Source organism: Mycobacterium simiae (assembly GCF_008370645.1).
In the GTDB taxonomy this organism is placed as follows: domain Bacteria; phylum Actinomycetota; class Actinomycetes; order Mycobacteriales; family Mycobacteriaceae; genus Mycobacterium; species Mycobacterium simiae_A.
The window spans coordinates 1-113,729 of record NZ_VTZN01000001.1 but is presented as its reverse complement, the minus strand read 5'-3'; the positions used below and the strand labels follow the sequence as shown (position 1 = coordinate 113,729).

At 64.7% G+C, this 113,729-nt stretch carries 106 protein-coding genes, 1 tRNA gene, 1 other RNA gene and 6 pseudogenes (1 of these 114 running past the window's edge); 65 read left to right on the top strand and 49 right to left on the bottom strand.

Translation table 11 applies throughout. The features are described from left to right. Window positions 1-811: the 5' portion of a glycerate kinase family protein gene (locus F0Q45_RS00550; protein ID WP_149652067.1), read on the bottom strand. It extends 266 nt beyond the left edge of the window; 811 of the gene's 1,077 nt are visible here — the first part of the coding sequence; it begins with the start codon at window positions 809-811; the stop codon falls past the left edge of the window. Window positions 812-972: 161 nt separating this feature from the next. On the opposite strand from F0Q45_RS00550, the gene F0Q45_RS00545 reads away from it, so the two are divergent. The 4 genes and pseudogenes from F0Q45_RS00545 to F0Q45_RS00530 form a co-directional block, all read left to right on the top strand. After that, window positions 973-1,680, top strand: a complete 708-nt coding sequence (locus F0Q45_RS00545; RefSeq protein ID WP_149652026.1) for a DUF3043 domain-containing protein — start codon at window positions 973-975, stop codon at window positions 1,678-1,680. A gap of 244 nt (window positions 1,681-1,924) precedes the next feature. Continuing rightward, window positions 1,925-2,986 carry a nicotinate-nucleotide--dimethylbenzimidazole phosphoribosyltransferase gene (gene cobT, locus F0Q45_RS00540; RefSeq protein ID WP_149652025.1) on the top strand — a complete coding sequence of 354 codons (1,062 nt, stop codon included), beginning with the start codon at window positions 1,925-1,927 and terminating at the stop codon, window positions 2,984-2,986. Beyond that, complete coding sequence (locus F0Q45_RS00535) at window positions 2,983-3,723, top strand: adenosylcobinamide-GDP ribazoletransferase (RefSeq protein ID WP_149652024.1); 741 nt, start codon at window positions 2,983-2,985, stop codon at window positions 3,721-3,723. The genes cobT and F0Q45_RS00535 overlap by 4 nt, the downstream gene beginning before the upstream one ends. 103 nt (window positions 3,724-3,826) lie before the next feature. Beyond that, window positions 3,827-5,337, top strand: a pseudogene (locus F0Q45_RS00530) (MFS transporter); the annotation flags it as partial. Here the strand turns inward: F0Q45_RS00530 and F0Q45_RS00525 are convergent. The 3 genes from F0Q45_RS00525 to gcvT all read right to left on the bottom strand — a co-directional run bounded on the left by F0Q45_RS00525 (window position 5,269) and on the right by gcvT (window position 9,372). Next, a complete protein-coding gene (locus tag F0Q45_RS00525) occupies window positions 5,269-6,375 on the bottom strand; it encodes a branched-chain amino acid aminotransferase (protein ID WP_149652023.1) in 1,107 nt (368 codons plus the stop codon). The pseudogene F0Q45_RS00530 and the gene F0Q45_RS00525 overlap by 69 nt on opposite strands. Window positions 6,376-6,471: 96 nt before the next feature. Next, window positions 6,472-7,707 carry a group II intron reverse transcriptase/maturase gene (gene ltrA / locus F0Q45_RS00520; protein ID WP_262490808.1) on the bottom strand — a complete coding sequence of 412 codons (1,236 nt, stop codon included), beginning with the start codon at window positions 7,705-7,707 and terminating at the stop codon, window positions 6,472-6,474. A gap of 561 nt (window positions 7,708-8,268) precedes the next feature. Beyond that, on the bottom strand, window positions 8,269-9,372 hold the full coding sequence (gene gcvT, locus F0Q45_RS00515; protein ID WP_149652022.1) for a glycine cleavage system aminomethyltransferase GcvT: 1,104 nt from the start codon (window positions 9,370-9,372) through the stop codon (window positions 8,269-8,271). Window positions 9,373-9,416: 44 nt separating this feature from the next. On the opposite strand from gcvT, the gene F0Q45_RS00510 reads away from it, so the two are divergent. Together F0Q45_RS00510 and F0Q45_RS00505 are read left to right on the top strand one after the other, a co-directional pair. Continuing rightward, the gene (locus tag F0Q45_RS00510) at window positions 9,417-10,547 is read left to right on the top strand and encodes an adenylate/guanylate cyclase domain-containing protein (protein WP_149652021.1); all 1,131 of its coding nucleotides are present in this window, start codon (window positions 9,417-9,419) and stop codon (window positions 10,545-10,547) included. Window positions 10,548-10,563: 16 nt separating this feature from the next. After that, window positions 10,564-12,111 carry a leucyl aminopeptidase gene (locus tag F0Q45_RS00505; protein ID WP_149652020.1) on the top strand — a complete coding sequence of 516 codons (1,548 nt, stop codon included), beginning with the start codon at window positions 10,564-10,566 and terminating at the stop codon, window positions 12,109-12,111. A gap of 21 nt (window positions 12,112-12,132) precedes the next feature. Here the strand turns inward: F0Q45_RS00505 and F0Q45_RS00500 are convergent, their stop codons facing one another. Both F0Q45_RS00500 and F0Q45_RS00495 read right to left on the bottom strand, forming a co-directional pair. Further along, window positions 12,133-13,722 carry a phytoene desaturase family protein gene (locus F0Q45_RS00500; protein WP_149652019.1) on the bottom strand — a complete coding sequence of 530 codons (1,590 nt, stop codon included), beginning with the start codon at window positions 13,720-13,722 and terminating at the stop codon, window positions 12,133-12,135. A gap of 1 nt (window position 13,723) precedes the next feature. Then, window positions 13,724-14,188, bottom strand: a complete 465-nt coding sequence (locus tag F0Q45_RS00495) for an SRPBCC family protein (RefSeq protein ID WP_149652018.1) — start codon at window positions 14,186-14,188, stop codon at window positions 13,724-13,726. 149 nt (window positions 14,189-14,337) lie between these two features. Here F0Q45_RS00495 and F0Q45_RS00490 point away from each other — a divergent pair, with 149 nt between their 5' ends. Next, window positions 14,338-14,694 carry an aminopeptidase gene (locus F0Q45_RS00490; protein WP_149652017.1) on the top strand — a complete coding sequence of 119 codons (357 nt, stop codon included), beginning with the start codon at window positions 14,338-14,340 and terminating at the stop codon, window positions 14,692-14,694. Here the strand turns inward: F0Q45_RS00490 and F0Q45_RS00485 are convergent. Next, on the bottom strand, window positions 14,687-16,471 hold the full coding sequence (locus tag F0Q45_RS00485; protein WP_149652016.1) for an SDR family oxidoreductase: 1,785 nt from the start codon (window positions 16,469-16,471) through the stop codon (window positions 14,687-14,689). The genes F0Q45_RS00490 and F0Q45_RS00485 overlap by 8 nt on opposite strands. A gap of 210 nt (window positions 16,472-16,681) precedes the next feature. Here F0Q45_RS00485 and sucB point away from each other — a divergent pair, with 210 nt between their 5' ends. From sucB to F0Q45_RS00460, 5 genes are all read left to right on the top strand, one after another. Further along, entirely contained in the window at window positions 16,682-18,475 is a 1,794-nt protein-coding gene (gene sucB, locus F0Q45_RS00480) for a 2-oxoglutarate dehydrogenase, E2 component, dihydrolipoamide succinyltransferase (protein WP_149652015.1), read from the top strand. Window positions 18,476-18,479: 4 nt separating this feature from the next. Further along, the gene (locus tag F0Q45_RS00475; RefSeq protein ID WP_149652014.1) at window positions 18,480-19,391 is read left to right on the top strand and encodes a TIGR01777 family oxidoreductase; all 912 of its coding nucleotides are present in this window, start codon (window positions 18,480-18,482) and stop codon (window positions 19,389-19,391) included. A 114-nt stretch (window positions 19,392-19,505) separates the two neighbouring features. Continuing rightward, on the top strand, window positions 19,506-20,258 hold the full coding sequence (locus F0Q45_RS00470) for a flavodoxin family protein (RefSeq protein WP_149652013.1): 753 nt from the start codon (window positions 19,506-19,508) through the stop codon (window positions 20,256-20,258). Between the two features lie 354 nt (window positions 20,259-20,612). Continuing rightward, a complete protein-coding gene (locus tag F0Q45_RS00465) occupies window positions 20,613-21,272 on the top strand; it encodes an RraA family protein (protein ID WP_149652012.1) in 660 nt (219 codons plus the stop codon). Further along, window positions 21,272-22,948: an acetolactate synthase large subunit gene (locus F0Q45_RS00460; RefSeq protein WP_149652011.1), complete on the top strand. Its 1,677-nt coding sequence runs from the start codon at window positions 21,272-21,274 to the stop codon at window positions 22,946-22,948. Before F0Q45_RS00465 ends, F0Q45_RS00460 begins: the two co-directional genes overlap by 1 nt. Before the next feature lie 222 nt (window positions 22,949-23,170). Here the strand turns inward: F0Q45_RS00460 and F0Q45_RS00455 are convergent, their stop codons facing one another. After that, complete coding sequence (locus F0Q45_RS00455; protein ID WP_149652010.1) at window positions 23,171-23,557, bottom strand: DUF1622 domain-containing protein; 387 nt, start codon at window positions 23,555-23,557, stop codon at window positions 23,171-23,173. Window positions 23,558-23,673: 116 nt separating this feature from the next. Here F0Q45_RS00455 and lipB point away from each other — a divergent pair, with 116 nt between their 5' ends. The 3 genes from lipB to F0Q45_RS00440 are packed head-to-tail and all read left to right on the top strand — an operon-like array spanning window position 23,674 to window position 26,146. Then, the gene (gene lipB / locus F0Q45_RS00450; protein WP_149652009.1) at window positions 23,674-24,426 is read left to right on the top strand and encodes a lipoyl(octanoyl) transferase LipB; all 753 of its coding nucleotides are present in this window, start codon (window positions 23,674-23,676) and stop codon (window positions 24,424-24,426) included. Further along, a complete protein-coding gene (lipA, locus tag F0Q45_RS00445; protein WP_149652008.1) occupies window positions 24,423-25,367 on the top strand; it encodes a lipoyl synthase in 945 nt (314 codons plus the stop codon). Before lipB ends, lipA begins: the two co-directional genes overlap by 4 nt. Window positions 25,368-25,393: 26 nt before the next feature. Beyond that, window positions 25,394-26,146 (top strand): DUF4191 domain-containing protein, encoded by a 753-nt coding sequence (locus F0Q45_RS00440; RefSeq protein WP_149652007.1) that lies wholly within the window; start codon window positions 25,394-25,396, stop codon window positions 26,144-26,146. 13 nt (window positions 26,147-26,159) lie between these two features. On the opposite strand, the gene F0Q45_RS00435 is transcribed toward F0Q45_RS00440, so the two are convergent. Next, entirely contained in the window at window positions 26,160-26,582 is a 423-nt protein-coding gene (locus F0Q45_RS00435) for an RDD family protein (protein ID WP_149652006.1), read from the bottom strand. Between the two features lie 237 nt (window positions 26,583-26,819). On the opposite strand from F0Q45_RS00435, the gene glnA (F0Q45_RS00430) reads away from it, so the two are divergent. The 3 genes from glnA (F0Q45_RS00430) (at window position 26,820) to F0Q45_RS00425 (ending at window position 30,554) form a co-directional block, all read left to right on the top strand. Then, a complete protein-coding gene (gene glnA / locus F0Q45_RS00430; protein ID WP_149652005.1) occupies window positions 26,820-28,256 on the top strand; it encodes a type I glutamate--ammonia ligase in 1,437 nt (478 codons plus the stop codon). Between the two features lie 81 nt (window positions 28,257-28,337). Beyond that, entirely contained in the window at window positions 28,338-28,499 is a 162-nt protein-coding gene (locus F0Q45_RS27440) for a hypothetical protein (protein WP_188112728.1), read from the top strand. A gap of 588 nt (window positions 28,500-29,087) precedes the next feature. Continuing rightward, entirely contained in the window at window positions 29,088-30,554 is a 1,467-nt protein-coding gene (locus F0Q45_RS00425; protein WP_188112730.1) for a phospholipase C, read from the top strand. Between the two features lie 285 nt (window positions 30,555-30,839). Here F0Q45_RS00425 and F0Q45_RS00420 read toward each other — a convergent pair. From F0Q45_RS00420 to F0Q45_RS00385, 8 genes and pseudogenes are all read right to left on the bottom strand, one after another. Next, a pseudogene (locus F0Q45_RS00420) lies at window positions 30,840-31,202 on the bottom strand (LLM class flavin-dependent oxidoreductase); the annotation flags it as partial. Continuing rightward, a complete protein-coding gene (locus tag F0Q45_RS00415; RefSeq protein ID WP_149652064.1) occupies window positions 31,199-31,825 on the bottom strand; it encodes a PaaI family thioesterase in 627 nt (208 codons plus the stop codon). The gene F0Q45_RS00415 and the pseudogene F0Q45_RS00420, both read right to left, overlap by 4 nt. A 16-nt stretch (window positions 31,826-31,841) precedes the next feature. Next, a complete protein-coding gene (locus F0Q45_RS00410; protein WP_149652004.1) occupies window positions 31,842-34,823 on the bottom strand; it encodes a bifunctional [glutamine synthetase] adenylyltransferase/[glutamine synthetase]-adenylyl-L-tyrosine phosphorylase in 2,982 nt (993 codons plus the stop codon). A gap of 54 nt (window positions 34,824-34,877) precedes the next feature. Next, entirely contained in the window at window positions 34,878-36,218 is a 1,341-nt protein-coding gene (gene glnA, locus F0Q45_RS00405; protein WP_149652003.1) for a type I glutamate--ammonia ligase, read from the bottom strand. Between the two features lie 80 nt (window positions 36,219-36,298). Beyond that, window positions 36,299-37,855, bottom strand: coding sequence for an alpha/beta hydrolase (locus tag F0Q45_RS00400; RefSeq protein ID WP_149652063.1), 1,557 nt, complete (start codon window positions 37,853-37,855; stop codon window positions 36,299-36,301). A gap of 88 nt (window positions 37,856-37,943) precedes the next feature. Further along, the gene (gene ctaD, locus F0Q45_RS00395) at window positions 37,944-39,674 is read right to left on the bottom strand and encodes an aa3-type cytochrome oxidase subunit I (RefSeq protein WP_149652002.1); all 1,731 of its coding nucleotides are present in this window, start codon (window positions 39,672-39,674) and stop codon (window positions 37,944-37,946) included. A gap of 142 nt (window positions 39,675-39,816) precedes the next feature. Continuing rightward, entirely contained in the window at window positions 39,817-41,379 is a 1,563-nt protein-coding gene (locus F0Q45_RS00390; RefSeq protein ID WP_149652062.1) for an alpha/beta hydrolase, read from the bottom strand. A gap of 65 nt (window positions 41,380-41,444) precedes the next feature. Then, complete coding sequence (locus tag F0Q45_RS00385) at window positions 41,445-42,776, bottom strand: WS/DGAT/MGAT family O-acyltransferase (protein ID WP_373424890.1); 1,332 nt, start codon at window positions 42,774-42,776, stop codon at window positions 41,445-41,447. Window positions 42,777-42,980: 204 nt separating this feature from the next. Here F0Q45_RS00385 and panB point away from each other — a divergent pair, with 204 nt between their 5' ends. After that, entirely contained in the window at window positions 42,981-43,835 is an 855-nt protein-coding gene (gene panB / locus F0Q45_RS00380) for a 3-methyl-2-oxobutanoate hydroxymethyltransferase (protein WP_149652000.1), read from the top strand. Between the two features lies 1 nt (window position 43,836). Here the strand turns inward: panB and F0Q45_RS00375 are convergent, their stop codons facing one another. After that, window positions 43,837-44,202, bottom strand: a complete 366-nt coding sequence (locus tag F0Q45_RS00375; protein WP_149651999.1) for a heme-binding protein — start codon at window positions 44,200-44,202, stop codon at window positions 43,837-43,839. 199 nt (window positions 44,203-44,401) lie between these two features. Here F0Q45_RS00375 and F0Q45_RS00370 point away from each other — a divergent pair, with 199 nt between their 5' ends. Beyond that, a complete protein-coding gene (locus tag F0Q45_RS00370) occupies window positions 44,402-45,967 on the top strand; it encodes a CYTH and CHAD domain-containing protein (RefSeq protein ID WP_149651998.1) in 1,566 nt (521 codons plus the stop codon). Between the two features lie 33 nt (window positions 45,968-46,000). Here the strand turns inward: F0Q45_RS00370 and rnpB are convergent. Beyond that, window positions 46,001-46,427, bottom strand: an RNA gene (gene rnpB / locus F0Q45_RS00365) — RNase P RNA component class A. A 126-nt stretch (window positions 46,428-46,553) separates the two neighbouring features. Here rnpB and F0Q45_RS00360 point away from each other — a divergent pair. Then, window positions 46,554-46,786: pseudogene (locus tag F0Q45_RS00360) on the top strand (2OG-Fe(II) oxygenase); the annotation flags it as partial. A gap of 126 nt (window positions 46,787-46,912) precedes the next feature. Continuing rightward, window positions 46,913-48,496: a phospholipase C gene (locus F0Q45_RS00355; RefSeq protein ID WP_149651996.1), complete on the top strand. Its 1,584-nt coding sequence runs from the start codon at window positions 46,913-46,915 to the stop codon at window positions 48,494-48,496. Window positions 48,497-48,616: 120 nt separating this feature from the next. Here the strand turns inward: F0Q45_RS00355 and F0Q45_RS00350 are convergent, their stop codons facing one another. Further along, on the bottom strand, window positions 48,617-48,898 hold the full coding sequence (locus tag F0Q45_RS00350) for a hypothetical protein (RefSeq protein ID WP_149651995.1): 282 nt from the start codon (window positions 48,896-48,898) through the stop codon (window positions 48,617-48,619). A 42-nt stretch (window positions 48,899-48,940) separates the two neighbouring features. Between F0Q45_RS00350 and F0Q45_RS00345 the strand changes: the two genes are divergently transcribed. From F0Q45_RS00345 to F0Q45_RS00330, 4 genes are read left to right on the top strand one after another with little or no spacing between them, the layout of a single operon-like run. Then, window positions 48,941-50,110: a VOC family protein gene (locus F0Q45_RS00345; RefSeq protein ID WP_373424888.1), complete on the top strand. Its 1,170-nt coding sequence runs from the start codon at window positions 48,941-48,943 to the stop codon at window positions 50,108-50,110. Further along, a complete protein-coding gene (locus F0Q45_RS00340; protein ID WP_149651993.1) occupies window positions 50,107-51,054 on the top strand; it encodes a fumarylacetoacetate hydrolase family protein in 948 nt (315 codons plus the stop codon). Before F0Q45_RS00345 ends, F0Q45_RS00340 begins: the two co-directional genes overlap by 4 nt. Then, window positions 51,051-52,610: a bifunctional 3-(3-hydroxy-phenyl)propionate/3-hydroxycinnamic acid hydroxylase MhpA gene (gene mhpA / locus F0Q45_RS00335; RefSeq protein ID WP_149651992.1), complete on the top strand. Its 1,560-nt coding sequence runs from the start codon at window positions 51,051-51,053 to the stop codon at window positions 52,608-52,610. The genes F0Q45_RS00340 and mhpA overlap by 4 nt, the downstream gene beginning before the upstream one ends. Before the next feature lie 2 nt (window positions 52,611-52,612). Next, a complete protein-coding gene (locus tag F0Q45_RS00330) occupies window positions 52,613-53,002 on the top strand; it encodes an alpha/beta fold hydrolase (protein ID WP_149651991.1) in 390 nt (129 codons plus the stop codon). Here the strand turns inward: F0Q45_RS00330 and F0Q45_RS00325 are convergent. The 5 genes from F0Q45_RS00325 to cobC all read right to left on the bottom strand — a co-directional run bounded on the left by F0Q45_RS00325 (window position 52,910) and on the right by cobC (window position 57,845). Beyond that, entirely contained in the window at window positions 52,910-53,569 is a 660-nt protein-coding gene (locus F0Q45_RS00325) for a TetR/AcrR family transcriptional regulator (protein ID WP_262490806.1), read from the bottom strand. The two genes, F0Q45_RS00330 and F0Q45_RS00325, sit on opposite strands and share 93 nt — an antisense overlap. Window positions 53,570-53,804: 235 nt before the next feature. Then, the gene (locus F0Q45_RS00320; protein ID WP_149651989.1) at window positions 53,805-54,929 is read right to left on the bottom strand and encodes a bifunctional RNase H/acid phosphatase; all 1,125 of its coding nucleotides are present in this window, start codon (window positions 54,927-54,929) and stop codon (window positions 53,805-53,807) included. After that, window positions 54,926-55,663: a zinc ribbon domain-containing protein gene (locus F0Q45_RS00315; protein ID WP_149651988.1), complete on the bottom strand. Its 738-nt coding sequence runs from the start codon at window positions 55,661-55,663 to the stop codon at window positions 54,926-54,928. Before F0Q45_RS00315 ends, F0Q45_RS00320 begins: the two co-directional genes overlap by 4 nt. Next, window positions 55,660-56,796, bottom strand: a complete 1,137-nt coding sequence (locus tag F0Q45_RS00310; RefSeq protein ID WP_149651987.1) for a Nif3-like dinuclear metal center hexameric protein — start codon at window positions 56,794-56,796, stop codon at window positions 55,660-55,662. Before F0Q45_RS00310 ends, F0Q45_RS00315 begins: the two co-directional genes overlap by 4 nt. Next, window positions 56,793-57,845, bottom strand: a complete 1,053-nt coding sequence (gene cobC, locus F0Q45_RS00305) for an Rv2231c family pyridoxal phosphate-dependent protein CobC (protein ID WP_149651986.1) — start codon at window positions 57,843-57,845, stop codon at window positions 56,793-56,795. Before cobC ends, F0Q45_RS00310 begins: the two co-directional genes overlap by 4 nt. Before the next feature lie 98 nt (window positions 57,846-57,943). Here cobC and F0Q45_RS00300 point away from each other — a divergent pair, with 98 nt between their 5' ends. Genes F0Q45_RS00300 through F0Q45_RS00290 form a run of 3 tightly spaced genes read left to right on the top strand, consistent with a single transcriptional unit; the run spans window position 57,944 to window position 59,950 of the window. Then, on the top strand, window positions 57,944-58,636 hold the full coding sequence (locus F0Q45_RS00300) for an HAD-IA family hydrolase (RefSeq protein WP_262490805.1): 693 nt from the start codon (window positions 57,944-57,946) through the stop codon (window positions 58,634-58,636). Further along, complete coding sequence (locus tag F0Q45_RS00295; RefSeq protein ID WP_149651984.1) at window positions 58,629-59,123, top strand: low molecular weight protein-tyrosine-phosphatase; 495 nt, start codon at window positions 58,629-58,631, stop codon at window positions 59,121-59,123. The genes F0Q45_RS00300 and F0Q45_RS00295 overlap by 8 nt, the downstream gene beginning before the upstream one ends. An 11-nt stretch (window positions 59,124-59,134) precedes the next feature. Beyond that, entirely contained in the window at window positions 59,135-59,950 is an 816-nt protein-coding gene (locus F0Q45_RS00290) for an SURF1 family cytochrome oxidase biogenesis protein (RefSeq protein ID WP_149652061.1), read from the top strand. Here F0Q45_RS00290 and F0Q45_RS00285 read toward each other — a convergent pair. The 3 genes and pseudogenes from F0Q45_RS00285 to F0Q45_RS00275 all read right to left on the bottom strand — a co-directional run bounded on the left by F0Q45_RS00285 (window position 59,932) and on the right by F0Q45_RS00275 (window position 62,010). Continuing rightward, window positions 59,932-60,873 (bottom strand): cobalamin biosynthesis protein, encoded by a 942-nt coding sequence (locus tag F0Q45_RS00285; RefSeq protein ID WP_149651983.1) that lies wholly within the window; start codon window positions 60,871-60,873, stop codon window positions 59,932-59,934. The two genes, F0Q45_RS00290 and F0Q45_RS00285, sit on opposite strands and share 19 nt — an antisense overlap. 656 nt (window positions 60,874-61,529) lie before the next feature. Then, window positions 61,530-61,791, bottom strand: a pseudogene (locus F0Q45_RS00280) (epoxide hydrolase N-terminal domain-containing protein); the annotation flags it as partial. A 9-nt stretch (window positions 61,792-61,800) separates the two neighbouring features. Continuing rightward, window positions 61,801-62,010, bottom strand: a complete 210-nt coding sequence (locus F0Q45_RS00275) for a hypothetical protein (protein WP_188112727.1) — start codon at window positions 62,008-62,010, stop codon at window positions 61,801-61,803. A 311-nt stretch (window positions 62,011-62,321) separates the two neighbouring features. Between F0Q45_RS00275 and F0Q45_RS00270 the strand changes: the two genes are divergently transcribed. The 3 genes and pseudogenes from F0Q45_RS00270 to F0Q45_RS30055 all read left to right on the top strand — a co-directional run. Continuing rightward, window positions 62,322-62,567, top strand: coding sequence for a ribbon-helix-helix domain-containing protein (locus tag F0Q45_RS00270; RefSeq protein ID WP_149651981.1), 246 nt, complete (start codon window positions 62,322-62,324; stop codon window positions 62,565-62,567). Continuing rightward, window positions 62,564-62,995: a TA system VapC family ribonuclease toxin gene (locus F0Q45_RS00265; protein ID WP_149651980.1), complete on the top strand. Its 432-nt coding sequence runs from the start codon at window positions 62,564-62,566 to the stop codon at window positions 62,993-62,995. Before F0Q45_RS00270 ends, F0Q45_RS00265 begins: the two co-directional genes overlap by 4 nt. After that, a pseudogene (locus F0Q45_RS30055) lies at window positions 62,986-63,120 on the top strand (type II toxin -antitoxin system TacA 1-like antitoxin); the annotation flags it as partial. The gene F0Q45_RS00265 and the pseudogene F0Q45_RS30055, both read left to right, overlap by 10 nt. A 228-nt stretch (window positions 63,121-63,348) precedes the next feature. On the opposite strand, the gene F0Q45_RS00255 reads toward F0Q45_RS30055, so the two are convergent. The 4 genes from F0Q45_RS00255 to F0Q45_RS00240 form a co-directional block, all read right to left on the bottom strand. Then, window positions 63,349-63,423, bottom strand: a tRNA-Val gene (locus F0Q45_RS00255). Between the two features lie 57 nt (window positions 63,424-63,480). Further along, window positions 63,481-63,942, bottom strand: coding sequence for a peroxiredoxin (locus F0Q45_RS00250; protein ID WP_149651979.1), 462 nt, complete (start codon window positions 63,940-63,942; stop codon window positions 63,481-63,483). Beyond that, window positions 63,942-64,364, bottom strand: a complete 423-nt coding sequence (locus tag F0Q45_RS00245; RefSeq protein ID WP_188112729.1) for a DUF3052 domain-containing protein — start codon at window positions 64,362-64,364, stop codon at window positions 63,942-63,944. Before F0Q45_RS00245 ends, F0Q45_RS00250 begins: the two co-directional genes overlap by 1 nt. Before the next feature lie 81 nt (window positions 64,365-64,445). Next, complete coding sequence (locus F0Q45_RS00240) at window positions 64,446-65,036, bottom strand: hypothetical protein (RefSeq protein WP_149651977.1); 591 nt, start codon at window positions 65,034-65,036, stop codon at window positions 64,446-64,448. A gap of 198 nt (window positions 65,037-65,234) precedes the next feature. Here F0Q45_RS00240 and aceE point away from each other — a divergent pair, with 198 nt between their 5' ends. The 8 genes from aceE to F0Q45_RS00200 all read left to right on the top strand — a co-directional run bounded on the left by aceE (window position 65,235) and on the right by F0Q45_RS00200 (window position 75,975). Then, on the top strand, window positions 65,235-68,027 hold the full coding sequence (aceE, locus tag F0Q45_RS00235) for a pyruvate dehydrogenase (acetyl-transferring), homodimeric type (protein WP_149652059.1): 2,793 nt from the start codon (window positions 65,235-65,237) through the stop codon (window positions 68,025-68,027). Between the two features lie 131 nt (window positions 68,028-68,158). After that, a complete protein-coding gene (locus F0Q45_RS00230; RefSeq protein WP_149651976.1) occupies window positions 68,159-69,469 on the top strand; it encodes a PucR family transcriptional regulator in 1,311 nt (436 codons plus the stop codon). Window positions 69,470-69,630: 161 nt separating this feature from the next. Further along, window positions 69,631-70,539 (top strand): ACP S-malonyltransferase, encoded by a 909-nt coding sequence (locus tag F0Q45_RS00225; protein ID WP_149651975.1) that lies wholly within the window; start codon window positions 69,631-69,633, stop codon window positions 70,537-70,539. A gap of 70 nt (window positions 70,540-70,609) precedes the next feature. After that, window positions 70,610-70,957 (top strand): meromycolate extension acyl carrier protein AcpM, encoded by a 348-nt coding sequence (acpM, locus tag F0Q45_RS00220; protein WP_149651974.1) that lies wholly within the window; start codon window positions 70,610-70,612, stop codon window positions 70,955-70,957. Then, window positions 70,954-72,204 (top strand): 3-oxoacyl-ACP synthase KasA, encoded by a 1,251-nt coding sequence (kasA, locus tag F0Q45_RS00215; protein WP_149651973.1) that lies wholly within the window; start codon window positions 70,954-70,956, stop codon window positions 72,202-72,204. The genes acpM and kasA overlap by 4 nt, the downstream gene beginning before the upstream one ends. A gap of 43 nt (window positions 72,205-72,247) precedes the next feature. After that, entirely contained in the window at window positions 72,248-73,507 is a 1,260-nt protein-coding gene (gene kasB, locus F0Q45_RS00210) for a 3-oxoacyl-ACP synthase KasB (RefSeq protein ID WP_149651972.1), read from the top strand. A gap of 34 nt (window positions 73,508-73,541) precedes the next feature. After that, window positions 73,542-74,963 (top strand): acyl-CoA carboxylase subunit beta, encoded by a 1,422-nt coding sequence (locus F0Q45_RS00205; protein ID WP_149651971.1) that lies wholly within the window; start codon window positions 73,542-73,544, stop codon window positions 74,961-74,963. Window positions 74,964-75,087: 124 nt separating this feature from the next. Continuing rightward, window positions 75,088-75,975, top strand: a complete 888-nt coding sequence (locus F0Q45_RS00200; RefSeq protein WP_188112726.1) for a hypothetical protein — start codon at window positions 75,088-75,090, stop codon at window positions 75,973-75,975. 69 nt (window positions 75,976-76,044) lie between these two features. Here F0Q45_RS00200 and F0Q45_RS00195 read toward each other — a convergent pair whose 3' ends face one another. Together F0Q45_RS00195 and F0Q45_RS00190 are read right to left on the bottom strand one after the other, a co-directional pair. Beyond that, the gene (locus F0Q45_RS00195) at window positions 76,045-77,595 is read right to left on the bottom strand and encodes a glycerol-3-phosphate dehydrogenase/oxidase (RefSeq protein ID WP_149651970.1); all 1,551 of its coding nucleotides are present in this window, start codon (window positions 77,593-77,595) and stop codon (window positions 76,045-76,047) included. Continuing rightward, on the bottom strand, window positions 77,595-78,164 hold the full coding sequence (locus F0Q45_RS00190; protein WP_149651969.1) for a TetR/AcrR family transcriptional regulator: 570 nt from the start codon (window positions 78,162-78,164) through the stop codon (window positions 77,595-77,597). The genes F0Q45_RS00195 and F0Q45_RS00190 overlap by 1 nt, the downstream gene beginning before the upstream one ends. Before the next feature lie 47 nt (window positions 78,165-78,211). Here F0Q45_RS00190 and F0Q45_RS00185 point away from each other — a divergent pair, with 47 nt between their 5' ends. Genes F0Q45_RS00185 through F0Q45_RS27435 form a run of 3 tightly spaced genes read left to right on the top strand, consistent with a single transcriptional unit; the run spans window position 78,212 to window position 80,962 of the window. Next, complete coding sequence (locus tag F0Q45_RS00185; protein WP_149652057.1) at window positions 78,212-79,792, top strand: FAD-binding oxidoreductase; 1,581 nt, start codon at window positions 78,212-78,214, stop codon at window positions 79,790-79,792. Beyond that, complete coding sequence (locus F0Q45_RS00180; RefSeq protein WP_149651968.1) at window positions 79,789-80,739, top strand: diacylglycerol kinase; 951 nt, start codon at window positions 79,789-79,791, stop codon at window positions 80,737-80,739. The genes F0Q45_RS00185 and F0Q45_RS00180 overlap by 4 nt, the downstream gene beginning before the upstream one ends. Before the next feature lie 55 nt (window positions 80,740-80,794). After that, window positions 80,795-80,962, top strand: a complete 168-nt coding sequence (locus F0Q45_RS27435; protein WP_188112725.1) for a hypothetical protein — start codon at window positions 80,795-80,797, stop codon at window positions 80,960-80,962. Between the two features lie 128 nt (window positions 80,963-81,090). On the opposite strand, the gene F0Q45_RS00175 is transcribed toward F0Q45_RS27435, so the two are convergent. The 4 genes from F0Q45_RS00175 to F0Q45_RS00160 form a co-directional block, all read right to left on the bottom strand. Further along, on the bottom strand, window positions 81,091-81,435 hold the full coding sequence (locus tag F0Q45_RS00175; RefSeq protein ID WP_149651967.1) for a hypothetical protein: 345 nt from the start codon (window positions 81,433-81,435) through the stop codon (window positions 81,091-81,093). A 1,042-nt stretch (window positions 81,436-82,477) separates the two neighbouring features. After that, complete coding sequence (locus F0Q45_RS00170) at window positions 82,478-82,990, bottom strand: DUF3145 domain-containing protein (RefSeq protein ID WP_149651966.1); 513 nt, start codon at window positions 82,988-82,990, stop codon at window positions 82,478-82,480. Between the two features lie 144 nt (window positions 82,991-83,134). Further along, window positions 83,135-83,953, bottom strand: coding sequence for a serine hydrolase domain-containing protein (locus F0Q45_RS00165; protein ID WP_149652056.1), 819 nt, complete (start codon window positions 83,951-83,953; stop codon window positions 83,135-83,137). A gap of 14 nt (window positions 83,954-83,967) precedes the next feature. Beyond that, on the bottom strand, window positions 83,968-85,029 hold the full coding sequence (locus F0Q45_RS00160; RefSeq protein WP_149652055.1) for a class I SAM-dependent methyltransferase: 1,062 nt from the start codon (window positions 85,027-85,029) through the stop codon (window positions 83,968-83,970). A 115-nt stretch (window positions 85,030-85,144) separates the two neighbouring features. Here F0Q45_RS00160 and F0Q45_RS00155 point away from each other — a divergent pair, with 115 nt between their 5' ends. After that, window positions 85,145-86,230: an S-(hydroxymethyl)mycothiol dehydrogenase gene (locus tag F0Q45_RS00155; RefSeq protein WP_149651965.1), complete on the top strand. Its 1,086-nt coding sequence runs from the start codon at window positions 85,145-85,147 to the stop codon at window positions 86,228-86,230. Further along, the gene (locus F0Q45_RS00150) at window positions 86,224-86,856 is read left to right on the top strand and encodes an MBL fold metallo-hydrolase (RefSeq protein WP_149651964.1); all 633 of its coding nucleotides are present in this window, start codon (window positions 86,224-86,226) and stop codon (window positions 86,854-86,856) included. Before F0Q45_RS00155 ends, F0Q45_RS00150 begins: the two co-directional genes overlap by 7 nt. Before the next feature lie 93 nt (window positions 86,857-86,949). On the opposite strand, the gene F0Q45_RS00145 is transcribed toward F0Q45_RS00150, so the two are convergent. Together F0Q45_RS00145 and lnt are read right to left on the bottom strand one after the other, a co-directional pair. Beyond that, window positions 86,950-87,642 (bottom strand): SHOCT domain-containing protein, encoded by a 693-nt coding sequence (locus tag F0Q45_RS00145; RefSeq protein ID WP_149651963.1) that lies wholly within the window; start codon window positions 87,640-87,642, stop codon window positions 86,950-86,952. Continuing rightward, window positions 87,639-89,135 carry an apolipoprotein N-acyltransferase gene (gene lnt, locus F0Q45_RS00140; protein ID WP_373424887.1) on the bottom strand — a complete coding sequence of 499 codons (1,497 nt, stop codon included), beginning with the start codon at window positions 89,133-89,135 and terminating at the stop codon, window positions 87,639-87,641. The genes F0Q45_RS00145 and lnt overlap by 4 nt, the downstream gene beginning before the upstream one ends. Before the next feature lie 75 nt (window positions 89,136-89,210). On the opposite strand from lnt, the gene F0Q45_RS00135 reads away from it, so the two are divergent. Both F0Q45_RS00135 and F0Q45_RS27430 read left to right on the top strand, forming a co-directional pair. Beyond that, on the top strand, window positions 89,211-90,164 hold the full coding sequence (locus F0Q45_RS00135) for an SDR family oxidoreductase (RefSeq protein ID WP_149651961.1): 954 nt from the start codon (window positions 89,211-89,213) through the stop codon (window positions 90,162-90,164). 61 nt (window positions 90,165-90,225) lie between these two features. Then, the gene (locus F0Q45_RS27430) at window positions 90,226-90,498 is read left to right on the top strand and encodes a hypothetical protein (protein WP_188112724.1); all 273 of its coding nucleotides are present in this window, start codon (window positions 90,226-90,228) and stop codon (window positions 90,496-90,498) included. A gap of 210 nt (window positions 90,499-90,708) precedes the next feature. Here F0Q45_RS27430 and F0Q45_RS00130 read toward each other — a convergent pair whose 3' ends face one another. Together F0Q45_RS00130 and F0Q45_RS00125 are read right to left on the bottom strand one after the other, a co-directional pair. Further along, entirely contained in the window at window positions 90,709-92,511 is a 1,803-nt protein-coding gene (locus F0Q45_RS00130; RefSeq protein ID WP_149651960.1) for an Hsp70 family protein, read from the bottom strand. Between the two features lie 117 nt (window positions 92,512-92,628). Next, window positions 92,629-93,714, bottom strand: a complete 1,086-nt coding sequence (locus F0Q45_RS00125; RefSeq protein ID WP_149651959.1) for an NAD(P)H-dependent amine dehydrogenase family protein — start codon at window positions 93,712-93,714, stop codon at window positions 92,629-92,631. A 132-nt stretch (window positions 93,715-93,846) separates the two neighbouring features. On the opposite strand from F0Q45_RS00125, the gene F0Q45_RS00120 reads away from it, so the two are divergent. From F0Q45_RS00120 to F0Q45_RS00110, 3 genes are all read left to right on the top strand, one after another. Continuing rightward, window positions 93,847-94,218, top strand: a complete 372-nt coding sequence (locus tag F0Q45_RS00120) for an MmpS family transport accessory protein (RefSeq protein ID WP_188112723.1) — start codon at window positions 93,847-93,849, stop codon at window positions 94,216-94,218. Between the two features lie 122 nt (window positions 94,219-94,340). After that, window positions 94,341-95,570: a cytochrome P450 gene (locus tag F0Q45_RS00115; RefSeq protein WP_149652053.1), complete on the top strand. Its 1,230-nt coding sequence runs from the start codon at window positions 94,341-94,343 to the stop codon at window positions 95,568-95,570. 1 nt (window position 95,571) lies between these two features. Continuing rightward, window positions 95,572-96,936, top strand: a complete 1,365-nt coding sequence (locus tag F0Q45_RS00110; protein WP_149651958.1) for a flavin monoamine oxidase family protein — start codon at window positions 95,572-95,574, stop codon at window positions 96,934-96,936. On the opposite strand, the gene F0Q45_RS00105 is transcribed toward F0Q45_RS00110, so the two are convergent. Further along, window positions 96,933-97,553, bottom strand: a complete 621-nt coding sequence (locus F0Q45_RS00105) for a class I SAM-dependent methyltransferase (RefSeq protein ID WP_149651957.1) — start codon at window positions 97,551-97,553, stop codon at window positions 96,933-96,935. The genes F0Q45_RS00110 and F0Q45_RS00105 overlap by 4 nt on opposite strands. A 165-nt stretch (window positions 97,554-97,718) precedes the next feature. Here F0Q45_RS00105 and F0Q45_RS00100 point away from each other — a divergent pair, with 165 nt between their 5' ends. Next, entirely contained in the window at window positions 97,719-98,237 is a 519-nt protein-coding gene (locus F0Q45_RS00100) for a hypothetical protein (protein ID WP_262490803.1), read from the top strand. A gap of 76 nt (window positions 98,238-98,313) precedes the next feature. On the opposite strand, the gene F0Q45_RS00095 is transcribed toward F0Q45_RS00100, so the two are convergent. Then, window positions 98,314-99,015, bottom strand: a complete 702-nt coding sequence (locus F0Q45_RS00095; protein WP_149651956.1) for a haloacid dehalogenase type II — start codon at window positions 99,013-99,015, stop codon at window positions 98,314-98,316. A 94-nt stretch (window positions 99,016-99,109) separates the two neighbouring features. On the opposite strand from F0Q45_RS00095, the gene F0Q45_RS00090 reads away from it, so the two are divergent. Together F0Q45_RS00090 and F0Q45_RS00085 are read left to right on the top strand one after the other, a co-directional pair. Beyond that, window positions 99,110-99,505: a YidH family protein gene (locus F0Q45_RS00090; protein WP_373424886.1), complete on the top strand. Its 396-nt coding sequence runs from the start codon at window positions 99,110-99,112 to the stop codon at window positions 99,503-99,505. After that, window positions 99,502-99,837, top strand: a complete 336-nt coding sequence (locus tag F0Q45_RS00085; protein ID WP_149651954.1) for a DUF202 domain-containing protein — start codon at window positions 99,502-99,504, stop codon at window positions 99,835-99,837. Before F0Q45_RS00090 ends, F0Q45_RS00085 begins: the two co-directional genes overlap by 4 nt. A 154-nt stretch (window positions 99,838-99,991) precedes the next feature. Here the strand turns inward: F0Q45_RS00085 and F0Q45_RS00080 are convergent. The 3 genes and pseudogenes from F0Q45_RS00080 to F0Q45_RS00070 form a co-directional block, all read right to left on the bottom strand. Continuing rightward, window positions 99,992-100,319, bottom strand: a pseudogene (locus tag F0Q45_RS00080) (N-acetylmuramoyl-L-alanine amidase); the annotation flags it as partial. Window positions 100,320-100,428: 109 nt separating this feature from the next. Further along, window positions 100,429-101,946, bottom strand: coding sequence for an MFS transporter (locus F0Q45_RS00075; protein ID WP_149651953.1), 1,518 nt, complete (start codon window positions 101,944-101,946; stop codon window positions 100,429-100,431). 447 nt (window positions 101,947-102,393) lie between these two features. Then, window positions 102,394-102,615 (bottom strand): hypothetical protein, encoded by a 222-nt coding sequence (locus F0Q45_RS00070; RefSeq protein ID WP_149651952.1) that lies wholly within the window; start codon window positions 102,613-102,615, stop codon window positions 102,394-102,396. Window positions 102,616-102,657: 42 nt separating this feature from the next. Between F0Q45_RS00070 and F0Q45_RS00065 the strand changes: the two genes are divergently transcribed. Both F0Q45_RS00065 and F0Q45_RS00060 read left to right on the top strand, forming a co-directional pair. Further along, the gene (locus tag F0Q45_RS00065) at window positions 102,658-102,939 is read left to right on the top strand and encodes a hypothetical protein (protein WP_149651951.1); all 282 of its coding nucleotides are present in this window, start codon (window positions 102,658-102,660) and stop codon (window positions 102,937-102,939) included. Window positions 102,940-103,249: 310 nt separating this feature from the next. Then, window positions 103,250-105,118 carry a serine/threonine-protein kinase PknD gene (locus tag F0Q45_RS00060; RefSeq protein WP_149652051.1) on the top strand — a complete coding sequence of 623 codons (1,869 nt, stop codon included), beginning with the start codon at window positions 103,250-103,252 and terminating at the stop codon, window positions 105,116-105,118. A 73-nt stretch (window positions 105,119-105,191) separates the two neighbouring features. Here the strand turns inward: F0Q45_RS00060 and F0Q45_RS00055 are convergent, their stop codons facing one another. Both F0Q45_RS00055 and F0Q45_RS28905 read right to left on the bottom strand, forming a co-directional pair. Then, window positions 105,192-106,640 carry a PE domain-containing protein gene (locus F0Q45_RS00055; RefSeq protein WP_149651950.1) on the bottom strand — a complete coding sequence of 483 codons (1,449 nt, stop codon included), beginning with the start codon at window positions 106,638-106,640 and terminating at the stop codon, window positions 105,192-105,194. A gap of 238 nt (window positions 106,641-106,878) precedes the next feature. Continuing rightward, window positions 106,879-107,013, bottom strand: coding sequence for a hypothetical protein (locus F0Q45_RS28905; RefSeq protein WP_262490801.1), 135 nt, complete (start codon window positions 107,011-107,013; stop codon window positions 106,879-106,881). Between the two features lie 417 nt (window positions 107,014-107,430). Between F0Q45_RS28905 and F0Q45_RS00050 the strand changes: the two genes are divergently transcribed. From F0Q45_RS00050 to F0Q45_RS00005, 10 genes are all read left to right on the top strand, one after another. Then, window positions 107,431-107,970 (top strand): PE family protein, encoded by a 540-nt coding sequence (locus F0Q45_RS00050; protein ID WP_149651949.1) that lies wholly within the window; start codon window positions 107,431-107,433, stop codon window positions 107,968-107,970. A 3-nt stretch (window positions 107,971-107,973) separates the two neighbouring features. After that, window positions 107,974-109,410, top strand: a complete 1,437-nt coding sequence (gene eccB / locus F0Q45_RS00045) for a type VII secretion protein EccB (protein ID WP_149651948.1) — start codon at window positions 107,974-107,976, stop codon at window positions 109,408-109,410. A 66-nt stretch (window positions 109,411-109,476) separates the two neighbouring features. After that, on the top strand, window positions 109,477-109,773 hold the full coding sequence (locus F0Q45_RS00040) for a PE family protein (RefSeq protein WP_149651947.1): 297 nt from the start codon (window positions 109,477-109,479) through the stop codon (window positions 109,771-109,773). 58 nt (window positions 109,774-109,831) lie between these two features. Further along, entirely contained in the window at window positions 109,832-110,923 is a 1,092-nt protein-coding gene (locus tag F0Q45_RS00035) for a PPE family protein (protein WP_149652050.1), read from the top strand. Window positions 110,924-111,025: 102 nt separating this feature from the next. After that, on the top strand, window positions 111,026-111,328 hold the full coding sequence (locus tag F0Q45_RS00030; RefSeq protein ID WP_149651946.1) for a WXG100 family type VII secretion target: 303 nt from the start codon (window positions 111,026-111,028) through the stop codon (window positions 111,326-111,328). 31 nt (window positions 111,329-111,359) lie between these two features. Then, complete coding sequence (esxA, locus tag F0Q45_RS00025) at window positions 111,360-111,647, top strand: type VII secretion system ESX-1 WXG100 family target ESAT-6 (protein WP_149651945.1); 288 nt, start codon at window positions 111,360-111,362, stop codon at window positions 111,645-111,647. 99 nt (window positions 111,648-111,746) lie between these two features. After that, window positions 111,747-112,049, top strand: a complete 303-nt coding sequence (locus F0Q45_RS00020; RefSeq protein WP_149651944.1) for a WXG100 family type VII secretion target — start codon at window positions 111,747-111,749, stop codon at window positions 112,047-112,049. A gap of 32 nt (window positions 112,050-112,081) precedes the next feature. Next, entirely contained in the window at window positions 112,082-112,369 is a 288-nt protein-coding gene (locus F0Q45_RS00015; RefSeq protein WP_149651943.1) for a WXG100 family type VII secretion target, read from the top strand. 41 nt (window positions 112,370-112,410) lie between these two features. After that, window positions 112,411-112,764, top strand: coding sequence for a hypothetical protein (locus F0Q45_RS00010; RefSeq protein ID WP_262490800.1), 354 nt, complete (start codon window positions 112,411-112,413; stop codon window positions 112,762-112,764). After that, window positions 112,761-113,729 (top strand): PPE domain-containing protein (locus tag F0Q45_RS00005; RefSeq protein ID WP_149651942.1); only part of this gene is annotated, 969 nt, incomplete at its 3' end. The genes F0Q45_RS00010 and F0Q45_RS00005, both read left to right, overlap by 4 nt.

The window sequence follows — 113,729 nt, the reverse complement described above, 5'->3', positions numbered from 1 at the left end:
ACTTGCCCTCACCAGTGATGATCAGCTCGGCTTCGGCGAGATCGTCGGCCAGGTGCGTGTGTTCGGCAATGATCGCGGCGCCCGACTCGCATCGGCCGCCGAGCGCAAGCAGCCCGGCTCCGATACCCCCGGCCGCGCCGGCGCCCGGCTCGGCGCTGACTGCCCGCCCGGCCGCCGCGTCCAGTTCCACCGCCCATGCCTCGAGCCGGCTTTCCAAAGCTGCGACGGTGGCCGCATCCGCGCCCTTCTGCGGCGCAAAGACCCTGGCCGCTCCCCACGGCCCCAGCAACGGGTATTCGACGTCTGAGGCGGCGATCAGCTCGATGTCGGCAAGCTTGCGACGGGCGGCGTCCAGGCCGCCGAGTTCAGCAATCATGCCGTACCCGCCGTCGGTGCATGCACTGCCACCCAATCCGACCACAATGCGGCGCGCCCCGGCGGCCAGCGCTGCGGCGATGAGCTGGCCGACACCCCTACTGTGCGCCGCCAGCGCGGTCTCCGGCGTTGGGGGACCGCCCAGCAGCGACAGGCCGCAGGCCTGCGCACACTCCAGGTACGCCGTGGCAGAAGCCGGATCGAACATCCACGCCGCATCCACGACGGAGTCCAGCGGCCCAGACACCTGCAACCGCCGCGACTCCCCCAGCCGGCTTTGCAGCACTTCGATGAAACCGGGCCCGCCGTCGGACTGCGGCGCCACGATAAACGTGTCATTGGGTCGGGATCGGGTCCAGCCGGTGGCGATGACTGCGGCCGCATCCACTGCGGACAAACTGTCTCCGTAGCAGTCCGGGGCGACCAGTACCCGCATCGCGGGTAGCTGAATTCGGCCGGGCCCGAGGCCATCGGCAGCAGCATCCGAGGCGAGCGAGCCGTCCATCACAAGCAAGACTAGGGCCAACACGCATACTGGCGCTGCGTAACAGCAGCACAATTCTCCGACTTCGGCGGATCGGAAGTAACCTGGCGACTGTGAAGCTGCTCGGCCGCAAGAAAGGCCGCGAAGAAGGTGCCGTCGATTCGGCCGCAACTGACGACAGCCAAGGATCAGAGCTTTCCCGGGCTGCGTCGGCGTCGGCAACTTCTCGCGGGTCGCGAACCACCGGTCCCAAGGGCCGGCCCACGCCCAAGCGCAGCCAGGCCAAGCGCACCGCGAAGAAGGGCCCCGTCGTTCCGGCGCCGATGACTGCAGCCGAGGCCCGGGCACGGCGGAAATCCCTGGCCGGCCCGAAACTGAGCCGCGCGGAACGCAGGGCCGAAAAGACCGCCAGCCGGGCCCGGATGGCGGAACGCCGGGAACACATGATGGCCGGCGAAGAAGCTTACCTGCTACCGCGCGATCAAGGCCCGATCCGCCGCTACGTCCGCGATATTGTCGATTCGCGACGCTTCGGTTTGCTTGGTCTGTTCATGCCGTCGGCCCTGGCCCTGCTGTTCGCGATGTTCGCCGTGCCGCAGCTGCAGTTCTACATGTCTCCCGCGATGCTGGTGCTGATGGCCCTGATGACCATCGACGGGATCATGCTGGCCCGCAAGGTGAGCAAGCTGGTCGACGCGAAATTTCCGAATAACACCGAAAGTCGTTGGAAACTTGGCTTTTATGCGGCCGGCCGGGCTTCGCAAGTGCGCCGGATGCGGGCGCCGCGTCCTCAGGTCCAGCGCGGCGCCGGCGTCGGTTAGCACCCGGAAGCTGGCTAACTACTGATGTGCACACTGGTTCTCGGCAAGATCACCGCGGGCAAGTCGGCCGGGGCGCTGCTCCACCGTTCGAACCGACAATATCAACCAGCATTAGCCCGGAGGTCGGGTTGAACATCGCACCGACCACCGGATTCGGCCGCCACATGGCTGCTGAGGTGGGCAGCCCCGACCAGATTGTCCTGCTGGTGGCTGGGCAGGGCGTGCCGATCCATGGTGTGCGGTTATGAACGGATTCGCGCCGATATCGCCACCCGACCCGGTCGCCGAAGCCGCGGCCCGGGCCCGCCAGGACACTTTGACCAAGCCCCGAGGCGCGCTGGGGCGGCTGGAGGATCTGTCGGTCTGGGTGGCAGCCTGCCAGGGTCAGTGTCCGCCGCGGCAGTTCGAGCGCGCTCGCGTGCTGGTATTTGCCGGCGACCACGGTGTTGCGCGGGCCGGAGTGTCGGCGTATCCGCCTAAAGTGACCGCCCAGATGATGGCCAACATCGACCGCGGCGGGGCGGCGATCAACGCGCTGGCCGGTGTTGTCGGCGCAACAGTCCGGGTCGCGGATCTAGCCGTGGATACCGATGAGGTATCGGAGCAAACCGGCCAGGACAAGGTACGGCGCGGCAGCGGCGATATCCGGACAGAAGACGCATTGACCGACGAGGAGACCTCCCGCGCGATCGCCAGCGGCCAGCAGATCGCCGATGACGAGGTCGACGCCGGGGCTGACCTATTGATTGCCGGCGATATGGGGATCGGAAACACTACCCCAGCAGCGGTGTTGATCGCGGCGCTGACGGACGCCGAGCCGGTTGCGGTGGTGGGCTATGGGAGTGGTATCGACGACGCCGGCTGGGCACGCAAGGCGGCTGCGGTGCGAGATGCGCTGTATCGGGCGCGGTCAGTGCTGCCCGACCCGGTCGGGTTACTGCGCTGCTGCGGCGGTGCGGACCTGGCGGCGATGGCCGGCTTCTGCGCGCAGGCCGCGGTACGGCGCACTCCGCTGTTGCTTGATGGCATGGTGGTAACAGCCGCAGCTTTGGTGGCCGAACGGCTGGCGCCCGGCGCCCGGCAGTGGTGGCAAGCCGGTCACCGGTCCACGGAACCGGGTCACCAGCTGGCCCTGGCAGCGCTGCAGCTGGACCCCATTCTGGACCTGCGCATGCGCTTGGGCGAGGGCACCGGCGCCGCCGTGGCGCTGTCGGTATTGCGCGCCGCGGTGGCGGCGTTGTCGTCGATGGCCACCTTTACCGAAGCCAATGTCTGCAACCGGTCTGATACTGCTTCCGCGCCGTGATGCGTTCGCTGGCAATAGCTTTCGCTTTCGGAACGATCATGCCCGGCCCGGGCTCGGGAGCCACCTCGATCGGTCGCGGCGCGATGACGGCGTTGCCAGTGGTCGGTGCCGTGCTCGGCGGGCTGGCCGCGGCAGTCGCCTGGGCCGGCTCCGTGGCGTTCGGCCCGTCCAGTCCGCTGTCCGGATTTCTTGCCGTGACAGTATTGCTGGTCGTAACCCGAGGCATGCACATTGACGCTGTCGCCGATACGGCCGACGGTCTAGGTTGCTACGGGCCGCCGCAGCGCGCCCTTGCGGTCATGCGCGACGGCTCGGCCGGCCCGTTCGGGGTGGCGGCCATCGTCGTAGTGATCGTGCTGCAGGGGCTGGCCTTCCCGACGTTGGGCACCGGCGGGATCGTCGTGGCCGTTGTTGCCGGGCGGATCACTGCGGTGCTGGCCTGTCGCAGATCAGTGCCGGCCGCTGCGGGCAGCACCCTTGGCGCCCAGGTGGCAGGAACCCAGCCGGGGCCGGTGGTGGTGTTGTGGCTCGTAGTTCTACTCGCAGTTTCGCTGCTGGCGGGTCCACGACCATGGCAGGGACCGGTCGCGGTGCTTGCGGCGCTGGCGTGCGGTGCGGCTTTGGTGGCGCACTGCGTGCGCCGATTCGGCGGTATCACCGGTGACGTGCTGGGTGGGGCGATTGAAATGACCACAACAGTGTGCGCCGTGGTACTTGCGGCGCTGGTCCCCATCTAGGGGGTATGACAAACCTTGTCCCCCGCTCGGAGGACAAAAACTAAGAAAATCGTGTCCGATCGGTGGATCGTTGTGGCGGCCGGAAGTATATAGCGTCTTCATCATGTTCGCATCACGGCTGGCGCACGTTTTGACCGGCCCGGCCCGCAGCAACCCGTTCGGGCGCCTGGTCGCCCAGGGGAGCTTCTACACGGCCGGGATGCAACTCGGTAGCGGCGCGGTGGTGCTGCCGGTCATCTGCGCAAGTCAGGGCCTTACCTGGGCGGCCGGTCTGCTGTATCCGGCGTTCTGCATCGGCGCTATTGTCGGAAACTCGGTGTCGCCGCTGATTCTGCAGCGCGCCGGCCAGCTTCGGCACTTGTTGATGGCAGCGATATCGGCGACCACCGCAGTGCTGGTTTTGTGTAATGCCGCGGTGCCCTGGACTCACACTTTCGTCGCGGCGGTTTTTTTGATCACATCAACCGCCGTTGGTGCCATCACCGGAGTCTCGGGCGTGGCATACGCCGACATGATCTCCAGCAAGTTGTCCGTCCTGCGGCGTGGTGAGCTGCTGCTTACCCAGGGGGCTCTGGGGTCGGTGCTGGCCACTGGCGTCACACTGCTGGTGGTGCCGATGCTGGCCGGCGGCGACCAGATGGCGCGCTATCACGATTTGCTATGGCTGGGCGCCGCGGGCCTGGCTGCCTCCGGGGTCGCGGCGGTGTTCGTTGGCCCGATGCGAGCCGCCGCGGCCGGGGCCTCCACCCGGGCCAGCGCCACCCGGGTCCCTTTTCGTGATACCTACCGGCAGGGCTTTGAGGTTGCGCGCACCCAGCCGTGGTTTCGCCGGTACGTGATCACCTACCTGTTGTTCGCGCCGATTAGTCTGGGCACTACCTTCTTCAGCCTGCGCGCCGCCCAGCAGCGCGGCAATCTGCAGATGCTGGTGGTGTTGTCCAGCATCGGATTAGTCATCGGCTCGGTGCTGTGGCGCAAGGTTTACCGACTCTGCGGAGTACGCGGCATGCTGTTGGGTAGCGCCCTGCTCAGCATGGCCGCGTCGCTGCTGTGCATCCTCGCCGAGTCGTGCGGTCAGTGGTTCCACATGTGGGCCTACGGCACCGTGTTCCTGCTGGCGACGGTAGCCTCACAGGCCGTCACCGCCGCGGCGGTATCGTGGATCAGCGCATTGGCCGCCGAGCAACACCGCGCGACGCTGATCAGCTTCGGATCGACGTTAGTTGCTGTCGAGTTCACGCTGCTAGGCGCTGTCCTCGGCACGATGGCCCAGAAGCACGCGACGGTCTGGCCCGTCGTCGCCATGCTCACACTGGCCGCAGTCGCCGCAGTCGCGGCTCTGAGCGCACCTGCCCGAGAACGAGCAGGGGCCCCGGCACGTGAGCCGGCGTCCCGTCCGCAGCTCGCCGCGCACAGCTCGGTCGTGGTCAGAATGACCGATGTCAGATTGGCCGACGGGGCACGCCAAGGCATCAGTCTGCGCTGCGTATGGGACGGCTGCCGATTCGAGTCGTTCCGTCCGGCGCCGGCAGCAGTTGCCGCCGCCTAGCCGAGCCGCGACATCCAGCCGTGGGTGTCGGCGAACGTGCCGCGCTGGATGCCGGTCAAGGTGTCCCGCAAAGCCATAGTCACTTCACCCGGTTGGGCGTCGGCGATGGTGAACTCGCTGTCGCCGTACCTCACCCGAGAGACCGGAGTGATGACCGCGGCTGTGCCGCAGGCGAATACTTCAGTGATCTCACCGGCGGTGGCTTTCTTGTGCCATTCGTCGATATCAATCTTGCGTTCCTCGACGCTAAAGCCAGCATCAATTGCCAGTTGCAGCAACGAGTCTCGTGTAATACCGGGCAGCAGCGAGCCGGATAGCTCCGGAGTGACCAGTCGCGCCGATCCGCCGCTGCCGAATACGAAGAAAATATTCATGCCGCCCATCTCTTCGACATAACGTCGTTCGACGGCGTCGAGCCACACCACCTGATCGCAACCCTGGTGGGCGGCTTCAGCCTGAGCTAACAGCGAGGCGGCGTAGTTGCCGCCGAACTTGGCCGCACCGGTGCCACCTGGGCACGCCCGCACGTATTCGGTTGAGACCCACACGCTGACGGGACTGATGCCACCCTTGAAGTACGCGCCTGCCGGTGAGGCGATCAACAAGTAGCGGTATTCGGTGGCCGGCCGCACTCCCAGGCCGGGCTCGGTGGCGATGATGAAAGGCCGCAGATACAACGCCTCTTCACCGCCGGCCTGGGGCACCCAGGCGTTGTCGACGGCGATGAGCTGGCACAGCGACTCGATGAACAGCTCGTCGGGCAATTCCGGGATCGCCATCCGCCGAGCGGACGCACGCAATCTGGCGGCGTTTGCCTCCGCGCGAAACGACACGATCGAGCCGTCGGTCCAGCGATAGGCTTTGAGGCCTTCGAACACTTCTTGCGCGTAGTGCAGCACAATCGCCGACGGGTCCAGCTGGATCGGCCCGTAGCCGGTAACCCGTGCGCTGTGCCAACCCTGGCCCTCGGTGTAGTCAATGGAGACCATGTGGTCGGTGTGGTATTTGCCGAAGCCAGGATCCTGCAAGATCGCTCCCCGCTGGGCTTCGCTAGCCGGATGCGCCGTGCGCGTAACCGTGAACTGGAGGGACCCGCTGGTCATTGGTAGTCGGGGGCGCGGTGCTCAGTGAGCCCGTTTCCCCTTCCCCCTTTCAATCCGTGCGTGCGGTTTTCCCGCACACGCCTCACCGATGATCTTCTAGACATGGTTACGCAGCCTTCGGGTAGCGGATGGTGCCGCGAAGCCGGTACGAAAGTAGTTGCCCCAGCCACGCAGGATCGGGTTCAACTCCGCGATTACATCACGGATATCGAGACCGACCCGGTTGCGGCCGGTGCGGTCACGCACCTTGGCCCGTAGTCGGGCCATGGCCGTGTGGCTGGGCCAGCGGTGCAAGTAGTAGCGGATGACCCGCTGCTGCTCCCACAACCGTCCCGACATGCGAGCCCGGAAATGACAACCCAAAAAGTCCAAGCCCTCACAACCTGCCCGCAGGTCGACCACCTTCGTCTTATCCGGATGCAGCCGCAACCCCAACGACGCCAGGATTTCTCCTACCGCCACTAGAGCGTGCTCGGCTTGTTCCGCCGTACGGCACAACACCACACCGTCATCGGCATAACGCACCAACTCACCTACCCCACGGACAGCGAGTTCGGTGTCGAGCACATGCAGGTAGACGTTGGCCAACAGCGGCGAGATCACCCCGCCCTGCGAAGTGCCCGCGACCGTCCGCTGGGTCACCCCCTCGACCAACACTCCTGCTTGCAGCCACAAACGCAGCAGTTTGAGCACCCGCCGATCCGAGACCCGCCTACCCACCTCCGTGAGCAGCCGGTCGTGGTCGATCTCACCGAAGAAATTGGCGATATCGAACTCGACCACAAACTGGTAGCCCTCGATGAACCCGGTCCGCAAGCGTTCCTTGGCCATCACCGCCGACCGCCTCGGCCGAAACCCGAACGCGCACGACAGAAAATCCGCCTCGAAAATCGGTTCCAACACGATCTTGGCCGCCGCCTGGACCACCCGGTCTCGCACCGTGGGAATCCCCAACAGCCGCTTACCACCTCGTGGTTTCGGGATCTCCACACGCCTGGCAGGCGCGGGACGATACCGACCTGTGCGAAGGTCATGGCGCAACTCGCGCAACATGCGGTCCACGCCGTAGTCCTCCACCACAACCAGAGTGATCCGATCCACCCCGGCCGCACCCTTGTTCTTACGCACCCGCTCCCACGCCTCCCACAGGACGTCACCCCTGTAAATACGGTCATACACGGCGTGGAAAGGCCGACCCTCAGACTGCTTGGCCGCAGCCCATAGCACCCGTTGCAGTTGTTGCACTTTCACCGGCGACATCACCAACGGCTCGTCGTCAGCTACGGCAAACGATGCCTTGCCGGGGTAGTTGGACCCAGTCACCTCGGTCATGCCCTGATGCGTACCCGCTTCGCGCGCGTGATCAAAGCAGGGGCCCTTCCCTCCCGGCGTGTCTCTCACGCCGATCAGCGGTACTACGACCCCCTCGGACTCCCGCTGCCCTCCAAAGGATTTCACCATCGGCTTATACCCTTGGTCTTTGCCTGACGCAGGCTGAGCACACGGACCTCTCCCCTTCCGAACCAGACTGTGTGCACGTGCCGCTCCCCATACCCCGGAAGGACCCGCCGAGCTAACCCCGGACCAGGGCTCGACAGACATAGGCCTTCGCCGCGACATGAGCGGCTCGGCTCCTCCGTTGTAAATCTGACGAGGCTGCAGGACTAGCACCTAACGGCACTACGGCCCGCGCACTTGCTCCCTCCAAAGAGGCTCTCGACACCCCGCTTAGCCCGCCGCCTCTCAACGACGAACCGGGGCCTGCTACCCGGCGCTCCGGTGCCTACCGGGACGGGACTTACACCCGCAAGCCTGATCCAGCTTCTAGGACGCACCATGGCGCCGATTCTATATCGGTGTGACAACAGGTTTTTCCGCGCGAGGTGGGGTCACCTAACGCGTTTTCGGCTCGATGAAAGGCAGCCGCACCACTTCGCAGTCAACAGCACGCCCGCGAACGTCGACAGTGACATGCTGGCCGTCCTGCACCTCGGCCTGGGTGTCGATCAGCGCGAGCGCGATGCCGACCTGCAGCGTCGGCGAGAACGTTCCCGACGTGGTGACCCCCACCATGGCACCGTCGTCAAGCACCGTCAGGCCCGGACGCAAGACGCCGCGACCGACCGTGCGTAATCCCCGCAGCAGCCGTCGCGGGCCTGCCTGTTTTTCTTCCAGCAGCGCGTTGCGCCCAAAGAACGCCTCCTTTTTCCAGCCGATTGCCCAGCCGCAGCGGGCCTGCAATGGCGAGATCTCGGCCGAAAGTTCATGTCCGTGAAGCGGATAGCCCATTTCGGTGCGCAGCGTGTCACGGGCGCCCAGACCGGCAGGCTGGCCGCCGGCGTCCGAAACCGCCTCCACCAGCGCGTCGAACACTGCACCGGCGGCCTCCCAGGGCGGAAGCAGTTCGTAGCCGTGCTCGCCGGTGTAACCGGTGCGGCATACGCGCACCCGTGTTCCGGCATACGCCGCATCGGAATAACCCATATAGTCCATGTCGGTCGGCAGGCCCAATGCAGCGAGCACCTCGGTGGCCCGCGGCCCCTGCACCGCCAAGACCGCGTAGCTGCGATGCAGGTTGGTGATCGTCAGATCGCTGGGTGCTGCCGCCTGCAAGGCGGCGACCACGGCGGCGGTGTTGGCGGCGTTGGGTACCAAGAAGATCTCGTCGTCGTCGACGTAGTAGGCGATCAAGTCGTCGATGACGCCACCGGAATCGTTGCAGCACAACGTGTATTGCGCCTTTCCCGGTCCAATGCGACGAAGGTCGTTGGTAAACGCGGCGTTGACGAACTCGGCGGCGCCCGGCCCGCGAACCAGTGCTTTGCCCAGGTGGCTGACGTCGAACAGACCCACCGCGTTACGGGTGGCGGCGTGCTCGCTGACCGTCCCGGCGTAGGACACCGGCATCAGCCAGCCGCCGAACTCGGCGAAGCTGGCGCCCAGCGCGCGATGGCGGTCTTCTAAGGGTCCGGGCTGCAAATTCGAGGCATCAGTCACGGCGTCACACCTTAATCCAGCAGCGCTACTGGCACACTTGGACAGTGTCCGATTCTCTCGATTCCCTCGACTTCGAAGCCCTGCAGGCTGCCGGAATCGCCAATCCCCGCGAGCGGGCCGACCTGATCAAGTATCTGGACGGGCTGGGCTTCACCGTCGAGGAGATGGCCGAAGCGGAACGCCGCGGCCGCTTGTTCGGGCTGGCGGGTGACGTCCTGCAATGGTCGGGGCCCCCTATCTACACTGTGCACACAGCGGCTGAAGAACTCGGGCTGTCTGCTGAGGAGGTCGCCGAGGCCTGGGCGTTGTTGGGCCTGACCGTCGCGGGTTCCGACGTTCCCGCGTTGAGCCAGGCTGACGTCGACGCGCTGGCGACCTGGGTGGCCTTAAAGGCCGTGGTGGGCGACGACGGCGCCTATGGGCTGCTGCGCGTGCTCGGGGCCGCGATGGCCCGGCTCGCCGAAGCCGAGTCGACAATGATCCGCTCCGGGATGCCAGACATTCAGATGACCCACACCCACGACGAACTGGCCACGGCGCAGGCATACCGGGCGATCGCCGAATTCGTTCCCCGGATCGGGGCGCTGATCGACACCGTCCACCGGCACCACCTGACCAGCGCCCGCACCTACTTCGAGGGCGTCATTCAAGACAGTTCGGCCAGCGTGACCTGCGGCGTCGGCTTTGCGGATCTGTCCAGCTTCACCGCGTTGACCCAGCTGCTTGCGCCCGCAGAGCTGCAGGACTTGCTCTATGAGTTCGGCGCCACCGTCGCCGACGTGGTGCATGCCGACGGCGGCCGGTTGGTGAAGTTCATCGGCGACGCCGTGATGTGGGTGAGCCCGACTCCTGCGCAGTTGGCGCAGGCGGCACTCGATCTCGTCGACCATCCCAAGGCACGCGAAGCCCAGCTGCAGGTCCGCGCCGGCCTAGCCTACGGGACCGTCCTGGCCATCAATGGGGATTACTTCGGCAACCCGGTGAACCTGGCCGCGCGACTCGTGGCTGTCGCGGCCCCCGGGCAGATTCTGGCCGCGTCCGAGCTCTATGCGAAGTTGCCGAATTGGCCCGCGACCGCCTATGGCCCATTGACGCTGAAGGGATTTGATGCCCCGGTTACCGCCTTTGCGTTGCGCGCCGGGGGCACTCCCCAGTCCGGCCCCGTCTGCAGGTGACTTAGGGTGAGTGCCCGTGACCACCCACCTGGGTTACCAAAGCCCTTCTGTCGGCGTTGCCGCCGCACTGCCCAAGCGCGCCGCCGGTTCCTCGGTACTGATTGTGCCGGTCGTCTCGACCGGTGACGACGGCGCACCGGGGGCGCTCGTCGCCGCCGCCGAACCGTTCCTGACCACCGACGCGGTCGCCGAAATCGAGGCTGGGCTGCGCGCACTGGACGCGACAGGTAGCAGCGATCAACTGCACCGGCTGGTGGTGTCGTCGCTGCCGGTGGCCAGCGTGCTGACGGTTGGCCTGGGTAAGCCACGGTCGCGGTGGCCGGGGGACACGATCCGCCGCGCCGCCGGGGCGGCAGCGCGGTCGCTGGGCACGGCGCAGGCGGTGATCACCACGCTGGCCGAGCTGCCCGGCGACGACGTCTGCTCGGCCGTCGTCGAGGGGCTGATTTTAGGCGGCTACCGGTTCAGCGCCTACCGGAGCTCTAAGACGGCACCCAAGGACGCCGGGCTGCGGAAAATCACCGTGCTGGCCACCGCTAAGGACGCCAAGAAGCGCAGCGCGCGCGGTGCGGCGCTCGCCACCGCGGTCGCCACCGCCCGCGACTTGGTCAACACCCCGCCGAACCACCTGTACCCCGCTGAATTGGCCAAGCGCGCAGAGGTTTTAGGCGAATCCGCCGGACTCGAAGTTGAGGTGCTCGACGAGAAAGCGCTGCGGAAGGCCGGCTACGGCGGTGTGATCGGCGTCGGCCAGGGCTCCGGTCGACCGCCACGACTGGTGCGGTTGATCCATCGCGGCTCGCGGCTGGCCAAGAATCCCCAGCGCGCCAAGAAGGTCGCGTTGGTCGGTAAAGGAATTACCTTTGACACCGGCGGAATTTCGATCAAGCCGGCCGCGTCGATGCACCACATGACGTCGGACATGGGTGGGGCCGCAGCGGTCATTGCGACCGTCGCGCTGGCTGCGCAACTGCAGCTCCCGATTGACGTGATTGCCACGGTTCCGATCGCTGAGAACATGCCGTCGGCTACGGCGCAGCGTCCGGGCGATGTGCTGACCCAGTACGGCGGCACCACGGTCGAGGTGCTTAACACCGACGCGGAGGGTCGGCTCATCCTGGCAGACGCCCTTGTTCGCGCGTGCGAGGACAATCCGGATTATCTGATCGAGGCATCGACGCTGACCGGTGCGCAGACGGTCGCGTTGGGCAGTCGCATCCCCGGGGTCATGGGCAGCGACGAGTTCCGCGACCGCGTTGCTGCGATCTCGCAGCAGGTGGGCGAAAATGGATGGCCCATGCCGCTGCCGGATGACCTCAAAGAGGACCTGAAGTCCACGGTGGCCGACCTGGCCAATGTGAGTGGCCAGCGCTTCGCCGGCATGCTGGTGGCCGGTGTGTTTCTGCGGGAGTTCGTCGCTGATTCGGTGAACTGGGCCCACATCGACGTGGCCGGCCCGGCGTACAACACTGGCAGCGCCTGGGGCTACACGCCCAAGGGAGCCACCGGCGTCCCGACCCGCACCATGTTCGCGGTGCTCGAGGACATTGTCCAACACGGCTAGGAGTGGGTGACCGACGGCTGACTACTTGGTCAGCAGGGAGATGACTGCGCGGCTCACCTTGCGTCGTGGCCAGCCGGTCCACCCGTCGGCGGCTAGTGCGGCGTGGGCGGCGTTGCGCCCGCAGGCGCCGTGCACCGAGCCACCTGGAGTCGCCGAGGCGCTGCCCAAGTACAGTCGCTCGACCGGCGTTTCGGCCCGTCCCAGTCCCGGCGCCGGACGGAAGATCAGCATCTGCTGCAGTTGTGCGGTTCCGCCGTTGACCGCGCCCCGATACAGATTGGCGTCGCTGGCTTCCAGGTCCGACGGCCGTTGCAAGAACCGGTCAATCACTCGAGAACCAAACCCCGGAGCATGCTCTTCGATTACGGAGTCCACCGACTGGGCGAGCTGCTCCGCGGCAGCATCGTCGGCGACGTTTCGGGGCAGATGCGTGTACGCCCATACACTTTCGGTACCCGGCGGTGACCGGGTCGGATCCGCGGTGGTGGTTTGGCCGAGCAGCAGGAACGGATGCTCGGGTACCACACCGGTGTTGAGGTCTGCCATCCATCGAACCAAGCCATCCCCGTCGGCCCCGAGATGGACCGTTCCCGCCTCTCGCAGGCTCGCCGATCGCCAGGGAATGGATCCGTCCAGGGTATAGTTGACCTTCACCACCGGTGGATCCCAGACGTAGTGCTCCAGCTCGCGATGCAGGCCATCCGGCACCGCGTCGGCCGGCAGCATCTGGCAAAACAGTTGCGGCGCAGTCACATCAGCCACGATGGCGCGGCGCGCGCGGATTGTTCGCCCTTCGGCGGTGGTCGCCGCAACGGCCCGGCCACCGTGCACTTGAATACGGGATACGTTCTGGTTGACCTCGATTCGCGCCCCGGCCGAACACGCGCGATTCACCAGAGCTGCGGTCAGTTGACCCGCACCGCCTACCGGCACCGGCCAGCCGCAGTCTTGGCCAAGCATGGTCAGCAAAAAGCCCATCGCGCCGCTGCCCGGGGCGTCGGGTGCAATGTCGGCGTGCATCGCGTTGCCCAGCAACAACACTCGCGGTGCCGCACCGGCGAACAGCTGCTCCACCATCGTGTTGGCGGGCTGTATGAGAAGGCGCGCCAACCGAAGTGCGTCGGCGGTGCCCAGCTTGAGCAGTAATCGCAGCAGCGGACGCGTCGGCGGAAAGGGTGCAAAAATCGCATCCAAGAGGGGTGATTTGATCTGTTCCCAGAGTCGCACCACCCGCCACCAATTCTCACCGTCGACTCGCTCTCGACGTTCGAACTCCGCGGCGGTGCGCGCCGGGTCGCGATAAAGCGCGGGCGGGTCGTCATCGGCCGCGCCACGCGGGTGAGCCAGCACCGTGGGCGCATGAGACCACTGCAACCCATGATCTTCCAATTGCAGCGCTGCCATCGCGGGAGAGGCCGCGGTCATCGGGTAGAACGAGCTGAACAGGTCGGTAATGTATCCCGGCGTGAGTTCGGCGCTGCGTACCGCGCCACCGGGGTGGGGCTGGGCTTCCAGCACCCACACATCCCATCCGGCGTCGGCCATGATCGACGCGGCGACCAGCCCGTGGTGACCGGCTCCGATCACGACGGCGTCGACCGTCTCGACCATGCTATTTGACGTTACTCGGCTGTAGGCGTTCCGCCAGAGCCGCCAGCCGCAGTAGGCATTCCCGGTTGCGGGGGTAGATGGCCGCCAGCGCCAGGCGATTGGGGATCAAGCCAACCGGCCCCTCGACCGGCATCTCAATCATGTCGACTCGGCACCCTTGCGGACTATCGGTGACCCGCATCGTTATGCGTGCCGCGCCCAGCCGTCCAAGCCCGGCGCGCAGCACCAGTTCCCGACCAGGAACCCAGCCTGCCACCATGGTTTGGTCGTTGATCACTAGCGGCCAGACCCCGATCGAGTGGCGGATCACCGAACCCGGTTCGGGCCAGTGCGAGTCGACCGCCCGAGTCCGGCTGTTGCCGACCACCCACTGAGCGTAGGTCCACCCATTGGCCAGCACGTCCCACACGGTTTGGCTCGACGTCGTCACCTCCCGGCTCGCGGTCAGTTTTTCGGTTGCTGTCATTGAGATTCCTTTCGTGCCGAGAGCGATCCCAGGAATACCCACAGCCGCCGCGATTACTCCCAGGACTAGCCGGACAGCTCGCCCGGTTTAGCCGACGGACCCAGCGGCTAAACCAGGGCACCAAGTCTGCTCTCCTGAAAGGCCGGATTGTGACTGTGCGACGGTTGATCATCGCGGTGAGCGCCGCGCTTCTGGTGGCCGGAGTGATAGGGCTGTTGGTGCCCGTGACGGTCTCGAACAGCGACGGCGCCTCGGTTTCCTGCGGGAACGGGATTGGCGCTGACCTGTCCTCAGCGCGAAACGCCAACGACAAGAATGGCGCCAACATACCCATCCTCAACCAGGTCATCCCGCATACCGACTTCGTGGCTCAATGCGAGTCGGCGGTATCGAGTCGGCGCAGCTGGACCATACCGCTGGTGGTCCTCGGGGTCGTCGGGCTAGTCGGTGCGCTGCTGATGCGGCGAACCGAAAGCGCCGCCACCGGCGGACCGGGAATCAGATGACCCGCATCCGCGCCGTACTGCGCAAGGCCTGGGGCAGCACCCGGGAGATGCCGTAGAGCGCGTAGGCCTCCGGAGCCACCGGGCGGATCGGTTTGCCCTTCTTGACCGCGGACACGATGGTGTTAGCTACCTTGTCCGGTCCGTAGCGGCGTAGCGCGAACAACTTGTCGAGCTGGCTTCGCCGGCCGTCGACCTGGTCCTCGCCGTGTCCTACCGGCGCGTCGAAGCGGGTGGCCGCAATGATGTTGGTGTCGATGACGCCGGGACAGATTGTGGTCAAACCAACGCCGGCGGCGTCGAGTTCGGCACGCAAGCAGTCGGAGAACATGTACGTGGCCGCCTTCGAGGTGCAATACGCGCTCAGCGACTGCAGCGGCGCATAGGCGGCCATGGACGACACATTGACGATGTGGCCGCCGGTGCCGCGCTCCACCAAACGCCGGCCAAAAGCCCGGCAACCGTTGACGACACCGCCAAGATTGACAGCTAGCACCCGATCGAATTGTTCGGCCGGGGTGTCCAGGAACCGCCCGGCCTGACCGATACCGGCGTTGTTGACGACAATGTCGGGAACGCCGTGCTCTGCGCAAACCTGCTCGGCAAACGCCTCAACCGCCTCGGCGTCAGACACGTCGAGCAGGTAAGAATAGGCGACGCCGCCGCGGGCCACGACCTCGGCGGCCGTGTCTTTGACCGTGGCCTCGTCAATATCACTGATCACGACCTCAGCGCCCTCCCGGGCGAAGGCAAGTGCGGTCTCCCGGCCGATTCCGCTACCGGCGCCGGTGACCGACACCAATGTGTCACCGAAGTTCTCGCGCGGACGACCAACTTGGGCCCGCAACAGTGCGCGACTGGGCGGCTTGCCTTCGACCAGGTCGGCGATGTCGTGCACCGCGGCCGCCATCACCTGTGGGTGCGACATCGGAGAAAAGTGACCGGCTTTGATGTCGCGCCGCCACAGGCGCGCCACCCAGCGTCCCGTCTCGTCATACCCGTAGGGGCGCACGTAGCGGTCTTGGGTGTTGACGATGAGCTGCACCGGCACCTCGATGACCGGGATGCTGCGACCGCGTCGCATCCTAGCGAAAGCCCGAAAGTAGTTGGCCGGATAGGTTTTCACCGAGTTGGCGGCGTCGCTGGCCAGGTTGTCCGAGTGGTGGATCTGGTGCGCCGGAATGTTGTCGACCAGGTTGCGCCGAATTGCCGCACTCGACAACGCGGCCCGCAGCAACAGTGGCGCCACCACCGGCACCGAGAACATCGCCATGTAGCTCAACCGCAGCGCTTGGGTGAGCGCGCGGATGAAGGTTCGCGGCCGCCAGGGCCGGCGCAGCCCACCCACGATGTAGCTGGCCAAGTGATCCTGGCTCGGACCCGACACCGACGTGAATGAGGCGACCCGGTCGGCGGCACCGGGCCGGGTCAGGTACTCCCAGATGCCCACCGAGCCCCAATCATGGCCCAGCACATGGACCGGCTGACCAGGGCTCAGCTGGTCGATGACGGCGGCCAAGTCGTCGGCGAAGCACGCCATGGTGTAGGCCGAGACGGGCTTGGGCGCCGCGGACAGGCCGACACCGCGGTTGTCGTAGCGGATGATTCGGAACCGCTGCGCCAGCAGCGGAACCACGCCGTCCCACAGCACGTGCGAGTCCGGAAAGCCGTGCACCAGGACGACTGGCGAACCGCCGGGCTGGCCTTCTTCGTACACCGCGATGCGAACACCGCCCGCGCTGTCGACGAACCGCTGGGGTGCCTGTTTTGTTGCCGGCATCAGAGCTCCTGCCTGTTAATCGCCACACCGTAGCAAGGGCCGCCGACAGTGCCGGCGCCCGAAGTCGCCGTGCCCTGAATGTAGGCCGACCAGGCGGCAGTGACAGGATGGGTCTGGACATCTACTTGGGTTCCGCACCCGGTGCACGACTGTGTGGTAAGCCAGAGGTCGGCCCGCGCCGACCGACGACCGATCGAGGAGTCAACAGAGATGGCCTTCTCAGTCCAGATGCCGGCACTCGGTGAGAGCGTCACCGAGGGAACCGTCACTCGATGGCTCAAGCAAGAAGGCGACACGGTCGAGATCGACGAACCCCTCGTCGAGGTATCGACCGACAAGGTCGACACCGAGATCCCGTCGCCGGCCGCGGGCGTGCTGACCAAGATCATCGCCCAGGAGGACGACACCGTCGAGGTCGGCGGCGAACTGGCGCTCATCGGCGAATCCTCGGAGACCTCGGACGGCGCGGCAGGCGGCCCAGACAGCGCGCCAGCCCAACCGGAGCCGCAAGCGCCGGCCGAACCGGAGCCGGAGGCCGAGCCGGAGCCGCAACCTGAAACCCAGTCCCAACCCGCGGGCCGACCCGGTCCCAGCGGCGATGCGACGCCGGTGCTGATGCCCGAACTCGGTGAATCGGTGACCGAGGGCACAGTAACTCGCTGGCTGAAGAAGGTCGGCGATTCGGTTCAGGTCGACGAGCCGTTGGTGGAAGTCTCTACCGACAAGGTCGACACCGAGATCCCGTCACCAGTCGCCGGCGTCTTAGTCAGCATCACTGCCGAGGAAGACGATGTCGTTCAGGTGGGCGGCGAGTTGGCGCGGATCGGCTCCAGCTCCCCAGCTAGCGCGGCGCCATCCAAGCCGACCCCCGAGCCCACGCCGGAGCCGCACCCCCAGCCCACGTCCCGACCACAACCCGAAGGCGCCGCCAAGCCGGCTCACCCACCGCAACCCGAGGCCAAGCCGGCGCCCGCGGCTGCGCCCGCGCCGAAAGAAGAACCTGCAGCGGCCCCGGCGGCGGCTGCGCCGGCAGGCGCAGCCGACGGTACGCCATACGTGACACCGTTGGTGCGAAAACTAGCCTCCGAGAACAACATCGACCTTGCGGAGGTAACCGGTACGGGCGTCGGCGGTCGGATCCGCAAGCAGGACGTGCTAGCAGCAGCGCGCCAGAGGCACGAAGCGCAAAAGGCGCCGGCTACCCAGGCGGCCCCGGCCGCGGCACCGACAGCCGCCCCGAAGGCCCCCGTGGCCGCCGCTGCCGCACCCGAGCTGGCACATCTGCGCGGCACCACGCAAAAGGCCAGCCGGATCCGCCAAATCACGGCCAAAAAGACCCGCGAGTCCCTGCAGCTGACCGCGCAGCTCACCCAGACGCATGAAGTGGACGTGACTAAGATCGTGGCCCTGCGGGCCCGGGCCAAGGCGGCCTTCGCCGAGCGGGAAGGGGTGAACCTGACCTTCCTGCCGTTCTTCGCCCGAGCAGCCATCGACGCCCTCAAAATCCATCCCAACATCAATGCCAGCTACAACGAGGAGACCAAGGAGATTACCTACTACGACGCCGAGCATCTGGGGTTCGCTGTCGATACTGAACAGGGCTTGCTCTCTCCCGTTATCCACAATGCCGGTGACCTGTCACTAGCCGGGCTGGCCCGCGCGATTGCCGATATCGCGGCCCGCGCTCGGTCGGGCAACTTGAAACCCGACGAGTTGTCGGGCGGTACCTTCACCATCACCAACATCGGCAGCCAGGGCGCCCTGTTCGATACCCCGATACTGGTTCCGCCGCAAGCTGCCATGTTGGGTACCGGGGCAATCGTCAAGCGGCCCAGGGTGATCGTCGACTCGGTTGGCAACGAATCGATCGGCGTCCGCTCGGTGTGCTACTTGCCGCTCACTTACGACCATCGCCTCATCGACGGCGCCGATGCGGGACGTTTCCTCACCACCGTGAGGCATCGTCTCGAAGAGGGAGCGTTCGAGGCCGACCTAGGATTATGAGAACGTGGCCAAGACGGTTATCGCGATAGCGGGCTCGTCTGGCTTGATCGGCTCGGCGCTGGCTGCTGCGCTACGCGCCGCCGACCATCCGGTGCGTCGTATCGTGCGTCGGACCCCGGCGAATTCTGAGGAAGTGCATTGGAATCCGGAGAGCGGCGAGTTCGATTCCAACGCACTAACCGACGTCGACGTCGTGGTAAACCTGTGCGGAATCAACATCGGGCGGCGTCGGTGGTCGGGGGCCTTCAAGCAGAGCCTGCGCGACAGCCGGATCGCGCCCACCGAGGTGCTGTCGGCCGCCGTCGCCGAGGCCGGAGTCGGCACGCTGGTTAACGCCAGCGCGGTGGGCTATTACGGAAACACCAGGGACCGCGTCGTCGACGAAGAGGACTCGGCGGGGGCGGGTTTTCTGGCCCAGCTGTGCGTGGATTGGGAAGCCGCCACATTGCCGGCCCAATACAGCGGCGCACGTGTGGTGCTGGCCCGCACCGGGTTGGTGCTGGCCCCGGCGGGAGGTGCGCTGCGCCCGATGCGCCCGGCATTCTCGGTAGGTCTTGGCGCTCGGCTGGGTAGCGGCCGGCAGTACATGTCCTGGGTCAGCCTTGAGGACGAGGTGCGGGCGCTGCTCTTCGCCATCGCGCACCCCACGTTGTCCGGCCCGGTGAACATGACTGGCCCGGCGCCGGTGACCAATGCGGAGTTCACCACCGCATTGGGCCGCGCGCTGAACCGGCCGACCCCGTTGATGTTGCCCGGTTTTGCAGTACGCGCAGCGCTCGGTGAGTTCGCCGACGAAGCGCTGCTCTCCGGCCAGCGCGCCATCCCGGCTTCCCTCGAACAAGCTGGTTTCCAGTTCCACCACAACACAATTGGGGAGGCGCTCGGCTACGCTACTGCCCGCCGCGACCAGGTGTGAACTGCCACCCGTTGCGGCTTCGACGTAATCCCTTCCATTGCGCCACCATTCGTGTACTCTTCGCTTGCGGTGCTCGTCGACAATCCACCAACCGGTCAACAAATGGAGAAACGCGTGGCGACCTCGATATTCCACGACCTGAAAAAGGAAGGGCCGCTCTACGCGCTCTTTCTCAACTGCACCCTGAAGAAGGGACCTGCAGTATCGAACACCGAGGCGCTCTCCAACCTGCTTATCGAGCGCCTCAAGGCTCACGAGCCGGACATCGAAACCGAAATTGTCCGGGTTGTCGACTACAACATTAAGCCCGGGGTGATGAACGACGAGGGCGAGGGCGACGAGTGGCCAATGATTCTGGAGAAGGTCAAGCGCTGCAACATTTTCGTGCCCGCAATGCCGATCTGGATGGGTGTGCGCTCATCTGTGATGCAGCGAGTCATCGAGCGGCTCGACGGCAGTACCAAGACGGTGATGTGCGAACGTACTGGGCAGTTCCCGCTTTACGGATCAGTGGCAGGCATCGTGGTCACCGGCAACGAGGACGGCAGTCACGACTGCGTGGCCAACACGTTCGGCAACCTTCTGCACTTCGGCGCGACCGTGCCACCCAACACCGACGTCTACTGGGTGGGCGACGCGGGACCCGGACCTAGCTACATTGAGTCGGGCGGCGAGCTGTCGCCGTACGTGCGCCGCAACGCCGAGCTGGCCGCACTCAACCTGCTCTTTGCGGCAAAGCTGTTGCGGGAGAACCCATACACCATCAACATCGCCGAGCACAACGCAGTAATGATGGCCCGCGGCAAAGTTAAGGAAGCAGCCATGGAGCTCGCGATCAAGTACATGCGCGATAACATGCCCAACTGACCGAGCAGTGGATTCAGCCTGAAAGCCACCGTCATGCGGTCGTCCGGAAATCCGGTTCCCAGTATTACCGTTGCCCGAGGCCGCTTTAGAGATCGCGGATTCATGCGCCGACATACGCCACTCACTCGGGATGGGTTTTGTCAATGTGATCTGGCAGGACGCGGGTTCGCCGCCAGCGCGGCGCAAGCAGATACCGGCCTGCCCGCCCCCGTTACCACGACGGAGACTAAAGCAGCGCTGGAAAGCCTGACGCCGAACGCGATGGCGCGGATGATCCCGGCGGTCAGCCTGTTGCTTCGCTTGCTGCCCGGTACCACCGACGATGAACGCTAACGGAAGGGAAACCAGAAAGTCATGCAACTCACCGAACTCGTAGCCGGTCTCGGCGTCGCCGACGTCGTGGACGCGATGATGCTGACCCATCAACACCGTGCCCACATCATCGAGCTGCGGAGCCCCGATCCCACCCGGGTGCTCATCGGCCCAGCGGTGACCATTTCCTTTCTGCCGGTGCGCAAGGACCTGATGGATCCGGAGAAACACAGTCTCGGCCCGGCGATCTATCGCGCGGTCGCCCAGCACGACGCCAACGGCGCCGTCTTGGTGATGGCGTCAAATGGGCACCATAAGACTTCGCTCGGTGGCGGCACCAAGCTCAGCCGCGTCCAGAATCTCGGCATGGCGGGCATTCTCGCCGACGGCATGCTGCGCGACTTTGAGGAACTGGACACCTACGACTTCGCGACGTACTGCCATGGCGAGACGGTACGTGCCGGCGGCAATGAGATCCAGCCCTACCTGGCCGACGTCCCGGTGGCGATCGGCGGTGTCACGGTGGTGCCGGGCGACGTTGTCTTCGCCAAAGGTTCGACGGCCGTGGTGATTCCCGGCGCCGAGGCCGAGATGATTTTGACCAAGGCGCGCCAGGTGATGAACAAGATGGACCAGATGAAGCAAAGCCTGAAATCCGAAGATCCGCAGACGGTCCTTAGCCAGGGAAGCGGTGAACTGTAATGGCACCGTCGAACACCAGCGAGCAGATCGTCGAGGCGCTCGCCGCCGAAGGCGTCGAGTATGTGTTCGGCATCCCGGGCGATGAGAACCTGCATTTCATGGAGGCGCTTCGCAAGGACGGGCGGATCACGTTCGTCCTGTTCCGCCACGAACAGGCCGCGGGTTTCGCGGCCGCGGCCTACGGCCGCCTGACCGGCAAACTCGCGGTTGCCATGTCGACTCTGGGCGCCGGGGCGATGAACCTGACCACCCCGGTCGCCCACGCCTATCTGGCGGCGATGCCGATGCTGGTCATTACCGGTCAAAAAGCGGTGCGCGACAACCGTATGGGGCAATACCAACTAGTCGACGTGGTCGACGTCATGCGCCCCATCACCAAGTTTGCGGCCAAGATCCCCTCCGGGCACATGGCCGGGTCGCTGCTGCGGCAGGCGATGATGTCGGCGTTGGGCGGGCGTCAGGGACCCGCGCATCTGGAACTGCCCGACGACGTGGCCCGCGAGACCGAGCTGGGCCCGCTGGTTCCGTGCCGGCACGGCGATATTCCGGTGGCCACCCAGGACAGCATCGAGACCGCGGCCAAGCTGATTCAGAACGCGAGCCGGCCGCTGATCATGGTGGGCGGTGGCACGCGCGCCAACCGGCCCGATGTTGCGGCGGCGGTGCGATTGCTGATCGACAAGACCCAGATTCCCTTCGTGGTAACCATGATGGGCAAAGGCGTGGCCAATGAGAACGATCCGAACTATCTCGGTTGTACGATCATGCCCGGCGATTATCCGAACTGCGCCATCCAGGCAGCCGACGTAATGCTCAACGTCGGCCATGACGTTATGGAGAAGCCGTCCCTGTTCATGCAGCCCGATGACGGGCGAACTGTCATTCACCTGAATCCCTTTGCCGCCCAAGGCGATAACTCCTACTTTCCGCAAGCACAGGTGGTCGGCGACATGGCCGACGCGCTGCGCCGGCTGACCGCGCAACTCGACCGAAATCCGGCCTGGGACCACGAGGGCTTTCGCAGCCTCGGAAAAGCGATGCAGGACAGCATTAAGCGCTCAGCTACCGACACCTCGTCGCCGGCCCGGCAGGGATATCTGATCGCCACCCTGCGTGAGTTTATGGGGGGCGAGGACATCCTCTCGCTCGATAACGGCATTCACATGTTGTGGGCCTCCCGCAACTTCAACGCCCGCCAACCCAACACCATGCTGATCGATCACGCGCTGGGATCGATGGGGATCAGCCTGCCGGCCGCCATCGCCGCCAAGCTGGTGTACCCCGAGCGCAAGGTCGTCGTGCTTACCGGCGACGGCGGCTTCGCCATGAACAACCAAGAGCTGGAAACGGCGGTCCGCCTCGGGCTCGATTTGATCATCGTGGTGTTCAACGACAGCAGCCTGGCCATGATCGCGCTCAAGCAAATGGTTGACGGCTACCAAAGGTACGGCGTGGACTTCGCCAATCCGGATCTCGTCACGTACGCCCAAAGCTATGGAGCGACCGGCCACCGACTGGACGACCCGGCCAAGTTTCGCGCGATACTCGATGAGGCCGCGGCGACCGGCGGGGTGCACCTTATCGACGCGCCCGTTGACCCCCAGCAGAACCTGGCACTCATGATGGAGATGCGTTCGGTCGACTGCCACAAGCTGCTGGCCGGCGGCGGTCAGTAGGCGCCATCCTGCTCACGGGCAGCGCTCCACCGCCGTCCGGACGGCGATCACTCACGAAGACGAACATGAAACTCCTCGACGAGCTCGAACGGGATGGTTGGGCCAACGCCCGAAGCCATTCGGGACCAAGGTCGTGATAGATCGGATCCACCCGGCCGCGGCATCCGTCCGCCGCCGGGTACCAGGCCATATCGGCGCCCGCCTGGCCGGCCCCTCGCATAGCTACGCGCCAGCGACGCTCGGCGTGGCAGCGGCCGGCGCCGGATCCGTCCGCTTGTCTTCCTGCCAGGGCCAGCGCCCGGTCATCTCCACGGTGAGCGAGAAGCTCAAGAAGGTTCGGATTGCGACAATGCCGGCCAGCGCGGCGACACTCTGGGCGTTGGGTTTCAGGGCAATCGTCTTGATGATGTCGCCGGCCACCAAGAGCTCTAAGCCGACCAAAATCGAGCGGCCGAGCTGTACCCGAAATTCTCGGTAAGCGTGGGCGGCGTTGCGTGGCGCGCGGCACAAGAAGAGCACAATGGCGACCACAGCGCCCACAATGATCACCGCGACACCCAGGCCGTCGATCGCCATGCCAACGCGGGCAACAGATTCGATGAAGCTCATTGCAGGCACACTATCTCGGCAAAGCGCATTTCGCCGCTAATAAACCGCGGGTTATCGCGCGCGTCGCGTCAGCGCGACGCGCGAACACGCTTGCGTTCACAGGTACCCTCGTTTTCGTGGCTGGTTCTATCCGGTCCGGTGTGGCCGCCGTCGACGTCCGTCAGCTCGGGATGATCGATTACCTAACCGCTTGGCAGCTGCAGCGGGAACTGGCCGACGCCCGAGTCGCCGGCGGACCGGACACACTGCTCCTCCTAGAGCACCCGGCTGTCTACACTGCCGGGCGACGCACCCAACCACACGAACGTCCGCTAGATGGCACCCCCGTTGTCGACACCGACCGCGGCGGCAAGATCACCTGGCACGGCCCCGGCCAGTTGGTTGGTTATCCCATCATCGGGTTGGCCGAACCGCTCGACGTGATCAACTACGTTCGGCGCCTTGAGGAATCGTTGATCAAGGTGTGCGGCGATCTGGGCCTGGACACCGGCCGCGTCGACGGCCGGTCCGGGGTGTGGCTGGCAGCCGATGCTGGGCGCCCGGCGCGCAAGGTGGCCGCCATCGGGGTCCGGGTGTCGCGTGCGACAACTCAGCACGGTTTTGCGCTCAACTGCGACTGCGACTTGCGCGCATTCAGCACCATCGTGCCGTGCGGCATCAGCGACGCCGACGTGACGTCGTTGTCGGCCGAGCTCGATCGCAAGGTAGCTGTCGACGAGGTCCGATCGGCCGTAGCCGACGCCGTCTGCGACGCCCTAGATGGTGTCCTGCCGGTCGGTGCCCAGGGGCCCGGCTTCACAAGCCGCCGTTCCGGCAGGCGTCGCCGCCAGGCGGGTCATCACGTCGCGGGCGTAGCATCTGCGATGTGACTGTCGCACCCGAAGGCCGGCGCTTGCTGCGCCTGGAGGTGCGCAATGCCCAGACCCCGATCGAGCGCAAGCCACCGTGGATCCGTATCCGCGCCCGCATGGGGCCGGAGTACACCCAGCTGAAGAACCTGGTGCGTCGCGAGGGTCTGCACACCGTCTGTGAAGAAGCCGGCTGCCCCAACATCTTCGAATGCTGGGAGGACAGGGAGGCGACCTTCCTGATCGGCGGCGACCAATGCACCCGCCGCTGCGATTTCTGCCAGATCGACACCGGAAAACCGGCGACGCTGGACCGCGACGAGCCGCGCCGGGTCGCCCAGAGTGTGCACACTATGGGGCTGCGCTACGCCACCGTCACGGGCGTGGCCCGAGATGACCTGCCCGACGGCGGGGCCTGGCTGTATGCGCAAACCGTGCGCGCGATCAAAGAACTCAACCCGCAGACCGGCGTGGAACTGCTGATCCCCGACTTCAACGGCGAGCCGGGCCGGCTTGCCGAAGTTTTCGAGTCACGCCCGGAAGTGTTGGCGCATAACGTCGAAACCGTGCCGCGCATCTTCAAACGGATCAGGCCCGCGTTCAGCTACCAACGCAGCTTGGGGGTGCTCACCGCCGCACGCGCCGTCGGCCTGGTCACCAAGAGCAACCTCATCCTCGGCCTGGGCGAAACCCCTGAAGAAGTCCGTACCGCCTTGGTGGAGCTGCGCAGCGCCGGCTGCGACATTGTCACCATCACCCAGTATCTGCGACCGTCGGCGCGCCACCACCCGGTCGAGCGCTGGGTCCTGCCCGACGAATTTGTCGAGCATGCGCAGTACGCCGAAGAAGTGGGCTTCGCCGGGGTGTTAGCCGGGCCGCTGGTGCGTTCGTCCTACCGGGCGGGCCGGCTCTACGCGCAGGCCCGGACCCACCAGGCCTCCGGTGCCTCGACCTCCCGGTAACAGCCGCGTAAGTATTCTTGATGACTATGGCCAAACCCCGCAATGCCGCCGAAACCAGGGCCGCCAAAGCTGCGGCCAGCGCCGCCCGTAAGGCGGCGGCTCGGCAGCGCCGCACTCAGCTGTGGCAGGCGTTCAACATTCAGCGCAAGGAGGACAAACGTCTGCTGCCGTACATGATCGGCGCTTTTGTGCTGGTCGTGGGTATCGCAGTGGCGGTTGGTGTGTCGGCCGGCGGGCTCACCATGGTCGCGTTGATTCCGTTCGGCGTGCTGTTGGGTGCGCTGGTAGCGTTCATCATCTTCGGCCGCCGCGCCCAGCGCAGTATTTACCGCCAAGCCGAAGGCCAAACCGGTGCGGCGGCCTGGGTGCTAGACAACCTGCGCGGCAAGTGGCGAGTGACGCCCGGCGTGGCTGCCACCGGTCATTTCGACGCCGTGCATCGGGTGCTCGGCAGGCCTGGTGTCATCCTGGTCGGCGAGGGCTCGGCGGGCCGCGTGAAACCATTACTCGTGCAGGAGAAGAAACGCACCGCTCGACTCGTCGGCGACGTACCGATCTACGACATCGTCGTGGGCAACGGCGACGGCGAGATTCCGCTGGCCAAGTTGGAGCGCCACCTCACCCGGCTTCCGGCCAACATCACGGTCAAGCAGATGGACTCGTTGGAGTCGCGGCTGGCGGCGCTAGGTTCACGGGCCGGTAGCGGCACCCTGCCGAAGGGGCCGTTGCCCAACGCAGGCAAGATGCGCGGCGTGCAGCGCACGGTACGCCGCAAGTAGTCGCACATCAGTATCAGCGGCGCACCACCGCCGTACCGGTCAGCCGGTCATGCAAACCCCGACCGTCGGTGTCGGTGAACAGCGCCGGAACCACCAGCGCAAGCAGCATCCCTCGAGCCAACAGCCGGCCAACACCTACCGGCGGCCGGCCGTCGGCCGCCACTACCACCAGGCCCAGTAGCAGCTGGCCCGGTGTGAATCCAAAAAGGCGCACCGCCACCACACCCAACAGCAACCAGATCACCAGCACCGCCGTCGACAACGTGGTGTGAGACCAGGCGCCGACCCCCAAACCCAGCAGCGCGAGTCCGTAGGACAGCAGCCAGTCCAGGCACAGCGCAGCCAGGCGGCGTCCCGTCGGCGCCAGTGAACCCGGGCCGGCCCGCGGGAAACCGAGCGCCTTACCGGGATACCCGGCAGGTGATTGCGACGTCATCGGCATGGTTCGATCGGCTCGCTCCGATTGCGGCGGGGCTGGCAGTGGGGCGGCCCGGATCGCGTCATCAACGGACCAGTTACGATTTTGCGGGCCATGGCCCAACAATAGGGCTCGGTAGAAACCGGGGACTGTTGGCGGGCCTTGTGGTCATGTAACCACTGCGCAACACCGGGTTGACTGGCGGGCAATAACACCTCCCTAGCGTCGGCCGCGAAACTAGTAAAGGAGCACTCTGTGACGGATAAGACGCCCGACGACGTCTTCCAACTTGTCAAGGATGAGGGCGTCGAATTTGTCGACGTCCGGTTTTGTGACCTGCCCGGAACGATGCAGCACTTCACAATTCCAGCTTCCTTCTTCGACGAGAGCGTGTTCGAAGACGGCTTGGCCTTTGACGGCTCCTCGATTCGCGGATTCCAGTCCATCCACGAATCAGACATGCTGCTGCTTCCTGACCCGGCTACCGCGCGCATCGACGCGTTCCGCGCCGCGAAGACACTGAACCTCAACTTCTTCGTGCATGACCCGTTCACCCTCGAGCCTTACTCGCGCGACCCGCGCAACATCGCTCGCAAGGCCGAGAACTACTTGATCAGCACCGGCATCGCCGACACCGCCTACTTCGGCGCCGAAGCCGAGTTCTACATCTTCGACTCGGTGAGCTTCGACTCGCGCACCAACGGCTCGTTCTACGAGGTGGATGCGATCGCAGGGTGGTGGAACACCGGCGCGGCCAACGAGACCGACGGCAGCCCCAACCGCGGCTACAAGGTTCGGCCCAAGGGCGGCTACTTCCCGGTGGCGCCGGTCGACCACTATGTCGACCTGCGCGACACGATGCTGCGCAATCTGATCGATGCCGGCTTCAGCTTGGAAAAAGGTCACCACGAGGTGGGCACTGGCGGCCAGGCCGAGATCAACTACAAGTTCAACACGCTGCTGCACGCGGCTGACGACTTGCAGCTGTACAAGTACATCGTTAAGAACACCGCATGGCAGGCCGGCAAGACCGTCACGTTCATGCCCAAGCCGCTGTTCGGCGACAACGGCTCCGGCATGCACACCCACCAGTCGCTGTGGAAAGACGGCAGCCCACTGATGTACGACGAAACCGGCTACGCCGGTCTGTCGGACACTGCCCGCCACTACATCGGCGGTCTGCTGCACCATGCGCCGTCGCTGTTGGCGTTCACCAACCCGACGGTGAACTCCTACAAGCGGTTGGTGCCGGGCTACGAGGCGCCGATCAACCTGGTTTACAGCCAGCGCAACCGGAGCGCATGCGTTCGCATTCCCATTACCGGCAGCAACCCGAAGGCCAAGCGGCTGGAGTTCCGGTGCCCCGACTCGTCGGGTAACCCCTACCTGGCGTTCTCGGCCATGCTGATGGCGGGCCTGGACGGGATCAAGAACAAGATCGAGCCGCAGGCGCCGGTCGACAAGGACCTCTACGAGCTGCCTCCGGAGGAGGCCGCGAACATCCCGCAGGCGCCCACTCAGCTGTCCGCGGTGATCGACCGGCTGGAGGCGGACCACGAATACCTCACCGAGGGCGGCGTTTTCACACCTGACTTGATCGAGACGTGGATCAGCTTCAAGCGCGAGAACGAGATTGAGCCGGTCAACGTTCGGCCGCACCCGTACGAGTTCGCACTGTATTACGACGTTTAATTCGAGCCCGAAGTAAAGTCAGGTTTTGGTGCGGATTCTTGGTGTCAACTGAGGCGCTTCTGACTTAACCGAAGAGATGGCGTGAGAAATTGCCCAAATCACGGCATCTCCTCGGTGGGGTTGGTGCTGTTATCGATGGTAGTCGAGGGTGCGTTCAAGTCCGTCGCGGCGGGCTGGCCGGATAGCTTCGCCGCGGCCGGCGTGTTCGTCGTCGGGAGTTACCTAGCCGATCGCGTCAGGTAGCCTTACGGAACTGTATTCCGTTCGGACTCTGGCGAGTTCGGCGTCCAGTAGCGACGGCTCGGTGATGGTATCCAGGTGTGGCCATTCACCCTTGATGTGGCCAAAGAACGACTCGATTTAGGTTTTGGCCTGGTCCTCGGGCACGCCGATCACCAGCAGCGCCAAAAACGCGCGGGCGTCGTGGGCGGTCATTAGTGACCGGTTGTCGCTGGCGGCGAGCAGGATCGGGCGGCGCGGATCGTCGGGTCAAGGTCGAGCCGTGTCGCCCACGAGAGGGCTGGGAGTCACCGCGCTAGCTCAAGTGAACGACGCATCAACCGACACCGCACCGAGCCTGTGGATAGCCCTACCCGTAGTCCTGTTCCGACCCGGCGTCCGTGCCGGTCGGCGCATCGTTCACGGATATTTTGCAGAGCGGCGAGTCAATTCGCGGCCAGTCGCATTGCCTAGATTACGTTCAGCTGCATACACGATGGACTGCCCGGCAGAAAAGGGGCACGAGTGCGCAATACACATACACGGCGCGGCGACGGTATCTCGCGCCGCGATTTCCTGGCCACGGCAGCCGCCGGAAGCGCCGCCACGTTGATGTCGCTGGCAGGTCCGGTCATCGAAAAGGCTTACGGAGCGGGGCCGTGTTCCGGCCATCTCAGCGACATCGAGCACATCGTGTTATTCATGCAAGAGAACCGGTCATTTGATCACTACTTCGGCACGCTGTCCGGCACCGAGGGATTCAACACCCCGTCGCCATTATTTGCCCAACGAGGCTGGAACCCTAGGACCCAGGCACTCGACCCGGCTGGCGTTACGTTGCCCTACCGCTTTGACACCACCAGAAGCCCCCTGGTCGGAGGTGAGTGCGTCAACGATCCGGATCATAGTTGGATCGCAATGCAGGAGTCCTGGAATGGCGGCGCCAACGACAACTGGTTGCCGGCTCAGGCCAAGACTCGCTCCGTCGGCAACACTCCTACGGTAATGGGTTATTACACACGAAAAGATCTGCCGGTTCATTACTTGCTAGTCGACGCATTCACGGTATGCGATCACTATTTTGGTTCATTGCTTGGGCCGACCCTACCCAACCGGCTGTACTGGGTGGGAGCTACGATCGACCCTGATGGAACCCACGGTGGTCCGCAGGTGGTTATGCCGACCACGGTCCAGACTCAGAAATTCAGCTGGCGAATCATGCCAGAGAACCTCAGCGATGCCGGCATTAGCTGGAAGATGTATCGCAACAAGACCTTGGGGCCGTTAGGGGCGAGCATCGCCTTCGACACGATTATTCAAGACTTCAAACAGGCAGCCAATCCTAGATCGGATCTCGCACGCTACGGCATAGCCCCGACCTACCCCTTAGATTTTGCTGCCGATGTTGCCGCCAACAGGCTGCCAAAGGTTTCATGGGTGATCCCCAATTTCCTTGCGTCTGAACACCCCGCATTCCCACCGGCAGTAGGCGCCAACGCTATTATCAGTATCCTCAGGATCTTGCTGTCCAATCAGGGTGTATGGGAAAAGACCGCGCTGATCGTCTCCTATGACGAAAACGGCGGTTTCTTCGATCACGTTACGCCGCCCACAGCGCCGCCAGGCACTCCCGGCGAGTACATTACGGTCCCAGACATCAACAAAGTGGCGGGGTCCGGAGGCATTCGCGGTCCGATCGGGTTGGGTTTTCGCGTCCCCTGCATTGTCATTTCCCCGTACAGCCGCGGTGGCCTGATGGCGCATGACACGTTCGACCACACCTCACAACTTCGATTGATCGAAACCAGGTTTGGGGTGCCGGTTCCCAACCTCACCGCTTGGCGCAGAAGCGTCACCGGTGACCTAACCTCGACCTTCAACTTCGCAGTCCCACCAAACCCAACGGTACCCAATTTCGGCGGCACTGCGGTCGGCGCGTTGGCAAAACTGCCGCAATGCATCCCGAACGGCGTAATCGGGAGTGCGAATGCCGGAATTCCCTACCGGGTCCCCTACCCACAAGCCATGCCTACCCAAGAAACCACACCCTCCCGTGGGGTTCCCAGCGGTCTGTGCTAATGACCAAGTTGAGCATTTTCGCGAGTCATGTTGCTTTACCGGCAATTTGCAGTCTGGCGCCGGCCGGGGTGTAACCGGGTCACCGGGAGTTGGGCAGCGCTGGTCTCCGAGCAGACCCCGCTAGCGTCGAAAAGGCCGCGTATGGCTTCGTGACATCCTCGGCCATCCATGTCCGCAGAGCCTCTGCGCACCCGAACATCAAGCGATACCGCGGTCAGCAACCTGCCATTGCTGCCGGCACAGCCAGAAAAACTGACTTATGATCCTGGGGTTCCAGTTCAACGGGGCTGCAGACTGCTCACCCATCAAGGTGAACTCCTGTGCGCACCAGCCGCCCCCGACGCCCAGCCCCACCCGCCCAGATGCCAAGAACGCCGCGGTGCCAATGGCTTTCGCTGCCGAGTAGGGATTCCGCAGGGCGGGAACGCACACAGTGGTGACGAACTTCAGCCGTCGGGTGACCTGCGCAAGCGCGCCGACGAGAACCCAGGGATCGGGCCAGTCGGTGAACGGCGGTCAGCGGCGCTGCCCGTCTTTGGTGTATGGATACCGGGTCCCGATGCCGTCGTAGCCCAAGTCGTCGGCGGCCTTTGCAATCTCGATGATCTCCGCTGTTTTCAGGAAGGCGCTGCTGATGTAGAACTTCATTCGGCTGCTCGTGCCCATGTCGGTTTGATGAAGACCCCTTCGGCCTCCACGGTGACGCCCGTACTGTCGGAAATGAACCCGCGCGCAAAGGCTTTGATACCTTCGGTGTGGTTCACCCAGGCTTGGCAACGAAGCGGCCCCAGCGGCGTGCCACGCAGATACTTCACCGTGATGGTGCCGGTGTACAGCGGCTGGGTCAGCCCCTGGCTGGCCGCCTCGCCCAGCATGTGGTCCAGCACCAGGGCACACACACCGCCGTGGGTCAGACCGGGCGGACCCTCATAGGCCGCGCCCAGCACGAATTGGCTCCAACACCGCCCCCCAGCTTCGTGGTGGACAACCAACGGCGGAGCGATCGGATTGCACTGACCGACGGCTGCGTTGGCCACCGGCACCAGACGACCATCGATGCGGTAACTGACACCGGATGGGCGGATTCGCTGACTGCGCAATGATCGCGTCACGGCATCGACCGCGGCACGGGCCTGCTCGATGACCGCGTCGTCGGCCTGGGTCCGGATCGTGGCGTCAATGAGGGCCCGAACGGCCTCGGTCAACGGCACATACGTCGCAGTAACGCGATCGTGCTCCGCTTCGCTCAACACCTCGAACGCGGCGTCCAACTCCACCCTCCCCTGCTCAACTCCCGAATACCTTGCGCACCACCGCTTTTGCTCGCCGCGTCACCCGCAGATAGTTGTCCAGGAACTCGCCGCCGTCCTCGCTGTGCCAGCCGGCGGCCACCGCAACCGCATTGAGCTGGCGTCCGGGCCCGGGCAGCTGATCGGTGGGCTTGCCCCGGACCAGCACCAACGCGTTGCGGGCCCGGGTGGCGGTCAGCCACGCCTGTCGCAGCAGGTTCACCTCATCTTCGGGAACGAGCCCGGCGGCGGTTATCGCGTCTAAGGACTGCAATGTCGATGTGTTGTGTAGAGCCGGGATCTCGTGAGCATGCTGCAGCTGCAGCAGCTGCACGGTCCATTCGATGTCGGTCAGCCCGCCGCGACCCAGTTTGGTGTGCGTGTTGGGGTCGGCCCCGCGGGGTAGCCGCTCGGACTCGATGCGCACCTTGATCCGCCGGATCTCCCGCACCGCCTCGGCGGACACGCCGTCCGGCGGATAGCGCGTCTTGTCCGCCATCAGCAGGAACCGCCGGCCCAACTCCGCGTCGCCGGCCACCGAGTGGGCCCGCAATAGCGCCTGGATCTCCCACGGCTGCGCCCACTGCGCGTAGTAGGCCTCATAGGAGGCCAGCGTGCGAACCAGCGGGCCGTTGCGACCCTCAGGGCGCAGGTTGGCGTCGACCAGCAGCGGTGGGTCGACGCTGGGTGTGCCCAAGTGCGTCCGCACCTGTTCGGCAACCGACGTCGACCATTTGACGGCCTGCGCGTCACTGAAACCGCTGGCCGGCTCGCACACGAACATCACATCGGCATCGGACCCGTAGCCCAGCTCCGAACCGCCCAGTCTGCCCATGCCGATGACGGCAACGGCCGCTGGGGCGGGGCCGTTGTCGGGCAGGTTGGCCCGGATAGTCGCCTCCAGCGCGGACTGCAGCACCGCTACCCATACCGAGGTCAGCGCATGACACACGGCGGTGACCGCGAGCATGCCCAGCAGGTCCGCCGAACCGATGCGGGCCAGCTCCCTGCGGCGCAGGGTGCGGGCGGCGGCGATGGCACGTACCGGGTCGGCATAGCGCCCGGCCGAGGCGATCAGTGCGCGGGCCACCGCGGCGGGCTCGGTCTCCAGCAGCTTGGGCCCGGTCGGGTTGTCGGTGTAGCTCTGAATCACCTCGGGCGCGCGCATCAACAGATCCGGTACATACGCCGAAGTGCCCAGCACATGCATCAGCCGCTTGCCCACGGTCGGCTTGTCGCGCAGCGTCGCCAGGTACCAGCTTTGGGTGGCCAGCGCCTCGCTGAGTCGCCGGTACGCCAACAGGCCGCGGTCGGGATCCGGGGCATACGACAGCCAGTCCAGCAGCCGCGGCAACAGCACCGACTGCACGCGACCGCGGCGGCCACTTTGGTTGACCAGGGCCGACATGTGCTTTAACGCCGTTTGCGGGCCCTCGTAGCCCAGCGCCGCCAGCTGCCGCTCGGCGGCCTCCGACGTCATGCCGCGGCCGGCGATCTCCAGCCCAGCCGGGCCGATCGATTCCAACAGCGGCTGATAGAAGAGTTTGGCGTGCAACCGGGAAACCCGCACGTTCTGGTGCTTAAGCTCCGCGCGCAGCACTCCCGCGGCGTCGTGTCGCCCGTCGGGTCGAATATGGGCCGCCCGCGCCAGCCAGCGCACTCCCTCGTCGTCGTCGGCCGGCGGCAGCAAGTGGGTGCGCTTGAGCCGCTGCAGCTGCAGTCGATGCTCGAGCAACCGCAGGAATTCGTAGGAGGCGATCAAGTTGGCCGCATCGTCGCGCCCGATGTAGCCGCCTTGACCCAACGCCGCCAGCGCGTCGACGGTGGAAGCGACATGCAGTGACTCGTCGCTGCGACCGTGCACGAGCTGCAGCAGCTGCGCGGCGAACTCCACGTCGCGCAGTCCGCCACTGCCAAGTTTGAGCTCCCGGCCGCGGATATCGGCTGGGACCAATTGCTCTACTCGGCGGCGCATGGCCTGCACCTCGACCACGAAATCCGCGCGCTCGCAGGCGGTCCACACCATCGGCCGCAATGCGTCCAGGTAGCGCTGGCCGAGTTCAGCGTCGCCGGCTGATACGCGGGCTTTCAGCAGCGCCTGAAACTCCCAGGTCTTGGCCCAGCGCTGGTAGTAGGCGATATGCGATTCGACCGTGCGGACCAGCTCCCCGCTGCGACCCTCCGGCCGTAGCCCGGCGTCCACCTCGAAGAATGCCGACGACGCCACCCGCATCATTTCGCCGGCGACGCGGGTGGTCACCGGATCAGCATGCTCGCCAACGAAGATGATGTCGACGTCGCTGACGTAATTCAGTTCGCGGGCACCGCATTTGCCCATCGCGATAACCGCCAGACGTGGCACGGTCCCATTGCCGCACACCGTCTTCTCGGCGACCCGCAACGCTGCTGCCAGGGCCGCGTCTGCGGTGTCGGCCAGCTGGGCAGCCACCACGGTGAAAGGCAGCACCGGCTCATCCTCGACGGTAGCCGCCAGGTCGAGTGCGGCCAGCATCAGCAGGTGGTCGCGGTAGAGGGCACGCAGCTCGTGCCCGACCGTGCCCAACCCGCCTGAGAATTCCTCGGCACACGTAATGAACGATCGCTGCATCTCATCGCGACATGGCAGTAACAGCTTGCCGCGCAGCGGCTTCCAGGACTGGGGACGCGCGACTAAATGGTCCCCCAGTGCCAGCGACGAACCCAGCACCGCTAACAGCCGCCCACGCAGGCTGCGATCGCTGAGCAGGGCGGCGTTGAGCTCGTCCCACCCAGTGTCGGGGTTTTCAGCCAGCCGTACCAGCACTCGCAACGCAGCGTCGGCATCCGGCGCACGCGACAGCGACCACAGCAGGTCTACATGGGCCTGGTCATCCGCTGCTGTCCAACCCAGCTGTGCCAGCCGAGCGCAGGCATGCGGGTCGACCAGTCCGAGCCGGCCGACGCTGGGCAGCCGTGGTCGCTGCGTCGCCGGCTTGGTCACGACCTCGACGGTAGCGCACTACACCCCGGTGTCGGTCCGACCGGCTGGATCGGGCTACAGCGACAGGTAGGTACGCAGTTCGTAGGGTGTGACGTGGCTGCGGTAATTGGCCCATTCTCGGCGCTTGTTGCGCAGGAAAAAATCAAAAACATGCTCCCCCAACGCCTCCGCGACCAGCTCGGAGGCCTCCATGGCGCGCAGTGCACTGTCCAGACTGGACGGCAACTCGCGGTAGCCCATGGTGCGGCGTTCCTCGGGGGTCAGGTCCCAGACGTTGTCCTCGGCCTGCGGGCCCAGCACGTAACCCTTCTCCACCCCGCGCAGTCCAGCGGCTAGCAGCACGGCGAAGGCCAAGTAGGGATTGCACGCCGAGTCGGGGCTGCGTACCTCGATGCGCCGCGAGGAGGTCTTGTGCGGCGTATACATGGGCACCCGCACCAACGCGGAACGGTTGGCCGCGCCCCACGAGGCAGCAGTGGGCGCCTCGCCGCCCTGAACCAGCCGCTTGTAGGAGTTGACCCACTGATTGGTGACCGCGCTGATCTCGGAAGCGTGCTCGAGAATCCCGGCGATAAACGACTTGCCCACGTCCGAGAGCTGCAGCGGGTCGTCGGGGCTGTGGAAGGCGTTGACGTCACCCTCGAACAGGCTCATGTGGGTATGCATCGCCGAACCGGGATGCTGCCCGAACGGCTTAGGCATGAACGTGGCGCGCACGCCCTCCTCCAGCGCGACTTCCTTGATGACGTAGCGGAATGTCATCACGTTATCGGCCATGGATAACGCGTCGGCGAAACGCAGGTCGATCTCCTGCTGGCCGGGCCCGCCTTCATGGTGGCTGAACTCCACCGAGATGCCCATGAATTCCAGGGCCTCAATCGCGTGCCGACGAAACTTAGAGGCCGATTCGTGCACCGCCTGGTCGAAGTATCCGGCGTTGTCGATGGGTATCGGCTCGGTTCCGTCTTCGGGACCGGCCTTCAGCAAGAAGAACTCAATCTCAGGGTGCACATAACAGGAAAAGCCAAGTTCGTTGGCCTTCGTCAACTGCCGGCGCAAAACATGCCTGGGGTCGGCCCATGACGGCGAGCCGTCCGGCATGGTGATGTCGCAAAATATCCGCGCGGAGTGATGGTGGCCCGCAGTGGTCGTCCAGGGCAACACCTGGAAGGTCGACGGATCGGGGTGCGCCACGGTGTCGGATTCGGATACCCGGGCAAAGCCCTCGATCGAGGACCCGTCGAAGCCGATGCCTTCTTCAAAGGCGCCTTCGAGCTCAGCAGGGGCGATGGCGACGGACTTGAGGAAACCGAGCACGTCGGTGAACCAAAGCCGCACGAAGCGAATGTCGCGCTCTTCCAACGTGCGCAGGACAAATTCCTTCTGCCGATCCATAACCCGAACACTAGGCAAGTTCTGTTAATTCCGTGTTACCGATACCGGGCCAGACACGTTGCGGTAGATGATCCGAGGGCTCAGGCAGCGCAGCGCAGGTTCGGCGGCGGCAAGGTCAAATCAAGGAAATACCGCACCACTGCGGTGTCCACACAGTCGTTGCCGTCGAATACCGTGGTGTGCTGCGTGCCGTCGTAGGTGATCAGCGTGGCGCCCAACTGGCGGGCCAGATCCACTCCTGCCTGATAAGGAGTGGCTGGGTCGTGGGTTGTCGAGACTACGACGACCTTGCCCGGCGCGGCCGGCGATGCGGCGTGCGGTATGGACGTTGCCGGCGCCGGCCATAACGCGCACAGATCGCGCGGGGCGAATCCAGTGAACTGTCCATAGCTGAGAAACGGAGCGGCCTGGCGGAATTGTTGATCGGCAGCCACCCAGGACGCTGCGTCCGTTGGGGTCGGGGCATCGACACAACGAATCGCATTGAACGCGTCCTGGTCGTTGTCATAATGGCCCTGGCGGTCCCGGCCGTCGTAGTCGTCGGCGAGCGCCAGCAGGTCGCCCGCGTCGGTGCCACGCTGCAGCCCAAGCAGCCCACTGGTCAAGTACTTCCAGTGCTGCGGGGTGTAGAGCGCATTGATGGTGCCGGTAGTGGCGTCGGCATAGCTTAGACCGCGCGGATCCGACGTCTTACCCGGGTTGCTGACCAGCGGATCGACCAGCGCGTGGTAGCGGTTGACCCATTGGGTCGCGTCAGTGCCCAGCGGGCAAGCCGTTGAACGGGCGCAGTCCGCGGCGTAGTCGTTGAAGGCGGTCTGGAATCCGGCTAGCTGCTTGACGTTTTCCTCGATCGGGCCGATGGTGGGGTCGATTGCGCCGTCGAGCACCATCGCACGGACATGGGCGCCGAAGCGTTCGATGTAGGCGGTGCCCAACTCGGTGCCATAGCTGTAGCCGAGGTAGTTGATCTGATCGTCGCCCAGCACCTGGCGGACCATGTCCATATCGCGCGCGGCCGATGCGGTGCCCACGCTGGCCAGCAAACCCAAGCCCATCCGGTCGACGCAGTGCTGCACCAACTCGCGGTACACCTGCTCGATGTGGACCACCCCGGCCTGGCTGTAGTCGACCATCGGATCGCGCCGGTAAGCGTCGAATTCAGCGTCGGTGCGGCATCGCAGGGAAGGCGTAGAGTGGCCTACCCCGCGCGGATCAAAGCCGACCAGATCGAAGTGCCGGGCGATGTCAGTGCTCTTTAGCTCCGGCGCCATGCTGGCAACCGTGTCGACCGCAGATGCCCCCGGCCCGCCCGGGTTGACCAGCAGCGCCCCCAGCCGCCGCCCGGTCGCGGGAATCCGGATCATCGCCAACTTGGCTTGCGCCCCACCGGGTTTGTCGTAGTCGACGGGAACGGGCACGGTTGTGCACTGCGCCGTGGGGATGTCGCTGGTGTCATCGATGAAGGCCACGCAGGAGCCCCAACTCTGCTGCGTTGCTGCCGTGGGCGCCGCTGGTATCGGGGTCTGACCGGCGTCGGGCTCCGGAGTCGCGCTAGCCACCGGAAGTTGAGCACCAAGGACGAGTCCGAGTGAGAGCAGCGCCGAGCTGACTGGTCTCAGACGCGACATGGCCAGCATCGTCTCACTCACGGATACCTGTCGTGGCGCGAAACGGTTACGCCTTGATCTCGTATCGGCGTGGTGCGCAGTGATACGCGCCAGCCGCTCAGCCCGCGCTGACGCTCTCCACTTCTTCGTGTTCGTGGTGCGGCCGACCGACATGGGCTTCAGCGCGCATTCGCTTCACCATGTGCGGGTAGTGCAGTTCGAATGCCGGCCGCTCCGAACGGATCCGGGGCAGTTCGGTGAAGTTGTGCCGCGGCGGCGGGCAGCTGGTAGCCCATTCCAGCGAGTTGCCGTGCCCCCAGGGGTCGTCGACCAGTACCGGCTCGCCGAAGCGCCAGCTCTTGAACACATTCCAGATGAACGGCAACACCGATACGCCAAGAATGAACGCCCCCACTGTGGAGATCACGTTCAGCGTCTGGTAGCCGTCGCCGGGCAGATAGTCCGCATACCGGCGCGGCATGCCGGCATTGCCCAGCCAGTGCTGGACCAAGAACGTGGTGTGGAAACCGAGGAAGGTCAGCCAGAAGTGCAGCTTGCCCAGCCGCTCGTCGAGTAGGCGTCCGGTCATCTTCGGGAACCAGAAGTAGACGCCGGCATAGGTGGCGAACACGATGGTGCCAAACAGCGTGTAGTGGAAATGGGCCACCACGAAATAACTGTCGCTGACGTGGAAGTCCAACGGTGGGCTGGCTAGCATCACTCCGGTCAGGCCGCCGGCCAGGAAGGTGACCAGGAATCCGAACGAGAACAGCATCGGTGTCTCGAATGTCGACTGGCCCCGCCACATGGTGCCGATCCAGTTGAAGAATTTCAGACCGGTCGGCACCGCGATCAAGAACGTCATGAAGGAGAAGAACGGCAGCAGCACCGCACCGGTGGCGAACATGTGATGTGCCCAAACCGCCACGGACAATGCGGCGATGGATAGTGTCGCGTAGACCAGCGTGGTATAGCCGAAGATCGGCTTGCGCGCAAATACCGGGATGACCTCGGAGATGATGCCGAAAAAAGGCAACGCAATCACGTATACCTCGGGGTGCCCGAAGAACCAGAACAGGTGTTGGAACAGGATCACCCCGCCGTTGGCCGCGTCGTAGATGTGCGCACCCAGGTGGCGGTCGGCGGCCAGCCCGAACAGCGCAGCAGTCAACAGCGGGAAGATCATCAGCACCAGCACGCTGGTGACCATGATGTTCCAGGTGAAGATCGGCATCCGGAACATGGTCATGCCCGGGGCGCGCAAGCACACCACGGTGGTGAGCATGTTGACCCCACCCAAGATGGTGCCCAGACCACCAACGCCCAAGCCCAGAATCCACAGGTCGCCGCCCACGCCGGGACTGTGGATCGCATTGGACAGCGGAGTATAAGCGGTCCAGCCGAAGTCGGCCGGACCGCCGGGGACGATGAAGCCACTCAACGCGATCAAGGCCCCAAAGACAAACAGCCAAAACGACAGGGCGTTAAGACGCGGAAAGGCCACGTCGGGAGCGCCGATCTGCAGGGGCAGCACCAGGTTGGCGAAGCCGAACACCACCGGGGTGGCGTAGAACAACAACATCGCCGTGCCATGCATGGTGAACAGCTGGTTGTACTGCTCGTTGGACAGGAATTGCAGGCCCGGCGCGGCGAGCTCACCACGGATGAGCAAGGCCATCAAACCGGCGATAAAGAAGAAGATGTAGCAGGCGACCATGTACATGATGCCGATCATCTTGTGATCGGTCGTGGTGATGATCTTGTAGATCAGGTTGCCCTGAGGCCCGATCCGAGCCGGAAACGGTCGGCGGGCCTCCAGATCTTCGACGAGCGGCGCTTCAGTGGTCATGGGTTAGCTCCAAGGGATACGGGTGACCGGCCATGCATTCGACACAAGCCGCCCAAGTATTCCGGGCCGCGACAACGCCGCCCTAGGGCCAAACGTCCCTAGCTGTCTGAGAGTCCTGATGGCCCGCCTGTTTCGGCCGGAGCTAGCACTTGGCCCCGTTGGGCGGTGTCGTTCCGCCGATCAGATACGCGGTGACGTAGTCGTCGATGCAGCTGTCGCCCTGGAATACCACGGTGTGCTGGGTGCCGTTGAAGGTCAATAACGAGCCACGCAGTTGGTTGGCCAGGTCGACTCCGGCCTTGTACGGCGTCGCCGGATCGTGGGTGGTGGACACCACGACGGTCGGCACCAGGCCCGGGGCCGACACGGCGTGTGGCTTACTGGTTGACGGCACGGGCCAAAACGCGCAGGTGCCCAGTGGCGCGTTGCCGGTGAACTTCCCGTAGCTCATGAACGGCGCGACCTCGCGCGAGCGGCGGTCTTCGTCAATGATCTTGGCGCGGTCGGTAATCGGCGGCTGGTCCACACAGTTGATCGCTACCCGCGCATCAGTAGCGTTGGTGTAATGGCCGTGCGAGTCGCGTCGCATGTACATGTCGGCCAACGTCAGCAAGGTATCGCCGCGATCGTCGGCCAGCTCCGACAGGCCGTCGGTCAAGTGCTGCCATAAGTTGGGCGAATACAGGGCCATGATGGTGCCGACGATGGCGTCGCTGTAGCTCAGACCGCGCGGGTCGTTGGTGTGCGCCGGCCTGCTCACTTGCAGGTTGTTCGGGTCCACCAGCGGGTCGACCAGGCTGTGGTAGACCTCCACGGCTTTGGTGGGGTCGGCGCCCAGCGGGCAGCTCGAATCCTGAGCGCAGTCAGCGGCGTAGTCGTTGAACGCGTCCTGAAATCCTTTGGCCTGACGCAGATCCGCCTCGATCGGATCCGCATTGGGGTCCACGGCGCCGTCGAGGATCATCGCCCGCACCCGCTGCGGGTAGGCCTCGGCATAGGCGGAGCCGATTCGGGTGCCGTAAGAGTAGCCCAGGTAGGTCAGTTTATCGTCGCCCAGCGCGGCCCGGATGGCGTCCAAATCCTTTGCGACATTGACCGTCCCGACATTGGCCAAAAAGTTCTTGCCCATCTTTTCCACACACCGGCCGACGAATTGCTTGGTCTCGTCCTCCATGCGTGCCACGCCCGCCTGGCTGTAGTCGACCTGCGGCTCAGCCCGTAGCCGGTCGTTGTCGGCGTCGGAGTTACACCACACCGCGGGCCGCGAGGAAGCCACTCCCCGGGGGTCGAAACCGACCAGGTCGAAGCGCTCGTGCACGCGCTTGGGCAACGTCTGGAAAACACCCAACGCGGCTTCGATGCCCGATTCACCAGGGCCACCGGGATTGATGACCAGCGAGCCGATCTTGTCCCCCGTCGCCGGAAAACGAATCAAGGCCAGGGCCGCCACGTCGCCGCCAGGATGGGAATAGTCGACCGGCACGGCCAGCTTGCCGCACAGCGCGCCACCGGGGATCTTGGCCGCCGGATTGGAGCTTCGGCACGGTGTCCACTGCACCGGCTGTCCCAGCTTAGGCTCGGCCATGCGGGCACGCCCTCCGACCACGCGGATGCAGCCCGTGAGCACCAGCGCCACGGCCGCAATCGCGGTCCAGACCAGCAGCAGGCGCGCGAGCTTTTCGCGGCGAGACAGGAACCGAGACAGGAACATGGAAACCTATGGTGCCAGAGACCACCGAAGATGCTGGCTAGCGAGCGTCGCGACGCCGATTACCCGACGGGCGCCAGCAGTTCTTCCATCCCGACGGCAAACTCGTCGGCCAGCTCCCACAAATCCGGTAGCAAATCTGGACACGACACCAGCCCGATGTCCAAGTTGCCGTTCAGCGACATCACGGTGATGTTGAGACCCGAGCCATGAAAGATCGGCCCCAGCGGATACATCGACTTGACCTCGCACCCCAGCAGGTACAACGGCACCTGCGGCCCCGGCACATTGGAGACCACCAGGTTGTGCACGGGCAAACTCGTGGTCAGCCGGGTCCTGGCATATACCCGCATGGCGATCCCGAAGACGGCCGGCGCGGCGAACTGGGACCAGTCCTGCAACAGCGTGGCGCCGATGGCCGAACTGTGGCCCTTGGCAACCGAGTTCGCCTGCGCGATGGCTTTTAGACGCTCCACCGGATCGGCGATTTCGGTGTGCAGGCTAGCGAACATGGCTGAAACTTGGTTACGACCGGGACGATCGGACTTGCCGTGCACCGAAATCGGCACCGATGCCACCAGTGACGACTCAGGCAGCGCGTCGCGCTCGCCTAGGTATTGCCGAAGCACCCCAGACACCAAGGCCAGCACCACATCGTTGACCTTGACGCCGAAGTGGTTTTTCACGGTCTTGATGTCCTCGAGATCCAGCTGCGCGTATGCGATGGAGCGGCGGCCGCTGATACTGGCGTTGAACACCGTGCGAGGCGCGGCAAACGGACGCGCCATGGTCAGCCCGTCGCGGGCCCGTAACACGGTCGAGACCACCGAGGACACCGTCTGCGGCACTATGTTGGCCAGTTGCAAGGGCCGGGCGGCGAACCTGACCAGACCGCCGGCGGCAATTTGCCAGCCGGTGCCGTCCCCGACGCCGGGCACCGGATCTGGCGCGGGTGCGTCGGCTTCGGTGGTGCACACCTGCGACATCAGATTGGCGCCGGTCACGCCGTCGACGGCGGCATGGTGCACCTTGGTCATGACCGCCAGGCGGCCGTCGCGATGGCAGTCAGTGCCTGCCACGCCTTCGATCACCCACATCTCCCACAGCGGCCGGGCGCGGTCCAAGGGCAGCGACGCGATGTGGCCGCAAATCTGGGCAAGCTCGACCCGCCCGCCCGGTGGTGGCAGTCCGATGCGGTGCAAGTGGCGATCGATATGGAAGTCATGGTCATCCACCCAGACCGGGTGGTCGAGGTTCAGCGGGCTGTTGGCGAGCTTTTCGCGAAACTCCGGCATCGCTGTGATGCGCAGTGACAGCGCGTCGCGCAACCGGTCGAAAGTATAGCCGCCCGGCATCGTCGACGTATCCAGGTCCATGATCGAGCAAACATGCATCGACTGAGAGGAGGTTTCCAGGTATAGGAAGCTGGCATCAAGGCCGCTGAGCCGTTGCATCCGCCGATGGTATGCCGATCCCGGGGCCCGCGGTGCACCGGCACGGCAGAGCTGGCAGACTTGGCAGAGTCAGACGAACCCGGGGACCCAAGCAGGGCCACGAGGATCGACCAGACCAACACGTAGGGACAATTAGGGACAATGATGTCTGAGCAAAATATCTATGGGGCCAGTCCGTCGGCGCCGGTCAACCAGGCCGCCGCACGGACCAAAATCCGCATCCAGCACTTGCAAAAGTGGAAAGCCGACGGCCATAAGTGGGCCATGTTGACGGCCTACGACTACTCCACCGCACGGGTCTTCGACGATGCCGGCATCCCGGTGCTGCTGGTCGGCGATTCTGCGGCGAACGTCGTCTACGGCTATGACACTACGGTCCCGATTTCGATCGATGAGCTGATTCCGCTGGTCCGAGGCGTCGCCCGGGGTGCCCCACACGCGCTGGTTGTCGCAGACCTGCCGTTCGGCAGCTACGAGGCCGGTCCCACCGCTGCGCTGGCTGCTGCGACCCGGTTTATGAAGGAAGGTGCCGCGCACGCCGTCAAGCTGGAAGGCGGCGAGCGGGTCGCTGAGCAGATTGCCTGCTTGACGGCGGCGGGTATCCCGGTGATGGCCCACATCGGTTTCACTCCGCAAAGCGTCAACACACTCGGTGGGTTTCGGGTGCAGGGTCGCGGTGACGCCGCCGAACAGACTGTGGCGGACGCCATCGCTGTCGCCGAAGCCGGCGCCTTCGCAGTGGTGATGGAGATGGTGCCGGCAGACCTTGCTACTCAGATCACCGGCAAGCTGACCATTCCGACGGTCGGGATCGGAGCCGGGCCGAACTGCGACGGCCAAGTTCTGGTCTGGCAGGACATGGCGGGCCTCAGCAGCGGCAAGGCTGCTCGCTTCGTCAAGCGCTACGCCGATATTGCTGGCGAATTGCGCCGCGCGGCAGCACAATACGCAGCAGAGGTGGCCGCCGGGGCATTCCCCGCCGAACAGCACTGCTTTTAGGTTATTGCTGACACCTATTCCGGAAATCGGTGAGCGGCTGACGAATGCTCTGCAGCTCGGCGTGAACGCCCGGGTTGGCGTCCATGTACTGCTGCAGCTGGTCACGCAGTTCGTCGCGAGGCTGGCCCCTCAAGGTGGTGAAGTAGTCGTTGACGTCCGGGTGGGTGAACAGGTAGGCGGCGGTCGCCGCCGCGACTCCGGAGGACACCCCGGCCAAATCGGCCGCCGTGCAGTTCGGCGGCGGCGCCGGGTCCTCCGGCTCCGCCCAAGCCAGGCCGGCCGCACCGAAAAGCGTTGCGGCGCTCATCCCACCGGCTACTAGCCCACCGGTAAGCACGCGGGGCGCGGCACCACCGAAGAACAACATCGACAGCTCCTGCGTCAGGGAAACGAAAGTAGCGGTAAGCCCGCACTGAAAACGATAGGTGGTGTTGACGACACGCGTAGACAAACATGCCGTAAACCGGCTACCGGAGCCTGAGCCGGGCCGGTAGCCATGGTGTGGCACTCTATGATGCCTATCTACAATTTACGAGCGCGGTAGCGCGCTTTCAGCGGAGGCGGAAATGCCTGTACAAGCGCCCAAGACGGCGCGCCATATGGAGGTCGAGCGCAAGTTCGACGTGGTCGAGTCGACAGTTTCGCCTTCGTTTGAGGGCATTGCAGCGGTGGCACGGGTCGAGAAGAAGCCGGTCCAAGCACTTGATGCGGTGTACTTCGACACACCCGCGCAGGACTTGGCTCGCCACCGCATCACCCTGCGGCGCCGCACTGGCGGCGCCGACGCGGGTTGGCATCTGAAATTGCCGGCCGGACCCGATGCCCGTACCGAGATCCATGCTCCGATCGGGTCCCAGCAGGCCATCGGGGAGGCGGTACCGGCGGAGTTGCTCGATGTGGTGCTGGCGATCGTTCGCGACCGTCCCGTTGAGCCGGTGGCTCGAATCACCACTCAACGTGAAAGCCAATTCCTCTACCGCGCCGACGGTGCCGCGCTGGCCGAATTCTGCAATGACCACGTCACCGCGTGGTCGGTTGGACAGGTTGATGATTCTGCTGCCGCGCCCGCCGAACAACAGTGGCGCGAGTGGGAACTCGAACTCATCGATATCGCTGGAGCCGCCGGCCATGAGCTGCTCAACCGGCTGAGCAACCGTCTGCTCGACGCCGGCGCGGCACCGGCCGGCCACGGCTCCAAGCTGGCCCGGGTCTTGGGCGCGGCATCGCACGTGGCTCGCACGCCACCGGTGGACCCTGTCCACCGCGCGGTGGCCCAGCAGGTGGAAGAGCTGTTGGTATGGGATCGGGCGGTGCGCGCCGACGTTGACGATGCCGTGCATCAGATGCGGGTGACCACCCGCAAGATTCGCAGCTTGCTGAAGGATGCCCAGGATTTGTTCGGGTTGGCCGACGGTGCCTGGATACTCGACGAGCTGCGAGAGCTCGCAGGTGTCTTGGGTGTGGCGCGCGATGCCGAGGTGCTCGGGGAGCGTTACCAGCGCGAACTGGACACCTTGGACCCGGAGCTGGTGCGCGGCCCAGTACGCGAACGTCTCGTTGCGGGCGCTCGTCGCCGTTATCACACCGGTCTGCGGCGGTCGCTCGTCGCCATGCGTACCAAGCGGTACTTCCGGTTACTCGACGCGTTAGAAACGATGGTGGCCGAATACCCGGTGATCGCGTTCGGCCAGGGATCGCAATCGGTAACCCCGGTGGGCATCGACGGGGCCTACCGCCGCGTCCGCAAAGCGGTCAAGGCCGCGCAGGCGGCTGCGGGGGCTGACGGCGGGCACGGCCACGACGGTCCCGGCACGGACTACAATCCCAACGAGGCGTTGCATCGGATCCGCAAGCGCGCCAAGCGGTTACGCTACACCGCGGCGGCCACCGGCGCGAATCAGGTGGCCCAGCAGGCCAAGGCCATCCAAACGTTGCTCGGTGATCATCAAGACAGTGTGGTCAGCCGGGAGCATCTGCTTGCGCAGGCCGAAGCCGCCCATACCGCAGGCGAGGACACGTTCACCTACGGGCTGCTCTATCAGCAGGAGTGCGATGTGGCCAAAAATTGTCGGGACCGGCTCGACGCTGCGCTGCACCAGCTCGACAAATCCGTGCGCAACACGCGACGCTGAGCCCAGCCGACAAGCGTCGTACGTCGGCGAGCGCGGGCGAGTTGGCCTGTAAGCCGGATTCTGTTCCCCACCGCCGCGGCTGAACCAACGGCGGCACGGCGGCGACCATCCATCTGGGCACACCGTTGCCGGGTGCCTCGAGCGGCCTACCCGCAGACTCGGGCGAGCAACCCTCGAACGTCTGCGCGGCCGCACTTGCGGTGCGGCCTTCTTGGCCTTGCTTCGGGTGGGGTTTGCCTAGCCATCCCGGTCGCCCGGGATGCTGGTGCGCTCTTACCGCACCGTTTCACCCTTACCACCACGAAGGTGGCGGTTTGTTTCTGTGGCACTTTCCCGCGAGTCACCTCGGATTGCCGTTAGCAATCACCCTGCTCTGTGAAGTCCGGACTTTCCTCGACTCGGCGCTGGCCTTGCGCGCTAACACAAGTCCAACTCGAGCCGCGGTCGCCCAGCCAACTCGTCCGCGACAAACACGGTACCCGCTGCACATATTCCGGGCCAGCGGTTGGACCCAGGAAAGTCATTGCCCGGCGGGACGTTGGTACCAAGCTGACGACATGACCAAAACCCTCCGAAGGCTGCCAACGCCCGGGCCGTCTGGGCCAAGCTCGGCCGGGACGCCCCGCGGCCCGACTGCTCGATGACTGGTTGGCGGCCTGCCGCGCCGCCGCCCAGATCAGGTTGACCGCTGTCATGCTCAAGTACGGCATCGACGATTGGACTGCTCTGCATCAGGATCTCTACGGGGACTTGGTGTTTCCGCTTCAGCTGGTGATCAACCTGCGCCGCCCGGACGCCGACTACACCGGCGGCAAATTCGACGCGGCTTGACCGCACTCTGCTCGGCAATAGCGAAAACTCGCACCGACACGCCGGTCGGCGTGTCGCAAATAGTCAACCTCGCAAATATACGGTGAGCGCAATGCGCAACAGGAGGGCGTCACAGTGAGCGAAGGCCCCCTCGGCGGAATCTCCCGTCGAGTGTTCTTGGCCAAAGTCGCCGCCGGCGGTACCGGCGCGCTAATGTCCTTCGCCGGTCCCGTTATCGAAAAAGCGTACGGAGCCGGGCCGTGCTCAGGGCATTTGTCCGACATTGAGCACATTGTGTTGTTCCTCCAGGAGAATCGATCGTTCGACCACTATTTCGGAACGCTGTCGGCCACCGACGGCTTCAACACTGCCTCACCCGCATTCCAGCAAAAGGGCTGGAACCCGCAGACGCAGCAACTCGATCCCGCGGGCATCACGATCCCCTATCGCTTCGACACCACCCGGCTCGTCCTTGACGGCCAGTGCCTCAACGACCCCGATCACTCCTGGACAGGGATGCACAAGTCCTGGAACAACGGCGCCAACGACAACTGGCTACCAGCGCAGGTCGGCAACAGCCCGATTAGCGGGAACGTCCCCACGGTGATGGGTTACTACACCCGCAAAGACATCCCGATTCACTACTTGCTGGCCGACACCTTCACCATCTGCGATCGGTACTTCTGCTCAGTGTTGGGTCCCACCCTGCCCAACCGGCTCTATTGGATCAGCGCCTCGATAGACCCCGCCGGCACTAACGGTGGGCCGCAGCTCACCAGCCCCGCCGCCGAACCGATCGGCCAGTTCAGCTGGACCACCATGCCGGAGAATCTGAACGCGGCGGGCGTCAGCTGGAAGCTGTATCGCAACAAGAGTCTCGGGGCAATCGGTAGCAACTACTTCAACTACACCTACGACCGAATAATGATGTATTTCAAGCAAGCCCAGAATCCGCGCTCAGATTTGGCTCGCTTCGGCATTGCCCCGACCTACCCCCACGACTTCGCCGCTGACGTCAGGGCCAACAGGCTGCCGCAGGTTTCCTGGGTGGTTCCGAACACCCCCGTGTCCGAGCATCCCGCATTCCCGCCGGCCGTCGGCGCCATCGGCATCGTGCAACTGATGAGGATCCTGCTGTCGAACCCGGCGGTATGGGAAAAGACCGCCCTAATCGTCGCCTATGACGAAAACGGCGGCTTCTTCGACCACGTCACTCCACCCACCGCGCCGCCGGGTACACCCGGTGAGTATCTGACGGTGCCCGACATCAACTCGGTCGGTGGATCCGGAGGCATACGTGGACCCATCGGTTTGGGCTTTCGCGTCCCGTGCTTCGTCATCTCGCCCTACAGCCGCGGCCCGCTGATGGTCCATGACGTGCTCGACCACACCTCGCAACTGAAATTGATCGCCAAACGGTTTGGCGTGCCGGTTCCCAACCAAACCGCCTGGCGCGACGGCACGGTCGGCGATATGACGTCGACATTCAATTTCGCCTCCCCGCCCAACCCGTCGCGCCCCAACTTGGATCACCCGGTGCTGGATGCCGTACCGAAGCTGCCGCAGTGCATACCCAATGTGTTGCTGGGGACTACCGGACTGAATCCGGACCCGGTGACCCAGCTGCCGCAGGGCATCCCCTATCGGGTTCCCTACCCGCAGGCAATGCCCGGGCAAGAGACGACGCCGGCCCGCGGGATCCCCAGCGGGCTCTGCTGATGAAGGTAGTGCTGGCCGATGGCAGCGGATTGCTGGGTCGGCGAATCGCGACGACCTTGGCGTCCGCGACCACGATGTGGTGGTCCTGACCCGTCGGGTCGACCCGGCGCTGGACGTACGTCAAGTGGCTTGGGGCGGCGGCACCCCGTCGGCGACTGGACCGCCGAACTCAAGGGCAACACCACCGTGCTCAACCTCGCCGGCAAGCTCGTGGATTGCCGGCCCACCGAGCGCGATGTCCTCGCGCTGACCGAGAGCACTGCGCCGCCCACCCAGGCGCTGATGCAAGCCCCACAACAACTGAAAAGACCACTGGCGCACTGAGCGGGCTTTCCCCTCAGCGATGTCCGCCGTATCCGCTACCTCGGCGACTCGTCGACGCCTGGGCCCGATGGTACTCAAGTTATGAATTTTTGTTCATCTTGACTGATGATACATTCTTGAATGAGGATATCGTCAGAATATGCCTCGGGAGGTTCCTTCGTGACATTCGATCTCGCCGCACACAACGACCTGCACAGTGAGCACGGCCCCGGCAAAGGAGAGCACCCGGGTCGCTCGCGCAACCCGGTGATCAAGGTCCACGACGTCGCGTGGCTCGAGTTCGAGAAGCCCGATCTTAGCCGCGCCGCGGCTTTTGCTGAGGCGTTCGGCTTCGCTATTTCCGCGCGCACCCCCGATGAGCTGCATCTGCGAGGCGCTGATGCGGGAGCGCCGTGCGTTCTGATCCGGCGCGGCCACCGGTCCCGATTGGTCGGAGTGGCGTTCACCGCTCCAGACGAAGGCGACCTGCTGCGACTATCCGAAGCGACCGGATGTCAGCCTCGACGACTGCCCCAAGCTCTCGGCGGAAGCTGCGTCGACCTGACAGATCCGGGCGGACTCACAGTTCGCGTGCTGGCCGACACTGACCAGCTAGATCCGTTGCCGGTGCAGACGCCGCACCCCCTCAACACGGGGCACGAGTTGCATCGCGTCAACGCCACACAGCGGCCGTCACGCCGACCAGCTACCGTGCAACGCTTGGGGCATCTGGTCCTGCAGACCCCGACATACCTGGAGACACTCGACTGGTATCTCAACACGCTGGGGCTGATCGTCAGCGACTTCCTGTTCTACCCGAGTCAGCGCGATCAGGGACCGACCATGAGCTTCATCCGCTGCGACCGGGGCATGACTCCGACCGATCACCACACATTGGCCCTCGTTTTGGGGCCAGCCAACCGCTATGTGCATTCTGCCTATCAGGTTTGCGACCTGGACGCGTTGGCCGCCGGCGGCGAGTACCTGACCCAATGCGGTTATCGCCGATCATGGGGTATCGGCCGCCACATCCAGGGCAGCCAACTCTTCGACTACTGGCGTGACCCGGACGGGTTCCTGGTCGAACACTTCACCGACGGAGACGTGTTCGACTGCACCCTCGAACCCGGTTGGGCGCCGTTCGCCGCGTCCGGACTTGCGCAATGGGGGCCGCGTGCGAGCCGAGATTTCCTCGGCACCAATCTCAAATCATTACCACGGGAAGCACTTTCGATCATCCGCGCGCTGCGCGCCGACAACGAGTTCGATTCCCAACGCTTGCTGGGCATGATCAAGGCAGCCAACTCATGAGCATCGCCATCCTGCGTACCGCAGAGGCCTGGTGGGTGCAAACTCCCAGTGGCGCCGCCAGAATCGCAACCAACGCCGCCACCACCGGCGAGTTGTTGGCAGATCGAGCGACCCTGTCGAACCCGGACGCCGCAGCGGCCAGCAGCGACGCCGTGCCCGTCGAGACCCTGCACCTGGTCTCGCCGGTCACGGCGCCATGCCGGGTGGTGGCCCAGATGACCAACTTCGCCTCGCACGTTAAAGACTCCGGCATGGACCCGAAGTCGATTCCGCTGACCTTCTTCCGCAAAGCATCTGGTTCGATCAGTGGGCCGTTCGACGACATCGTCAAGCCAGAGCACGTTCGATTCTTGGATTACGAGGTCGAAATCGGTTTGGTTATCGGCCGACCGTTACCCGTTGGCAGTACCGTCACGACCGACAACTGGTCCGACTATGTTGCCGGCCTGGTAATCGCTAACGACGTGTCAGCGCGCGACATCCAGCTTCCCAAGACCCAGTTTTACGAAGCAAAGTCGTATCCGACATTCACTCCCGTCGGGCCCGCGCTGGTGCTGCTGGACTCCAACGAGCTCAAGCGCTTCGGCGATCTGCGCCTGCGACTGCGGGTCAACGGCGAACTGCGCCAAGACATGCAAGTAGCCGGCGATATGATCTACTCGCCGCTGCAAGCTCTGCAGGCGTTGGCACGATTTCAGCAACTCCAACCCGGAGATCTCGTGCTGACCGGAACTCCGGAAGGTACCGCGCTCAGCGCTCCGGCGAAGCCGGTCCAAGTTATCAGTTCCCTGCTGCCGTCGGCGTTCAAATGGAAAGTCTTTTTCCGGCAGCAAGCCAACAACAGCAAGTACCTGCACGACGGCGACATCGTCGAGGCTACGGTGGCCACCGCCGAGGGCACCATCGACCTCGGTACCCAACGAACAGAGGTGAGGTATCAATGAACTCACCATCGGACGATGCTTTGCCCGTAGTCATCGTCGGTGCCGGCCCCACCGGAATCACCGCGGCTACGTTGCTCGCCCAGTACGGTATACCGTCCTTAGTGCTCGACCGGTGGGAAACCGTGTACCCGCAGCCGCGAGCGGTACACCTTGACGACGAGACCAGGCGGATCATCGCGCGGCTCGGCATCAACGACGAATTCACTGCGATCTCGCGGCCGGCGCTGGGCGCGCGGCTTGTTGATCCCGACCTGAAAACTCTTGCTCAAATTGATCGCGATCCGGCGCGCAGCATACACGGCTTCCCACCGGCCAACATGTTCGAACAACCGGTACTCGAGGAGCTGTTGCGCTGGAATCTCAACAGATACAACTGTGTCCAGCTCCGCGGAAACACGGAGGTAGTCCACATCCGTCAGCATGGGACCGGCCGTGTGCACGTCACGTTCACCGATCGCCTTACCGGTGAGCAGGACGTAGTCGAGGCCAGCTACCTCCTGGGGTGTGACGGCGCGAACAGCGTTGTCCGCACCGCGATCGGCGCCGCGATGGAAAGCTTTCGTTTCGACCAGCGCTGGCTCGTCGTCGATGTGGCAACCGATGCCCATCTCAACCTTTGGGATGGCGTGTACCAGGTCTGCAGTCCAGAACGGGCAGCCACCTACATGCGGATCGGCGACAACCGCTACCGGTGGGAGTTTCAACTCCGGACATCGGAGACCGCAACCGATTTCGACACCGTCGAGCACCTCTATCCGCTGATTTCCCCTTGGGTCAGCGGCATCTCAGCCGAGGAGTTGACCTTGGTGCGCGTGGCTGAATACACGTTTCGGGCCTGCGTTGCCAGCAGGTGGCGCAAGCACAACGTCTTCCTGCTCGGTGATGCCGCGCATCTGACTCCGCCATTCATTGGCCAAGGCATGGGAGCTGGTCTGCGGGACGCGGCGAATCTGGCCTGGAAATTGGCCGGCGTCGTGACGCAAGACCTTCCGACCAGTGTGCTTGATAGTTACGAAGCAGAGCGAAAACCGCACGCCAAGAAAATGATTAGACTAGCCGTGGCAATGGGATGGTCCATGACAGCCGGCGGCCGGATCGGCAATGCCGTCCGTGCAGCGGTGGTTCCCCGAGCGCATCTCATTCCCGGAGCGCGGACCCTCATTACCACTAGCCGAACCCCGGCCCTATCCAGTAGCGTATTGGCGCACAAGAGATTCAGTGGCCGGCTACGGGCGGGAAAACTGTGTCCTAATGCTCTGCTGCCGGGAGGCGCCCGGCTCGACTCGGTACTTGGTAATGGGTTCGCCCTGGTCACCACCCGACCTGTCAACTCGCTTCAGCGCGAGCAGGTCCTTCGACGCGGGGCAACCATCGTCAACGCCCCGCCAGCAAGCGAACTTGCGCGTTGGTTACGACGCGGCGGTGTCAAGGCGGCGATAGTCCGGCCGGATCGCACCGTGCTGCGGGCTGGCCGCCAGCTTGGCCCGCTGTGCGACGCAATGCCCCGATTTTTGTTTTCCCGCAACGGCAATAACACACAGTCCGAGAGGAGATGACGATGGGCGACGGTCCCCGTGGTGTCGTTCTCGCGTGCTGCGGTTGCCTGGCCGTCGACCTCAAAGGCGATGGCCAGTCCGACAAGCGCAGCGGCGATTACCGCCAGGGTGGGGTCGCAGAACAGCTTGGCGCGCTACTCGACGCGTTGGGGATCGGCGAATTCACGTTGATTACCCACGACCGCGGTAGCCCGGTGGGTGACCAAGCCATCACCACCGTTAGCGACCGGCAAGCCGGCACCGTGATCGGCACGTGTGGCACACCTCGCCACGACCCGGCTCGGCTGAACGCGCATCGCTCAACCCGCCGAATCCGCGCCGTCGAGGTCCGCAAAGAACGGCAACGGCTTGACGCACAGGCGGTGGGCTGCGTCGGCGGGCATGCCGAATAGCCGCAGCAGGCTTTCGGCGATCTGATCTGTCGCTTGGGCGTCGTCACGCTCCGGCTGCGCCCGTAGAAGTTGACCGAGGCCCAGCAGCGCCCCCGCGGCGATCGCCATCGCTAGTTCCGGGTCCGCCACGTCGAAACGGCCGGCTGCAGCCGCTGCGGCGATGTCCCTCTTGCTACGTGGGCCCAAGCCACGGTCAGACGTGATCAAAGCCAGCCCATATGCCAAGACGACACCGCTCTCGTCCGAGCGCCGCCGAAACATTCGCCCGGTCAGCCGGAAACTGCGCGCGAACATCTCGGCAGGATCCTCGTCCGCGGTCGTCAATGCGTCAAGAAGCGCCCCGTGCGCATCGAGGACTTCGTTGACCGCCGCTTGAAAGAGCGCTTCTTTGCTCTCGAAGTGGTTGTAGAACGACCCGACGCCGACATCGGCAGCTTGGCTGATGTCTTGCACCGGAACGTTGACTTTGCCGGCGGCGATAAATCCTTGCGCAGCTTTGATCAGCGCCGCGCGAGTGTTCTGTTTGCGCCGTTCCTGACGGTTGAGCGGCTGGTCGGCACCATCCACGCCTATCTCCTGTCCACCCTCGATATGGCCATCCTCACAGTATCTCAATATTGAGGATCCACTCAGAATCATCCTAACTGAGACACGGCTCGCAACTGAGGTTTTATTCAAATTTTGCAGCAGGAGGTTGCGATGACTTCTGAGTTTGACGCACAACCGCATAGCAGGCGTGGTCGGCCGCCGCCACCGCCGGGGCCGTTGGCTCCTCCGGCGCCGGTGCACCAGCTCGTTCTGGTTAGAGATAGCCGGTCTGGTTGACCAGCCGCACCGAAGACGCTCCGTCGGAATAGAACTCGGCGATGCTCAGCGACGCCAGATCAAGGTGCAGCCGGTACAAAACGCTCGAACCGACACCCAGGGCCATCTGCAACAACATCTTGATCGGTGTGACATGTGAGACCACCAGCACTGTGGCACCTCCGTATTCGGCGATGATGCGGTCACGCCCCCTGATGACCCGCTGCAGCACATCGTCGAAGCTCTCACCGCCCGGCGGGGTGGTGGCGGTGTCGCGCAGCCAGCGCCGGTGCAGCTCCGGATCGCGCTCGGCGGCCTCGGCGAAAGTCATTCCCTCCCAAGCCCCGAAGTCCGTCTCCACCAAGTCGTTATCGACTGTCACGTCCAGACCCAGCGCCCTGGCGGCCGTCCTCGCCGTGTCATAGGCCCGCTGCAGCGGCGAGGAGACCACGGCGACGATCCCGCCGCGCTGCGCGAGATACTGCGACGCCAGGCCAGCCTGCCGCCGACCCACGGCGTTCAGCTCCGGATTGCCGCGCCCGGAATAACGGCGCTGCACCGACAACTCCGTCTGCCCGTGCCGCAACAAAAGTAGCCGGGTGGCCGCCCCGCGCGCTCCGGTCCATCCGGGAGCCGCCGGCGACTCCGCCGCAGACACTTGCGGGGGGTCGGCAACTGAAACGACCGCTACAGCATTGTTTTCCCCCAACCGATTGTTGTCAGCCGCGGCGTCCATCGCTTCGTTGGCTAACCGATCAGCGTGCGCATTTCTGCTCCGCGGCACCCAGCTATAGCTAATCCGACGGAACCGCCTGGCCAGCGCCTGGGCCTGAGCATGCAGCGCCACCAGGTCCGGGTGCTTGACCTTCCAGCGCCCAGCCATTTGCTCGACCACCAGCTTGGAATCCATCAGGACTGTTGCCTCGGTTGCTCCTAGCTGCACGGCGTCGTCCAAACCGGCGATCAGACCACGGTATTCGGCAACGTTGTTGGTAGCCCGACCAATTGCCCGCTTGCTCTCGGCCAGGATGGTGGAGCGGTCCGCGCTCCACACCACCGCACCGTATCCGGCCGGCCCCGGGTTTCCGCGCGACCCGCCATCGGCTTCAATGATGACTTTCACAGCTCGAAGTCCTTGACCCGCAGCAGGATCGCACCACATTCTGGACACCGCAAGACGTCGTCCTCGGCGGCCGCCGAGATGCGGGCCAGCTCGCCGCGGCCGATCTCGATCCGGCAGGCACCACACCGGTGCCCCTGTAACGGCCCCGCGCCCGGTCCTCCTCCGGCGCGTAGCCGTTCGTAGAGCGTCGAAAGCTCGGGATTCAGTGCTGCACTGAGTGTCTCACGTCTCGACGAGTGCTCTCGACGGGACTGGTCCAGTTCGGCCAGTGCGGCGTCGAGGGCCTGCTGGGCATCGGCCACCTCGTCCCGCAGCTTCTCCAGCGCCGCTGACTCGCCCGTCTCTTGGGCCTGCAGCTCCTCGCGCCGCTCCATCACCTCGAGCAGCGAATCTTCCAGGTTGGCTTGACGCCGTTCCAGCGTCTCCAGCTCGTGCTGCAAATCGGTCAGCTGCTTTGCATCGGTAGCGCCCGAGGCGAGCAGCGACCGGTCTCGCTCCTCGCGCTTGCGTACCGCGTCAATCTCTGCCTCCAGGCGCGACACCTGCGCATCCAAGTCCTCCAACGCGATTCGCATGCCAGCCAGCCGGTCACTGGCGGCGCCGTGCTCGATGTGCACCCGCGCATAGGCCGCGCGCTGTGGCAGGTGCGTGGCCCGATGAGCGATACGCGACAGCTCAGCATCGAGCTTCGCCACCTCTAACAGCGAACGTTGCTGCGCTGCTTCGGCTTTCATGATTGATCTCCAGGTCGTGTTGCTACGTTCCACGGGTCGGTACGGATGGTGCACACCCGCACCGGCAGCGAATCGCCGAAATGGGACCGCAGCACCTGTGCCGCCTGGCCACACCACGGGAATTCGCTTGCCCAATGCGCGACGTCGATCAAAGCCACCTGGGAGGACCGGCAGTGCTCGTCGGCGGGATGGTGACGCAAATCAGCCGTGACATAGGCCTGCACGTCCGCCGCCACCGCAGCGCCCAACAACGAGTCACCCGCGCCGCCGCAGACCGCGACCCGCGACACCATCAGGTCGGGATTGCCCGCCGCCCGTACTCCCCAGCACGTCTGAGGTAACGCGAGGCCGACGCGGGAAACGAAGTCGCGCAGCGGTTCCGGCCGGGGCAGCGAGCCAATGCGGCCCAACCCGAGCTCGGCCGGCGGCGGAACCAGCGCGAAAATATCGAATGCCGGCTCCTCATAGGGGTGCGCGGCTCGCATTGCCGCCAACACTGCAGCCCGCTTCCACGCGGGTGCGACGACCTCCACCCGCGCTTCTGTCACCCGCTCGACGGTGCCGACGCTGCCGATTGCCGGCGACGCCCCATCGCCGGGCAGGAACTGTCCGGTGCCGGTAACGCTCCAGCTGCAACGCGAATAGTCGCCGATGTGTCCGGCGCCGGCCTCAAAAACGGCTGCCCGCACCATGCCCGCATGCTCGTCCGGCACATAGATGACCCACTTGTCGAGATCGGCGGCACCGGGCCACTGGTCAAGCACGGCTTCGACGGCCAGGCCCAGAGTGTGTGCCAGCGCATCGGAGACACCCGGTGACGCCGCGTCGGCGTTGGTGTGCGCGGTGAACAGCGAGCTACCCGAACGGATCAAGCGATGCACCAGTGCGCCCTTGGGCGTACTGGCGGCTACCGTGTCGACGCCCCGCAACAGCAGCGGATGATGGGCCAGCAACAAGCCCCCGTTGGGAACGTCGTCGACGACCGCCGGCGTCGCGTCCACCGCGACGGTCACCGAGTCCACCACGTCCCCAGGATCACCGCACACCAGGCCCACCGAATCCCACGACTCGGCCAGTCGCGGCGGATATGCCTGATCCAGCACCTCGATGACGTCGGCCAGCCGCGCACTCACCGTCGCCTCCCGTTACGCCCGCAAGCGAGGGCCTGCACCAACTGCGGCCACTCGGCGCGTACCGCCGCACGCAGATACCGATCGTCGAGCCCGACGAACGTGTCGCAGCGGCGCACCGCAATTCCCTTGTTCTGCAGATTCTTCCGAATTGCCACGGCATCCGGCAGACTGAATAACACAAAAGGTGCGCAGCCGTCGACCACCCTGGCGCCCACCGACTTGAGGCCACGCGTCATCTCCGTACGCAATACCGCCAACCGCAATGCATCGGCGGCAGCCTCGGCCACCGCTTCGGGAGCACAACACGCCGCGATGGCCGCTAGTTGCAGCGTGCCCACCGGCCAGTGCGCACGCTGCGCGGTTAGCCGGTCCAGCAGGTCTGGGGGGCCAAGGGCGTAGCCCACCCGCAAGCCAGCCAACGACCACGTCTTGGTCAGGCTGCGCAATACCAACACATCGGGCAGTGCGTCCCCGGCCAGCGACTGCGACTCCCCGGGAATGGCATCCGCGAACGCTTCATCGACTACCAGAATCCGTCCCGGTCGGCGCAACGCGAACAGTTGCTCGCGAGTGTGCAACACCGAGGTCGGGTTGGTCGGATTGCCCACCACGACAAGGTCGGCATCGTCGGGCACCTGCACGCGATCCAAGGTGAACGGCGGCGGCAGCACAACATGGTGGACCGGGATGCCGGCCGTGCAAAGCATCACAGCCGGCTCGGTGAACGCGGGAGCGATAATCGCCGCCTGCGCCGGGCGCAGGTTGCTCAACAACGCGAAGGCTTCAGCTGCCCCGGACAGCGGCACCACCTCATCGCGGCTTCGGCAGTGCCGATCGGCTGCCGCGATTTGCGCCAGGCGCACCTCGTCGAGGCTGGGGTAGCGGCCCAGCTCAGGCAGCCGGGCGGCCAGATGATCAACCAGCCACTGCGGCGGGCGCGCATGCCGGACATTGACGGCGAAATCCAGCATGCCGGGCGCAGCGGCTTGGTCACCGTGATAGCGCGCCGCCGCGCAGCACGTCGACGCGCTGTGATCCGAACCTGCCATCAGGGAAACACTAGTGCGCGCTGATTCCAGGCGGGCATCCGGCGGTTCAGGACAATCCCGCCGGTAGTCAGCCCGCAGCATCAACGACAATGGGAACCGTGACAGGTTCGACTGCAGCCGACCCCAGCCCCGCAAAGCGCCGCGTCGACGGGACCCCGCAACTGGTGATCTTCGATCTCGACGGCACCCTGACCGATTCGGCACATGGAATCGTGGCCAGCTTCCGCCACGCGCTCAATCACATCGGTGCCGCTGTTCCCGACGGCGACCTGGCCGCCCACATCGTCGGCCCGCCGATGGACGAGACGTTCCGCGCGATGGAACTCGGCGATCGCCTCGAGGACGCGATCGCGGCTTTCCGCGCCGAGTATGGGTCCCGCGGCTGGGCCATGAATACCGTGTTCGACGGGATAGTGCCGCTGCTGGCCGATCTGCGCGCCGCCGGCGTGCGGCTGGCTGTGGCGACATCCAAATTGGAGCCAACGGCGCGGCGCATCCTGACGCATTTTGGGCTGGAGCAGCATTTTGAGGTCGTCGCCGGGGCCAGCCGTGACGGATCACGCCGCAGCAAGACCGAAGTGCTAGGCCACGCACTCGCACAGCTGCAGCCGCTGCCGGAGCGCGTGCTCATGGTTGGTGACCGCAGTCACGACGTAGAGGGGGCGGCAGCACACGGCGTCGACACCGTCGTGGTCGGCTGGGGGTACGGGCAGGCCGACTTCGCCGACAACACCTTCGACGTGAGGCATGCCCGCACCGTCGACGAGCTGCGGGAGGCACTGGGTGTCTGACCCGACGCTGCACGTCACCTTCATCTGTTCCGGCAACATCTGCCGTTCGCCGATGGCCGAAAAGATGTTCGCGCACCAGCTGAAGGTGCGTGAGCTGGGCGACGCCGTGCGGGTGACCAGTGCCGGTACCGGCAACTGGCACGTCGGCAATGGGGTTGACGAGCGGGCCCGGCAGGTCCTGCATGCCCACGGCTACCCCACCGAACATCGCGCCGCCCAGATCAGTCCAGAACATTTGGCTGCTGATCTGGTGGTTGCGTTGGGCCGCAACCACGCTCGGCTGTTGCGTCAGCTTGGTGTCGAGGACGGCCGCCTTCGGATGCTGCGTTCATTCGACCCGCGGTCGGGCGTTCATACCCTCGACGTGGAGGATCCTTACTACGGAAAGCTCGACGACTTCGAACAGGTTCTCGCCGTCATTGAGGCGGCCCTGCCCGGCCTGCACGATTGGGTGGACAAGCAACTGGCACAGAACGGATCCGGATGATGCCCAGAAGGATTCCAAGCCTGACCTTCCTGCTGCGGCCGGGGTGGATAGCGCTGGTCCTGGTGGTCGTCGCGTTCACCTACCTGTGTTTCACGGTGCTTGCGCCGTGGCAGCTGGGAAAGAACACCAGGACTTCCCGCGAGAACCACCAGATCGACTATTCGCTGAACACTCCGCCCGTTTCACTGAAAATGCTTTTGCCACAACATGATTCATCGGCTCCAAGTGCGCAGTGGCGCAAGGTGACGGCGACCGGGCATTACCTACCGGATGTTCAGGTGCTGGCCCGATTGCGCGTGGTCGAGGGCAGCCCGGCCTTTGAGGTGTTGGCCCCGTTCGCCGTCGACGACGGGCCAACCGTGCTCGTCGACCGGGGATACGTGCGGCCCGAACCGGGCTCTCACGTTCCCCCGATCTCCCGCCCCCCAGACCACACCGTGACCATCACCGCGCGACTGCGTGACTCCGAACCCGCTGTCCAAGGCAAGGAGCCATTCACCAGAGACGGTTTCCAGCAGGTCTATTCGATCAGCACCGGACAGATCTCGTCGTTGACCGACGTCCCGCTGGCGGGCTCGTATCTGCAGTTGGTCGAAGACCAGCCCGGCGGCTTAGGAGTGATCGGCGTTCCGCAGTTAGATGCCGGACCATTTCTGTCCTATGGCATTCAGTGGATTGCGTTCGGCATCCTGGCGCCGATCGGATTAGGTTATTTCGCCTACGCCGAACTGCGGGCACGCCGCAAGGAGAAGCAGGCTGCGCCGCCGGCAGCCGAGCCGATGAGCGTCCAGGACAAGCTCGCCGATCGCTACGGCCGCCGCCGGTAGAGCAAAACCGCAGCGCACAAGGCCGCCGCGGCCTGCACCGCCCGCGATAGCGCCACTGCGCGACGAAGATCGATCACCGTAGGTTGGTGGCCGTGGCCCAGGGTGGGCCGGATCTGCAGCCCATGGCGGTACTGGGTGGGCCCGCCGAGCCGCACGCCCAACGCTCCGGCGAAGGCTGCCTCCACGACGCCGGCGTTCGGGCTGGGATGCCGGGCGGCGTCGCGCCGCCAGGCTCGCATCGCGCCCAGCGCTGATCCGCCGGCCACCGGCGCGCAGATCACCACTAGCGCCGCGGTGGCGCGCGCACCGACGAAGTTAGCCAGGTCATCCGATCGCGCTGCGGCCCAACCGAATCGGAGATACCGCGGCGAGCGGTAGCCGATCATCGAGTCCAACGTGTTGATAGCGCGGTATCCCAGCACCGCCGGTACGCCACCGACCGCCGCCCAGAGCAACGGTGCCACCTGGGCGTCGGAGGTGTTCTCTGCCACCGACTCCAGCGCCGCGCGAGTCAAGCCGGGCACATCCAGCCGAGCCGGGTCACGCCCACACAGCGCGGGCAGCAGCCTGCGTGCCGCGTCGATGTCGCCGCGCTCCAACAGCTCGGCCATCGCCAGGCCAGTGCGCGCCAGCGAGGTTCCGCCCAGCGAGATCCACGTAGCGATCGCCGCGGCCAGCACGGACCGCGCCCTGCCGCCACCCGCCTGCAGGGACGCGCCCAACAGGCCGACCGCGCTGACCAACGCGCCCGCGTGCACCGCGCCGGCAACTCGGCTGTCACGGTAGGTGAATTGCTCCAATTTCGCGGCCACCTGCCCGAACGCGGCGACCGGATGATTTCGATTCGGGTCGGCCAGCAGCAGGTCGGCCAGGTAGCCGGCTAGCACGCCGACGATGCGGGCCTGTCGTATCCACGCCACCACCCCGGCAGCGTCTCATACGCGGCGCCACCGGCGAACGGTTACACCATGAAGGCGATGGCGAGCACGATGACGAGGATGACCAGCGCGGCCAACGCCCACCACAGCAGTGGGACACGATTGGATTTGTCCGCGGCCCGCGTCATGAGCGGACTCATGGATGGCGCCACGCCCCATTTGCCTTTCGGCGACAGGTTGGGCGGGTCAGGAGGTGGGGGTGAAGGTTGACTCATCTGACTTCGGTGCCCGCTTTTGGCCGGACTAACCGCGGCTACACCACCACAAGGACGATCAGCGTAATGACGAGGACGAATTACGCGGCCAGCATCCACCACTCCTTCGAGGCATGGTCGGAGCCGCTCGCCGACCGCACGATCGAGCACAGCGGCGCGGATCGGCTGATGCGGCTGCCCCACCGGCCAAGTAGTGAGGTTCGTAAGTTCGTCGAGGGTGGAGATCGCCGTCCTTGCGCCGAGATCGACATTAGCGTCACACCTTCTCGCACTTCTCCGCGCTGGCGTCGATCTCGGCGCGTCGGGTGAGCGCAGGTCTCCTGACAGACGGAACCCGGACAAATTCACGAGTGCGACCGATAGGCCCGAGCTGCTTGATTCTCCGGTTACTAGGGCATCGAGGGTCTGAGTCCGAGCCCGACGCTAGCCATGCGTGATCACCAGCGGGAAAGCATCGTCGTGCGGCGAACGCTGATGGATGAGATGAATGTCCAACCCGTCGATGTCGGTGATGAACTGGTCAAAGCGGTTCAGCGCGGACTCGCGCGCGCCCGATCGCGGGGGTATCCCGGCGGAATGCCTGGCTCCAGTCGTCCACGCACTCGGCTTCAGGCCACCGGGTGCGTGCCAGACGAGTTTGCAGATCGTCGAGAACACCATCGGCCACATTGATGCGAAACGGCCTCACGTTCGAAGACTATTTCTTGTTTGCTTCTTTGATCAGCGTGCTGATCTGGTCTAGCAGCTCGCGCATGTCGGCGCGCATTGCATCCACAGCCGCATATAGGTCCGCCTTGGTCGCCGGCTGCTGGTCCGACGACAGCGGCCGCACCGGCGGTGTTGTCCGCCCCACTGACTGCCGTGCCGCGCTGTCGCTCTGAAAACCAGGTTGGTCACCCACCCCCACGACACTGCCATACGCGGCTTGTCACGGACAACGAACGCCCTGGGTTCTCGGCGCCCAGGACGGACCTGCGCGGCACTCACCGGTCAGGTTGGTGGCAAACGCCAATTTGGCTGTTGTTCCGCTGAACGTATCAGCCGGCAACGGACGATGCCGCGGACGAACGATCGCAGGAACCGTTCGCGGCAAAGTAGTCGGCTCGCCAGTTCATCTTTGGCTGCACCCTTATGTGTCTCCTCAGATTCTGTCCTCACGAGCCAACCCTCGTTCCGCGGGAGCAGTCGCGCCCGAATTGATGCACTAACATCAGATGTATGCGCACCACGCTGTCATTGGATGATGACGTCTTACTCGCGGTCAAGGAACGCGCCCGCCGCGAAAACCGCACCGCCGGCAAAGTTCTGTCCGACCTTGCTCGGCAGGCGCTGACGCAGCAGCAGCAGAACGCCGATACGTACAGGGGAACGCAAAGCTTCTACGGCTTCGAACCCTTCGAACACCGGGGGCGGGCGGTGTCCAGTGCCCTCGTCGACCGGCTACGTGACGAGGAAGCGGTGTGACGCGCGCCCTACTGGATGTGAACGTGCTCATCGCATTGCTCGACCGCGATCACGTCGACCACGAACGTGTTCGCCGATGGATTAGTGCCGAGATCGTCTACGGCTGGGCATCGTGCGCGATAACTCAAAACGGCTTCGTACGAATCATCAGCCAGCCTCGATATCCGAGCCCGGTCCACCCTTCACAAGCGATCGGTAGGTTGGCCCGCGCGGCCGCCACCGCACATCACGAGTACTGGCCGTGCTCGGTGAGTCTGCTCGATGGCGAGCTGATCGACTATTCCCGATTGCACGGGCATCGCCAAGTGACCGACGCATATCTGCTGGCCCTCGCGACCGCCAACGGTGGCCGGTTCGCGACACTCGACCAGTCCGTTCCCCTTGATGCTGTCCGCCACGCTGACGCACGGAATCTGGCGCTGATCTGAGGCTGGCCGTGCTCGACGACGCCGCATGGGCCGAGTTTCTGGCGGTATTGGACCGGCCAGTGTCACACAAACCGCGCCTAGAGAGGCTGTTCGCCGAGCAGTCCATTTTCGATGCTGACGCGTGAGCGGTTACAGCACGCCACGCCAGATCGGCGAGGCCGACGATATCGACTGCGGCGAACCCAGCCTTAACGGTTACCTGCGCGACCGCGCATCGCCCAATCACCTCCAAGAGGCACCTGATGCTGTTGATGAAAGATGCCCGCGCGCTCGTCGGCGGCTAATGCGCAACCACCCACGACGGCCAGGGGGGTCGGCCTGTGGCGACCTATTCTCGCAAAGCTGCAATGACTTGGTGGGCGCGGACGGTATCGAACCGCCGACCGCTGGTGTGTAAAACCAGAGCTCTACCACTGAGCTACGCGCCCCGTGCCCGCCGCAGGCTACCCGGCCGAAGGCCATCCACCCAAACCGGTCAGGACTTCTCAAGCCCTTAGCGCTGCGATCGCATCGGCCCACAGCCGCTGATCACGGGCCTCACCCGGCTGCTTCATCTCCGCGAACCGGATGATCCCCGACCGGTCGATCACAAAGGTACCGCGATTGGGCACACCGGCCTTATCGTTGAACACCCCGTACGCCTGCGTGATCGCGCCGTGCGGCCAGAAATCCGACAACACCGGAAACAGGAACCCGCTTTGCGCCGCCCAGACCTTGTGGGTAGGCGGCGGGCCCACCGAGATGGCCAACGCGGCACTGTCGTCGTTGTCGAACTGCGGCAGGTGGTCACGCAGCCGATCGAGTTCGCCCTGACATATCGCGGTGAATGCCAGCGGGAAGAAAACCAGCAGCACATTCTTGGCGCCGCGGTAGTCGCTGAGCGTGACGCGTTGTTGGTTCTGGTCGCGCAGCGTGAAATCCGGAGCGGTGTCCCCCACGTCAAGCATCAGCGTTTCCCAGCTCGCGACTTCGGCTGGACCAATCGGCTGGCGCTCCAGTCGCCGAGGTTGACCGACGACGTAGGCATCAGCCCGGCGGTCGGTGCCGCTTCTGCGATGTCGGCGGGCAACACGTGACCGGGCCGGCCGGTCTTGGGCGTCAACACCCAAATGACGCCGTCTTCGGCGAGCGGGCTGATCGCATCCATCAGGGTGTCCACCAAATCTCCGTCGCCGTCGCGCCACCACAGCAGAACGACGTCCACGACCTCGTCGGTGTCTTCATCCAGCAGCTCGCCGCCGCAGGCTTCCTCAACCGCTGCCCGGATTTCATCGTCGGTGTCTTCGTCCCAGCCCCACTCCTGGACGACTTGGTCTCGTTGGATGCCCAGTTTGCGAGCGTAGCTCGGGGCGTGATCCGCCGCGACCACCGTGGAACCTCCCTTAGCCATCCGCCCGATGTGCGATGCGCACTATCGTCGCATAAACACCATCGCGGCAATGAGGCCGCCTCAAAAGGCGGCCATACACAGTTTCAACGCCTTGGTCTTGGTGTCATTGAGTTGGTCGACGCGCCTGTTGAACTCACCGGTCGGCGCATGCGTGCCAATAGCGGTCGCCACCGACTGCGCCGCGTCGGCATAGGAGTTGAGCGCATCCCGCATCTGCGCCGACAAGGCGTCAGTGAAACTGCCGCTAACAGCCGAGGCGCTGTTGTTGAGGGCTTCGATGGCCGGCCCCTCGGTCGGGCCGGTGTTGCGGCCGGCATTGAAGGCAGCAACAAAGGCGTTCACTTTATCGATAGCGTCTCGGCTTGTGGTGGCAAGCGCATCGCAGGAGGTGCGAATGGCTTTGGTTGTCAGCGACTGCTGCCGTTGCGACTCGCGGATACTGGACGTGGCCGATGAGGCCGACAGCGACAGCGACACCGACGACCGGTAGGCCGGCGCCACCTTCGTGTCGGGGGTGGCGGTACCTTCGGTGACGCTGGTACATCCCAAGATTCCCATCAGCAGCACCGCGATACACCCGAGCGCCTGGGCACCTCGCCTGGGGAATCTCCCCAGGTGCCAGCGAGGGACGGCACGCCATCCGATGAGCACGGCTAGTGACGTTACCGGGTCGCGCCGTCAGCTGTCGGCGACGCACCCCACTTGAGTTCGCGCGAACGCACCAGCTCCAAAGACCCTGCACAACGAGCGGATGGCGGCTATCGGCGCGCGAGGCTGGTGCGGCACGATGGGGGTACCGGGCACCCCAGCATCGTGAGCAGAAAGCCCGCCGACTACAGGAGTAGTGCGTTGACCACCGAGTTCGCCCGCCACGATTTGGCCAAAACCCCAAGCAGCGCAAGCGAACCCGACCGGGTTCGGGTCATCCGCGAAGGCGTGGCGTCTTATTTGCCCGATATCGACCCCGAGGAAACGTCGGAGTGGCTGGAGTCCTTCGACGCGATGCTGGAGCACTCTGGGCCGTCGCGAGCGCGCTACTTGCTGCTGCGGCTCCTGGAACGGGCCGGCGAACAACGGGTCGCCATCCCGGCACTGACGTCGACCGATTACGTCAACACCATCCCCACCGAACTGGAACCATGGTTCCCCGGCGACGAAGAGGTCGAACGTCGCTACCGGACCTGGATCCGATGGAACGCAGCCATCATGGTGCACCGCGCGCAGCGACCGGGCGTGGGTGTCGGTGGCCATATTTCGACCTACGCGTCGTCTGCGGCACTCTACGAAGTCGGGTTCAACCACTTCTTTCGCGGCAAATCGCATCCCGGCGGCGGGGACCAAATATTCATCCAGGGGCACGCCTCTCCCGGGATTTACGCGCGGGCGTATCTGGAAGGCAGGTTGACCGCCGACCGGCTGGACGGCTTCCGCCAGGAGCACAGCCATCACGGCGGCGGCTTGCCCTCCTACCCGCATCCGCGGCTGATGCCCGACTTCTGGGAATTCCCCACGGTATCGATGGGCCTTGGCCCGCTCAACGCCATCTATCAGGCGCGGTTCAACCACTATCTGCAGGACCGGGGCATCAAGGACACCTCCGATCAACATGTGTGGTGCTTTTTGGGCGATGGCGAGATGGACGAACCGGAAAGCCGCGGGCTGGCGCACATCGGGGCGCTGGAGGGCCTGGACAACCTCACCTTCGTGATCAACGCCAACCTGCAGCGCCTGGACGGCCCGGTGCGTGGCAACGGCAAGATCATCCAGGAGCTGGAGTCGTTCTTCCGCGGGGCCGGCTGGAACGTCATCAAGGTGGTGTGGGGCCGCGAATGGGACGCCCTGCTGCACGCCGACCGCGACGGCGCCCTGGTGAACCTGATGAACACGACCCCCGACGGGGACTACCAGACCTACAAGGCCAACGACGGCGCCTACGTGCGCGACCACTTCTTCGGCCGCGACCCCCGCACCAAGGCGCTGGTGGCCAACATGAGCGACTCCGAGATCTGGAACCTCAAGCGTGGCGGCCACGACTACCGCAAGGTCTACGCCGCTTACCATGCCGCCATCGCACACAAGGGTCAGCCGACGGTGATCCTGGCCAAGACCATCAAGGGCTACTCGCTGGGTGCACATTTCCAGGGCCGAAACGCTACTCACCAGATGAAAAAGCTTGCCCTAGAAGACCTTAAGTACTTCCGGGATGCCATGCGGATTCCGGTCAGCGATGCTCTGCTCGAGCAAGACCCCTACCTGCCGCCGTACTACCACCCCGGCTCGGACGCCCCGGAAATCCGGTACATGCTCGACCGGCGTCGCACCCTGGGAGGCTTTGTGCCTGAGCGTCGGACCAAGTCCACGGCGCTGAAGCTTCCCGGCCGGGATATCTATGCCGCCCTGCGGAAGGGATCAGGAAACCAGGAAGTCGCCACCACCATGGCGCTGGTGCGTACATTCAAAGAGCTGTTACGCGACAAGCAGATTGGTCCCCGGATCGTCCCCATCATTCCTGACGAAGCCCGCACTTTCGGGATGGACTCGTGGTTCCCGTCGTTGAAGATCTACAACCGCCTGGGTCAGCTGTACAAGTCGGTTGATGCCGAGCTGATGCTGGCCTATAAGGAGAGTGAAACCGGGCATATTCTGCACGAGGGCATTAACGAAGCCGGATCGGTGGGCTCGTTCATCGCGGCCGGCACGTCGTATGCGACGCACGACGTCCCGATGATCCCGATCTACATCTTCTATTCGATGTTCGGATTCCAGCGCACCGGTGACGGCCTGTGGGCCGCTGCCGACCAGCTGACACGGGGCTTCCTGCTTGGTGCTACGGCCGGTCGCACCACGCTGACGGGCGAAGGTTTGCAACACGCTGACGGGCACTCGCTGCTGCTGGCAGCGACCAATCCCGCGGTGATCTCCTATGACCCTGCCTTCGCCTACGAAATCGCCTACATCGTGGAAAGCGGCCTACAGCGGATGTTCGGGGAAAACCCAGAGAACGTGTTCTTCTACATCACCGTCTACAACGAGCCTTACCCGCAGCCACCCGAACCGGAGAACTTCGATCCCGAGGGCCTACTACGGGGTATCTATCGATACCGAGCGGCGACCGAGCCACGGTCCAGCAAGGCGCAGATCCTGGCTTCCGGAGTGTCGATGCCCGACGCGCTGAAGGCAGCCGAGATGCTGGCCGCCGAGTGGGATGTAGCCGCCGACGTGTGGTCGGTGACCAGCTGGAGCGGACTGAACCGCGATGGGGTGTCTGTGGAGAAAAAGCGGCTGCGCCACCCTGAACAGCCGGCGCAGCGCGCCTATGTGACGAAGGTGCTGGACGAGACCAGCGGCCCGGTGGTGGCCGTATCGGATTGGATGCGTGCGGTCCCCGAACAGATCCGGCCTTGGGTGCCCGGCACCTATGTCACCCTGGGCACCGACGGGTTCGGCTTCTCCGACACCCGGCCCGCCGCGCGGCGCTACTTCAACACCGACGCCGAGTCTCAGGTGGTCGCGGTGTTGGAGGCGCTAGCCCGCGACGGTGAGATCGACCCGGCGGTGGCTGTCTCCGCGGCCCGTCAGTACCGGATTGATGACGTGCAGGCCGCTCCGGGGCAGGCAGCTGATGCCGGCACCGCGACGTAGCGCGCGCCAGCGGGCCGAACGTGAGGCTAGCTTCACGTTCGCCGCAGTGGGTGAAGCCAGCTTCACGTTCGCTGCCCGGCGCCACACCGAGTTTGGCGGAATCTTCTAGAAAACAGGCGTAGCTTTTAGGGGTGAACGACAATCAGTTCTCGCCGCTTGGGCGACTCGCAGCTGCTAGGTCGCCACTCGAACTACTGGACACGGTGCCCGATTCACTGCTGCGGCGGTTGAAGCAGTACTCGGGCCGGTTAGCTACCGAGGCGGTCTCGGCGATGCAGGAGCGGCTGCCGTTCTTCGCCGACCTGGAGGCGTCCCAGCGCGCCAGTGTGGCGCTGGTGGTGCAGACCGCGGTGGTGAACTTTGTCGAGTGGATGCAGGACCCGCACAGCGATGTCAGCTACACCGCCCAGGCATTCGAATTGGTGCCTCAGGACCTGACCCGACGCATCGCGTTGCGCCACACCGTCGACATGGTGCGCGTCACCATGGAGTTCTTCGAGGAGGTGGTGCCGCTGCTGGCCCGTTCGCAAGAGCAGCTGACTGCGCTTACCGTGGGCATCTTGAAATACAGCCGGGACTTGGCCTTTACGGCCGCCTCGGCTTACGCCGACGCCGCCGAAGCGCGCGGTACCTGGGACAGTCGGATGGAGGCCAGCGTGGTCGACGCGGTGGTCCGCGGCGATACCGGGCCGGAGCTGCTGTCCCGGGCGGCAGCATTGAACTGGGACACGACCGCGCCGGCAACAGTCGTCGTGGGAACTCCGGCACCAGGACGCGGCGGTTCCGACGGCAGCGAGCGAGCCAGCCAGGAGGTCCGCGATGCCGCCGCCCGGCACGGTCGAGCAGCGCTGACCGACGTGCACGGCACCTGGCTGGTGGCGATCGTGTCCGGCCACTTGTCCCCGACCGATAAGTTTTTGAAGGATCTGCTGGAAGCCTTTTCCGACGGCCCGGTGGTGATCGGGCCGACTGCGCCCATGCTCACGGCGGCCTATCACAGTGCCAGCGAAGCGATTTCGGGCATGAATGCGGTTGCTGGCTGGCGCGGAGCGCCCCGCCCGGTCCTGGCCCGAGAGTTGCTGCCCGAACGCGCCCTCATGGGCGATGCGTCGGCGATTGTGGCGTTGCATACCGACGTGATGCGCCCCCTAGCCGATGCTGGCCCGACTCTCACCGAGACGCTGGACGCGTATCTGGATTGTGGCGGCGCGATTGAGGCCTGCGCCAGGAAGTTGTTCGTTCATCCAAACACCATTCGGTACCGGCTCAAGCGGATCACCGACTTCACCGGGCGTGATCCCACCCAGCCGCGCGATGCCTACGTCCTGCGGGTGGCCGCGACGGTCGGGCAACTGAACTATCCGGCGCCCCATTCCGCTGTCGGTAACAGCGCGATGGCGGTGGTTCCGCTCCCGGTCAGAAGGGGTACACAACGAGTGTGACCGCCCGTTTGGAGTACACAGTGATCTACCGCACAGATCTCGGGACGATCTCAAACACGTAGCTTACGAGGCTAATTTGTAGGGTATGCACAAAAACCTAAGACGAGGTTCATAATCTGTTACACCGCGCAAATGCGTTTCCACAGTGTTCTCTTAGACACGTGATTGCGTTTCTTGCGCCCGGACAGGGCTCCCAGACCGAGGGAATGCTCTCGCCGTGGTTAGAACTGCCCGGCGCGGCGGACCGGATTGCCTCGTGGTCGCAGGCCAGTGGCCTGGACCTGGCCCGTCTGGGCACCACCGCGTCTCTTGACGAGATCACCGACACCGCGGTCGCTCAACCGTTGATCGTTGCGGCCACCCTGTTGGCTCACCAGGAGCTGACGCAGAGGGGTCTGCTGGTGGGCAAAGACATCATCGTGGCTGGTCACTCGGTCGGTGAGATCGCAGCCTACGCGATGGCCGGCGTGATGGCCGCCGACGCTGCCATCGCGCTGGCCGCCACCCGGGGCGCCGAGATGGCCAAGGCCTGCGCTACCGAGCCGACGGGCATGTCCGCGGTACTCGGTGGCGACGAGGCCGAGGTGTTGAGTCGCCTCGACCAGCTCGACCTGATCCCCGCGAACCGCAACGCCGCTGGCCAGATTGTCGCCGCCGGTCGGCTGACCGCATTGGAAAAGCTCGCCGAGGACCCACCGGCCAAAGCCCGCATCCGCGCGCTGGGCGTCGCCGGGGCGTTCCACACCCACTTCATGGCCTCGGCCCTGGCGGGGTACGCCGCCGCGGCTTCGGGCATCGCGACTGCTGAGCCCACCGCCATGCTGTTGTCCAACCACGACGGAAAGCCCGTCGCTTCCGCGGCCGCGGCCATGGAGACCCTGGTCTCCCAACTCACCCAGCCCGTGCGCTGGGATCTGTGCACCGCAACATTGCGTGAGCACAACGTCACGGCGATCGTGGAGTTTCCCCCCGCGGGCGCGCTCGCCGGTATCGCCAAACGAGAACTTCGGGGGGTTCCGACGCGCGCCGTCAAGTCACCCGCAGATCTGGACGAATTAGCAAACCTTTAACGGATTCGTCTAGAGCCAATATGCACATCAGTTCGATTGATACACAACATATTACGAAGGGAAGCTAGCTGTGGCCGTCAGTCAGGAAGAAATCATCGCCGGTATCGCCGAGATCATCGAAGAGGTCACCGGTATCGAGCCGTCCGAGGTCACCCCGGAGAAGTCGTTCGTCGACGACCTGGACATCGACTCGCTGTCGATGGTGGAGATCGCCGTGCAGACTGAGGACAAGTACGGCGTGAAGATCCCCGACGAGGACCTCGCCGGCCTGCGCACCGTCGGTGACGTCGTGGCCTACATCCAGAAGCTCGAAGAAGAGAACCCCGAGGCGGCCGAGGCGCTGCGAGCCAAGCTCGAGTCGGAGAACCCCGAGGCTGTTGCCAACGTCAAGGCGAGGCTGGAAGCGGACAGCAAGTGACCAAGCCTTCCACTGCTAATGGCGGTTACCCCAGCGTTGTGGTAACCGCCGTCACAGCGACGACGTCGGTCTCGCCGGACATCGAGAGCACGTGGAAGGGTCTGTTGGCCGGCGAGAGCGGCATCCGTGTCCTTGAAGACGAATTCGTCACCAAGTGGGACTTACCGGTCAAGATCGGCGGCCATCTCAAGGACCCGGTTGACAACCACATGGGCCGGCTCGACATGCGGCGCATGTCGTACGTCCAGCGGATGGCCAAGTTGCTCAGCGGACACCTCTGGGAGTCCGCTGGCAGCCCGGAAGTCGATCCGGACCGGTTCACCGTCGTGGTGGGCACCGGCCTCGGTGGTGCTGAGCGGATCGTCGAGAGTTACGACCTGATGAACGAGGGCGGGCCCCGTAAGGTGTCCCCGCTCGCCGTTCAGATGATCATGCCCAACGGCGCCGCGGCCGTCGTGGGTCTGCAGCTTGGCGCCCGCGCCGGCGTGATGACCCCGGTGTCTGCCTGTTCGTCGGGTTCGGAGGCCATCGCGCATGCGTGGCGTCAGATCGTCATGGGTGACGCTGACGTCGCCGTCTGCGGCGGCGTCGAGGGTCCGATCGAGGCGCTGCCCATCGCGGCATTTTCGATGATGCGGGCCATGTCTACCCGCAACGACGAACCTGAACGCGCGTCGCGGCCATTCGACAAAGACCGCGACGGATTCGTGTTCGGCGAGGCCGGAGCCCTGATGTTGCTCGAAACCGAGGAGCACGCCAAAGCCCGCGGCGCCAAGCCGTTGGCTCGGTTGATGGGTGCCGGTATCACCTCGGACGCCTTCCACATGGTGGCGCCCGCGGCGGACGGCGTGCGTGCGGGGCGGGCGATGACGCGGTCGCTGGAACTGGCGGGCTTGTCCCCCAAGGACATCGACCACATCAACGCGCACGGAACGGCGACACCGATCGGCGACGCCGCGGAAGCCAACGCCATCCGGGTGGCCGGTTGCGAGCATGCTGCGGTATACGCGCCGAAGTCGGCGCTTGGCCACTCCATCGGCGCGGTCGGGGCCCTCGAATCTGTGCTGACGGTGCTGACGTTACGGGACGGCGTTATCCCGCCCACACTGAACTACCAAACCCCTGACCCCGAGATCGACCTTGATGTTGTTGCGGGTGAACCTCGCTACGGTGAGTTCCGCTATGCAGTCAACAACTCGTTCGGGTTCGGCGGCCACAACGTGGCGCTCGCCTTCGGGCGCTACTGAGCACGGCGTCCGGACAGATACGGAAGGAACGTTCGCAAGACTCATGACAGAGCTGGTTACCGGGAAGGCGCTCCCGAATGTGGTCGTCACCGGCGTCGCCATGACGACGGCACTGGCAACTGACGCCGAGACCACCTGGAAGTTGTTGCTGGACAGCCAAAGTGGCATCCGCACCCTCGATGACCCGTTCGTCGAGGAGTTCGACCTGCCGGTCCGCATAGGCGGGCATCTGCTGGAGGAATTCGACAGCCAACTGACACGCGTCGAGCTCCGTCGAACGGCATACCTGCAGAGAATGTCCACCGTTATGGGCCGGCGGGTATGGGAGAACGCCGGATCGCCGGAGGTCGACACCAACCGGTTGGCGGTGTCCATTGGCACCGGGCTGGGCTCGGCCGAAGAGCTGGTATTCGGGTACGACGAAATGCGCGCTCGCGGTTTCAGGGCGATCTCCCCACTGGCGGTGCAGAAGTACATGCCCAACGGTGCCGCCGCTGCCGTCGGGCTGGAGCGCCACGCCAAGGCCGGGGTGATGACGCCGGTATCAGCGTGTGCGTCCGGTTCGGAGGGCATCGCCCGTGCGTGGCAGCAGATCGTGCTCGGTGATGCCGACATCGCGATCTGCGGTGGCGTGGAAACACGGATCGAGGCGGTGCCTATCGCCGGATTCGCCAATATGCGCATCGTGATGTCCACCAACAACGACGACCCAGCCGGTGCGTGTCGCCCGTTCGACAGAGATCGCGACGGCTTCGTGTTCGGCGAGGCCGCCGCTTTGATGGTGATCGAGACCGAGGAGCACGCCAAGGCTCGTGGTGCCAACATCCTGGCCCGGATCATGGGGGCCAGCATCACCTCGGACGGTTTCCACATGGTGGCGCCGGACCCCAACGGTGAGCGGGCCGGACACGCGATCACGCGGGCGGTGCAGCTGGCGGGCCTGGCTCCGGGCGATATCGGCCATGTCAACGCGCACGCGACTGGGACGTCGGTGGGTGATCTGGCCGAGGGCAAGGCCATCAACAACGCGCTGGGCCCGCACGGAGGAAACGCGGCGGTGTACGCGCCCAAGGCCGCGCTGGGCCACTCAGTGGGTGCGGTGGGCGCGGTGGAATCGATTTTGACTGTGCTCGCGTTGCGGGACCAGGTCGTTCCCCCGACACTCAATCTGGAAAACCTCGATCCAGAGATCGACCTGGACGTGGTGGCGGGCAAACCGCGGCCGGGTGATTACCAGTATGCGATCAACAACTCGTTCGGATTCGGCGGTCACAACGTAGCGATCGCTTTTGGGCGGTACTAACTCCGAATTACTTCGGAACAACAGGAGACCTGCGATGACGATCATGGCCCCCGAGGCGGTTGGCGAGTCGCTCGACCCCCGCGATCCGTTGCTGCGGTTGAGCAACTTCTTCGACGATGGCAGCGTCGAGCTGCTGCACGAGCGTGACCGCTCTGGCGTACTGGCCGCCGCGGGCACCGTGAACGGTGTGCGCACCGTCGCGTTCTGCACCGACGGCACCGTGATGGGCGGCGCCATGGGCACCGAAGGCTGCGCGCACATCGTCAACGCCTACGACACTGCCATCGAGGAGCAGAGCCCGATTGTGGGCATCTGGCACTCCGGGGGTGCCCGGTTGGCCGAGGGCGTGCGGGCACTGCACGCGGTTGGCACGGTGTTCGAGGCCATGATCCGCGCGTCGGGCTACATTCCGCAGGTCTCGGTGGTGGTCGGTTTCGCCGCCGGCGGCGCGGCCTACGGTCCGGCGTTGACCGATGTCATCGTGATGGCTCCGGAGAGCCGGGTGTTCGTCACCGGACCGGACGTGGTGCGCAGCGTCACCGGCGAGGACGTGGACATGGCCTCACTCGGCGGCCCAGAGACCCACCACAAGAAGTCCGGGGTGTGCCACATCGTCGCCGACGACGAGCTCGACGCCTACGAGCGAGGCCGCCGGCTGGTTGGGTTGTTCTGCCAGCAGGGACATTTCGACCGGACCAAGGCGGAGGCCGGCGACACCGACATCCACGCGCTGCTGCCCGAATCTCCTCGCCGGGCCTACGATGTGCATCCGATTGTGGCCGCCATTCTCGACAGCGAAACGCCGTTCGACGAATTGCAAGCCAATTGGGCGCCGTCGATGGTGGTCGGGCTGGGCAGGCTCTCCGGCCGCACGGTCGGTGTGCTCGCCAACAACCCGCTGCGGTTAGGCGGTTGTCTGAACTCTGAAAGTGCCGAGAAGGCCGCGCGTTTTGTGCGGCTCTGCGATGCGTTCGGGATTCCGCTGGTGGTGGTGGTCGATGTGCCCGGCTATCTGCCGGGTGTTGACCAGGAGTGGGGCGGCGTGGTGCGTCGCGGCGCCAAGCTGCTGCACGCGTTCGGCGAGTGTACCGTTCCGCGGGTCACCCTGGTCACCCGGAAGACTTACGGCGGGGCCTACATTGCGATGAACTCCCGGTCGCTGAATGCCACCAAGGTGTTCGCCTGGCCGGACGCGGAGGTCGCGGTGATGGGCGCCAAAGCGGCCGTCGGTATTCTGCACAAGAAGAAGCTGGCCGCCGCGCCAGAGCACGAACGCGAAGCGCTGCACGACGAGTTGGCTGCCGAGCACGAGCGGATTGCCGGCGGCGTGGACAGCGCCATCGACATCGGTGTGGTCGACGAGAAGATCGACCCGGCGCACACCCGCAGCAAGCTCACCGAAGCGCTGGCTCAGGCGCCCGCCCGCCGCGGCCGCCACAAGAACATCCCGCTGTAGTTCTGACCGCGAGCAGACGCAGACTCGCACGCGCGGGCCCCGCGGCGTGCGAGTCTGCGTCTGCTCGCGGCGGTTATCCCCAGCGTGACTGGCTGAGGCCATCTCCTCCTCGCATGCTGGCCCGGTGCACCTTGGAGCGCTAGCGCTGTTAGACAAGGCGGGCGGGTTCGCCACCACCGCGCAATTGCTGACCGTCATGACCCGACAACAACTCGACGTGCAAGTCAGAACTGGCGGCCTCGTTCGGGTGTGGTACGGGGTCTACTCAGGGCAACAACCAGATCTGCTAGGCCGCTTGGCAGCTCTCGACGTTTTCATGGGTCGGCAAGCTGTTGCGTGTATGGGGACCGCCGCCACGTTGTACGGGTTCGACACGGAGAACACCGCTGCCATTCACGTGCTCGATCCTGGCGTACGGATCCGGCCCACGGTTGGCCTGATGATTCACCAACGCACCGGCGCCCGTCTCCAACGGGTGTCAGGTCGTCTGGCAACTGCCCCGGCATGGACTGCCGTCGAGGTCGCCAGGCAGCTACGCCGTCCACGAGCACTGGCGACCCTCGACACTGCATTGCGCTCAACACTGTGCACGCGCGCTGACATCGACGGCGCGATAGCCGAGCAGCGCGGACGTCGCGGTATCGTCGCCGTGCGCGAACTATGGCCGCACGCTGACGGACGCGCGGAGTCCGCGATGGAAAGCGAGGCTCGGCTCGTCATGATTGACCACGGGTTGCCGCTTCCGGAGCTTCAATATCCGATTTACGGTCGCGATGGCGAATTGTGGCGAGTCGATTTCGCTTGGCCTGACCGGCGTTTGGCAGCCGAGTACGAAAGCATCGACTGGCATGCCGGGCGCCATGAGATGCTGCGCGACAAAACCCGGTGGGGCAAGATCCAAGAACTTGGGTGGACGATTGTCCCGATAGTCGTCAACGACGTGAGACGGGAACCCGAGCGCCTAGCCCAGCGAATCGCCTACCACCTAGACCGCCTTCGCGCGGCTGGCTAACGCTGGCGAGCAGACACAGAATCGCCCATTTTCGGGACGAAATGGGCGATTCTGTGTCTGCTCGCGGTGTTAATTCACCCCCGGCAGGAACTCTTCAGCGACCGCGATTACCCGCTCACGATCGCGCGGCACTAGGCCAATGCGGGTCCGGCGATCGAGGATGTCATCGACGTCCAGCGCGCCCTCATGGGTCACCGCGTATTCGAACTCCGCCCGAAGCACATCGATGCCCGCGGCGACCAAGTCCATCGGCCGCTCACAAGCGGCGGTGGTGAGAACGTTGGCGGCTTCAGCCCCGTAACGCGCAACCAAAGACTCGGGCAAACCGGTGGCCGGTTGCCTCGGAAGCCCAGCAGCCGGTCCGGGGTTCGCCGGCGCACCGATCAGCGGCAGGTTGCGAGTCCGGCAATTTGCAGCGTGCAGGTGCCGCAGACTGATAGCACGATTCAGCACATCCTCTGCCATATAGCGATATTCGGTCAGCTTGCCGCCGACCACGCTGATCACGCCCGAAGGCGACTCGACAACGGCGTGGTCACGTGACACATCGGCGGTGCGACCTTCGCCGGTATCGATCAGCGGCCGCAGCCCGGCGTAGGTTCCGATCACATCGGTGGTCTGCAACTTGGCGTCCAACGCGGTGTTGACCGTGTCCAGAAGAAACATGATTTCTTCCGCAGATGCTTCCGGCACATCGGGAATCGCGCCAGGTGCGTCTTCGTCAGTGAGGCCGAGGTAGACGCGGCCCAGCTGCTCGGGCATCGCGAAGACGAAGCGGTTGAGCTCACCCGGGATCGGAATAGTCAGCGCCGCAGTTGGATTGCCGAAAGCATCGGCGTCGAACACGAGATGGGTTCCGCGACTGGGCCGCAACTTCAGCGCTGGATCGATCTCCCCACCCCACACCCCTGCCGCGTTGATGACGGCACGGGCCGACACGTCGAATGACTCTCCGGTGCGCCGATCGGTCAACCGCGCCGAGCTGCCGGTCGCATCCGAGGCGCCAACGTAGGTCAGGATCCGCGCACCGTGCTGGGCCGCAGTGCGCGCGACGGCGGTGACCAACCGGGCATCGTCGATCAGTTGCCCGTCGTAGGCTAGGAAACCGCCGCCGAGATCTGCACGAGCCACAGTTGGAGCCATCTCCACGACGCGCTGCGCTGAAATTCTGCGCGACCGCGGCAGCGTCGCGGACGAGGTACCGGCCAGCAGTCGCAACGCGTCACCGGCGAGGAATCCAGTGCGCACCAACGCTCGCTTGACACCACCCATCGACGGCAGCAACGGAACCAGCTGCGGCATCGCGTGGACGAGATGAGGGGCGTTGCGCGTCATCAAGATTCCACGTTCGACCGCACTGCGACGCGCTATGCCCACATTGCCGGTGGCCAGATAACGCAGCCCGCCGTGCACCAACTTGGAGCTCCAGCGGCTGGTACCGAAGGCGAGGTCGTGCTTTTCCGCCAGCGCCACGCGCAGCCCTCGCGATGCGGCATCCAAAGCGATGCCGACGCCGGTGATGCCACCACCGATGACCAAAACATCCAATGCCGCACCGTCAGCAAGTGCCGTCAGTTCGGTGGTTCGGCGTGCGGCGTTGAGAGCGGTCGAGTTGGGCATCAGGCCAGGTATCCATTCAGTGAGTAGGTGAGTTCGTCAGCCAGCGCTTCCGAATCGAGGATGGGCTTGACGATGTCGGCAGATTGGATGGTCGACTGGGCGATCAGCAACACCATGGTCGCCAATTGACGTGGATTGCCGGGTCGGACGCTACCGGCCCGCTGCGCCACTTCCAGCCGCCCTGCCAAACCCTCGATCAGGACCTGCTGGCTGGCGCCGAGGCGCTCGGTGATGTAGACCCGTGCCCACTCCGAATGCATTACTGTCATGACTAATCGGTCACGCCGCAGCCGGTCAGCCACCGCGACGGCCTGTTTGACCAACGACTCGCGGTCGTCACCGTCTACCGGCACCTCGCGCAACACATCGGTGATATGGCGGGTCAGCAGCGCCGACATGATCGCGTTGGTGTCCGGCCAACGGCGGTATACCGTCGGGCGGCTTACGCCCGCGCGCCGCGCGATCTCAGCCAGTGTTACCCGGTCGACGCCGAAATCCAGGATGCAGCTCGCCGCTGCCGCCAGTATGCGGTCCCCGGTATTTTCGGGAGCATTACTCATTGACAGCATATGTAATACTGTAACGCATGACAGATGTTGAGGAACTCCTTCCGCCGATGAAATGGAACGCGTGGGGAGATCCCGCCGCGGCCAAGCCACTCTCTGAGGGCATCCGAGCTTTGCTAAAGCAGGTGGTGGGTCTCGGAGATAACGATCAGGCCGAGCTCGATCCAGACCAGGTAAGACTGCGTCCCTCGGCACTGTCGCAGGCTGATCACGACGCGCTGGCCGAAATAGTTGGCACGGAATACTTCCGCACCGCCGACCGTGATCGGTTGCTGCACGCCGGTGGCAAATCAACCCCAGATATGTTGCGGCGCAATAAAATCGGCCCTCAGGCTGCGCCTGATGCGGTGCTGCTGCCCGGCGCTGACGACACCGTTGCCGCGATCCTGCGGTACTGCTCCGAACACGGCATCGCGATCGTACCGTTCGGGGGCGGCACCAACGTCGTCGGCGGGCTCGACCCCGTGCGCGGCGAGTTCGGCGCGGTGATCTCACTGGATTTGCGGCGCTTTGACCAACTGCACTTTCTCGACGAGGTATCCGGCATCGCCGAATTGGGCGCCGGCGTCACCGGACCGGGGGCCGAGCGGCTGCTGGGCCAACACGGGTTTTCGCTCGGGCACTTCCCGCAGAGCTTCCAGTTCGCCACCATCGGTGGTTTCGCGGCGACGCGCTCGTCCGGGCAGGGGTCAGCGGGGTACGGCCGGTTCAACGACATGATTCTCGGACTTCGGATGATCACTCCGGTAGGGGTGCTGGATCTGGGCCGCGTCGCGGCCTCGGCGGCGGGTCCGGACCTGCGTCAGCTGGCCATCGGATCGGAAGGCACGTTCGGCATCATCACCAAGGTGCGGCTGCGAGTACACCCGATACCGGAAACCACTCGCTACGAGGCATGGTCGTTCCCTGACTTCACCACCGGTGTCACCGCCCTGCGCGCCATCAGCCAAATCGGCACTGGCCCCACCGTGGTCCGGCTCTCCGACGAGGCCGAAACTGGCGTCAACCTGGCTACCACCGAATCGATCGGGGAAAACCAAATTACCGGCGGCTGCCTGGGTCTCACCCTCTTCGAAGGCACCAAAGAACACACCGAAAGCCGGCACGCCGAAACGCGCGCGTTGCTGGAAGCCCACGGCGCTACGTCACTGGGTGAAGGACCGGCACAGGCTTGGGAGCGGGGCCGCTATGCGGCACCCTACCTGCGTGACTCGCTGCTGGCCGCCGGCGCGCTGTGCGAGACGCTGGAGACGGCTACCGACTGGTCCAACATCCCCACCCTCAAGGCCGCCGTCACCGCGGCGCTGACCACGTCACTGACGGAATCGGGCACGCCGGCACTAGTGATGTGCCACGTATCGCACGTTTACCTCACCGGCGCATCGCTGTACTTCACCGTCGTCGCCGGACAGCGTGGCAACCCGATCGAGCAGTGGCTGGCGGCCAAAAGGGCCGCGTCGGATGCCATCATGGCCCATGGTGGGACCATCACTCATCACCACGCGGTCGGCGCCGACCATCGGCCTTGGATGCGAGACGAGATCGGTGATCTGGGCGTGCAGCTGTTGCGCGCGGTCAAGGCGACGCTGGACCCGGCCGGAATTCTCAATCCCGGCAAGTTGATTCCGTGACCGCACAGAACCCACTAGCGGGGCAAGTGCGGCAGCGCGAGATCAGCAAAGTAACCGCGCTGACTAATCCCCGGTCGGGGCATGGCGCCGCGATCAAGGCCGCACAAGCCGCGATCGCCCGGCTGCACCGGCGCGGAGTGGAGGTCGTCGAAATCATCGGCGACGACGCACAAGACGCACGTCATCTCGTGGCCGCGGCACTCGAGAAGGGCACCGATGCCGTCGTCGTCACCGGCGGCGACGGCGTCATCTCCAACGCACTTCAGGTGCTGGCCGGCACCGAGATTCCGTTGGGCATCATCCCGGCGGGCACCGGCAACGACCATGCCCGCGAATTCGGAATTCCCACAAAGGATCCCGAGGCCGCCGCGGATATCGTCATAGACGGCTGGACGGAAACCATTGACCTGGGCCGAATTCGGGATCAACTGGGCGTCGAAAAGTGGTTCGGCACCGTGGCGGCCACCGGATTCGATTCCCTTGTCACCGATCGAGCCAACCGGATGACGTGGCCGCATGGGCGGCTGCGGTATTACATCGCGATGGTCGCCGAGCTGTCGCGGCTGCGAATGTTGCCGTTCCGGTTAGTGCTCGACGGAAAACAGGAAATCGACGCCGACCTCACGCTCGCGGCTTTTGGCAATACTCGCAGCTACGGCGGCGGGCTGCTGATTTGTCCCAACGCCAATCGCTACGACGGCCTGCTCGACATCACCATGGTGCGATCGGAGTCCCGGGCCAAGTTGATCCGCTTCTTCCCCACCGCGCTCAAAGGTACCCATATCGAACTGGACGAAGTGACCACCGCACGCGCCAAGACCGTCGACGTCGAGTGCCCAGGTATCAACGTGTACGCCGATGGCGATTTCGCTTGCGCCCTTCCGGCTGAGATCTCAGCGGTTGCGGCCGCGTTGCACGTCCTGCGTCCCAAGCGCGCAGCCGTGTAACGATAGGGTCGCGGAAGGCGACATCGTTTCAAACCTGCTTCACCAGGGAGGAAAGATGTCCGGACTCCGGCAGACCGCAATCGTCGTCTGCGCCGCTACGTCGTTGTGCTGTGCCGCGGCTCCACGGACGGTGGCCGAAGAGGGTGCCAGCGGAGCCTGCAAGGGCAACGTTGACCTGCCGGTATCAGCCAAGCCAGCCTTTGAACCGGAAAGTGTCATTTAGCTTTGGCGATGGTCGGCCCGGGTGGTTGCTGCCGAGTGCCAGGCTAACGGGACCCGATCCGGCTGGGACGCCTTCGGTGACCCGGTCGATAGGAGTCATGTCAGATCGCGACCACCGCAGGCGTGCGGTCAGGTTGCGGGCGCGGCAGGCTGGTCGGGCGGAATCGCGCCGTCGCAGCCGCCAGGCGGTGCCGGCCCCGGCAACGGCTCGTCACCGCTGACGCAGTCGTAGAACCATTGCGGCCCGGTCAGATAGGTTCGCACCCACTGGTGCCAGAACGAGCCGTCGGGATACTTCTCGCCGTCGCACACTGCTAGCTGTCCCCAACCCCAACGCCCACCCGGGCAGTAGCCCGTCGTCATGTCCGGCTTGTGCGGGTCCGGCGGATCAGCGCTCGCAACTCCAGCAGAAGACACCATCACCGCGGCGCAGCCCAACGCCGCAGCGCCAAGACGGGTAACCTTAAACTTCATTTCCATTTCGGTCCTTACGCTATTGAATCCATGCGATGAATTACAAGCGACGATCGGATGAGGCTCGGCGATGAAGCGTAAATAAATGAACCTTCCTGTGCAGATATGGGGTTCGGTTCGTCTTATTAAGATTCGGCCTTGACACGCCATCCGAGAAGGGCGCAACATTCATACCGCAGTTTACGGCACGCAAGGCTGGCGATGTCAAGCTGAGCGGCCCGGTGAACGAGACACACCAAACTGAAACGCCGCAACGGCACGCAGGACAGTACTGACCACGTTCAACAGCATCGTCGTTGGTACGGTGTGGTAGACCCGCCAGCACCGGGGCAGGAAATCGAGAAAGCTCAATAACTTTTCATTATTAATTTATAACGATTTTCAATTGGCATCTGGTGCACAGCATCTCTAGCGTACAAGCAAGGTATTCACCGGAGCGCTGGATAGCGCCTTAGCGTGCGAGGCTCTATTAGCCTCGCTGCTTTAATTAAGCTCAGCCACTAATTTCACGGTCGCCAAGTTCTCCGTTAGGGACAGGTCGTCGCACCTGACGCCATTGATGTAGCGCCCTGGTCGACCGGATCAACGAGGCGCTACCGGCCACGATGGCAGGGGCAAGGCTGCTGCGTATTAGCTGGGTGCACGCCGACAGCACGGTGGAACAGGCCAATCGTGGCTGCCGTCCAGCTCGGTCCTGCCGGCCACGTTGGTACCGCCGATCACAGCGACCGGTGAGCAGATTCAGGCTGCTGGCACGGCAGCGGATGGCGGGCGCAGGCAAGCCGCGCTATCGCGTCGAAACTGCGCTGACGCGCCGCGCGGGGCCGCCGAGGCGGCTAACCCCGCAGGGTCGAGAAGCACCGGCGAGCTGGTCGAGCTGCCCAAAGCGCGCGAGGCCCCGCGGCAGCCGTTACCCGCCCACGGCTGTGGCGAAGCCAACGTCCGGCCGGTCAAGATCAGCGCCCTCGCCGCGTGATTGACGGCGCCCAAACCGGACTTTCGCGCCGACCCGAAGAACACCGCTCACCATCGGCACGACCTGCTAGCCGACTCCTCGACTCAGCCAGGTCACCTCACCGGCATCGCCGCCGTCGCGATAGGCTTCCAGCGCTTCGTCCCATGCCGTACCCAGTACCGAATCCAGTTCGGCGGCAAGCATGTCAGCGCCCTGCGCCATCAGCGCCCTCAGCCGCATCTCGCCCACCATGATGTCGCCGTTGGCGCTCATCGCCCCGCTCCACAAACCCAGCTGCGGAGTGTGGCTGAACCGCTGCCCGTCAACGCCCGGGCTGGGGTCCTCGGTGACTTCGAACCGCAGCACCGACCAAGAGCGCAACGCATTGGCCAGCCGGGCGCCGGTGCCTACCGGCCCCACCCAGTTGGTGACCGCGCGCAACTGTCCGGGCATCGCCGGCTGCGGCGTCCAGACCAGGTTCGCCTTGGCTTGCAGGGTCGACGACAATGCCCACTCAACATGCGGGCACACTGCCGCGGGAGAGGCGTGAACGTAAACCACACCGCTCGTTACGTCGGCAAACTGATTCGACGCATGCATCTGTTGCTCCTTCGGTTCCACGAGGGACGTCTTCCCCAACGACCTGGTGAAACCGGCGAGCGAGATACCTGCTCTGAAACTTCTGTTGTCTTGCGTGTCTATTGTGCCTTGTGAGACCGGTGTTGCGCTAGTGTGCAGTTCCTATTAGCTGTATTCCGCTAGCACTGAATCCGAAACCGCAGGCCACAGGCCTAGAGTCCACTCGCCGAAATCCCGGTCAGTGAGGATCACCAGCGCTAGGTCCGCGTCGGGATCTGCCCAGATGAAGCCGCCTGCTTGACCGAAATGGCCGTACGTCCGCGCCGAATTGCGCGCACCCGTCCAATGCGGCGACTTGGCATCCCTGAGCTCGAAACCCAGCCCCCAGTCGTTGGGCCGTTGGACGCCGTATCCGGGCAACACACCGTCCAGCCCCGGGAACTGCACGGTGGTCGCGTCGGCGTGCATCTGCCCAGAAACAGTCGACGGGCGCAGCAGATCCCCGGCAAACAGCGCTAGATCGGCGACTGTCGAAGTGGCCCCGAACCCTGCCGCATCCGCGCCACCCGCTAACCGGGTGCTGGTCATGCCCAGCGGCTCGCACACCGCCTCGGTCAGATAGCTGCCGAACTCGATCCCGGACTCGTGCTGCACCGCCTCGGCCAGCAGGGTGAAGCCGTAATTGGAATACATCCGGCGGGTGCCGGGTCTGGCCAGCTCTTTCGCCGAGTGCATTGCCAGACCCGACGCGTGCGCCAGCAGGTGGCGGATCGTGGAGCCGGTTGGGCCGGCCGGGGTGTCGAGGTCGACAACGCCTTCTTCGATGGCGATCTGCGCGGCGCGCGCCACCAATGGCTTGGTGACCGACGCCAGCGTGTACACCTGGGCGGTGTCGCCGTGGGTGGCCAGCACACCGCCGGGCCCGACCACGGCGGCGGCAGCAGCCGGAACCGGCCAGTCGCCGAGCGCGTCGAGAGCGGCCATCGTGTTCCGGCGCGTCACTTCCGGGCGATGTAGTAGTTGTTCAACGGATCGGTGTCGATTTCGGCTACCCGCACGTCGGTAAACCCACCTTCGGCGAGCATAGCGGTGGCCAGCTGCCGACCCCAGACCGTGCCCAATCCGACACCGTCCAGCGCCAGCGACACGGTCATGCAATGCATCATCGAGGTGGTGTAGAGGTAAGTGCTGAACGGGACACCAATGTTGTCTTCGAGTCGACTCGACGCCTTGATATCGACCATCAGCAGCACACCACCAGGTCGCAGCGCGCGATTGATGCTTTCCAAAACGCGCGCCGGCTGCGCCTGGTCATGAATGGAGTCGAAGGCGGTGATGACGTCGTAGGCCTCGACTTTGCCCAGGTGCGCCAAGTCGTGCCGCGCGAAGGTGGCGTTGTCTAAGCCCAGCCGAGCCGCCTCCTCGGCACCCACCGCGACCGCAGCTTCGGAGAAGTCGATGCCGACGAAGCGGCTATTCGGGAATTCTCGGGCCATCAGGTTGACCGCATGTCCACTGCCGCAACCGAAATCGGCGACGTCGGCACCGGCCCGCAGGCGCTCCGGCAGGCCATCGACCAGGGGCAAGACCACGTCAATCAGGGTGGCGTCGAACACCTCACCGCTCATCTCCGCCATGACCGTGTGAAAGCGCGGGTACTCGCTGTAAGGCACGCCACCACCGCCGCGGAAGCAGTCGATGACCTGTTGCTCGACCTCCCCCAGCAGCGAAATGAACTGTGTGACGCGGGCGAGGTTGTCGAGTCCAGCGGCCCGCGTCAGCGCTGCCGCCCGATATGCGGGCAGCGTGTAGGTCGCCAGCTCAGGGTCGTAATCGACGACCTGCGCGGCGGTCACCCCACCCAGCCATTCCCGGACGTAGCGCTCGTTGAGACCTGCCGCATCGGCGATTTCGGCGCTGGTGGACGGCGGCAGCTCGGCCATCGTGTCCAGCAGCCCGGTCTGATGGCCGACGCTGAGCAGCAGCGCCAAGCCGGCGCTGTCGATGGCCGCCACGATCCGGTTGCCGAATTCTTCGGTGGTCTCGGTTGCCGTCATGATCAGCGACGCTACACCGGTGTCGTTGTCGCGCCGAGTCTGCATTCAGCGCGAGCCCGAGGCCGAGATGGGCGCAGCCTCAGCAAGGCGGATAAGGCCGAACAGTAGGTTGGAGGCCATGAATCAGACGGTGCGCGGAGTGATCTCACGAAAAAAGGGTGAGCCGGTCGAATTGGTGGACATCATCGTCCCGGAGCCCGGGCCCGGTGAGGCCGTCGTCGATATCAGCGCCTGCGGCGTGTGCCACACCGATCTGACCTACCGCGACGGCGGGATCAACGACAAATACCCGTTCCTGCTGGGCCACGAGGCCGCGGGCACGGTCGCAGCGGTCGGCTCAGGCGTGACCACCGTCGAGCCCGGCGACTTCGTGATCCTGAATTGGCGCGCGGTGTGCGGTCAGTGCCGGGCCTGCAAACGGGGCCGGCCGCGCTACTGCTTTGACACCTTCAACGCCGAACAGAAGATGACGCTTACCGACGGCACCGAACTCACCCCCGCATTGGGCATCGGCGCGTTCGCCGACAAGACGCTGGTGCACTCGGGCCAGTGCACCAAGGTCGATCCCGCTGCCGATCCCGCTGTAGCCGGCCTGCTGGGTTGCGGAGTGATGGCCGGCCTCGGTGCGGCAATCAACACCGGAGGTGTGACCCGCGACGACACCGTCGCGGTGATCGGCTGCGGCGGCGTGGGCGATGCCGCGATCGCCGGTGCCGCGCTGGTTGGGGCCAAGAAGATCATCGCCGTCGACACCGACGACACAAAGCTGCAGTGGGCTCGCGAGTTCGGGGCCAGCCACACCGTCAACGCCCGCGAATCCGACGTCGTGGCAACGATCCAGGACCTCACCGGCGGCTGCGGCGTCGACGTGGTGATCGACGCCGTCGGCCGACCCGAAACCTGGAGGCAGGCCTTCTATGCTCGCGACCTAGCCGGGACCGTCGTGCTAGTGGGTGTGCCCACGCCCGATATGCGGCTGGACATGCCGCTGGTGGACTTCTTCTCCCATGGCGGCGCATTGAAGTCCTCGTGGTACGGCGACTGCCTGCCCGAGCGTGACTTCCCCACCCTGGTTGACCTGTACCTGCAGGGACGCCTTCGGCTGGACAAATTCGTGTCCGAACGGATCGGGCTCGGCGACGTTGAGGAGGCATTCCGCAAGATGCACGGCGGCAAGGTATTGCGCTCGGTGGTGGTGTGGTGATTGAGCGTGTGGTCACCCACGGAACGTTCGAGCTCGACGGCGGCAGTTGGGCAGTCGACAACAACATCTGGCTGGTCGGCGATGACGCCGAGGTGGTGATTTTTGACGCCGCTCATCACGCGGCTCCGATCATCGAGGCGGTCAAGGGCCGCAAGGTGGTGGCGGTGGTGTGCACCCATGGTCACAACGACCACGTGACGGTGGCGCCCCAACTCGGCGAGGCGCTCGATGCGCCCGTGCTCCTGCATCCCGGCGACGCGGTGCTGTGGCGGATAACGCACCCGGACAAAGACTTTCGTGCCATCGACGACGGGGAGACATTACGCGTTGCCGGGACGGAGTTGCATGCGTTGCACACCCCGGGCCACTCGCCCGGATCGGTGTGCTGGTATGCCCCAGAGCTCGACCCCGGCACAGGCGTGGTGTTCAGCGGCGACACCCTATTCTCCGGCGGGCCCGGGGCGACCGGACGCTCGTTCTCCGACTTCCCAACGATTCTACGGTCGATCTCCCAACGGCTTGGGACGTTGCCGGGCCACACCGTCGTGCATACCGGCCACGGCGACAGCACCACTATCGGCGACGAGATCGTCCACTACGAAGAATGGGTCGCTCGGGGCCACTGAAGGCCGGCGGGGTGCCCTCCAACTTCCCCGAGATCGACGTTTTTCAGATCACGTCTCGCACTTTGCCTGCGGTGATCGGTGTCAGCAAGCGGGTCAGTGCCCCTGCAGAATCCGACGCTTCTCGCTTTCGAACTCACCTTCGGTCAGAGCACCCGAATCACGAAGTGCCGCAATAGTTTTAAGTCGCTCAAGCTTAACCCCTGCATCGCTGGGTTCGAAAGGCAAGGCCGGCTGCGATACCACCGTACGTGGGCGGCGGCTCAGCCACATCACCGACACAGCAAGATCGACCAGGCTGACGACAAACATCGCGACGAAGACCCAGACCAGATAGCCGTAGGAACTCTGGTGGCCGAAAGCCAGTCGTGGGTTGATGTATCCGCCGACCTGGCCCTCGGTCGTCACGGCGTAGGTGGCCTCGACGGGAACGTGAATCTTCCATACCCGGACATGCGCGTCATTGTTGACCGTCGTTGTGCTGCCGATACTTTCGATTACCTGCGGTTGTGGTACACCTTCGGGCGGGCTGATCGAGAGGCCCAGCGGGGGCACCGGCAAGCCGGTGCCATTGGTGCCGCCGATGACAATCGTGTGCAGACTGACGGTGACGTCACCGGCGGGCAAGTGGACGCTGCCCGAGCCCGGGATGGGCACCTCGCCGTACGCGTGGTACTTGTCCAGGAAGAAGGCATTGAGCACCAGGGTGGTGATGAAGCCGACGACCGACACCACCAACGTCAAGATGGCCAAGGCTAGTGAAATCTTGGCGGCCCGTCTGCTAGTCATCTTCGCAGTTTGTCACGCCAGCGCAGCGTCGCGGCACCGATCAGCACCAGCAACGCAGTCAACGGCACCCAATCCCCCAGCCGTTGGTACAGCGTGGTCGTCGAGCCCAACGGGACGCTGATCACCGTGACACCCCGGAAATCCGAGGGGCACCAAGCCAATCGGCGGCCTCGGGCGTCGAAGGCCGAACTGTCGCCGGATAACCCGGTGTGCACTGCGGGGCGGCCCGCCTCGACGGCGCGTACCGCGGGTTGCGCGGCCAATTGCGGTTGCGCCCAACTCCCTTGGAACGTCGAGGTGGAGCTTTGGTATACCAGTAGCTCGGCGCCAAGCTGTGCTTCGCGCCGAGCCAAATCCGAAAACGTCGTCTCATAGCTGATCAACGGCCCAATAGCGAGCGCACCGGAATGCAGCACCACCGGACCAGCTCCCCGCTTGCGGTCCTCGGCGGCGGCCTTGCTGTAGCGGGTGAGCCAGCCAACAAGCGGCCGCAGCGGCACATATTCGCCGAACGGCACCAGGCGGGTTTTCCGATAGCTGCCCAACACTCCGCCTTCGCCGATAAGTACCGACGACTTGAAAATGCCCCCGCCCGGCGCGGCCGCGTCGACGTTGACGAGTAGATCCGCGCCGACCCGCCGGGACAGCTCGGCCAGGCGGGCCAACACCTCGGGGTGTTCGGTGAGGTCCTGGCCTACGCTGCTTTCCCCCCACACCACCAAGTCCGGCCGCTGGCCCGCCAGAGTCGCCGTGATCGCTTCACTGGCCGCCTGACGGGCCGTCGCATCGTCGATATCGCCCGCTTGAACCAGCGCCACTCGCACCGTCGACCCGGTGCCCGGCGCGGGTGCCAGCAGGTAGCAGAGCGGTCCCAGCGCTGCGCACGCCACCGCACACCCCAGGGTGCCGAGTCGTGCGGTCCCCCGCTGCGCGACCATGACGACGATGGCGGTATTGACCGCAACCACGAGAAAGCTCGTCAGCCACACCCCGCCCAAGGATGCCGACGCCAGCGTGACGGGTTGGTTCCACTGCGACGCGCCCAACAACGCCCACGGACCGCCCAGCGATGGCCACGACCGCGCCGCTTCGGCCACTACCCACGCGCTGGGCACCATGACCAGCGCGGCTGCCGTGCGCCCGGCAGTGAGTGGCGCCGCGAGCAGCCGATGTGCGATCCACCCCCACGGCAGCCACAGGGCGCCGAGCCCAAGAGCCAACAGCACCAACATCGGACCGCTGCCGCCGGCCAGCCAGTACTGATTGATCAGCACGAATCCACCGACACCCAGGCAGGCCCGCACCGCACCGTCCCATGAGGTGGCTGCCGCCCGCACCACCAGCAGCAGCGGTACCACGCCGAACCACGCCAGCCACCACCACGATGGCCCGGGAAAAGCCAGCGCGGGTAGGGTGCCGAAAACCGACGCTGCCGTCCATCCAGGAAGACGCCGCCGGCCTGCTACCGAACGCAGGGCCATGCCGTTCAGCATGCCGTTTCTATTCCACGCCGGCGAAGGCAGGCGGACACTAAAACAGGTCGTCTCCGGAAGAAGGAAGTGATACACATGGCCGACAATCTCATCGCCACGGTGCCCGATCTGTCCGGGAATCTCGCTGTTGTCACGGGCGCCAATAGCGGACTGGGATTTGGGCTGGCGCGGCGGCTGTCGGCGGCCGGAGCTGATGTGGTGATGGCAATTCGTAACCGCGCCAAGGGCGAGGCGGCGATCCGGGAAATCCGCAGCAGGGTTCCCGACGCCAGGTTGACCATTAGGGACCTCGACCTGTCGTCACTGGCCTCGGTTGCCGCCTTAGGTGAGCAACTGAGCTCCGAGGGCCGCCCGATCGACATCCTGATCAACAATGCCGGGGTCATGACCCCACCGGAACGCGACACGACCACAGATGGCTTCGAATTACAGTTCGGCAGCAACCATCTCGGGCACTTCGCGCTAACCGCCCACGTCTTGCCGCTGTTGCGAGCAGCGAACCGCGCGCGGGTGGTGTCGCTGAGCAGCCTGGCGGCCCGCCGCGGCCGCATCCACTTCGACGACCTGCAATTCGAAAGCTCCTACGCCCCGATGGCGGCCTATGGTCAGTCGAAGTTGGCGGTGTTGATGTTCGCGCTCGAGCTGGACCGGCGCAGCCGCCAGGCCGGCTGGGGCATCATGTCCAACGCCGCGCATCCCGGATTGACCAAGACCAATCTGCAGATCAGTGGACCCTCGCACGGCCGCCAAAAGCCCGCGCTGATGCAGCGGTTGTACACGGCGTCATGGCGATTTACTCCATTCCTCTGGCAGGGAATCGACGAAGGCATGCTGCCCGCGTTGTATGCGGCTGCCACGCCGCAGGCCGAAGGCGGCGCCTTCTATGGCCCGCAAGGCTGCTATGAACTGGCCGGTGGTGGCGTAACGGAGGCCAAGGTGCCTGCCCGAGCCGGCAATCAGGCGGACTGGCAACGGCTCTGGGAGGTTTCCGAAGGCCTCACTGGTGTTGCCTACCCCGCGCCGGCCTGAGCTCCGACCCGTAGATCCAGTTTGGAGAGTTTCATCGCGACGCTGGACTGGGTAGTCCAACGTGGGGTCGGTCACACCCGGCAACGGCACAGGGGGCACCGGCATGAAGGCGCATCACGACGACGACCAACAACCCAGTAGTAACGACGGCAGGAAAGTCAACACTCCCCAAGCAGCCGAACCGAGTGCAGTCGCCAAAGAAACAGCTGCGCAGCTGATGGCCGCTGACGATTACCGACCAATGCTGGTGCTACCCGGTTCTAGCAAGACCATCACGGGCACGGCAGTCAACGATTTGGCTCGACGACGCCGGCCATCCCAAGTACGCCCATGAGCAGGATTCGCTTGCAGCACAAGCAAAGACAGCCAACGACCAGATTGAGGCAAACCAGAAAGTGGCGGATAATCGCGACAAAGACAGGCTTTCAGCCAGCAAGTCCTCAAGGTGGCTGACGAACGTCCCTGACAGCGGCGTTCGCCATGCTCGTCGTCACCACAGCACAAGCGGCCGCTGAGTTAGGCGCCGCGAGCCCGATCCGGATGCTCAGCCAAATTCGGGGACTTGGGGTACTCCGGGGATGTTGCCGATCCCGGGAATCGCCGGAATCTGCGGGATCGGCGGCAGCGGCGGTGTCGTCACCGGCGGCGGTGTCGTCACCGGCGGCGGTGTCGTCACCGGTGGCTGGGAGGTCGTTGCGGGGGCCGTGGTGGTTGCCGGCGGCGGGGTCGTGGGCGTCGGGGTTGTTTCCGTGGGAGGCGGGGTCTGCGTCGACGGGGGTGGCGCCTGCTGCGACGGTGCTGCGGGCGCCGGGGTCCCGGACGCCGGCGGGGGTGGCGCCGGCTCGGGAGTCACGCCATCGATTGCCGGGGTCTGGGCAGGCGAGGTCACCGGAGCCGTGGTCACTTCTGGCGAGCGGGTAGCGGGTGCGTCGTTGGAGCTCAAAGCGATGGCCAACGCGGCGCCGACCAACAGCACTGCCACAGCTGTGCTGATCATGATCACCGCCGGCAGGCGATACCACGGGATGACCGGAGCCTGCGGCTCCGGTTCCTCGGGCGCATCGTGGTGGAACGCCAGCTGCGGGCGGGCAGAGGTGTACCCCGAGCCGCCGTGCGGACTCTCGTACTCGCCGGCGGCGACGGGCATGATTTGGGAGTCGTCGTCAGCCTCGGACCAAGCCAGCGCGGGCTGCTGCGCCGAGACCGGTGCACCGGCCGGGCCCGCGGCCGCCAGTGGCGCCAGCACCGTCGCGGTGGCCGGCGCAGCCGAAGTCAACACCGTCGCACTGGAATCGGCCGGACCGCGAGCAGCCCGCAACGCCGCACCGATCGCGGCCGTCAGTTGCGGGCGCGGCGCCGTGATCACCGGCACGCCGAAGCGTCCCGACAGCGTCGTCGTGACCGCCGGGATATTGGCTCCACCCCCCACCGACACGACTCCAACCAGATCATCTCGGTGAATTCCGTTGCGCGCCAATGTGTCTTCCGCAACCAGGGCTACACCGTCCAGCGCATCGCGGATCGTCTCGTCGAGTTCGGTTCTGGTGAGCCGGATTTCGCCGTGCTTACCCGGCCGCTCGTCGGACAGCGTGGTCACCGTGCTGTGGGAGAGTCGCTCCTTGGCACTGCGACACTCGGTCCGCAGCCGGCTCAGTGAGCCGATCGCCGAAGTACCCGACGGTTCGAAGGAACCCGTGGCGGGCATTTCCGACATCACGTAAGTGAGCAGCGCTTGGTCGATCACATCGCCCGAAAACTCTCGATGCCGCACCGTCGCGGCGACCGGCTGATAATCCGCGGCGGCGTCGACCAGCGTGATGCTGGTCCCGCTGCCGCCGAAATCGCAGATCGCGACAATCCCGCGGGCCGGTATACCAGGATTGGCCCGCACCGCATACAGCGCAGCCGCGGCGTCGGAGATCAGCGTCGGCGGCTGCGCCTCGCGCGACCATTCCGGCACCCGCCCCAGCGCCGCACCTAACGCGGCTAGCGCACCGGATCCCCAATGCGCGGGATAGGTCAGCGCGACACTGTCGGGCAGGGCACGGCCGCCGGTGGCGGTGTAGGCCAGCGCTCGCAGACTGTCGACAAGCAGGTCCTCGCTGCGGCGCAGGGAGCCATCGCCGGCCACGAGGCCGACCGGGTCCCCGACCCGGTCCACGAACCCGGCCATCACCAGGCCGGGCTCGTCCAACCTGGGGTTCTCCGACGGCACTCCGACCTGCGGCGGGCGCTGTCGATACAGCCTCAGGACGGGCTTGCGGGTAACGGCATGATCGGCGGTTACCGCCGCCAGGTTGGTGGCACCGATCGACAGACCCAGTGCGGGCCGTGGTCCTGCTGCCATGTGTCCAATCCCCGTGTCCGACGAGAATGCCGCCGTGCGCGCCAACCCGAAGTGTTGCCGTCTACATCTATAGCCGTTCCTTCCCCACGCTATGCGTCAGCTAGGTAACGCCCTTGCTCAGCGGATGGTGCCCGCGCCGGGTATCAGCGGCAGGTCTAGCGCCGTAACCCAGCCCGCAGGTAAATCGTTGACGGCCGGCACGGCGTTAAGCGCCCGCATCCCGGTCGCCAGGCACCCGGCAGTGGCCGGATCCCGGCCCGAGCCGTCGGTGAACCGGAAGGCGGTTTCCTGAGCAATGCTGGGCGTTCCCTCAATGTCCACCCGGTAGACGTCATCGTCATGGCCGCAGGGCCACCCGGGCGCGGCGTCGTGCCCGATGCGGTTGACATGCTCGAGCTGGATGCGCGTTTGGCCCTGATAGATCCCATTGATGGTGAACCGGACGGCGGCGACATGGCCAGCCGCGATGACGCCCTTGGCCGATTTGCGCTCGGTGGGCGTCACCCATTTTTCCCAGGTCGTGGTGATCTCGTCGAGCATGATGCCGGCGGCGTGGGCGATCATCGGCACAGTGGCCCCCCACGCGAAGATCAGCACGTCGCGGTTTTCCAGCAGCGGACTGAATTCGGGTTCTCGGCCGATACCCATCTCCTTCTCGTAGTCCCCCTCATAGTTGGTGTAGTCCAGCAGCTCGGAGGCCCGTACCCGCCGTACTTCCGAACACAGGCCCATCAGAGTCATGGGAAACAGGTCGTTGGCGAATCCCGGGTCAATGCCGGTGGTAAAGCAGGACGACTCTCCCAGCTCGCAGGCTTGCGTGATGGGTTGGATCCACTGCGGCGGGTTCAGCGACATCGTTGGCCAAATCCACGGTGTCATTGCGGTGGAACACACGTCGATACCGGCTCGCAGGAACCGGGTGATCAGCGAGATATTGGCGTTGGCGTGCATCGCCGTTGGGCCGTAGTGCACCATTGCGTCGGGTTCGAGGCCAATCAGGGCGTCAACGTCGTCGGTGGCGACGATGCCCACCGGCCCGGGCAGGCTACAAATGTCGCCGACGTCGCGACCCACCTTGTCCGGACTGCTGACGCCGACACCCACCAACTCGAACAGGGGATGGTTGATGATCTCGGGAATCACCATCTTGCCGATGAAGCCGGTGCCCCAGACCACTACCCGCTTACCGCCACTGCGCGCCATGAACCGTCACCTCCCGGGTTCACCCTAAGCGCACCCTCAGCTCTAGCATCGGAGCGTCGCGCGCTCGGGCTAGAGCCAAAGGCGCAGCAAACCACTTACATAGCGGCCCATCCGGTGACACGATGGACAACCATGACCAGTCGTTCGGTAGCCAAGCTACGTCACCTGAAGCATGTCAGCGGACCCGCAGTGGCATGTGCTCTCGGCATCAGCTTCACAGCCACCTGCGGTGCGGCAAATGCCGATCCTTTTCCGCAAGTCCGCTACGAGATAAGTGGCAGCGGCGTCGCCGAATACATCTCGTACCAAACCAACACCGGTCAGCAGCGCGCGGTCAACGTGGGCCTGCCATGGTCAACCCAATTCACCGGCTTCGGCGGACAAGTATTCGTGCTCAGCGCACAGGGGCCGGGCAGCATAACTTGCCGGATTCTGGTCAACGGCGAGGTAGTGACCCAGCAAACGGCGACAGGAGCACCGGGACACACCGTCTGTACGCATTGACGGCCGGCAGTGGCCCGTAGTGGCTTAGCTCGCCACAAAGGAGGAGCACGGTGGACCTCACTGCAGACCCCAACACAGGCCTGCTGCCTCGGGTGAACGGGGCGCCGCCACCACCCGTCCCGATGTCCGAGATCGATCTGGGCTCGCTGGAATTCTGGGGCCGCGACGACGACTTTCGCGACGGCACCTTTGCCACCCTGCGGCGCGAGGCGCCCATCTCGTTTTGGCCCGCTATCGAACTGCCCGGGTTCACCGCCGGTGCCGGGCACTGGGCGCTCACCAGGCACGACGACGTCTATTTCGCCAGCCGTCATCCGGAGGTCTTCCACTCCCACCCCAACATCGTGATCAACGACCAGACCCCCGAGCTGGCCGAGTACTTCGGTTCGATGATCGTGCTCGACGATCCAAGACACCAGCGGCTGCGCTCTATTGTCGGCCGGGCGTTCACCCCGAAGGTCGTATCCCGCATCGAGGCGTCGGTGCGCGACCGTGCCCACCGGCTGGTGGCGGCGATGATCGCCAACCACCCGGACGGGCAGGCCGATCTGGTCAGTGAGCTCGCCGGGCCGCTGCCGTTGCAGATCATTTGCGACATGATGGGGATTCCCGAAGAGGACCACCATCGGATATTTCATTGGACCAACGTGATTCTCGGGTTCGGCGATCCGGACCTGTCGACCGATTTCGAAGAGTTCATGACGGTGTCGATGGACATCGGCGCCTACGCCGCCGCGCTGGCCGAAGATCGCCGGGTCAACCGCCACGGCGACCTGACGACGAGCCTGGTCGATGCGGAGGTCGACGGCGAGCGGTTGTCGTCGTCGGAGATCGCGTCGTTTTTCATTCTGCTGGTGGTGGCCGGCAACGAGACCACTCGCAACGCGATCAGCCACGGCGTGCTGGCCCTGTCGCGTTACCCCGACCAACGGGCGAAGTGGTGGTCGGACTATGACGGCCTGGCCCATTCCGCAGTCGAGGAGATCGTGCGATGGGCCTCACCGGTGGTCTACATGCGCCGCACCCTGAGCGAGGACGTCGAGCTGCGCGGGGTCACGATGGCTGCTGGCGACAAGGTCACGCTGTGGTACTGCTCGGCGAACCGGGACGAGTCGAAGTTCGCCGATCCCTGGGCTTTCGACGTGGCCCGCGACCCCAACCCGCACCTCGGCTTCGGTGGTGGGGGGGCGCATTTCTGCTTGGGGGCCAACTTGGCTCGCCGCGAGATCCGAGTGTTGTTCGACGAGTTGCGCCGCCAAATGCCCGACTTCACCGTCACCCAAGAGCCGGCCCGGTTGTGGTCGCCGTTCATCCACGGCATCAAGAGCCTGCCGGTGGCGTGGCGGCACTGACATGAACGACGTCGATGTGTGCGTGGTAGGTGCCGGATTCGCCGGGTTGACGGCCGCGCTGCGGCTCAAACAGGCGGGCCAGGCGGTCACGTTGCTCGAGGCCCGCGACCGCGTTGGCGGCCGAACTTTCACCGTCGAGCGCGACGACGGGTCGTGGATCGACCGCGGCGGGGCCTGGGTCGGGCCGGGTCAGGATCGAATCTATGCGCTGATGAAGGAATTTGGCGTGTCGACCTTCAAGCAGTACACCGGCGGCGACGCCATGATGGTGCTCGACGGCAAGCAGTACCGCTACCAGGGCACGGTGCCGTGGAGCATGAGCCCGTGGGCGTCGCTGAATCTGGGTGCGGCCATGCTCGAACTCAGCAAGATGTGCAAGACGGTACCGCTGGAGGCGCCCTGGGAAGCCAAGCGGGCGGCGAGGTGGGACCGTATGACGTTGGCCCAATGGCTGCGCAAGAACGTGATGTCCAAGGCGGCTCACGACCTGCTGGAAACCGCTATCGCCGGCACCTACACTTCGGATGCCTCCGAGGTGTCCATGCTGTTTGTTCTGTATCAAATGGCGTCCGGCGGTGGGCCGGGCTTCGTGCTGGGCGGCGCGGGCGCCGCGCAGGACTCGCGGCCCGTGGGCGGCATGGGTGCCATCTACCGGCCGATGGCCGCCGAGCTGAGTGAGGCAATCCAGTTGTCGGCGCCGGTGCGGTCCATCACCCAGGACACCCACGGAGTCACCGTGCAATCTGACCGCATGACTGTGCGGGCACGTCGGGTGATCGTCGCGGTTCCACTGGCTATCGCCAGCCACATCGTCTATGAGCCAATGCTTCCCACCGACCGGTCGTTCTTGCACCAGCGGATGCCTAGCGGCGCGATCGTCAAGGTCTCGATCGTCTACGACGAGCCGTTCTGGCGTGCCAACGGTCTGTCCGGCCAAAGCGCTGCGCCGGGATCGCTGGCGACGGTGACCATCGACGGCTGCCCTGACACCGGCACGCCGGGCGTGCTGGTGGTGATTATCGAGGGTCCGATCGCGCGGCGGTACGAGCGCCTAGACGAGGCCGGGCGCCGCCAGGCGGTGCTCGACGCCCTGGTGGAACGATTCGGCGCCAAGGCCGGGAAACCCGTCGACTACGTCGAGCAGAACTGGAGCCGCGAACGGCATTCCGGGGGCGGAATGATTAGCCACGCGCCACCCGGTGTGCTCACTCAGTACGGGCATGCGCTGCGCAGACCATGCGGCCGCATTCATTGGGCGGGCACCGAGACATCGGCCACAATGTGCGGCTGGATCGACGGCGCGATTCGCTCCGGCGAACGTGCCGCCAGCGAAGTCATGATGATCGAGACGCTGACGGTGGCCTAGCGCTGCTTCGCCAGTGTGTAGCTGAACAGCACGCGCGGGTACACACGCAGCCATTCAGGTGGCTGCGGGACTCGTGCGACACACGACGCGTTGCGGCTCAACCACTCCAGCGCGCAGCGGTAGGCGCCGATGTCAGCTGGCCGGAATGGATAGCGGTGGTATCGCGCAAAGGCGTGCACATGAAAATAGAGCAGGGATTTTCCGAGGCGACGTTCCGGCAGGTCCTCAAACACGATGATGCTGCGGCACGCTACCCGGAAACACTCTTTGATCAACGCGACCGGGTCATGGCTGTGGTGCAACACCTCGCTGAGCATAACGTGCTCAAAAGTTCTGTCTGGGAAAGGAATTGAGGTGCCATCGAACAGGCGGAAGGCCACATCGGCTCGACGGGCGTCCTTGACGTCCAGGCAATGTGGTGCCACGCCGTACATCGCGCGCAGGTAGGCCGACAGGAAGCCGGTCCCGCATCCGACGTCGAGGACGCTGTCACCTTCGTCGAAATAGCCGGCGAGCGCTTCGGCTTGTCCGCGCAACCTGTCCGCCGGCCGCAAGACCTCCAGCATGTCCGACACACGGGTACAGACCTTCTGGGAAAGCGGCTGTGCGGAAGTCATTTTCGTGCACCTTAGCAGAAGGTTCTCCGGGGTAAAGGCGGAAACCCTTGTCTGAGCACAAGAAGCCGTAGAATTGGCTGCTGGCTGCGCCTTGCGGGCGGCGGATTCTAATGCCTTTCGCCAAGCCCGATACCGGGCGTAGCCAATGGTTTCGAGGAGGCTGCCATGCGGGTCCTAGGCTGTGACGGCTGGTGGGGCCTGCCGGCAATAGCGCTGCTGGCGGGCTGCGCCCCCGCTGCGGTCCAGACCGGTCCTACGTCGGCGCACACCTTGTCGACCCACACTGCGCCGGCGCTCACCTCGATCAGCTCACCGACTGCGCCGACATCGCGGGCTCGGAAGTGGATTGACCTGCAAGTCGGCGATTGCTTAGCCGACCTTCCGCCGGCCGATCTGAGCCGCATTGACGTCACCGTGGCCGATTGCGCCGCAACACACTTGGCCGAGGTGTATCTACGTGCACCAGTGTCCGTCGATTCCGCCGTTGCTGCCGTGGCAAACCGAGAATGTGCTGCCGGTTTCGCTCCCTACACCGGGCAAGCTATTGCTGGCAGCCGCTACTCGATAACCTGGCTGATCGACTCGCACCAAGACCGGACCGGCGCCGACCCCACACCGAGCACCGTCATCTGTTTGCTGCAAGCCGCCACCGGCCAACCGCTGACCGGGTCTGCCCGTCACTGAACGCATGGACCGGCCGGCCTCCAGCTGGAGCAACGTTTGCAATGGCCGCCCGTGTTGGCAGTGTAATGCCCCACAGTCAGCAACCGAGTTGTTCGGCAAGGTCGAGAAAGTCGGCGGCATTGACGTCGAACTCGTCCTCGTAGGTCACATCCGCGCCGCCTCCGGGTCCGAATTCCAAGGGTCGAGCGACAAAAGCGGTCCTGAAACCCAAACTGTCCGCGGCACGAATGTCGTACTTGTGGCAGGCGACCATCATGATCTCGGCAGGGTCCAGCCCGAGGTAGGTCGCGGCCATGCGATAGACCGCCGGGTCGGGTTTGAACGCGCCCACCATCTGCGCGGCAAAGATGGCATCCCAGGGCAACCCCGCGCGCTTGGACATGTTGATTACCGTGGCGACGTCGGCATTCGACAGGGTCGCCAGTGTGAACACGTTCTTCAACCGCTTGAGCCCCGGCACCGTATCCGGCCATGGCCGCAAGCGTTGCCACGCCAGCGTGATCTCGTCACGTTCGTCGGCCGAGATGTCGGTGATTCCACATTCGTCCAGCACCCCGTCGAGTGCCTGACGGTACACCCAGGACACCGAGACCCACGTGCCGCCATCGTTGGTCACCGCCTTCAACCTCTCAAAGTAGGCAGCCCGCCAACGGGTAACGACCGCGGCCCAGTCAACGGCTAGCTGCCGGCCGGCGCTAACACGCCGAGCCTCATCGCAGACCGTCGAATGAAAATCAGTGGCCGTCCCTTGAACGTCGAACAACAACGCCTTCACCATCGACTCATCGTGCGCCTGCCGGCGTGCCAGTGTCGGCTCCGGGCGTTCAACGACGCAGCGTGCCGGGTGTTGGCTACACTCTGTCGACGCCGGAATGTCCGTCGTCGATGTTCCGACGAGGTGGTTCGTGGCCGACGACGAGGATGTCACCGAAAGCGAGCCCGATTACCGGTTCACCCTGGCCAATGAGCGGACCTTCCTGGCCTGGCAGCGAACCGCGCTCGGGCTGCTGGCCGCGGCCGTTGCCCTAGTCCAGCTGGTACCAGAGCTGACGGTGCCGGGCGCGCGCCGGCTGCTCGGCGTGGGGCTCGCGGTGCTGGCCATCCTCACTAGCGGAATGGGACTACTGCGTTGGCAGCAAGCCGATCGCGCCATGCGGCGCAACGACCCATTGCCTCGTCACCCGACTCCGGCCTACCTCGCGGTGGGGCTCAGTGTGGTCGGGCTCATCGCGCTCGGACTGGTGATCGCCAAGGCGGTCATGGGTTGACCGGTTCGACGGCGAAAGGCGATCCTCGAGCCCGCGGACTCCAAGCCGAACGGACAGCCCTGGCTTGGACGCGGACGTCGTTTGCTTTCCTGGTCAACGGTGCGCTGTTGGCGATCAAAAACGTGCACACCTTCGAAGGGCCGGTGGGCTTGATCCCCGTCTTCTTGGCTGTCGCAGTCGCTTTGGGCACCTACATGATCGCCTTGCGGCGCCAGCGGATTCTGCAACAGCAGCTAATTCCGAAGCAGATCACGCCACGACGCGCCGTGTACGCCGTCGGGCTCGCCGCACTGCTGCTTATCGTGGTGACCTCAGTCGACCAACTGCGCTAGGCACTCGAGCCGGGAACAGCTCCCGAGTGCCCAGCTGGGCGACAACCGTGACATCGAAAGTTCAAGGTATCCGCACGGGGGGCCTTCGACGTTGATCCTGGCAATTCCACCCCGTGGGGCGATTCGAGCAGCAACTTCGGGCTAAAGAGCTCAGCTACGCGATTATTGCCTCAGTGACGGCCGCGGCGTATGTCGTTCGACCGTAAGCGCTCTCCATCACGGCGGCTTCGTCTGTCGGCGTTCTTCATGTTGCCGAGTTCGACCAGAACAGCGGGATATTGGGCCAGGTTCAAGCCGGCGAGATCATCGCGGCCCAACAAGCCGTCGGTACCGATGTAGGTGGCCGGCTGCAGGCCCGCCGCCACCAGCGAATCGCGCATCGCATGAGCCAAGTGGATAGCGGGGCCGACCTGGGCGTTGTTTAGAGTCAGGCTGGAGTGGTTCGCGTAAAATCCCCGACCGGCCGAGGGTCCGGCTTTCGCCAGCGTTTCGCACGCCGATCGCCCATGGCGCTGAGCTGGCGAGCAGACACAGAATCGCGTTGCGGCGGCCCGCCGCATGCCGATTCTGTGTCTGCTCGCCAGCATGAGCTCACCGCCCGCGAGGAAATCGCCGCCAGCCGACAACGATTGCGGCCGTGAGCAAGGCTGCAGCGCCGGCCACCGCGAGCTGGACCCCGCGGATGAAGTCTTTGTCGGCGACGCTGATGACCAGCTGCTCCTGGGCTGACGCGAGGTGTTGTCGTGGGCCGATGTGTGCGGGGTGGGCGCGGGGATTCGCCCCCTCGACGACGGCCGAGACGACCTTTGCCCGTTCGGCGGGATCAGCAATGACAGCATCCAGCCGGGCGGGCAGGGTGGCGCTCAGCCAGGCCGCGAGGATAGAGCCCAGCAGGGCGACGCCAAAAATGCAGCCCAACGACCGCTGCAGATTGATCAAGCCGGCGGCCATACCCGCGCGGTGATCGTCAACCTCGGTCATTCCGATATGCAACAGCGGCGTCGCGCAGCCGCCTGACCCGGCGCCGAATATCGTTAGCCCGATAATTACCACAGGTGTGACGCGGCCGATGGCCACCGCGAACAGCGCCAACCCGATCATCATCGCTGCCAGACAAATAAGCACCGGCATCCGAGGGCCCCAGTTTTCTACCATCCGTCCCGCCAGCAGACTGGCGATTCCAAATCCCACGGGAACGCCCAGCATCACCAGCCCCGCGTGCAGCGGAGAAAAGCCGCGCACGTTCTGGAAATGCTGGGTGATCACCATCAACGTGCCGAAATAACAAGCCATCACCACGAAATAGACCAGCAGCGCCGACCGGTACACCGGCACGGTAAACAAGTGAAGATCGATCAGCGGGAACGCAGCGCGACGCTCGTGTCGGACAAATATCCACAGGAGCACCACGACGAGCAGCAGCAACGCGACGATCATTGCAGGCTCGGAATGCAACCGCGGAGCCTCGATGATCACATAGGCGATCACGGCGACCGCGGGGGCAAACGTCAGCTGCCCCAGCCAGTCCAGCTGAGTCGGATCAGGATCTTTGGACTCGGTGACACCCCACCGCGCCAGCAGCCAGACCACGGCTCCAATAGGCACGTTCACCGCGAACACGCTGCGCCAGCCGAGGCCCTGGACCAGGATGCCGCCCAGCGCCGGGGCAGTGCCGGCGCCGACCATGCCAATAGCCATCCAGCCGGCTATTGCGCGTGCCTTCATCCCCGGGTCGGGGAACGCGTGACTGAGCAACGCCAACGACAGCACCGAGATAAACGCCGACCCCACGCCCTGGATGACGCGTGCGGCCGTAAGTATTCCGAGGCCAACCGGTAGCGCGCATACCAGCGAGGCTGCGACGAATACTGCGACCCCGACAAAGAATCCGAGCCGACGTCCATACCGATCGCCGAATAAGGCACAGCTCATCAGCACGGCAGCCATGCCTAGGCTGTAGCCGGCGACCGCCCACTGAAGACCTTGTTCACCCGTCCTGTACACCGCTTGGATGCTGGGCAGCGCCACGTTGACAATGTTGACGTCCATGAACACCATGAAGATTCCCAGCCCGGTCGCCACTACGGTCATCCGCTGGGGCGGTGTCATAGGCGGATGTGAAGCCCGTACGCCGGTCATCTGAATTCACTTTCCCGGATGAATAGCAAACCGGGACTGCGTAGTCTCGCGATATCTGTTGGCGCCTTGGACTTCTGGGGCTGTATGTCCAAACAACCTCCTTACGCCGAGGCCACTCTCTGGTTGTCGAGGTGAATGATGTGGTTGTCGGGCCTATTCCAGCAGTCTAGAGTCACGTCGCCGCAACCAATTCTGCGCCGTTCGTAGCAAGAATGGCAGCTTCGCCCGGCCCGATATTGGGAACAAAAAAGGCGGCGTTCACTGCGGCACGATGACGTGTCACGTTGGCCAGTGCTCCCACCCTGGGCCGGCGGGGCTGCGTTGTCAGCGACGGGTTCGCCAGTCCGGGTTGACGCATCCCGCGCCTCCCGGAACAGATAGTCCCGCCTGACTGATTCGGGGCTCAGTTGCGCGAGTTCAACTGCTCGAGCAACGAGCGCCGAACGGCCAGGCCAGCTGACGCAAATAGCCGGCAGGCCGGATGTCGTCGACGCCGTAGTGCGCGGGCCAGCGGTTGCCGGGTAGGTAGATGGTGCCGAATAACGCGTCCAGGGCGGGAAATTCTCCGGCGTAGTTGGAGTTGTAGGCCTGCGGTTCCCGGGGCGTGATGGCAATGGTGAACTGCGCGGTGGCGATCACCCATCGCAGCAGACCGAAATTGATGACCTGGCGGTCGCCCCGATGATCTTTCTTGGTCGACAGTTCTGGACCGAGCAGCTACCGGTGCTGCCGGTCTTGCAGGCATTGTTCGTGGGCCGCGGGAAGCTGAGACGCGAGGACTTTGACCAACTGGTGCGCATCGTCGATAGTCCCGACGAGGCGGTCGAGGCGTTACTGGAGCAGCGGCCTGCACCCGCGAAGATGATGGACCGCATACCAGCCGTGGGGTACGGACCCCTGATGCAAGCCACCCGGCCGATGTTCGCATCGGACCCGAGAAGTTCTGTCCAACAGGTTCAATAGGGCAACGTGACTCAGTCAGCGCCAGCGACTCTCGCCGCGCAGCACCACCAAGGTCACCGATGAGCGCGCTGAAGTGCGCGACTACGCATGCCATCGCTACCGAGGTGTTGCGGCCCGAGTTGCGGCCAGGTGGACCAGGTTTGACACGACGGCGACGTTCGCAGCGGCGGTGTGTTGGCTACTTTTGCTGACCGCCGGTCCGGTTCCCTGGCATCAGGCGGCCGGCACCGTAGCATTGAAACACCTGCAACTGTTTCGGTGCCACGTTATGGTCTGGCCAGTTGCTGGCAGTTCGCGGTGGGAGGGCTGGTTGGAGGGCACGTCGTTCGGAAAGTACCGGCTGGTCGAGTTGCTGGGTCGTGGCGGCATGGGCGAAGTGTGGCGGGCGCACGACACCGCCACCGACCGAGCCGTCGCGCTCAAGATCCTGTCCGCCGAGATTTCCCACGATCAGATATTCCAGCAGCGGTTCCGACGCGAAGCCCATGCGGCCGCGCGCTTGAGCAGCCCACATCTGATCCCGATCCACACCTACGGGGACATCAACGGACGGCTGTTCGTGGATATGCGGTTGATCGAGGGTAGCAACCTACAGTCGGTGCTCAGCCGCGGGCCGCTGGTGCCGGATCGGGCAGTGCGCATCATCGAGCAGGTTGCCAAGGCGCTACACGCCGCGCACCGGGGCGGGCTGCTGCACCGGGATGTGAAGCCGTCCAATATTTTGCTCGACGCCGACGACTTCGCCTATCTGATCGATTTCGGAATCGCCCGCGCGGCAGGCGAAGTGGGCTTGACAGCGGTCGGCGATGTGATCGGCACCTACCATTACATGGCCCCGGAGCGGTTCAGCACCGCACAGATCGACGGCCGCTGCGACATCTACTCGTTGGCCTGTGTGCTCTATGAGTGCTTGACCGCACAACACCCGTTCCCCGGTGACAGCTTGGAGCAACAGATCACCAACCATCGCACAACTCCGCCGCCGCGGCCGTCGCGCACCAATCCTGGGTTACCGGTGGGCCTAGACATAGTCATCGCCAAAGGCATGGCGAAGAGTCCCGGCGATCGCTACAGCACGGCAGTGGAGTTGGCGCTAGCCGCCCGTGACGCGCTCAGCACGCCTCCGCTGCGGCCGTTGACTGCGACACAGGTCCCTGCCTACGCCCCTCTAGACAGCCGTCGTCAACAGCAGATTCCGGCGCCGGGGAGCGCCCACGTCTTACCCACCGTCCCCCGAACGCTGCAAAAAGCGTTGGCTGTCAACGAACGAAAGCCTTCTGGTGGACCACGAGCCGAGATGACGCGATCACCATCGCAGCCGTGGTGGCACCGCAAGGCCGTCGGTATCGCCGCTGCCCTGCTCGCCCTGGCTGCAATTGCTGGTGGCATGGTCGCGATGAGCGCATCGCGACCACAACGCGAAGAATTCCACCAAGTGACGCTGCCGTTCACCGGCCTGCGTGACCCGCAGGGTCTCTCGGTCGATAGTGGCGGCACGGTTTATGTCGCCGACACCCTGCACAATAAGGTGTTGGCATTACACGCGGGTTCGACCACCCCGGCCGTACTGCCGTTCCAGAACCTCAGCTATCCGACCGGTGTGACCGCGGACAACAGCGGCACGGTCTACGTCAACGACGCCGGCAATAAGCGGGTGGTGGTCCTTCGGGCGGGCTCGCAAACGCAAATCACGCTGCCCTTTACCGATCTCAGCAATCCGACCGGTTTGTCGGTGGACAGCAGCCGCACCGTCTATGTCACCGACACGGCCAAGAATCGGGTGGTGGCACTGTTCGCCGGCTCCAACACCCAGATCGAATTACCCTTCACGGATCTCAACGATCCGACTGGGTTAGTGGTGAACAACAGCGGAACGGTCTACGTGGCCGACGGCGGCAACAATCGGGTTCTCGCGCTACCAGCGGATTCGAAAGTGCAAGCAGCGCTGCCTTTCACCGGCCTCAGGCAGCCGGGCGGTGTCACGGTGGACAACGAAGGCGCGGTATACGTCACCGACAGCGGCAACAGTCGGGCACTCAAACTTCTGGCAGGATCGTCAAGGCAAATCGAGTTGCCGTTCACCGGCCTCGACTATCCGTGGGGTTTGGCGGTCGACAACAGGGGCACCGTCTACGTTGGCGGGCGCAATAACCAGATAGTGGCACTTCGGCAGCGGTAGACGGCTAAGAACGGCGGCAAGAGCAGGGACCACTTGCGCCGGAGCTGGCGACCACTTCTTCCGCGATGGTCGATTACACCGGCAGGATGATGCCGGCGGTCGGCCCAAGGAAGATGGCTTGACCGCCGGGGGCGACGTATCCGGCACCGGTGGGCCCATAAATGCCGTACATCGGGTTGGTCGGACCGAATCCGGCCCAGATGTCGTTGATCCAGCCGCTGGACAGCGTGTAGACGGCCGAGGTGGCGCCCGGCGGGGAGAAGCCGGTCACCAGCTGGAGGATGAGGTCGGTGATGGGGTTTAGGCCCAGCATGGAGTCGACGTGCGAGCCGTTGACGATCTCGGCCCCGACGAACTGATTCGGGTAGAGGCTGACCAATTGATTTGTGGTGGCGCCGAAGGCGTTCCACGGCTGCGGCGGCGCGGCAACCGTATAAACGGGGACATTCGCCGCCTGCAGGTTGCCTATCGCGGCGCCGAAGACCCCAGCGTTGTTGGCGACGCCGTCGAACATCACCACACCCTTGAGGTGATTGGTGGCAGCTCCGAGGCTCGCGAGGTAATTGCCGCCGGCGATCGTGGCCAGGCCACCGCCCGCGGAGTGTCCGGACAGGATGAAATCCTGTGGCAGCGTGCCGAAGTATCCGGCCTGGTTCGCGCTGATGTTCAGCGCCGTCTGGGGCCCCAGGAACAGCGACGCCACGCCCTGCTGCATCTGCGGGCTGCCTATCCACAGGCCGAACGGCAACGGAATCGACGGCACGGTCGGAGTGACCACGATGCTGTTGGTCTGCTGGGCCAATTGGACGGCCAGCGGTTGGTACAACAAACCGAACGCCCCGAAGCCGTGCTGCAGGTAGATGACACCGGTGGCGTTCACCGAACCGTCAGCCTGTGTCGGGAAGTACCACTGTGCAGGGGCGGGGAAGTTGAACTGGGGAATCGTAAAGCCCAGGAAGGAGGACGGACCGATCGGAATTTGCAGGAAGGAGAAGCCCGACCTCACCCCGGTCACCCCGTTAGTGGGCGGGGCAGCGAGGGCCTCGGTGGCAGCGAGATTCACCGCGGCGCCGAGGCTTGCCTCGTTGGTGGCAGTGTTGAGCAACGAGCTGGGCGTATTGAGGCCGGTGGACCCAGTGGCGCCGTTGCCGAACAGCGGGCGCCCCAGCAACCGTTCGATGGGTGACAAAACCCCTAGGCTCTCGACCTTTTGCAGCAGCGTGCGCAGCGGCGACACATTTGCCGCCTCAGCGGCCGCATACGCGGCCCCAGCGGCGCTCAACGCACGCACAAACTCGGCGTGAAATGCCGTTGTCTGCGCGCTCAGCGCCTGAAACCCTTGGGCGTAGTTGCCGAAGAGGTTCGCGATAGCCGCCGACACCTCATCGCCTGCGGCCGCGACAATCGCCGTCGTCGCGGGCGCCGCCGCAGCGGCGGCACCCCTAATCGCCTCGCCAATCCCGGTCAACTCCCCCGACGCTGCGGCAAGCGCCTCGGGTGCTGCGATCACGTACGACGACATCGGCGGCTCTCATCTTCGGTAGCGCGACAAACCTAGGACAGCTACAGAATAGTAGCCGGTCTAGCGACTGGGGTGGCCGTTTCCGGTGCCCGAAGCCGCTGGCCGGGGTTGGGCGAGTTTCGCCGCGCTGCCGGCATCTCAGAACCGTCTGGTTTCGGATGTTTCGACACGCGACCACTCTGCACACTCTGCAGGACAACGGATCTCGAAAGGTCGACGAGACGTCGCGCTTGAAACGTCAAGTGGCCGACGAAGGGCAGCTGCTCATCAATGTCGTGCGGTGCAGGGCCTGGTCGGCGGCCGCGGCGGCGAGGATTGCCTCGAAGTCAACACCTGCTCCGGCGTCGAGGTCTTTGAGTTCCTCGGTGATCAATCGTTATTCCAAACATGATGAATTTCATTATTCCTAGCACGATGAATTCCACTCGTTCGGTCCGAGTTAATTCAGCAATCACAGAATTTTACGGCACCCCACAAATTCTCCAGATAAAGAATTAAGAATCGCTTAAGAAGTTTGCTCTAACATGTGCAATCGGTAGGCAATAACGTAGAGTACAGCCGCATACCTGCCGCAAAATTCACCGTCGAGGACGCCGGACTGTGCCGTGACAGGCGTACCCACGATAGCTCGATCGCGCGGAATTGTACGGCTAACTGGATATTTGCGAGAGGAAACCCCATCTGGGGATCGAGGCTTAGCTGCCGCGTATTTAATCCTCAGCACGGCGAAGATATGTCCACCGCGGTGCCGGACGCCTGAATAGTTATTTGAGGTTAAAGGAACGAACTGATGTCAAATGTTCTGGTTGCGCCGGAGATGCTGGTGGCGGCCGCGAATGCGGTCGGGATCGGTGTGGCGATCAGCACTGCCGATGCCGAGGCCGCCAACACATCACCGACACGGCAACCGTTCGATCTGGTCAACGCGTCCACCCAAACACTCTTGGATCGCCCGCTGATCGCAACCGGGAACAACGGAGCGCCCGGCACCGGTGAAAACGGCGGACTCACTCCCCGCACGCGACCCTCAGCATCACGAAAGTCATCGCGATCGCTCACTGAGGACTCGACGTTGCGTACCGACGACGCGGACTATCTGCTAACGGCCGCAAACTTATTGGACCAGCGAACGAACCCGGCACTCGACGTCACCGGCGACGGTCGCCGTGCGCGCCAGCTCGTGCAGGCCGGCGGGCAGTACCGCAACACTCTCGCGGCCCAGGTCCTGGATATCACCGCCTTCGACGAAGGCCGGCTTCCCGAAATCGACGACGCCGACATGGCCGCGGCGATCGCCGACGCGCACGCACACCGCAACATCATCGAGTGACAGATGGCTGCATTTCGGCTTACCACCAAGGTTCAGGTTAGCGGCTGGCGCTTTCTACTGCGCCGGCTCGAGCACGCCATCGTGCGCCGCGACACCAGGATGCTCGACGACCCACTGCAGTTCTACAGCCGGTCGGTCGCTCTTGGCATCGTCATCGCAGTCGTGATTCTGGTGGGCGCCCTGCTCCTGGCCTACGTCACCCCCCCGGACAAACTCGGTGGCACCAACCTGGTCACCGACCGCTCCACCAACCAGCTCTACGTAATCCTCTCCGGACAGTTGCATCCCATCTACAACCTGACTTCGGCGCGGCTGGTGCTGGACCGCCCGGCCGACCCCGTCACAGTGAAGTCCTCCGAACTGAGCAAGCTGCCCAAGGGCCACACCATCGGAATCCCGGGCGCTCCGTACGCCACGCCCGTTTCGAGGGGCAGCACCTCGATCTGGACCCTGTGCGACACCGTAACCCGAGCCGGCACCGCCTCCCCGGAAGTGCAAACAGCGGTAATAACGATGCCGTCGCAAATCGATCCCTCGATCGGTCCGTTCCAGTCAAACCAGGCAGTGTTGGTGTCCTACCAAGGCCAAACATGGGTCGTCACCCCGCAGGGACGGCACGCCATCGATCTAACCGACGCTGCTTGGACCGCAGCTATGGGAATACCCGTGACCGCGAACCCGGCCCCGATCTCTGAGGGCCTGTTCAACGCGCTACCTGACCTCGGGCGCTGGCAGCTGCCGCCGATACCCGCTGCGGGCGCACCCAATTCGCTGGGACTGCCAGCAGGTCTGGTGATCGGGTCGGTGTTCAAGAGCTCGATCTCAGTGGCGCCGCAACACTTTGTGGTGCTGCCCGACGGGATTGCGCCGGTGAACGCCGACACCGCAGCGGCGCTGCGCGACAGGCAATCCTATGGATTGGTAGAGCCACCGTGGGTGTTGCCGAATCTGGCCATCGCCACCCCCCAGAGGGTGTATGCCTCACCGCTACCCGACCAACCCCTCAAGATTGTGTCCCGGCGGGAAGATCCCACGCTGTGCTGGTCATGGGAGCGTGGCGCCGGGGAACAGTCACCGAAGACGACCCTGCTGACCGGCCGGCAGCTGCCGATACCGCTGTCAGCGATGAACGTAGGTGTCGACCAGATCCATGGAACGGCAACTGTTTTCATCGACGGCGGAAAGTTCGTTGCGCTGCAAACGCCAGATCCCCGCTACGCCGAATCGGTGTACTACGTCGCTTCTCAAGGTGTGCGCTACGGGGTGCCGGACGCGGCTGGGGCGAAGGCACTGGGCCTGAGTTCGCCCCAAAACGCACCCTGGGAGATCATTCGGCTCCTGGTTGACGGTCCGGTGCTGTCCAAAGATGCCGCACTGCTCGAGCACGACACGCTGCATGGTGACCCACTCCCCCGAAATGATCCAGCCGGAGCCCCCTGATGACGACCAACAAGCTCACCCCGACCACGGGCCGAGCCCGACCAGTAAGTAGAGAAAGGTACCCAGATGCAGCACATGTCATTTGACCTGGCCGCGGCCGGCGTTATCGCCGAAATCATGGCTAACGCTTCCCGGGGGCTGGCGGCCACCACGACGGCGTCGGCGTCGGTGACTGCGCTGAACCCGGCTGGCGCCGACGAAATCTCGGCGCATTTTGCGCTGGCGTTCGCGGCGGAGGGCGCACAAATGTTGGCTCTGAACACATCCGCGCAAGAAGAGCTCGCTCGGGCGGGCGAGGCGTTCACCAAGATTGCCAGCATCTATTCAGCCGTCGACGACAGCTGCGCCGGCACTTTCGCGTAGCAGGCCGGCCGACGAAATAGCCCGTGCACCACCTCGCAACCGAAGGGACCTGATGGCGATGCTGTGGCACGCAATGCCACCGGAGCTGAACACCGCGCGGCTGATGGCCGGAGCGGGTGCGGCGCCGGCGATGCAGGCGGCTTCGGGCTGGGAAGCGCTTGCGATCGCGTTAGAGACTCAGGCCGACGAGTTGGCTGCAAGCTTGGTCTTGCTCGGGGAATCGTGGACAGGAGCAGGCAGCGAACGTGCGGTAGCCGCCACCACGCCAATGGTGATCTGGCTGCGCAATGTCGCATCGGTGGCGCAGACGCGCGCGATGCAGGCGACTGCGCAAGCCGCGGCGTACACCCAGGCGCTGGCCATGATGCCGTCGCTGCTGGAGATCTTCGCCAACCACATCACGCATGCGGTCCTTGCGGCCACCAACTTCCTCGGCATCAACACGATGCCGATTGGCGCCAACGAAGCCGATTATTTCATCCGCATGTGGGATCAGGCCGTCAGTGCGATGGACGTTTACCAGGTGGAAACCGCCGCCAACACGTTTTTCGAGACGGTTGAGCCGCTACAGGCGATCCTGGATCCCGGGATAAGCCAGACCTTGACAACCGCAGCGGGCCAGCTCACGGCGATGGTGTCACAAGCCCCCGCGTTCGCCGCCGGCGCGTTGCCGATCCAGCAGCTCCCGGCGATGAGCGGCACGATGATGCAGTTGCTCCTACCGCTGCAGCAGGTGACGTCGCTGTTCAGCCAGGCGGGCGGCATGGGCGGGGCCGGTCGCACCACCCCGGCCGACGACGAATCCGCACAGATGGGCCTGCTCGACACTAACCCGCTGTCCAACCATCCGCTGGCCGGCGGATCGGGCCCTAGCGTGGGCGCGGGATTGCTGCGCGCCGAGGAGCTGCCCGGTGCGGGCGGGACATTGTCCCGCACCCCGCTGATATCCCAACTCCTCGACAAGCCCGTTGGCGCCTCGATGCCGCCGGCGGCCGGCGCCGAGTCGTCGGCAATGGGTGGTGCCGCTCCGGTGGGCGCGATGGGGCAGGGGGCACGGTCCGGCGGTTCCACCAGGCCGGGACTGGTCGCCCCAGTACCGCCCGTACCGCAGCGAGCGGAAGAGGACGGGGACGACCAGGACTACTGGTAACTGGCGGTACCGACAGCAGACTTCCCGGCCGCCCGGGCCGGAAGACTTGCCAACATTTGGCAAGCAAATGCAAAGAGAGACAACGAGAGAAAGTGGTTCAGCATGGCAGCGATGAAGACCGATGCCGCTACCCTCGCGCAGGAGGCAGGTAATTTCGAGCGGATCTCCGGCGACCTGAAGACCCAAATCGACCAGGTGGAGTCGACGGCGGCTTCGCTGCAGGGCCAGTGGCGGGGCGCGGCGGGTGCGGCCGCCCAGGGCGCGGTGGTGCGCTTCCACGAGGCAGCCACCAAGCAGAAGCAGGAACTCGACGAAATCTCGACGAATATTCGTCAGGCCGGCGTCCAATACTCGAAGGCCGACGAGGAGCAGCAGCAAGCGCTGTCCTCGCAAATGGGCTTCTGATCTCCTCATACCAATTAGAAACGGAGAAAAAATGACAGAGCAGCAGTGGAATTTCGCGGGCATCGAGGCCGCGGCTAGCGCAGTTCAGGGAAATGTCACCTCCATTCATTCCCTTCTCGACGAGGGCAAGCAATCCTTGACCAAGCTCGCGGCGGCATGGGGCGGTAGCGGTTCGGATGCCTACCAGGGTGTCCAGTACAAATGGGACGCCACCGCGACCGAGCTGAACAACGCGCTGCAGAACCTTGCGCGGAAAATCAGCGAGGCGGGTCAGGCGATGGCCTCGACCGAGGGCACCGTCACCGGGATGTTCGCATAGCAAGACTGCTCAGCGCCCACAGCAACAGACCGTCCGGCGGTCCGCGCCGGACGTCTGCCCGCACTCGGCCAAAAGCGTGAAAGGAGAACGTGGTCCACCATGGCAGAGATGAAGGCCGATGCCGCAACCCTCGCGACGGAGGCCAAGACCTTCGACCGGATCTCCGATGAGCTCAAGGCCTCTATTGGGCACGTCGAGTCGACAGCAAGCGCTTTGCAAACCGCATGGCGCGGCGAGGCCGGCCAGGCCGCCCAGGCTGCGATTCAGCGTTTCCATGAAGCGGCCACAAATCAAATTCGGGAGCTCAACCAAATCTCGACCAATATCTGGAGCGCCGGGATGAACTACAGCCGCACGGATAACCACCAATCCAGCTTGTTGTCGTCGCAGATGCAGTTCTAACCCATTAGCGCCAGAAGAACGGAAACAACGGCATGTCAGAGATGCACTATAACTTCCCCGCCATCGAAGCCGGGGCATCCGAAATCCACTCGGAGGTTCTCACCACCCGGCGACTGCTCCGTGACGGGAAGCACTCACTCGCCACGCTGGCGGCAGCGTGGGGCGGTAGCGCCTCAGAGTCCTACCAGGCCGTTCAGCAGCGTTGGGACGCCACCTCTGGCGAACTCAACGCTGCGCTGCAGAGCCTTTCGCAGGCGATCAGCGAGTCGGGTCAGGCGATGCAGCGCACCGAAAAGGCGCTCGCAGGGATGTTCGCGTAGGTACCGACACGCAATGAAGAACGTGCACAGGGGATCCGGCGATGTCTGACGTGACCGTCGATTCCCCGCTCCTGGAGGCTGCTGGGGAAAAACTGCGCAGCCTTGAGTTGCCGCAGGCTCCGAAGCCAACCCTGGCCTTCGGAACGGATTTGGCTTCGGTGGCAAACGATGAGGTCCTGCCACATATCTACCTGGCGGCAAGTGACGCGCTGTCCGCCGCTCAAGCCTCTGTGCAGCAGATAGGCGCCAACATCGTCACCGCCGCCAACACATACGCGGACACCGATAAGACGCTGGGCGGCCAGCTCAGCCAGCACCAATTCCAACCAGCGGAGCCGGCGGGTTCGACGCCGGCTGAGGACCGACCTCCAAGTGAAAGAGACCATGCGCCATGACGCAAACACAGAACATGCAGGTGGTGAGCGACGAGCTCTTAGCCCGTGCCGCCGAGCTGGAGGCTGTCATCAAAGAACCATCGGAACTCCCCTGGCCGCCGTGCCTCCTTCCGATGATCATCAACGCGGCCGCGGAAATTGCGTTTTCGGCCAACGCGATGCGGACCTACCTCGACGCGGGTAATCGGGCGCGCAAACAACTGGCGCAAGCTCTTAGGCAAGCGGCCCAACTCTACGAGGCGACTGACGAGCAGGCTGCGCAGAGTCTGAACGGCGCGGGCGACTCCGGGTCGGCAGCGACGCCCCACCATCTGCTGGGTGATTACGCTCCCGGCACTGGTCCCAGCGCCGGCGTTGGCCCGCATCTTGGCCCTGGTCCTGTTGTTGGCCCGGGAAAAATACCCCCGCCGCCCCCGTACTACCCGGTCAGGCAGGCAGCCGCGGACATCGCTTCTGCCGACCAGGGCGCAGCCTGCAACGCGTTTGCCCAGGCGTGGAGTGCATACCAGCAACCGCTGCTGGACTCCGCCGAGGCGTTCCGGCCTTTTGTGAATTGGGAGGGCACCGCAGCCACCGCCGTTGCGGCGAACTTCGAACAGTTCCGGCAGTGGGTGTATCAGATGGCGAACCTGTGCCAGCAGCTGGCTGCCCAGGCTCAAGGCGTCACGTCGGCGCACAGCTGGGCCGTCTCGCAGCACCCCACGGTCGCCCAAATAGCGAAGCTCGACAACTCGTGGAACGAGACGGAGGAGTACAAGACCAAAGTTGTGCCCACCCTCCCGACGGGTCCGTTCGTCAACCAACGCTCCGAAGCGGAAAGGGAGGTGCACATGATGGAACAGTCGATTTTGAAGACGTATACGCAGTACCAGAGTCAGTCGGAGTCGGTGCTGGCCGAATACGCCAAGAAGGCAAATTTGCCGCTGCCGGCCTTGGATCCGCCAGCGCCTCCCCAAGTGTATAGC

What these genes read in the sequence shown, in the direction of transcription:
- cobT (WP_149652025.1), top strand. Translation starts at nt 1,925, where the DNA reads ATGAACGGATTCGCGCCGATATCGCCACCCGACCCGGTCGCCGAAGCC.
- F0Q45_RS00525 (WP_149652023.1), bottom strand. Translation starts at nt 6,375, where the DNA reads ATGACCAGCGGGTCCCTCCAGTTCACGGTTACGCGCACGGCGCATCCG.
- ltrA (WP_262490808.1), bottom strand. Translation starts at nt 7,707, where the DNA reads ATGACCGAGGTGACTGGGTCCAACTACCCCGGCAAGGCATCGTTTGCC.
- F0Q45_RS00500 (WP_149652019.1), bottom strand. Translation starts at nt 13,722, where the DNA reads ATGGTCGAGACGGTCGACGCCGTCGTGATCGGAGCCGGTCACCACGGG.
- F0Q45_RS00495 (WP_149652018.1), bottom strand. Translation starts at nt 14,188, where the DNA reads ATGACAGCAACCGAAAAACTGACCGCGAGCCGGGAGGTGACGACGTCG.
- F0Q45_RS00485 (WP_149652016.1), bottom strand. Translation starts at nt 16,471, where the DNA reads ATGCCGGCAACAAAACAGGCACCCCAGCGGTTCGTCGACAGCGCGGGC.
- sucB (WP_149652015.1), top strand. Translation starts at nt 16,682, where the DNA reads ATGGCCTTCTCAGTCCAGATGCCGGCACTCGGTGAGAGCGTCACCGAG.
- F0Q45_RS00465 (WP_149652012.1), top strand. Translation starts at nt 20,613, where the DNA reads ATGCAACTCACCGAACTCGTAGCCGGTCTCGGCGTCGCCGACGTCGTG.
- F0Q45_RS00460 (WP_149652011.1), top strand. Translation starts at nt 21,272, where the DNA reads ATGGCACCGTCGAACACCAGCGAGCAGATCGTCGAGGCGCTCGCCGCC.
- F0Q45_RS00455 (WP_149652010.1), bottom strand. Translation starts at nt 23,557, where the DNA reads ATGAGCTTCATCGAATCTGTTGCCCGCGTTGGCATGGCGATCGACGGC.
- F0Q45_RS00440 (WP_149652007.1), top strand. Translation starts at nt 25,394, where the DNA reads ATGGCCAAACCCCGCAATGCCGCCGAAACCAGGGCCGCCAAAGCTGCG.
- F0Q45_RS00435 (WP_149652006.1), bottom strand. Translation starts at nt 26,582, where the DNA reads ATGACGTCGCAATCACCTGCCGGGTATCCCGGTAAGGCGCTCGGTTTC.
- F0Q45_RS00425 (WP_188112730.1), top strand. Translation starts at nt 29,088, where the DNA reads ATGTCGCTGGCAGGTCCGGTCATCGAAAAGGCTTACGGAGCGGGGCCG.
- glnA (WP_149652003.1), bottom strand. Translation starts at nt 36,218, where the DNA reads ATGGATCGGCAGAAGGAATTTGTCCTGCGCACGTTGGAAGAGCGCGAC.
- F0Q45_RS00400 (WP_149652063.1), bottom strand. Translation starts at nt 37,855, where the DNA reads ATGCTGGCCATGTCGCGTCTGAGACCAGTCAGCTCGGCGCTGCTCTCA.
- ctaD (WP_149652002.1), bottom strand. Translation starts at nt 39,674, where the DNA reads ATGACCACTGAAGCGCCGCTCGTCGAAGATCTGGAGGCCCGCCGACCG.
- F0Q45_RS00385 (WP_373424890.1), bottom strand. Translation starts at nt 42,776, where the DNA reads ATGCATGTTTGCTCGATCATGGACCTGGATACGTCGACGATGCCGGGC.
- panB (WP_149652000.1), top strand. Translation starts at nt 42,981, where the DNA reads ATGTCTGAGCAAAATATCTATGGGGCCAGTCCGTCGGCGCCGGTCAAC.
- F0Q45_RS00375 (WP_149651999.1), bottom strand. Translation starts at nt 44,202, where the DNA reads ATGTTGTTCTTCGGTGGTGCCGCGCCCCGCGTGCTTACCGGTGGGCTA.
- F0Q45_RS00370 (WP_149651998.1), top strand. Translation starts at nt 44,402, where the DNA reads ATGCCTGTACAAGCGCCCAAGACGGCGCGCCATATGGAGGTCGAGCGC.
- F0Q45_RS00345 (WP_373424888.1), top strand. Translation starts at nt 48,941, where the DNA reads ATGAGGATATCGTCAGAATATGCCTCGGGAGGTTCCTTCGTGACATTC.
- F0Q45_RS00340 (WP_149651993.1), top strand. Translation starts at nt 50,107, where the DNA reads ATGAGCATCGCCATCCTGCGTACCGCAGAGGCCTGGTGGGTGCAAACT.
- mhpA (WP_149651992.1), top strand. Translation starts at nt 51,051, where the DNA reads ATGAACTCACCATCGGACGATGCTTTGCCCGTAGTCATCGTCGGTGCC.
- F0Q45_RS00330 (WP_149651991.1), top strand. Translation starts at nt 52,613, where the DNA reads ATGGGCGACGGTCCCCGTGGTGTCGTTCTCGCGTGCTGCGGTTGCCTG.
- F0Q45_RS00315 (WP_149651988.1), bottom strand. Translation starts at nt 55,663, where the DNA reads ATGAAAGCCGAAGCAGCGCAGCAACGTTCGCTGTTAGAGGTGGCGAAG.
- cobC (WP_149651986.1), bottom strand. Translation starts at nt 57,845, where the DNA reads ATGGCAGGTTCGGATCACAGCGCGTCGACGTGCTGCGCGGCGGCGCGC.
- F0Q45_RS00270 (WP_149651981.1), top strand. Translation starts at nt 62,322, where the DNA reads ATGCGCACCACGCTGTCATTGGATGATGACGTCTTACTCGCGGTCAAG.
- F0Q45_RS00250 (WP_149651979.1), bottom strand. Translation starts at nt 63,942, where the DNA reads ATGCTTGACGTGGGGGACACCGCTCCGGATTTCACGCTGCGCGACCAG.
- kasB (WP_149651972.1), top strand. Translation starts at nt 72,248, where the DNA reads ATGACAGAGCTGGTTACCGGGAAGGCGCTCCCGAATGTGGTCGTCACC.
- F0Q45_RS00205 (WP_149651971.1), top strand. Translation starts at nt 73,542, where the DNA reads ATGACGATCATGGCCCCCGAGGCGGTTGGCGAGTCGCTCGACCCCCGC.
- F0Q45_RS00195 (WP_149651970.1), bottom strand. Translation starts at nt 77,595, where the DNA reads ATGCCCAACTCGACCGCTCTCAACGCCGCACGCCGAACCACCGAACTG.
- F0Q45_RS00190 (WP_149651969.1), bottom strand. Translation starts at nt 78,164, where the DNA reads ATGCTGTCAATGAGTAATGCTCCCGAAAATACCGGGGACCGCATACTG.
- F0Q45_RS00185 (WP_149652057.1), top strand. Translation starts at nt 78,212, where the DNA reads ATGAAATGGAACGCGTGGGGAGATCCCGCCGCGGCCAAGCCACTCTCT.
- F0Q45_RS27435 (WP_188112725.1), top strand. Translation starts at nt 80,795, where the DNA reads ATGTCCGGACTCCGGCAGACCGCAATCGTCGTCTGCGCCGCTACGTCG.
- F0Q45_RS00175 (WP_149651967.1), bottom strand. Translation starts at nt 81,435, where the DNA reads ATGAAGTTTAAGGTTACCCGTCTTGGCGCTGCGGCGTTGGGCTGCGCC.
- F0Q45_RS00170 (WP_149651966.1), bottom strand. Translation starts at nt 82,990, where the DNA reads ATGCATGCGTCGAATCAGTTTGCCGACGTAACGAGCGGTGTGGTTTAC.
- F0Q45_RS00165 (WP_149652056.1), bottom strand. Translation starts at nt 83,953, where the DNA reads ATGGCCGCTCTCGACGCGCTCGGCGACTGGCCGGTTCCGGCTGCTGCC.
- F0Q45_RS00155 (WP_149651965.1), top strand. Translation starts at nt 85,145, where the DNA reads ATGAATCAGACGGTGCGCGGAGTGATCTCACGAAAAAAGGGTGAGCCG.
- F0Q45_RS00145 (WP_149651963.1), bottom strand. Translation starts at nt 87,642, where the DNA reads ATGACTAGCAGACGGGCCGCCAAGATTTCACTAGCCTTGGCCATCTTG.
- lnt (WP_373424887.1), bottom strand. Translation starts at nt 89,135, where the DNA reads ATGCTGAACGGCATGGCCCTGCGTTCGGTAGCAGGCCGGCGGCGTCTT.
- F0Q45_RS00135 (WP_149651961.1), top strand. Translation starts at nt 89,211, where the DNA reads ATGGCCGACAATCTCATCGCCACGGTGCCCGATCTGTCCGGGAATCTC.
- F0Q45_RS00130 (WP_149651960.1), bottom strand. Translation starts at nt 92,511, where the DNA reads ATGGCAGCAGGACCACGGCCCGCACTGGGTCTGTCGATCGGTGCCACC.
- F0Q45_RS00125 (WP_149651959.1), bottom strand. Translation starts at nt 93,714, where the DNA reads ATGGCGCGCAGTGGCGGTAAGCGGGTAGTGGTCTGGGGCACCGGCTTC.
- F0Q45_RS00120 (WP_188112723.1), top strand. Translation starts at nt 93,847, where the DNA reads ATGACCAGTCGTTCGGTAGCCAAGCTACGTCACCTGAAGCATGTCAGC.
- F0Q45_RS00115 (WP_149652053.1), top strand. Translation starts at nt 94,341, where the DNA reads ATGTCCGAGATCGATCTGGGCTCGCTGGAATTCTGGGGCCGCGACGAC.
- F0Q45_RS00110 (WP_149651958.1), top strand. Translation starts at nt 95,572, where the DNA reads ATGAACGACGTCGATGTGTGCGTGGTAGGTGCCGGATTCGCCGGGTTG.
- F0Q45_RS00105 (WP_149651957.1), bottom strand. Translation starts at nt 97,553, where the DNA reads ATGACTTCCGCACAGCCGCTTTCCCAGAAGGTCTGTACCCGTGTGTCG.
- F0Q45_RS00100 (WP_262490803.1), top strand. Translation starts at nt 97,719, where the DNA reads ATGCGGGTCCTAGGCTGTGACGGCTGGTGGGGCCTGCCGGCAATAGCG.
- F0Q45_RS00095 (WP_149651956.1), bottom strand. Translation starts at nt 99,015, where the DNA reads ATGGTGAAGGCGTTGTTGTTCGACGTTCAAGGGACGGCCACTGATTTT.
- F0Q45_RS00090 (WP_373424886.1), top strand. Translation starts at nt 99,110, where the DNA reads ATGTCCGTCGTCGATGTTCCGACGAGGTGGTTCGTGGCCGACGACGAG.
- F0Q45_RS00075 (WP_149651953.1), bottom strand. Translation starts at nt 101,946, where the DNA reads ATGACACCGCCCCAGCGGATGACCGTAGTGGCGACCGGGCTGGGAATC.
- F0Q45_RS00065 (WP_149651951.1), top strand. Translation starts at nt 102,658, where the DNA reads ATGATCTTTCTTGGTCGACAGTTCTGGACCGAGCAGCTACCGGTGCTG.
- F0Q45_RS00055 (WP_149651950.1), bottom strand. Translation starts at nt 106,640, where the DNA reads ATGTCGTCGTACGTGATCGCAGCACCCGAGGCGCTTGCCGCAGCGTCG.
- F0Q45_RS00050 (WP_149651949.1), top strand. Translation starts at nt 107,431, where the DNA reads ATGTCAAATGTTCTGGTTGCGCCGGAGATGCTGGTGGCGGCCGCGAAT.
- eccB (WP_149651948.1), top strand. Translation starts at nt 107,974, where the DNA reads ATGGCTGCATTTCGGCTTACCACCAAGGTTCAGGTTAGCGGCTGGCGC.
- F0Q45_RS00040 (WP_149651947.1), top strand. Translation starts at nt 109,477, where the DNA reads ATGCAGCACATGTCATTTGACCTGGCCGCGGCCGGCGTTATCGCCGAA.
- F0Q45_RS00035 (WP_149652050.1), top strand. Translation starts at nt 109,832, where the DNA reads ATGCTGTGGCACGCAATGCCACCGGAGCTGAACACCGCGCGGCTGATG.
- F0Q45_RS00030 (WP_149651946.1), top strand. Translation starts at nt 111,026, where the DNA reads ATGGCAGCGATGAAGACCGATGCCGCTACCCTCGCGCAGGAGGCAGGT.
- esxA (WP_149651945.1), top strand. Translation starts at nt 111,360, where the DNA reads ATGACAGAGCAGCAGTGGAATTTCGCGGGCATCGAGGCCGCGGCTAGC.
- F0Q45_RS00020 (WP_149651944.1), top strand. Translation starts at nt 111,747, where the DNA reads ATGGCAGAGATGAAGGCCGATGCCGCAACCCTCGCGACGGAGGCCAAG.
- F0Q45_RS00015 (WP_149651943.1), top strand. Translation starts at nt 112,082, where the DNA reads ATGTCAGAGATGCACTATAACTTCCCCGCCATCGAAGCCGGGGCATCC.
- F0Q45_RS00010 (WP_262490800.1), top strand. Translation starts at nt 112,411, where the DNA reads ATGTCTGACGTGACCGTCGATTCCCCGCTCCTGGAGGCTGCTGGGGAA.